At 38.9% G+C, this 115,343-nt stretch carries 110 protein-coding genes and 1 tRNA gene (2 of these 111 cut by a window edge); 73 read left to right on the forward strand and 38 right to left on the reverse strand.

Going from position 1 to position 115,343, the window contains the following annotated elements:
- The 4 genes from ileS to EHQ52_RS11905 form a co-directional block, all read right to left on the reverse strand.
- Window positions 1-2,125, reverse strand: partial view of an isoleucine--tRNA ligase gene (ileS, locus tag EHQ52_RS11890; protein ID WP_135615362.1) — the 5' portion only. 614 nt of this gene lie to the left of the window's left edge; 2,125 of the gene's 2,739 nt are visible here — the first part of the coding sequence; the start codon lies at window positions 2,123-2,125; the stop codon falls past the left edge of the window.
- Between the two features lie 3 nt (window positions 2,126-2,128).
- Complete coding sequence (locus EHQ52_RS11895; RefSeq protein ID WP_135615363.1) at window positions 2,129-2,773, reverse strand: leucine-rich repeat domain-containing protein; 645 nt, start codon at window positions 2,771-2,773, stop codon at window positions 2,129-2,131.
- Entirely contained in the window at window positions 2,770-5,001 is a 2,232-nt protein-coding gene (gene purL, locus EHQ52_RS11900; RefSeq protein ID WP_135615364.1) for a phosphoribosylformylglycinamidine synthase subunit PurL, read from the reverse strand. The genes EHQ52_RS11895 and purL overlap by 4 nt, the downstream gene beginning before the upstream one ends.
- Window positions 5,002-5,071: 70 nt before the next feature.
- A complete protein-coding gene (locus tag EHQ52_RS11905) occupies window positions 5,072-5,551 on the reverse strand; it encodes a flavin reductase family protein (RefSeq protein ID WP_135615365.1) in 480 nt (159 codons plus the stop codon).
- Window positions 5,552-5,662: 111 nt separating this feature from the next.
- Between EHQ52_RS11905 and EHQ52_RS11910 the strand changes: the two genes are divergently transcribed.
- Window positions 5,663-6,001 (forward strand): hypothetical protein, encoded by a 339-nt coding sequence (locus tag EHQ52_RS11910; protein WP_135615366.1) that lies wholly within the window; start codon window positions 5,663-5,665, stop codon window positions 5,999-6,001.
- Window positions 6,002-6,006: 5 nt separating this feature from the next.
- On the opposite strand, the gene EHQ52_RS11915 is transcribed toward EHQ52_RS11910, so the two are convergent.
- Entirely contained in the window at window positions 6,007-7,497 is a 1,491-nt protein-coding gene (locus tag EHQ52_RS11915; protein WP_208653477.1) for an amidase, read from the reverse strand.
- Window positions 7,498-7,704: 207 nt separating this feature from the next.
- On the opposite strand from EHQ52_RS11915, the gene EHQ52_RS11920 reads away from it, so the two are divergent.
- On the forward strand, window positions 7,705-8,673 hold the full coding sequence (locus EHQ52_RS11920) for an ankyrin repeat domain-containing protein (RefSeq protein ID WP_135615368.1): 969 nt from the start codon (window positions 7,705-7,707) through the stop codon (window positions 8,671-8,673).
- A 147-nt stretch (window positions 8,674-8,820) separates the two neighbouring features.
- On the forward strand, window positions 8,821-10,533 hold the full coding sequence (locus EHQ52_RS11925; RefSeq protein WP_135615369.1) for an HsdM family class I SAM-dependent methyltransferase: 1,713 nt from the start codon (window positions 8,821-8,823) through the stop codon (window positions 10,531-10,533).
- Window positions 10,534-10,538: 5 nt separating this feature from the next.
- Here the strand turns inward: EHQ52_RS11925 and EHQ52_RS11930 are convergent, their stop codons facing one another.
- Both EHQ52_RS11930 and EHQ52_RS11935 read right to left on the reverse strand, forming a co-directional pair.
- Entirely contained in the window at window positions 10,539-10,964 is a 426-nt protein-coding gene (locus EHQ52_RS11930) for a MarR family winged helix-turn-helix transcriptional regulator (protein WP_008594860.1), read from the reverse strand.
- Between the two features lie 18 nt (window positions 10,965-10,982).
- Window positions 10,983-11,447, reverse strand: a complete 465-nt coding sequence (locus EHQ52_RS11935; RefSeq protein WP_100711069.1) for a MaoC family dehydratase — start codon at window positions 11,445-11,447, stop codon at window positions 10,983-10,985.
- 420 nt (window positions 11,448-11,867) lie between these two features.
- Between EHQ52_RS11935 and EHQ52_RS11940 the strand changes: the two genes are divergently transcribed.
- Genes EHQ52_RS11940 through EHQ52_RS12005 form a run of 14 tightly spaced genes read left to right on the forward strand, consistent with a single transcriptional unit; the run spans window position 11,868 to window position 24,551 of the window.
- On the forward strand, window positions 11,868-12,245 hold the full coding sequence (locus tag EHQ52_RS11940; protein ID WP_036089115.1) for an NADH-quinone oxidoreductase subunit A: 378 nt from the start codon (window positions 11,868-11,870) through the stop codon (window positions 12,243-12,245).
- Window positions 12,236-12,796, forward strand: a complete 561-nt coding sequence (locus EHQ52_RS11945) for an NADH-quinone oxidoreductase subunit B (protein WP_135615370.1) — start codon at window positions 12,236-12,238, stop codon at window positions 12,794-12,796. The genes EHQ52_RS11940 and EHQ52_RS11945 overlap by 10 nt, the downstream gene beginning before the upstream one ends.
- The gene (locus tag EHQ52_RS11950) at window positions 12,793-13,314 is read left to right on the forward strand and encodes an NADH-quinone oxidoreductase subunit C (RefSeq protein WP_135615371.1); all 522 of its coding nucleotides are present in this window, start codon (window positions 12,793-12,795) and stop codon (window positions 13,312-13,314) included. The genes EHQ52_RS11945 and EHQ52_RS11950 overlap by 4 nt, the downstream gene beginning before the upstream one ends.
- A 10-nt stretch (window positions 13,315-13,324) precedes the next feature.
- Window positions 13,325-14,539 carry an NADH dehydrogenase (quinone) subunit D gene (gene nuoD / locus EHQ52_RS11955; RefSeq protein ID WP_135615372.1) on the forward strand — a complete coding sequence of 405 codons (1,215 nt, stop codon included), beginning with the start codon at window positions 13,325-13,327 and terminating at the stop codon, window positions 14,537-14,539.
- Window positions 14,539-15,018: an NADH-quinone oxidoreductase subunit NuoE family protein gene (locus EHQ52_RS11960; protein ID WP_135615373.1), complete on the forward strand. Its 480-nt coding sequence runs from the start codon at window positions 14,539-14,541 to the stop codon at window positions 15,016-15,018. The genes nuoD and EHQ52_RS11960 overlap by 1 nt, the downstream gene beginning before the upstream one ends.
- An 11-nt stretch (window positions 15,019-15,029) precedes the next feature.
- On the forward strand, window positions 15,030-16,328 hold the full coding sequence (gene nuoF, locus EHQ52_RS11965; protein WP_135615374.1) for an NADH-quinone oxidoreductase subunit NuoF: 1,299 nt from the start codon (window positions 15,030-15,032) through the stop codon (window positions 16,326-16,328).
- A gap of 3 nt (window positions 16,329-16,331) precedes the next feature.
- On the forward strand, window positions 16,332-17,390 hold the full coding sequence (gene nuoH, locus EHQ52_RS11970) for an NADH-quinone oxidoreductase subunit NuoH (protein WP_135615375.1): 1,059 nt from the start codon (window positions 16,332-16,334) through the stop codon (window positions 17,388-17,390).
- Complete coding sequence (locus tag EHQ52_RS11975; RefSeq protein WP_135615376.1) at window positions 17,384-17,995, forward strand: NADH-quinone oxidoreductase subunit J family protein; 612 nt, start codon at window positions 17,384-17,386, stop codon at window positions 17,993-17,995. The genes nuoH and EHQ52_RS11975 overlap by 7 nt, the downstream gene beginning before the upstream one ends.
- The gene (gene nuoK / locus EHQ52_RS11980) at window positions 17,992-18,327 is read left to right on the forward strand and encodes an NADH-quinone oxidoreductase subunit NuoK (protein ID WP_020768973.1); all 336 of its coding nucleotides are present in this window, start codon (window positions 17,992-17,994) and stop codon (window positions 18,325-18,327) included. The genes EHQ52_RS11975 and nuoK overlap by 4 nt, the downstream gene beginning before the upstream one ends.
- A gap of 4 nt (window positions 18,328-18,331) precedes the next feature.
- Entirely contained in the window at window positions 18,332-20,263 is a 1,932-nt protein-coding gene (gene nuoL, locus EHQ52_RS11985; RefSeq protein ID WP_135615377.1) for an NADH-quinone oxidoreductase subunit L, read from the forward strand.
- Window positions 20,264-21,913, forward strand: a complete 1,650-nt coding sequence (locus tag EHQ52_RS11990) for a complex I subunit 4 family protein (protein ID WP_135615378.1) — start codon at window positions 20,264-20,266, stop codon at window positions 21,911-21,913.
- A complete protein-coding gene (locus EHQ52_RS11995; RefSeq protein WP_135615379.1) occupies window positions 21,910-23,388 on the forward strand; it encodes an NADH-quinone oxidoreductase subunit N in 1,479 nt (492 codons plus the stop codon). Before EHQ52_RS11990 ends, EHQ52_RS11995 begins: the two co-directional genes overlap by 4 nt.
- Window position 23,389: 1 nt before the next feature.
- The gene (locus tag EHQ52_RS12000) at window positions 23,390-23,902 is read left to right on the forward strand and encodes an SseB family protein (protein WP_135615380.1); all 513 of its coding nucleotides are present in this window, start codon (window positions 23,390-23,392) and stop codon (window positions 23,900-23,902) included.
- Window positions 23,835-24,551 (forward strand): hypothetical protein, encoded by a 717-nt coding sequence (locus tag EHQ52_RS12005; protein WP_244244848.1) that lies wholly within the window; start codon window positions 23,835-23,837, stop codon window positions 24,549-24,551. Before EHQ52_RS12000 ends, EHQ52_RS12005 begins: the two co-directional genes overlap by 68 nt.
- On the opposite strand, the gene EHQ52_RS12010 is transcribed toward EHQ52_RS12005, so the two are convergent.
- Entirely contained in the window at window positions 24,535-24,969 is a 435-nt protein-coding gene (locus tag EHQ52_RS12010) for an MAPEG family protein (RefSeq protein WP_135615381.1), read from the reverse strand. The genes EHQ52_RS12005 and EHQ52_RS12010 overlap by 17 nt on opposite strands.
- 168 nt (window positions 24,970-25,137) lie before the next feature.
- Between EHQ52_RS12010 and EHQ52_RS12015 the strand changes: the two genes are divergently transcribed.
- Window positions 25,138-28,974: a PAS domain S-box protein gene (locus EHQ52_RS12015; RefSeq protein ID WP_135615382.1), complete on the forward strand. Its 3,837-nt coding sequence runs from the start codon at window positions 25,138-25,140 to the stop codon at window positions 28,972-28,974.
- 5 nt (window positions 28,975-28,979) lie between these two features.
- On the opposite strand, the gene EHQ52_RS12020 is transcribed toward EHQ52_RS12015, so the two are convergent.
- From EHQ52_RS12020 to thiL, 3 genes are read right to left on the reverse strand one after another with little or no spacing between them, the layout of a single operon-like run.
- Window positions 28,980-30,143 carry a DUF418 domain-containing protein gene (locus EHQ52_RS12020; RefSeq protein WP_135615383.1) on the reverse strand — a complete coding sequence of 388 codons (1,164 nt, stop codon included), beginning with the start codon at window positions 30,141-30,143 and terminating at the stop codon, window positions 28,980-28,982.
- Between the two features lie 9 nt (window positions 30,144-30,152).
- Entirely contained in the window at window positions 30,153-31,481 is a 1,329-nt protein-coding gene (locus EHQ52_RS12025; RefSeq protein ID WP_135615384.1) for an MFS transporter, read from the reverse strand.
- Between the two features lie 49 nt (window positions 31,482-31,530).
- Window positions 31,531-32,451 carry a thiamine-phosphate kinase gene (gene thiL / locus EHQ52_RS12030; RefSeq protein ID WP_135615385.1) on the reverse strand — a complete coding sequence of 307 codons (921 nt, stop codon included), beginning with the start codon at window positions 32,449-32,451 and terminating at the stop codon, window positions 31,531-31,533.
- A 58-nt stretch (window positions 32,452-32,509) separates the two neighbouring features.
- Between thiL and EHQ52_RS12035 the strand changes: the two genes are divergently transcribed.
- Complete coding sequence (locus tag EHQ52_RS12035) at window positions 32,510-33,154, forward strand: YceI family protein (RefSeq protein WP_135615386.1); 645 nt, start codon at window positions 32,510-32,512, stop codon at window positions 33,152-33,154.
- A gap of 79 nt (window positions 33,155-33,233) precedes the next feature.
- Here EHQ52_RS12035 and EHQ52_RS12040 read toward each other — a convergent pair whose 3' ends face one another.
- From EHQ52_RS12040 to EHQ52_RS12065, 6 genes are all read right to left on the reverse strand, one after another.
- Complete coding sequence (locus tag EHQ52_RS12040) at window positions 33,234-33,758, reverse strand: hypothetical protein (RefSeq protein ID WP_244244849.1); 525 nt, start codon at window positions 33,756-33,758, stop codon at window positions 33,234-33,236.
- A 242-nt stretch (window positions 33,759-34,000) separates the two neighbouring features.
- Window positions 34,001-34,639 carry a hypothetical protein gene (locus tag EHQ52_RS12045; RefSeq protein ID WP_135615388.1) on the reverse strand — a complete coding sequence of 213 codons (639 nt, stop codon included), beginning with the start codon at window positions 34,637-34,639 and terminating at the stop codon, window positions 34,001-34,003.
- A 97-nt stretch (window positions 34,640-34,736) separates the two neighbouring features.
- Window positions 34,737-35,315 (reverse strand): hypothetical protein, encoded by a 579-nt coding sequence (locus EHQ52_RS12050; protein ID WP_244244850.1) that lies wholly within the window; start codon window positions 35,313-35,315, stop codon window positions 34,737-34,739.
- 154 nt (window positions 35,316-35,469) lie between these two features.
- Window positions 35,470-36,105: a hypothetical protein gene (locus EHQ52_RS12055; protein WP_135615390.1), complete on the reverse strand. Its 636-nt coding sequence runs from the start codon at window positions 36,103-36,105 to the stop codon at window positions 35,470-35,472.
- Between the two features lie 69 nt (window positions 36,106-36,174).
- Window positions 36,175-36,804, reverse strand: coding sequence for a hypothetical protein (locus EHQ52_RS12060; RefSeq protein ID WP_135615391.1), 630 nt, complete (start codon window positions 36,802-36,804; stop codon window positions 36,175-36,177).
- Window positions 36,805-36,923: 119 nt separating this feature from the next.
- Window positions 36,924-37,610: a hypothetical protein gene (locus EHQ52_RS12065; RefSeq protein WP_135615392.1), complete on the reverse strand. Its 687-nt coding sequence runs from the start codon at window positions 37,608-37,610 to the stop codon at window positions 36,924-36,926.
- Between the two features lie 90 nt (window positions 37,611-37,700).
- Between EHQ52_RS12065 and EHQ52_RS12070 the strand changes: the two genes are divergently transcribed.
- The 6 genes from EHQ52_RS12070 (at window position 37,701) to mpl17 (ending at window position 43,217) form a co-directional block, all read left to right on the forward strand.
- Window positions 37,701-38,516: an LA_0442/LA_0875 N-terminal domain-containing protein gene (locus EHQ52_RS12070; RefSeq protein WP_135615393.1), complete on the forward strand. Its 816-nt coding sequence runs from the start codon at window positions 37,701-37,703 to the stop codon at window positions 38,514-38,516.
- Between the two features lie 67 nt (window positions 38,517-38,583).
- The gene (gene rplM, locus EHQ52_RS12075) at window positions 38,584-39,033 is read left to right on the forward strand and encodes a 50S ribosomal protein L13 (RefSeq protein WP_135615394.1); all 450 of its coding nucleotides are present in this window, start codon (window positions 38,584-38,586) and stop codon (window positions 39,031-39,033) included.
- Window positions 39,034-39,046: 13 nt separating this feature from the next.
- Window positions 39,047-39,445 (forward strand): 30S ribosomal protein S9, encoded by a 399-nt coding sequence (gene rpsI, locus EHQ52_RS12080; RefSeq protein WP_086448385.1) that lies wholly within the window; start codon window positions 39,047-39,049, stop codon window positions 39,443-39,445.
- Window positions 39,446-39,528: 83 nt separating this feature from the next.
- Window positions 39,529-42,288 carry an alanine--tRNA ligase gene (alaS, locus tag EHQ52_RS12085; RefSeq protein ID WP_135615395.1) on the forward strand — a complete coding sequence of 920 codons (2,760 nt, stop codon included), beginning with the start codon at window positions 39,529-39,531 and terminating at the stop codon, window positions 42,286-42,288.
- Window position 42,289: 1 nt separating this feature from the next.
- Window positions 42,290-42,784: a YajQ family cyclic di-GMP-binding protein gene (locus EHQ52_RS12090; RefSeq protein WP_100724112.1), complete on the forward strand. Its 495-nt coding sequence runs from the start codon at window positions 42,290-42,292 to the stop codon at window positions 42,782-42,784.
- A 37-nt stretch (window positions 42,785-42,821) separates the two neighbouring features.
- A complete protein-coding gene (gene mpl17 / locus EHQ52_RS12095; protein WP_135615396.1) occupies window positions 42,822-43,217 on the forward strand; it encodes a cell surface protein MPL17 in 396 nt (131 codons plus the stop codon).
- A 92-nt stretch (window positions 43,218-43,309) separates the two neighbouring features.
- Here the strand turns inward: mpl17 and EHQ52_RS12100 are convergent, their stop codons facing one another.
- Together EHQ52_RS12100 and EHQ52_RS12105 are read right to left on the reverse strand one after the other, a co-directional pair.
- Window positions 43,310-43,726, reverse strand: coding sequence for a lipoprotein (locus tag EHQ52_RS12100; protein WP_135615397.1), 417 nt, complete (start codon window positions 43,724-43,726; stop codon window positions 43,310-43,312).
- Window positions 43,727-43,742: 16 nt separating this feature from the next.
- Window positions 43,743-44,351 (reverse strand): hypothetical protein, encoded by a 609-nt coding sequence (locus EHQ52_RS12105; protein WP_135615398.1) that lies wholly within the window; start codon window positions 44,349-44,351, stop codon window positions 43,743-43,745.
- A 107-nt stretch (window positions 44,352-44,458) separates the two neighbouring features.
- Here EHQ52_RS12105 and EHQ52_RS12110 point away from each other — a divergent pair, with 107 nt between their 5' ends.
- The 8 genes from EHQ52_RS12110 (at window position 44,459) to EHQ52_RS12145 (ending at window position 52,772) form a co-directional block, all read left to right on the forward strand.
- Window positions 44,459-46,036: a M16 family metallopeptidase gene (locus EHQ52_RS12110; protein ID WP_135615399.1), complete on the forward strand. Its 1,578-nt coding sequence runs from the start codon at window positions 44,459-44,461 to the stop codon at window positions 46,034-46,036.
- Window positions 46,033-47,466: a M16 family metallopeptidase gene (locus EHQ52_RS12115; protein WP_135615400.1), complete on the forward strand. Its 1,434-nt coding sequence runs from the start codon at window positions 46,033-46,035 to the stop codon at window positions 47,464-47,466. Before EHQ52_RS12110 ends, EHQ52_RS12115 begins: the two co-directional genes overlap by 4 nt.
- Complete coding sequence (locus tag EHQ52_RS12120) at window positions 47,466-48,296, forward strand: MBL fold metallo-hydrolase (protein WP_135615401.1); 831 nt, start codon at window positions 47,466-47,468, stop codon at window positions 48,294-48,296. The genes EHQ52_RS12115 and EHQ52_RS12120 overlap by 1 nt, the downstream gene beginning before the upstream one ends.
- A 1-nt stretch (window position 48,297) precedes the next feature.
- Window positions 48,298-48,984: an O-methyltransferase gene (locus tag EHQ52_RS12125; protein ID WP_135615402.1), complete on the forward strand. Its 687-nt coding sequence runs from the start codon at window positions 48,298-48,300 to the stop codon at window positions 48,982-48,984.
- Between the two features lie 54 nt (window positions 48,985-49,038).
- Complete coding sequence (locus EHQ52_RS12130) at window positions 49,039-49,794, forward strand: hypothetical protein (RefSeq protein WP_135615403.1); 756 nt, start codon at window positions 49,039-49,041, stop codon at window positions 49,792-49,794.
- 128 nt (window positions 49,795-49,922) lie between these two features.
- On the forward strand, window positions 49,923-51,248 hold the full coding sequence (locus tag EHQ52_RS12135) for an N-acetylmuramoyl-L-alanine amidase (protein ID WP_425269395.1): 1,326 nt from the start codon (window positions 49,923-49,925) through the stop codon (window positions 51,246-51,248).
- Window positions 51,249-51,272: 24 nt separating this feature from the next.
- On the forward strand, window positions 51,273-51,800 hold the full coding sequence (locus EHQ52_RS12140; protein WP_135615405.1) for a hypothetical protein: 528 nt from the start codon (window positions 51,273-51,275) through the stop codon (window positions 51,798-51,800).
- 114 nt (window positions 51,801-51,914) lie between these two features.
- A complete protein-coding gene (locus EHQ52_RS12145) occupies window positions 51,915-52,772 on the forward strand; it encodes an SGNH/GDSL hydrolase family protein (RefSeq protein WP_135615406.1) in 858 nt (285 codons plus the stop codon).
- A gap of 56 nt (window positions 52,773-52,828) precedes the next feature.
- On the opposite strand, the gene EHQ52_RS12150 is transcribed toward EHQ52_RS12145, so the two are convergent.
- Genes EHQ52_RS12150 through EHQ52_RS12160 form a run of 3 tightly spaced genes read right to left on the reverse strand, consistent with a single transcriptional unit; the run spans window position 52,829 to window position 55,559 of the window.
- Window positions 52,829-54,262, reverse strand: coding sequence for an OmpP1/FadL family transporter (locus tag EHQ52_RS12150; protein ID WP_135615407.1), 1,434 nt, complete (start codon window positions 54,260-54,262; stop codon window positions 52,829-52,831).
- Between the two features lie 50 nt (window positions 54,263-54,312).
- Complete coding sequence (locus tag EHQ52_RS12155; protein WP_135615408.1) at window positions 54,313-54,672, reverse strand: hypothetical protein; 360 nt, start codon at window positions 54,670-54,672, stop codon at window positions 54,313-54,315.
- A complete protein-coding gene (locus tag EHQ52_RS12160; RefSeq protein WP_135615409.1) occupies window positions 54,669-55,559 on the reverse strand; it encodes a patatin-like phospholipase family protein in 891 nt (296 codons plus the stop codon). The genes EHQ52_RS12155 and EHQ52_RS12160 overlap by 4 nt, the downstream gene beginning before the upstream one ends.
- Before the next feature lie 209 nt (window positions 55,560-55,768).
- On the opposite strand from EHQ52_RS12160, the gene EHQ52_RS12165 reads away from it, so the two are divergent.
- From EHQ52_RS12165 to EHQ52_RS12175, 3 genes are all read left to right on the forward strand, one after another.
- Window positions 55,769-57,397, forward strand: coding sequence for an FAD-binding dehydrogenase (locus EHQ52_RS12165; protein ID WP_135615410.1), 1,629 nt, complete (start codon window positions 55,769-55,771; stop codon window positions 57,395-57,397).
- Between the two features lie 15 nt (window positions 57,398-57,412).
- Window positions 57,413-59,146, forward strand: coding sequence for a thiamine pyrophosphate-binding protein (locus EHQ52_RS12170; protein WP_135615411.1), 1,734 nt, complete (start codon window positions 57,413-57,415; stop codon window positions 59,144-59,146).
- A gap of 68 nt (window positions 59,147-59,214) precedes the next feature.
- Window positions 59,215-59,649 (forward strand): copper resistance protein CopD, encoded by a 435-nt coding sequence (locus EHQ52_RS12175; RefSeq protein ID WP_244244852.1) that lies wholly within the window; start codon window positions 59,215-59,217, stop codon window positions 59,647-59,649.
- 24 nt (window positions 59,650-59,673) lie between these two features.
- Here the strand turns inward: EHQ52_RS12175 and EHQ52_RS12180 are convergent, their stop codons facing one another.
- Window positions 59,674-60,297: a Crp/Fnr family transcriptional regulator gene (locus tag EHQ52_RS12180; protein ID WP_135615413.1), complete on the reverse strand. Its 624-nt coding sequence runs from the start codon at window positions 60,295-60,297 to the stop codon at window positions 59,674-59,676.
- Between the two features lie 214 nt (window positions 60,298-60,511).
- On the opposite strand from EHQ52_RS12180, the gene EHQ52_RS12185 reads away from it, so the two are divergent.
- The 7 genes from EHQ52_RS12185 to EHQ52_RS12215 are packed head-to-tail and all read left to right on the forward strand — an operon-like array spanning window position 60,512 to window position 66,703.
- Entirely contained in the window at window positions 60,512-60,958 is a 447-nt protein-coding gene (locus tag EHQ52_RS12185; RefSeq protein WP_135615414.1) for a c-type cytochrome, read from the forward strand.
- A 54-nt stretch (window positions 60,959-61,012) separates the two neighbouring features.
- Complete coding sequence (gene nosZ, locus EHQ52_RS12190) at window positions 61,013-62,893, forward strand: Sec-dependent nitrous-oxide reductase (RefSeq protein ID WP_244244890.1); 1,881 nt, start codon at window positions 61,013-61,015, stop codon at window positions 62,891-62,893.
- A gap of 12 nt (window positions 62,894-62,905) precedes the next feature.
- Window positions 62,906-63,514 carry a hypothetical protein gene (locus EHQ52_RS12195; protein WP_135615416.1) on the forward strand — a complete coding sequence of 203 codons (609 nt, stop codon included), beginning with the start codon at window positions 62,906-62,908 and terminating at the stop codon, window positions 63,512-63,514.
- A complete protein-coding gene (locus tag EHQ52_RS12200; protein ID WP_135615417.1) occupies window positions 63,501-63,941 on the forward strand; it encodes a nitrous oxide reductase accessory protein NosL in 441 nt (146 codons plus the stop codon). The genes EHQ52_RS12195 and EHQ52_RS12200 overlap by 14 nt, the downstream gene beginning before the upstream one ends.
- Complete coding sequence (locus EHQ52_RS12205; protein WP_135615418.1) at window positions 63,925-65,217, forward strand: nitrous oxide reductase family maturation protein NosD; 1,293 nt, start codon at window positions 63,925-63,927, stop codon at window positions 65,215-65,217. The genes EHQ52_RS12200 and EHQ52_RS12205 overlap by 17 nt, the downstream gene beginning before the upstream one ends.
- Window positions 65,214-65,921, forward strand: coding sequence for an ABC transporter ATP-binding protein (locus EHQ52_RS12210; protein WP_135615419.1), 708 nt, complete (start codon window positions 65,214-65,216; stop codon window positions 65,919-65,921). Before EHQ52_RS12205 ends, EHQ52_RS12210 begins: the two co-directional genes overlap by 4 nt.
- Window positions 65,918-66,703, forward strand: a complete 786-nt coding sequence (locus EHQ52_RS12215; protein WP_135615420.1) for an ABC transporter permease — start codon at window positions 65,918-65,920, stop codon at window positions 66,701-66,703. Before EHQ52_RS12210 ends, EHQ52_RS12215 begins: the two co-directional genes overlap by 4 nt.
- 51 nt (window positions 66,704-66,754) lie before the next feature.
- Here the strand turns inward: EHQ52_RS12215 and EHQ52_RS12220 are convergent, their stop codons facing one another.
- The 6 genes from EHQ52_RS12220 to EHQ52_RS12245 form a co-directional block, all read right to left on the reverse strand.
- Window positions 66,755-67,912 carry a transporter gene (locus EHQ52_RS12220; RefSeq protein ID WP_135615421.1) on the reverse strand — a complete coding sequence of 386 codons (1,158 nt, stop codon included), beginning with the start codon at window positions 67,910-67,912 and terminating at the stop codon, window positions 66,755-66,757.
- Between the two features lie 59 nt (window positions 67,913-67,971).
- Window positions 67,972-68,754: a hypothetical protein gene (locus EHQ52_RS12225; RefSeq protein WP_135615422.1), complete on the reverse strand. Its 783-nt coding sequence runs from the start codon at window positions 68,752-68,754 to the stop codon at window positions 67,972-67,974.
- A gap of 78 nt (window positions 68,755-68,832) precedes the next feature.
- Window positions 68,833-69,285, reverse strand: coding sequence for an LIC_11090 family protein (locus EHQ52_RS12230; RefSeq protein ID WP_135615423.1), 453 nt, complete (start codon window positions 69,283-69,285; stop codon window positions 68,833-68,835).
- A 105-nt stretch (window positions 69,286-69,390) separates the two neighbouring features.
- Window positions 69,391-70,389, reverse strand: coding sequence for a sterol desaturase family protein (locus tag EHQ52_RS12235; protein ID WP_135615424.1), 999 nt, complete (start codon window positions 70,387-70,389; stop codon window positions 69,391-69,393).
- Between the two features lie 75 nt (window positions 70,390-70,464).
- Window positions 70,465-71,643 carry an NnrS family protein gene (locus tag EHQ52_RS12240; protein WP_135615425.1) on the reverse strand — a complete coding sequence of 393 codons (1,179 nt, stop codon included), beginning with the start codon at window positions 71,641-71,643 and terminating at the stop codon, window positions 70,465-70,467.
- Window positions 71,644-71,709: 66 nt separating this feature from the next.
- Entirely contained in the window at window positions 71,710-72,810 is a 1,101-nt protein-coding gene (locus tag EHQ52_RS12245; protein WP_135615426.1) for a hypothetical protein, read from the reverse strand.
- Window positions 72,811-73,062: 252 nt separating this feature from the next.
- On the opposite strand from EHQ52_RS12245, the gene EHQ52_RS12250 reads away from it, so the two are divergent.
- The 3 genes from EHQ52_RS12250 to EHQ52_RS12260 all read left to right on the forward strand — a co-directional run bounded on the left by EHQ52_RS12250 (window position 73,063) and on the right by EHQ52_RS12260 (window position 76,021).
- Window positions 73,063-73,809 carry a helix-turn-helix transcriptional regulator gene (locus EHQ52_RS12250; RefSeq protein WP_135615723.1) on the forward strand — a complete coding sequence of 249 codons (747 nt, stop codon included), beginning with the start codon at window positions 73,063-73,065 and terminating at the stop codon, window positions 73,807-73,809.
- An 86-nt stretch (window positions 73,810-73,895) separates the two neighbouring features.
- Window positions 73,896-74,783, forward strand: a complete 888-nt coding sequence (locus EHQ52_RS12255) for a M24 family metallopeptidase (RefSeq protein WP_135615427.1) — start codon at window positions 73,896-73,898, stop codon at window positions 74,781-74,783.
- On the forward strand, window positions 74,780-76,021 hold the full coding sequence (locus tag EHQ52_RS12260; protein WP_135615428.1) for an SMP-30/gluconolactonase/LRE family protein: 1,242 nt from the start codon (window positions 74,780-74,782) through the stop codon (window positions 76,019-76,021). The genes EHQ52_RS12255 and EHQ52_RS12260 overlap by 4 nt, the downstream gene beginning before the upstream one ends.
- On the opposite strand, the gene EHQ52_RS12265 is transcribed toward EHQ52_RS12260, so the two are convergent.
- Window positions 76,018-78,075 (reverse strand): PP2C family protein-serine/threonine phosphatase, encoded by a 2,058-nt coding sequence (locus tag EHQ52_RS12265; RefSeq protein WP_135615429.1) that lies wholly within the window; start codon window positions 78,073-78,075, stop codon window positions 76,018-76,020. The two genes, EHQ52_RS12260 and EHQ52_RS12265, sit on opposite strands and share 4 nt — an antisense overlap.
- 137 nt (window positions 78,076-78,212) lie before the next feature.
- Between EHQ52_RS12265 and EHQ52_RS12270 the strand changes: the two genes are divergently transcribed.
- Genes EHQ52_RS12270 through EHQ52_RS12280 form a run of 3 tightly spaced genes read left to right on the forward strand, consistent with a single transcriptional unit; the run spans window position 78,213 to window position 83,591 of the window.
- Complete coding sequence (locus tag EHQ52_RS12270) at window positions 78,213-80,072, forward strand: PAS domain S-box protein (RefSeq protein WP_135615430.1); 1,860 nt, start codon at window positions 78,213-78,215, stop codon at window positions 80,070-80,072.
- Window positions 80,069-81,274 carry an EAL domain-containing response regulator gene (locus EHQ52_RS12275; RefSeq protein ID WP_135615431.1) on the forward strand — a complete coding sequence of 402 codons (1,206 nt, stop codon included), beginning with the start codon at window positions 80,069-80,071 and terminating at the stop codon, window positions 81,272-81,274. The genes EHQ52_RS12270 and EHQ52_RS12275 overlap by 4 nt, the downstream gene beginning before the upstream one ends.
- Before the next feature lie 19 nt (window positions 81,275-81,293).
- Window positions 81,294-83,591, forward strand: coding sequence for a PAS domain S-box protein (locus EHQ52_RS12280; protein ID WP_135615432.1), 2,298 nt, complete (start codon window positions 81,294-81,296; stop codon window positions 83,589-83,591).
- A 4-nt stretch (window positions 83,592-83,595) separates the two neighbouring features.
- Here the strand turns inward: EHQ52_RS12280 and EHQ52_RS12285 are convergent, their stop codons facing one another.
- The 3 genes from EHQ52_RS12285 to EHQ52_RS12295 are packed head-to-tail and all read right to left on the reverse strand — an operon-like array spanning window position 83,596 to window position 86,592.
- Window positions 83,596-84,330 (reverse strand): glycosyltransferase family 2 protein, encoded by a 735-nt coding sequence (locus EHQ52_RS12285; protein WP_135615433.1) that lies wholly within the window; start codon window positions 84,328-84,330, stop codon window positions 83,596-83,598.
- A gap of 5 nt (window positions 84,331-84,335) precedes the next feature.
- Window positions 84,336-85,697 carry a multiheme c-type cytochrome gene (locus EHQ52_RS12290; protein WP_135615434.1) on the reverse strand — a complete coding sequence of 454 codons (1,362 nt, stop codon included), beginning with the start codon at window positions 85,695-85,697 and terminating at the stop codon, window positions 84,336-84,338.
- 10 nt (window positions 85,698-85,707) lie between these two features.
- On the reverse strand, window positions 85,708-86,592 hold the full coding sequence (locus tag EHQ52_RS12295) for a sulfurtransferase (protein WP_135615435.1): 885 nt from the start codon (window positions 86,590-86,592) through the stop codon (window positions 85,708-85,710).
- Window positions 86,593-86,835: 243 nt separating this feature from the next.
- On the opposite strand from EHQ52_RS12295, the gene EHQ52_RS12300 reads away from it, so the two are divergent.
- The 9 genes from EHQ52_RS12300 to EHQ52_RS20085 all read left to right on the forward strand — a co-directional run bounded on the left by EHQ52_RS12300 (window position 86,836) and on the right by EHQ52_RS20085 (window position 96,848).
- Window positions 86,836-88,110: an MptA/MptB family glycosyltransferase gene (locus EHQ52_RS12300; protein WP_244244854.1), complete on the forward strand. Its 1,275-nt coding sequence runs from the start codon at window positions 86,836-86,838 to the stop codon at window positions 88,108-88,110.
- Between the two features lie 128 nt (window positions 88,111-88,238).
- Window positions 88,239-88,823, forward strand: coding sequence for a helix-turn-helix domain-containing protein (locus EHQ52_RS12305; protein ID WP_135615437.1), 585 nt, complete (start codon window positions 88,239-88,241; stop codon window positions 88,821-88,823).
- A gap of 94 nt (window positions 88,824-88,917) precedes the next feature.
- Window positions 88,918-90,012, forward strand: coding sequence for a hypothetical protein (locus EHQ52_RS20260; RefSeq protein ID WP_244244855.1), 1,095 nt, complete (start codon window positions 88,918-88,920; stop codon window positions 90,010-90,012).
- Window positions 90,013-90,317: 305 nt separating this feature from the next.
- Window positions 90,318-91,865 (forward strand): sulfurtransferase, encoded by a 1,548-nt coding sequence (locus EHQ52_RS12315; protein WP_135615438.1) that lies wholly within the window; start codon window positions 90,318-90,320, stop codon window positions 91,863-91,865.
- An 82-nt stretch (window positions 91,866-91,947) separates the two neighbouring features.
- Window positions 91,948-92,316: a hypothetical protein gene (locus EHQ52_RS12320; protein ID WP_135615439.1), complete on the forward strand. Its 369-nt coding sequence runs from the start codon at window positions 91,948-91,950 to the stop codon at window positions 92,314-92,316.
- A gap of 18 nt (window positions 92,317-92,334) precedes the next feature.
- The gene (locus EHQ52_RS12325; RefSeq protein ID WP_135615440.1) at window positions 92,335-93,306 is read left to right on the forward strand and encodes a hypothetical protein; all 972 of its coding nucleotides are present in this window, start codon (window positions 92,335-92,337) and stop codon (window positions 93,304-93,306) included.
- 12 nt (window positions 93,307-93,318) lie between these two features.
- A complete protein-coding gene (locus EHQ52_RS12330) occupies window positions 93,319-94,755 on the forward strand; it encodes a sulfurtransferase (protein WP_135615441.1) in 1,437 nt (478 codons plus the stop codon).
- Window positions 94,756-95,015: 260 nt separating this feature from the next.
- On the forward strand, window positions 95,016-95,927 hold the full coding sequence (locus tag EHQ52_RS12335; protein WP_341867170.1) for a cytochrome C554 and C-prime: 912 nt from the start codon (window positions 95,016-95,018) through the stop codon (window positions 95,925-95,927).
- A gap of 165 nt (window positions 95,928-96,092) precedes the next feature.
- Window positions 96,093-96,848 (forward strand): hypothetical protein, encoded by a 756-nt coding sequence (locus EHQ52_RS20085; RefSeq protein ID WP_167492203.1) that lies wholly within the window; start codon window positions 96,093-96,095, stop codon window positions 96,846-96,848.
- 3 nt (window positions 96,849-96,851) lie between these two features.
- Here the strand turns inward: EHQ52_RS20085 and EHQ52_RS12345 are convergent.
- Together EHQ52_RS12345 and EHQ52_RS12350 are read right to left on the reverse strand one after the other, a co-directional pair.
- Window positions 96,852-96,935: transfer RNA gene (locus tag EHQ52_RS12345), tRNA-Leu, on the reverse strand.
- Window positions 96,936-96,958: 23 nt separating this feature from the next.
- Complete coding sequence (locus EHQ52_RS12350; protein ID WP_008595600.1) at window positions 96,959-97,363, reverse strand: PaaI family thioesterase; 405 nt, start codon at window positions 97,361-97,363, stop codon at window positions 96,959-96,961.
- A gap of 110 nt (window positions 97,364-97,473) precedes the next feature.
- Between EHQ52_RS12350 and EHQ52_RS12355 the strand changes: the two genes are divergently transcribed.
- Window positions 97,474-99,477 carry an NADH-quinone oxidoreductase subunit E gene (locus EHQ52_RS12355; protein ID WP_135615443.1) on the forward strand — a complete coding sequence of 668 codons (2,004 nt, stop codon included), beginning with the start codon at window positions 97,474-97,476 and terminating at the stop codon, window positions 99,475-99,477.
- 55 nt (window positions 99,478-99,532) lie between these two features.
- On the opposite strand, the gene EHQ52_RS20180 is transcribed toward EHQ52_RS12355, so the two are convergent.
- Window positions 99,533-99,868: a hypothetical protein gene (locus tag EHQ52_RS20180; protein WP_208653479.1), complete on the reverse strand. Its 336-nt coding sequence runs from the start codon at window positions 99,866-99,868 to the stop codon at window positions 99,533-99,535.
- Window positions 99,865-100,209 carry a hypothetical protein gene (locus tag EHQ52_RS12365; protein ID WP_208653480.1) on the reverse strand — a complete coding sequence of 115 codons (345 nt, stop codon included), beginning with the start codon at window positions 100,207-100,209 and terminating at the stop codon, window positions 99,865-99,867. Before EHQ52_RS12365 ends, EHQ52_RS20180 begins: the two co-directional genes overlap by 4 nt.
- Before the next feature lie 241 nt (window positions 100,210-100,450).
- Between EHQ52_RS12365 and EHQ52_RS12370 the strand changes: the two genes are divergently transcribed.
- From EHQ52_RS12370 to EHQ52_RS12425, 12 genes are all read left to right on the forward strand, one after another.
- Window positions 100,451-101,032, forward strand: a complete 582-nt coding sequence (locus EHQ52_RS12370; RefSeq protein WP_135615444.1) for a peroxiredoxin — start codon at window positions 100,451-100,453, stop codon at window positions 101,030-101,032.
- A gap of 180 nt (window positions 101,033-101,212) precedes the next feature.
- Window positions 101,213-102,625: a Fe-S cluster assembly protein SufB gene (gene sufB, locus EHQ52_RS12375; RefSeq protein WP_100724977.1), complete on the forward strand. Its 1,413-nt coding sequence runs from the start codon at window positions 101,213-101,215 to the stop codon at window positions 102,623-102,625.
- 47 nt (window positions 102,626-102,672) lie between these two features.
- On the forward strand, window positions 102,673-103,566 hold the full coding sequence (locus EHQ52_RS12380; protein ID WP_135615445.1) for a tetratricopeptide repeat protein: 894 nt from the start codon (window positions 102,673-102,675) through the stop codon (window positions 103,564-103,566).
- Between the two features lie 8 nt (window positions 103,567-103,574).
- Window positions 103,575-104,636, forward strand: a complete 1,062-nt coding sequence (gene rlmN, locus EHQ52_RS12385) for a dual-specificity RNA methyltransferase RlmN (protein WP_208653508.1) — start codon at window positions 103,575-103,577, stop codon at window positions 104,634-104,636.
- Between the two features lie 31 nt (window positions 104,637-104,667).
- On the forward strand, window positions 104,668-104,964 hold the full coding sequence (locus EHQ52_RS12390) for a Cys-rich protein (protein WP_135615447.1): 297 nt from the start codon (window positions 104,668-104,670) through the stop codon (window positions 104,962-104,964).
- A gap of 39 nt (window positions 104,965-105,003) precedes the next feature.
- The gene (locus EHQ52_RS12395; RefSeq protein WP_135615448.1) at window positions 105,004-106,737 is read left to right on the forward strand and encodes an ArnT family glycosyltransferase; all 1,734 of its coding nucleotides are present in this window, start codon (window positions 105,004-105,006) and stop codon (window positions 106,735-106,737) included.
- A 468-nt stretch (window positions 106,738-107,205) separates the two neighbouring features.
- A complete protein-coding gene (locus EHQ52_RS12400) occupies window positions 107,206-108,639 on the forward strand; it encodes a M20/M25/M40 family metallo-hydrolase (protein ID WP_135615449.1) in 1,434 nt (477 codons plus the stop codon).
- A gap of 122 nt (window positions 108,640-108,761) precedes the next feature.
- A complete protein-coding gene (locus EHQ52_RS12405; protein ID WP_135615727.1) occupies window positions 108,762-109,664 on the forward strand; it encodes a lysophospholipid acyltransferase family protein in 903 nt (300 codons plus the stop codon).
- Window positions 109,625-110,830, forward strand: coding sequence for a helix-turn-helix domain-containing protein (locus EHQ52_RS12410; protein WP_244244856.1), 1,206 nt, complete (start codon window positions 109,625-109,627; stop codon window positions 110,828-110,830). Before EHQ52_RS12405 ends, EHQ52_RS12410 begins: the two co-directional genes overlap by 40 nt.
- 92 nt (window positions 110,831-110,922) lie before the next feature.
- A complete protein-coding gene (locus tag EHQ52_RS12415; protein WP_135615450.1) occupies window positions 110,923-111,810 on the forward strand; it encodes a YHYH protein in 888 nt (295 codons plus the stop codon).
- A gap of 12 nt (window positions 111,811-111,822) precedes the next feature.
- Window positions 111,823-112,374 carry a toxin-antitoxin system YwqK family antitoxin gene (locus EHQ52_RS12420; RefSeq protein WP_135615451.1) on the forward strand — a complete coding sequence of 184 codons (552 nt, stop codon included), beginning with the start codon at window positions 111,823-111,825 and terminating at the stop codon, window positions 112,372-112,374.
- Complete coding sequence (locus EHQ52_RS12425; RefSeq protein WP_135615452.1) at window positions 112,352-113,059, forward strand: SCO family protein; 708 nt, start codon at window positions 112,352-112,354, stop codon at window positions 113,057-113,059. The genes EHQ52_RS12420 and EHQ52_RS12425 overlap by 23 nt, the downstream gene beginning before the upstream one ends.
- A gap of 29 nt (window positions 113,060-113,088) precedes the next feature.
- Here EHQ52_RS12425 and EHQ52_RS12430 read toward each other — a convergent pair whose 3' ends face one another.
- Window positions 113,089-113,937: an endonuclease/exonuclease/phosphatase family protein gene (locus EHQ52_RS12430; RefSeq protein ID WP_244244857.1), complete on the reverse strand. Its 849-nt coding sequence runs from the start codon at window positions 113,935-113,937 to the stop codon at window positions 113,089-113,091.
- A 312-nt stretch (window positions 113,938-114,249) separates the two neighbouring features.
- Here EHQ52_RS12430 and EHQ52_RS12435 point away from each other — a divergent pair, with 312 nt between their 5' ends.
- Together EHQ52_RS12435 and EHQ52_RS12440 are read left to right on the forward strand one after the other, a co-directional pair.
- Window positions 114,250-114,756 carry a cytochrome c3 family protein gene (locus EHQ52_RS12435; RefSeq protein ID WP_100724966.1) on the forward strand — a complete coding sequence of 169 codons (507 nt, stop codon included), beginning with the start codon at window positions 114,250-114,252 and terminating at the stop codon, window positions 114,754-114,756.
- A 19-nt stretch (window positions 114,757-114,775) separates the two neighbouring features.
- On the forward strand, window positions 114,776-115,343 hold the 5' portion of the coding sequence (locus tag EHQ52_RS12440; protein ID WP_135615453.1) for a TAT-variant-translocated molybdopterin oxidoreductase. 2,495 nt of this gene lie beyond the right edge of the window; only the first 568 of its 3,063 coding nucleotides appear in the window; the start codon lies at window positions 114,776-114,778; the stop codon falls past the right edge of the window.

Raw genomic sequence — 115,343 nt, forward strand, 5'->3', positions numbered from 1 at the left:
GATATACTTGGTGGAACTGGTAATTCTCATAATGGTTTTTTAGTTCTTCTGCAAGTTGTGCCAGTTTGGATAGATAATATTTATCTACTTCTTCCAAATCGGAAACACCGAGGTTTTGGTCTGAAGAATGTCCTGCCAAGTTGCCTAAAAGATATCTGAATGTGTTTCGGATCTTTCTGTAATTATCAGCGATGATCTTAAGGCCTTCTTTACCAACTTTTACATCGTCTCTGAAATCCTGAGAGCTAACCCAAAGTCTGAGTATATCCGCTCCATATACATTGATAATATCAGTAGTTGGATCTATTCCATTGCCCAATGACTTGGACATCGCTCTTCCTTGTTCATCCAAAACATATCCGTGAGTAAGGACAGATTTGTAAGGAGGAATTCCACGCAATGCCATGGAAGGCCATAGGCTGGATTGGAACCAACCTCTATGTTGGTCTGAACCTTCCAGATATAGATCTGCAGGAGGTTCGTTGCCTCTTTCTTTTAAAACTGCAAAATTAGAAACTCCAGAATCGAACCAAACATCTAAAATATCTTTTCCTTTTCTAAAAGTAGAAGATCCACATTTGGAACATTTTGTATCAGGAGGAAGAAGTGAATCTGCTGGCTCACTGTACCAGATCTCTATTCCTTTCGTTCTCACTAAGTCAGTGAAGAACTTTACGGATTTTGCATCTAGATGAGTTTCATTACAATTATCGCAAGTGAATGCAGGAATTGGAACTCCCCAGTTTCTTTGTCTGGAAAGACACCAGTCAGGTCTTGTTTCTACCATAGAGCGGATCCTGGTGATTCCCCAATTAGGGATCCAACTGACTTTGTCAATTGCCTCTAAGGATTTTTCCCTAAGTTGTTGGTAATCCATTTGGAAAAACCATTGCGGGGTCGCACGGAAGATCAGAGGTTTTTTGCTTCTCCAGCTATGAGGATAGCTATGTTCAAATTCTGAATAATGAAGAAGTAGATTTTTTTCTTTGAGCAATTCTACGATCTTAGGATTTGCATCCCAGACCTTGATCCCTTTCATCATTGGGAATTCGTCAGTATATCTACCGTAATCATCTACAGGAGAATAAGGTTCTAAACCTGCAGCCAAACCAATCTTATAGTCGTCTTGTCCATGACCAGGTGCTGTGTGAACCGCCCCTGTTCCTGCATCTAGAGTTACATGTTCTCCAAAAAGAGGAATAGAATCCTGATCTAAGAATGGATGGCGGAAAACCATTTTAGAAAGAGCTTCCTGAGAGACTGGCTCTTTCTTAGTGAGTTGGACTTCTGCTGCTTTTTCTACTGCTTCTTTTAATCCATCTGCAAGTAGTAATTCTTCTCCATTAGGAGTTGTATAAAATGAATATGCGAATTTAGGATTAAAACTAATTGCAAGGTTTGCAGGAAGAGTCCATGGAGTAGTGGTCCAGATTAAACAGAATTTTCCATCCTGCCCTTTGATCGGGAATTTTACATAGATAGATGGGGACTTATGAGGATAATATTCGATCTCTGCTTCTGCGTGAGCGGTCGCAAGTTCTATACACCAATAAACAGGTTTTTTGCCTCTATATACATAACCTTTTTCGAATAGATCTCCAAACACTTCTACGATTTTTGCCTCGAAATCGGGGCTCATCGTTTTGTAGATCTTACCTTCTTCCCAAAAACATAAGAAACGAGAAAGATCCTGCCCTTGTTTTTGAACGAACTGTTCTGCGTATTCTCTACAAAGTTTTCTTAATTCTTCCGGGCCGATCTCTTTTGCTTTTTTGCCTAAATTTTTAAGAACTTGTACTTCGATTGGAAGACCATGGCAGTCCCAGCCAGGGATCATATCTGTTTGATATCCCGCAAAAAATTTGGACTTAACGATCATATCCTTTAGGATCTTATTAAGTGCATGTCCTGTATGAAAGTTACCGTTTGCATAAGGAGGTCCGTCATGAAGAATGAACTGAGGCCTATCCTTTCTTTTTTCCTGCATTTTACGAAGGATCTTTTCTGACTGCCATGTTTTGATCTGATCAGGCTCTCTTGTGGAAAGCCCTGCCTTCATTGGAAAATCCGTTTGAGGGAGTATTACGGTACTTGAATATGGATTCTTCTTATCTTCTTCTTTCATGGATTAAAATTCTATCTTCACTTTAGGGAGAAGTTTTCTTGCAGATTCTATTTGGGAAGGTTTTAAACCGGTCTCTTTTAGGATGAGAAGTCTTAGTTTAGGATGGCTTGCTAAAAATCCTAAGTTTTTAGGGAAGGATGCGATCTTTCTGTTTCTAGCCAGATCCAAAACTTCTAATTTGGGAAATCCCATTATAATATCTATATCAGATTCTGAGAATTCTATCTTATTGGAATCCAGATAGATTGTCTGGATAGAATTTGCCGGTAGTTCTGTTGGAATTCCAACAAAGTCGTTATTTCCTGCGAAAAAAAATCTGAGTTTAGAAAGTTTCGAAATAGATGCAGGAAGTTTTTCTATATCATTTCCGTATATATTCAAATGTTCTAAATTACTCCAATCTCCTGCATTTTCGGGAAGAGATGTAAGCTCGTTCATTCTAAGGTCCAACCATTTCAGATTTGGAAAATTGAATAGAGTAGGAGGAACCGTTCCAAGTTTTCCCAAACCCAAATCTAATTTTTCGATAGAGTTTGGATTTTTAGCAGCCTCATTTAAAATTTCAGAAGCAGGACGTCTGCAATCAGAAATAATGAAAGCGGCACAAAGGATTAAATAGGCGATGCCGATTTTTTGGATGGATCTCATTTGAATATTTCCTCCAAACCGGATTCATAAACCGATTTTAGTTCGTTTGAAGAGGTGGAAATTCCGTACCCTTCTATCTCGAGTTTAGCCTCTGATTCTACAGTTCCAATGGAGTAGAAGTCCAGACCTTTGGAGCTAACAAGTGATTTGATACTTTCTTCTTTTCCTTTTTCGTAACCGATCAGAACAGAACCTGAACTTTCTCCGAAAAGTGTAAGATCTTTTCTGGATTGTTTGATTGTGCTTAAGTCTGCCTTAATCCCGAGTCCGGATAGTATTACAATTTTCGCAAGTGCTACCCCGATCCCTCCCAGAGAAAGATCCTTTGCAAAAGAAAGGTTTCCATTCTTTCTAAGAGAAACCAAAACTTCTAATAAGGATTTTTCGTCTGCAAGATCGAATTTAGGGATCTGTCCTTGCACTTTACCTAAGAAAGCTTTTTGGTATTCGCTTCCGCCTAAGCTTGGATTAAATTTACCGATTAGTGCTAAACTAAGTCCCGCTTTTTTAGGAGCTCCCCAGACTGCTTCTTTCTGCTTATCCAGAATTCCTACCATTCCAATAGTTGGAGTAGGGAAGATCGGCCCTTCTGGTGATTCATTATAGAAGGAAACGTTCCCTCCTGTGACAGGAAGTCCTAAAAACCTACAGGCATCTCCCATTCCTCGGACGCATTCTGAAAACATATAATAGTTTTCTGGAATATAAGGATTTGCAAAGTTCAGGTTATTAGTCACACCTAAAGGTTCTGCACCAGTAACAGCTACGTTTCTTGCTGCTTCGCAAACTGCGAGTGCCGCTCCCCAATACGGATCCAAATAAGTGAATCTGGAATTACAATCTGTTGCAGTTGCCAATGCCATATCTGTATCAGGTATCGCAGATAATCCTCCATCTGCACCTGGTCCGATGAGTTTTACTAGGCCAACCTCAGTATCATACTGCTCTATGATTGGTTTTCTAGAGGATATATTCCAAGAATTTAATAGTTTAAGAAGTTTTTTGCCAGATTCCTTATCTTGCAGATCAGGAGTTGAATCAGGAGTCCAAGTGGAAACCTGGTCCAAATACGCAGGACGTTTTGTTTCCCTAACGTATCTAGGGGCGCCTCCTCCTAAAACTAACGTATCAGCTGGGATCTTAGCTTTCAGATTTCCATCTTTATAAACTTCTAATAATCCGGTATCGGTGACCTCTCCGATCTGGACTGCGTTTAGATTCCATTTTTTGAATATGGCAACAAGCTCTTCTTCTTTTCCTTTTTCTGGGATCACCAACATTCTTTCTTGGCTTTCGGAAAGCATTGCTTCATATGCATTCATTCCAGTCTCACGGAAAGGAACTAGATCTAGATTGATCTTCATTCCGGATTTACCTTTTGCACTCATCTCAGAAGTAGCGCAGGAAATTCCGGCAGCACCCATGTCTTGGATACCTATTAAAAGTTTTTTCTGGATTGCTTCGAGAGAAGCTTCCATCAGTAGTTTTTCCATAAATGGATCTCCTACTTGGACAGCGGAACGTTTTGATTCTGATTCTTTTGTCAGATCTTTAGATGCAAAGGATGCACCGTGGATACCGTCTCTTCCTGTAGTAGAACCTACGATAAATACTGCGTTGCCTACCTTTCCTCCAGTGGTTGCGCTTGCCATTTGATCATGTCTGACGATCCCGACAGTCATTGCGTTCACCAAAGGGTTTTTGGAAAAACATTCGTCTATGAATAATTCTCCACCTGAGACTGCGATACCTAATGAGTTACCGTAATCTCCGATACCTTTGACAGCTCTGGATAATAAGTATTTATTTCTAGGTTCGTCTGGGTTACCAAACCTAAGAGAGTTTAAAGATACAATAGGTCTTGCTCCCATTGTAAAAATATCTCTCATGATCCCACCCACTCCTGTGGCTGCACCTTGGTAAGGTTCCACTGCAGTAGGGTGATTATGGCTTTCTATTTTGAAAACAACTGCCAGTCCTTGGCCAATATCCATGGCGCCGGCATTCTCTTCTCCCGCTTGGGCCAAAAGTTTATCAGACTTTGTAGGAAGAGTTTTTAATTGAAGGATAGAATTTTTATAAGAGCAATGCTCCGACCACATTGCGGAGAAAATTCCGAGTTCTGTGGAGTTAGGGAGTCTGCCTAGGATTTCCTGGATTTTGCTAAATTCTTCTGAGGTAAGACCGTGTTCGAGAGCGTCTTGGAGGGAGACGGATTCTTTTTCCATTACGGGACCAGTTTTTCTGACTTGGCCCCCACTGAAAACTATTTTAGGGCGGAAATACTGTCTTTAGGATTCAGATATTGTAGTAGTTCCTACGGTAATACAAAAGAGGTCTCTTGGAATCATCGGATACAGCAAATAAGACTCTTCCGATCACTATGGTATGATCTCCTCCATCTACTTGTTTTTCTAGCTCACATTCTATCCTGGACAATGTTCCGTTCAAGTAAGGCACTCCGTTATGCCCTAGATCGCAGGCTAACTTTTGGATCAGATCATGTTTATCAATTTTGCCGGATGCGAATTGGTTGGATAGTTCCTGTTGGTCAGAAGACAGGATATTTACTGTGAATAGACCGGATGCGAGTAATGGATCATGGCTTGTTATATTCTTTTGAAGGCTAAAAAGCACCAAAGGTGGATCCAATGAAAGCGAGCTGAAACTGCTAACGGTTAATCCTCCTGCTCTAGTGGTGTCTGAGAAAGTAACCACAGTTACCCCGGATGCAAAATGAGAGAGTGAATTTTTGAATTCGTCCGTGCTGAAAGACATAGAATGTAAATAGTTTTAGAAAGAGTATTTGTAAAGTGGGAATTCTGAAAAAAAAATCAGGTTTTGTTGACCGAAACCGACCTCAAGTGTAATAGAACTGTCGGAGGGTTTATGAGCATACAAGGGATCCAAGGGTTATCTGAAACGGAAATACGTTCGGAGGTACAAAAAGGGGGAAAGTTCGTATATTATCTTTATACGTTTTCCATTTTGATCATGACCTTTAAAAATCCTTCTAAAGTGTATTTTATTCGTGCGAGGGAAAATTCTATTTTAAAAGGATTAGGGTTCACCATCGTGACTTTGTTTTTCGGATGGTGGGGATTTCCTTGGGGACCGATCTATAGTATCCAATCCCTGTTCACTAATTTAAGCGGCGGAAAAGATATTACTCCCGAAGTTTTGAGTTCCTTCGGGACAGAACAAAAAATAGATATGGATCGTTTTTAGACCTTTTAGGTTTTTTTAATATCTGCCCAAGGCCTTTCTTTTTCTAACTGACCGGCCAATCTAAATAGAAGATCTTCTCTTCCTCTTTTGGAAGTGAATAACATTCCGATAGGTAGGCCAAGGGTCGTTTTAGAAAGTGGAACAGACATGGAAGGTTGTCCTGTTAGATTTGCTAGCTGTGTAAACGGAGTTCTAGAAAGATTTTTTTCTACAAGTTGGTCTACCATACCGCTGGCCAAGAGTAATTTTCCTGTTCCTATTCTTCCGATGATCTGCATTGCAATTTCTTCATATAGTTTTGGAGCAAGTTCTCCAATTTTAGCAGGAGGCTCTGCAGTAGTTGGAGTTAGGTATAGATCATAATTTTCTAAAAAGGATTCCGAGATATAAGCTGCCTCATCCCAATATCGGATCGCAGATACAAATTCTCCGGCGGATATAGATCTTCCTAGTAATCCTAAAATCCAAGTAGTGGATTCCACATCTCCCATCTTTGCTTTTCTGCCTAATACTTTGTCTAAGCGAGAGATCTCTGAAGCAACTTCTCCGAAATACATAGTCACATATGCTTTTGCTAAACGTTTTCCATCCACCTGAGGAGAATTTTCTTCTAATTTGTGGCCCAATGATTTCAGAAGTTTTACTGTGTCGTGTAACGCGTCTATATGATCTTGATTAACTGGGGTTCCAATAGGAGAAGTAAAAGAATATGCGATCTTTAGTTTACCTGGTGACTTCTTCGCTTCAGATAGATAAGAAGTTTTATTTTTCTCCATGGAGAATGCTTCTTCTATCCCAACACCTGAAACTATATCTAAAACAGCTGCGCTGTCTCTAACTGATTTTGTAAGGACATGATCCTGAGAAGCACCTTGCCAAACTCTTCCGTAAGGACGAACTGGAACTCTTCCTCTAGTTGGTTTTAATCCGAATAATCCACAATATGCAGCAGGGATCCTGATCGATCCTCCTCCATCTGAACCAGTTGCGATAGAACTCATTCCGGATGCGACTGCTGCTCCTGCACCACCGCTAGAACCGCCTGGAGTTCTTTCTGGATCCCAAGGATTTCGGGTAGGTCCGTGAAATTTTGGCTCAGTAATTCCCATCAAAGCAAATTCAGGAACATTCGTGGTTCCTATAAAAAGAAATCCTGCATTTCTAAGTTTGGAAACAAAAACACTGTCATCCGATGGAATGTAATTTTTGTAAGCCTTGGAACCTGAAGTAATCTTTTGTCCCTTCACATGATGTAATAGATCTTTGATAAGAAGTGGAACTCCATGAAAGGGTCCCTTAGGTAACTTGCCGGATCTTAACTCTTCTCTCGCTTTGTCGATTGTGTTCAAAACGACTGCGTTCAATTCTGGATTAAATCTATCTATCTTTGTTTCAGAAAAATCTAATAATTCCTTGGGCTGGATCTTCTTCTTTCGGATCAGATCAGCGAGGCCGATACTATCATAGGAATCGAATGGAAATTTTGTAGTACTCATATTCTTCCGCCAGAATGGATTTAGGACTCGGTCGAAGGGGTAAATCCAGACAGAATACTGGGAACCATTTACCGAATAAAACGCTCTAAGGGAGAGAGGCATAAAGCCCAGCCCACTAGGGTCAAGGATATTCCCCCAGCCAAAGGGAATTTTCATTTATAGAATCGCAGCTAAAATCAGGATAGGTAAATATTGGTGTTCGGAATAATGGATATATTGGCAAAATACGGCAAACTTAGACGCGGAAGCTGGGCTGTGCTCGTTTTCTTCTTCAGTTTGGCGATCGAGGCCGATACCGAGCTGGACAAACAGTTTTTATCTGCGGTAAAAGAAGGGGACCTTCGTAAGGTAGAGTTACTTCTGAACCAAGGCGCCACAGTGGACGCCAAGGATGATGATGGCCGCACAGCGATTATGCTCGCAGATGGTGAGGATGTAGTTGAGTTTCTCATCAAACACGGAGCAAATATCAATGCTCAGGATGTGGATGGGAACTCCGTATTATTCTATCGTTTACTTCCTATTTTAAAAGTAAAAATACCTGATATGGACGATCTGGCCGAGGCAAAACGACTGATCGAGTCCGGCGCATTGGTGGAATATACCGCTCGAAAAGGTGAGGATCAAAAACCAGTTTCCCTTTTGAATATGGCGATCCGGAACCAAAGCCTTGTTTTAGTAAAATTTTTGATAGAGAACGGTGCGAATCCAAATCATGATCCAGGTGGGATCGAAGAATATCCACTATTCTTAGCAGTGGGAGGTTCTTCTTCTCCTTCTAATTTGGCGATTGCAGAATATTTATTGGCGAATGGTTCTAAAGCAGTGTTCACTAGCAGATTGAAAGATGTTCATTCTGCAAATGGGACTCATCAGATTGGTGCAAGAAATGCATTTCATTATGCTACAGAGCCCAAACAACCTGACCTAAAAATTTTGGATGTTTTAGCTAAGGCTGGGACAAATCTTAATCATAGAGATGCAGAAGGAAAAACTCCTCTAATGGAAGCTATCCAGAGAAAAAATGTTTCTGCCGCACAGAAATTGATCCAACTCGGATCAGACCTTACTCTTGCAGATAATCAAGGTAAGACAGTACTAGATCTGGCAAAAGAATATCATCTGGATGAAATAGAGCGGATTTTGGCCGAAAAACTTTCCTCCAAGACACAATAATACAAAATCTTCTTAGTATACAGTTTTTAGAGTATACCCAAACCACTTTTCGGTGTACGATGCTTTTTTCTAAAAACCTCTAACAATTGTAAGGTTGTCATATAGATTCGTCGTCATATCAACGTTATATAGGCGAAAATTTCTTTCATGATCGTTCCATGCGAAGACAAAGTTGATCCTCCTCTAGAAAATCCGGATGCTAAAGCCAAAGAGAAAGCTTTAGGACAATTCTTCACGCCTTCTGCTTTAGTGAGTCCTATGTTGGAATGGGTTTCAGAAACTAAAGCTGCTTTAGAAGGAAAAAAAATCAAAGTTTTAGATCCAGGAACCGGAGAAGGAATTTTTTTCCAAGAATTCCAGGATCATTTTCCAAAATTAGATAGCGAATTTCACGGTTGGGAGATCGATCCAATACTACACGAAAAGTGTATACAAAACTTGGAGAAGGCTGGGATCTCCAAAAATCGTTTTCATTTGGTGTTAGGGGACTTCCTACAAAACGAAAAGAAAGAAAACTACGATATCATACTTTGCAATCCTCCTTATCTCCGACTCAGCCATTCCAAACATGGAAAAAAATTGATCCGTCAATTTGCGGAGGACATCAACGAGGAGATTCCAGGTACTGCGAACTTGTATGTCTTCTTCTTACTTCGTATACTAAGGCTTTTAGGGCCTGAAGGAAGAGCTTCTATACTTGTTCCTTACGAATTCTTGAACGCTGGATATGGAGTTCCGATAAAAAAAGCGATCATTCAATCAGGATATCTTCGTCGTATACTTATCTTAGATTCTTCCTGGTCCTTATTCACTGGAGCTGTGACTTCTTCTTGTATACTATTCTTGGAAAATTCAAGAGAGAAGGAAGAAGGTTTTCTTTGGTCAAGGACCTCATCATTCATTAAAGGAGAAAGTATCGAGCTTTCTGAGATGGTCTGGAGAAAAATCCGTCCCGATGCTGAGGCAAAGTGGACTAGATTATTAAGCGATGACTCGGAGCCGGTACAAAAAATAAAAAATGATGATAAAAATTCACCTAACAATAATTATGTGACTATGTCCGAAGAGAATCGTCACGGTTGGGTCCCTATAAAGGAATTCGGAAGTTTTAGGAGAGGAATCGCGACAGGGGACAACGGATATTTTCTTTTATCCGAAAAAGACGCTTCGAACTTATCTATTCCTCGAAACTATCTTAGATCTTCTATTCCGAAAGCTCAGTATGCACTTTCTCCATTTTTTACCGGAGATGATTGGAATACTCTGAAGTCTCAAGGAGCCAAGGTATGGCTTTTAGATGCAAAAGAAGTTCCGAACACTAATGAACAAGAAGGTATCAACAAATATCTGGAAGAAGGTATAAAGCGAGGTGTGCCTAAACGTTTTCTTCCTTCTAAGAGAAAACCTTGGCATTCCCAGGAGAACAGAGGACCTTGCAGGATCTTAGCTACCTCTTTTCATCGGGAAGACGTTCGGTTCGTATTCAATCAAAGTCCTGCGGTTCATCTCACCTGCTTTCACGGATTTTCCGCGAAACCTGAATATGCTCATTTCGAAGAATATTTATTTGCTTATTTGATCACTCCTCATGTCCGCAAAGAATTGGAATCAAGAACTAGAGAATATGCTCAAGGATTACGAAAAGTAGAACCTGGAGATCTGAATTCTCTTCTTGTGCCTGATTTTAGAAAATTAAAAGAAGCGGAGAAGGAGAAAATCGGAAAATTACTCCATAATTATAGGAATATGATCCGACCTTGGACTCCAGGTCGCAGACAAAAAGGGGAAAAGGGGATCAGAAACCCGGAAGAAGAAGCGGTGCTCAAAAGTATCGAGACTGAATTCTTAACCGGGTTATAAGAGGACTACTTTAGATTTTTATAAAGTTTATCTAAAAGCCGGACTAAATCTTTTTTTTCCGGCTCAGTAAATCCTTTATAAAGACCTGCAAGTAATGATCTGGAAATTCCAAGCATCACAGGTCGGATAGAATAAGCTTTGCGGGTAAGTTGCAGATTTACCACCCTTTGGTCTTGGGTGTCTCTTACTCTTTCCACATAACCTAGGTCTTGCAGTTTATCCACAAGTGCAGTCAGAGTAGACTTATCTCTGTCTATCATCCGAGCAATATCTTGCATCGGAACTCTTTTGGACATTGCAAGAGCAAATAAAATATCCGCATGGGTAGTGGTTAGCTGGCCTAGGCCCTTGTCTTTCAGTTCAGAATTCAAACGTCTATGAAATTCGTCCCTGATCCTAGAAATCAGATAAATGATCGTACGAGGATTCATTTTAGAATGCCTTGCCGATTAGGCGAATTGGTAGAGATAGATTACTTCGCCGATAGCAGCAGGTTTTGCAGCACCTTCTACTTCGAAGCTAAGTTTTAAGGTCATTCTTGCAGTACCTCTTAGGTCCTTCAATTCGATCAATTCTGCTCTAAGTTTGAGCTTGGAGCCCACCTTAACGGGATCTAAGAAACGGAGTTTTTCCATTCCGTAGTTGATCCCCATCTTTATGTTTCTCAATTCTAAGATTTGGCTTAAAAGGTAAGGAGCCATGGAAAGTGTAAGATAACCGTGAGCGATTGTGGTTCCGAAAGGAGATTCTTTAGCTGCTCTCGCTGGATCAGTGTGGATCCATTGGTGGTCCAGGGTTGCGTTTGCGAATGTATCGATTTGTGCCTGGGTGATTTCGTGAGCGTCGGATACGCCTAGTTCTTTTCCTTCGTAAGCCTGTAGTTCTGCGAAGCTGGAGAGTACGAGTTTAGCCATTTGATTTTGTCCCTGTCAATGCCGGATCTATATGTCCAATATCGTAAGCCCATAAATAGTTTTGTCACCAACTTTTTAGGTAAAACTAGAACGACTGTTCTGTTTGGTGACGAAATTTTTGGGCGCACAGAGAACGCTGAGAGCGCAGAGGTAGGTTCTTCATTTATAATTATTCAAAAACTCCGTGTTCTCTGTGATCTCGGCGCGAAAATATTATTTTACAAAAACTTAAAGTAATTTCTGAAGAATAGAACACTCGTTCTGCTTTTCGAGATCGTATTGAAAAACGTTCTCATTTCGAAAAAAGGAAAATTGTAAAATTCGAAAATGATAGAATCCGGTCTTCCGACCTCTTGCAAAGGCCCCTTTCGGGATTTTAGATTGACATAGGCGAGTATGGGAGTTTGATAGAAGTTAGATATGGGAAGTTCGCCGGACCATTTAGGCCCCCTGCTGATTCAATTCCTCTTGGGAGTAGGATTCTCCGCTCTCATACTCGGACTCGCTTTTCTCTTAAACCCCAAAAAAAAATCAAAACCTCATGACACTTTCGAGTGTGGGGTACCTTATTACGGGGATGCAAAGGGATTATTTAATATCAAGTTTTACTTGGTCGCAGTTCTGTTTATACTTTTCGATATAGAAGCGATCTTCCTTTTCCCTTACGCAGTGAATTTAAAATCATTCAAAGAGGCGGGACTTGGGAATTTTCTTCTGATTGAGATGTTTGTTTTTATTTTCACCCTCGTGGTTGGACTGTATTATATTCGGAAGAAGGGGGCCTTAGAATGGGATTAAACGAACAACTCGCTCAACCCGGATCGTCTTACGGAGATTCTTTTCAGATCGCTACGGTAGATTCCGTAATCAATTGGGGAAGAAGTTACTCCTTATGGCCTTATCCTTTTGCGACTGCATGTTGCGGGATAGAATACATGAGTACTGCCTGTGCTGATTATGATATCTCAAGGTTTGGAGCGGAAAGACCTTCTTTCTCTCCTAGGCAAGCGGACATGATCTTAGTTCTTGGGACCATCACTTACAAAATGGCTCCAGTGCTTCGCGAAATTTACGATCAATTGGCCGAACCAAAGTTTGTGATCAGTTATGGAGCCTGCGCTTCTTCTGGTGGAATGTTCCACGCGTACTCAGTTTTACAGGGAATCGACAGGATACTTCCTGTGGATCTGTATGTTCCAGGTTGTCCTCCTAGACCAGAAGCACTTTTAGATGCAGTAATCAAACTTCAGGAAAAAGTAAAAACCCAAGGGTTAGAAGCCAGAAGACAGGAAGTAATGGATAAGATCCGGGAAATGAATGAAAGAAACAAACCCCTGGTCGTCCAATGAAAGAAACAATCCAGAGTTTCCTAAAAGACAAATTCCCTCATTTTATCTCCAAGGAAGAAGAAATACTCACAAATCTTCCTACATTCTTCTTAAAGCCGGAAGGAATTCTTCCAGTTCTTTCTGCTTTAAAAACAGCGCCTGGGATCGAGCTGAATTATTTAAATGATCTGACCGCGATCGATTGGTTGGGTAAAAAAACTCCAAGATTCGAAGTCTGTTACCTTCTCCGCTCCGGAAACAAATCCTCCACAAGAGTACAATTCCGCGTAGCATTGGAAGAAGATGAACAAGTTCCAAGTATCATAAGTATCTTCAAAGGTGCGAACTGGCCAGAGAGAGAAGTTTACGATCTATTCGGAATTCGTTTTGCAGGACATCCTAGAATGGATCGTCTTATCATGCCTGATAATTTCCAAGGTCATCCATTAAGAAAAGATTATCCTTTAGAAGGTTTTGGTCAGGATTATCTGGTAGAAGACCTTCTAACCATCCACTTAAAAGAAGATATGGAGGCTTAAGATGACAGCGATGTACGAAAAAACCGCGGAACATTTCAGCCTCAAACAGAAAAAACTCCCAGAAGGACATCTTCTTGTGAACCTGGGACCTTCTCATCCTTCTACTCATGGGATTTTACAGAATGTGATCCAACTAGATGGAGAAAGAGTGGTGGATGCAGAATCTGTGATCGGTTATGTGCATCGCAGTTTTGAAAAATTAGGAGAACGTTATACTTATAATCAGTTCTTAGTTTGCACAGACAGAATGAATTACGTATCCACTCCTCTGAATAATATCGGATGGATCCTTGCTGTCGAAAAAATGTTAGAGATAGAAGTTCCGGATAAGGTGACTTACGTTCGTATGATCGTCTCCGAACTTTCTCGTGTGATGGATCATATTATCTGCAATGGTATTTTAGGTGTGGATCTTGGTGCATTCTCCGGGATGTTGCATTTATTTCATCATAGAGAAAATATCTATCAGGTTTTGGAAAAACTCACAGGTGCAAGACTTACCACCACATTCTGCAGAGTTGGTGGACTCGAAAAAGATATTTATCCTGAATTCGAAAAGGATGTTAAGACTATCATCAAAGGTCTTCGTCCTGCGATCGAAGAGTTCCAGTCATTACTCGTAAATAATAGGATCTTTATGGATAGAACGGAAGGTGTGGGAGGTATCTCTGCAGAAGATGCGATCTCTTACGGTTATTCCGGTCCTAACTTGAGAGCAGCAGGTGTTCCTTGGGATATTCGTAAGGATGATCCTTATATGTTCTATGATAAGGTGGACTTTGATATTCCTGTGGGAGAGGACGGATCTGTTCTTCATAGGACTCTTGTTCGTATGGAAGAGATGAGACAATCTCTTCGTATTGTAGAGCAGCTTATCAATGGTCTTCCTTCTGGCGCCCATCATGCAGATATGCCTCATATTTATCTTCCTGATAAGAGCAAGGTTTATAAGAATATGGAAGAGTTGATCTACCATTTCAAATTGATCATGCATGGGATCAAAGTTCCTAAGGGAGAATATTATATGGCAACCGAGGCCGCTAACGGCGAGCTCGGATTTTATATTGTTTCCGAAGGGGAGAAATCTCCCTGGAGAGTGCATGTTCGTAGGCCATGTTTCTGGTTTTATCAATCTTTCCCTGAATTAGTAAAAGGTTCACTTCTTGCGGATACGGTCGCTACTATGAGTTCTATGAATGTGATCGCAGGGGAGTTGGATTGTTAATGAGTTATCAATTTTCTTCGCAATCAGCTGCAAGACTAGACAAACTACTGGAGATGTTCCCTGATAAAAGAAGTGTGATCCTTCCTGGGTTGTACCTCCTACAAAAAGAACAAGGGTTTGTAGATAGAGAAGGAATGGAAGCTCTTGCAGATAAGATAGGTTCTCCAATTTCTCTCGCTCAAGTATACGGGGTCGCTACCTTTTATACCTTGTATAATAAAAAGCCTGTGGGCAAGTTTCATATCCAGATTTGTGGAACTTCTTCTTGTTATATGAGAGGGAATGATAAACTCGAAAAACATATTTGCTCTCGTTTGGGAATTGAACTGGGAGAAACAACTCCTGATAAAAAATTCACATTGGAAGAAGTGGAATGTCTGGGTGCATGTGGTTACGCTCCAATGGTCCAGATTAATGATGCATATTATGAAAATCTAACGTTCGAAAAAATGGATGAGATCCTGAAGGATTTGACCTAAGGGGAAACGTTATGGCAGAAATGAAAATCCTCACTAAATTTATAGACGATCCCCGTTCTAACGAATTGGAATTTTACGAATCAGTTCACGGTTACGACGGAATGAAAAAAGCTCTGTCTATTGCGCCGGAAGAAATTATAGAGATCGTTAAAAAATCAGGTTTGAGAGGAAGAGGGGGAGCTGGTTTCCCTACAGGACTCAAATGGTCCTTTATTCCTAAGGATATTCCAAAACCTAAATATCTCATCTGTAATGCGGACGAGGGAGAACCTGGAACATTCAAAGATCGTAAACTGATTGAGAACCTTCCCCACCAAATCATTGAGGGAATGGTGATCGGTGCAAAAGCGATCGGTGCAAACAAAGGATTTTTTTATATCCGTGGAGAGTTCAATAAAGGTATCGACTCCATGCAAAAGGCAATCGATGAAGCCTATGCAAAAGGATATCTGGGAAAAAATATCCTAGGCAGCGGGTTCGATTTTGATCTGGTATTATATGCCGGAGCAGGAGCTTATATCTGCGGAGAAGAGACTGCACTCATCAATTCTTTGGAAGGTCGTAGGGGCCATCCAAGATTAAAACCTCCATTTCCTGCTGTTTCAGGTCTGTATCGTTGTCCTACAGTAGTGAATAACGTGGAAACTTTCTCCACTGTTCCTCATATTTTGGATAAGGGTGCTGATTGGTATTCTAAGATAGGCACCGAAAAATCTCCAGGTACTCGTTTATTCTCCGTTTCTGGTCATGTAAAAAGACCGGGGGTATACGAGATTGAACTTGGAACTCCTTTATTAGAATTAGTGAATGATCTTTGTGGTGGAATGTTGGACGATGTTCCGTTAAAAGCGGTGATCCCTGGTGGTTCCTCAGTCCCGATCTTAACAGCAGAAGAATGTAAAACTGCAAATATGGATTTCGAATCCATGGCGGCTCATAAAACAATGCTTGGTTCCGGCGCGGTAATCGTGATCGGAGAAGGCACTGACTTGGTAGAGACCACTTACAGATTTGCAAGATTTTATGCTCATGAATCCTGCGGACAATGTACTCCTTGCAGAGAGGGTACACATTGGGTGAGAGACCTGCTGCATAAGATCAAAGAAGGAGAAGGAACCAGTGCAGACTTGGATCTTATTCTTTCCTTAGCTAGAAATATGGAAGGTGGAACAACTATATGTCCTCTTTCTGATGCATGTGTGGGAGCAGTCCGACCTACTATCTTAAAATTCAAACATGAATTCGAAGCCAGATTAAAAGACAAAGCAGGCAAAGAAGAAGAGCCTATTCCTGCTCAGACTGGAGCCTGAACCATGGATTGGAATTTAGTTCTACTCTGGTTACTGAAAAGTGCACTTTTTTTTATAGTGTTCATCACTGCTTGTGCGTATTATACATTAGCAGAACGTAAAGTAGCCGGATTTATCCAGGACAGAAAAGGCCCAAACCGCGCGGGCCCTCTTGGTTTATTACAACCTTTGGCAGATGGGATCAAGTTCTTAACGAAGGAAGAGATCTTCCCTAAAAATGTAAACAAGGTCATGTATTTGATCGCACCTGCGATCTCTATGACTTGTGCGATCATGGCCTGGGCAGTGGTTCCTTTGGGTGGGACTGTTGTTTTACCTGAATTTTTGGCGAGAGAAATTGGATTTACTTCTTTAGATCTTCAAATTGCAAATCCTGATACAGGGATCTTGTTCTTATTTGCGATCTCTAGTCTTTCCGTTTATGGGATCATTCTTGCGGGTTGGTCCAGTAATAATAAATATTCTTTGATTGGTGGGATCCGTGCTACGGCGCAGATGATCAGTTACGAATTACCACTTGGTCTTTCTGTGGCTGCCATAGTGATCTTGACTGGATCTTTAAAACTTACTGATATCAATGATGCTCAGGTTGGTCTTTGGAATATTTTCAAACTTCCTGGATTTATTGCATTTTCTGTTTTCGTAGTGGCTATGTTTGCAGAAACAAACAGACTTCCTTTCGATTTGGCAGAAGCGGAATCCGAATTAGTAGTTGGATTTCATACAGAATATGGTGCATTCAAATTCGCATTATTCTTCATCGCAGAATATATGAATATGATCACCATGAGTTGTGTGGTTACCATTCTCTTCTTTGGTGGATACCATCTTCCTTTTGGAATATTGAACGGTTCTGTTTGGCAGGCATGGGCGGGACTAGGCTTCTTTACTCTTAAGGTTTTATTTTTCGCATTCTTATTCATGTGGGTGAGATGGACCCTGCCTAGATTCAGATACGATCAGTTGATGACTATCGGTTGGAAAAAAATGATCCCTTGGGCAGTTGCGAATATTCTGATCGCTAGTGCTTACGTTGGTTTGGACGGTTTCTGGAAATGGTAGGAATATTCGATAATCCTGGGCTTCTGCTCTTTTTTATATTTAGTGGAGTGTTGGTTGCCGGAGCCTTAGGAGTTGTATTTCATCCTAATCCAATTAGTTCTGCAGTTTTACTTGTACTTTCCTTTTTTGCGTTAGCCGGAATTTATGCGGTCATAGGTTCTGTTTTCGTGGCTACCATGCAGGTTTTGGTTTATGCGGGTGCCATCATGGTGCTTGTAGTTTTCGTTCTGATGCTTCTATCCTTACACGACGAAGGGATTGCAAACCTTTGGAATCATCCGATTAAAAAAGTTTTGGTTCTTTCGGTTGTTGTGTTACTTGCTGTGGTACTTATCCATTCAGTCAGAGAAGGAATTCCGAATACGGAAGCTTCTCCTAAAGGTTATTCTGATTCTGGGTCCTACGAATATACATTGTCCAAACCAGAAGATGGAAAGGCGGGCGTGATCGCAGAAGGAAATACTGCTGTGGTAGGGAGTTCCATGTTTTTGGATTACCTTCTTCCTTTCGAAATAGTTTCCATATTACTTTTAGCCGCTGTGCTTGGCGCAGTTATATTAGGAAAAAAGAATTTAGGTAAAAAAACAGAAGAAGGGGAGCCATGAATCCAGGAATTCTGAAACCAACTCTCGCGGGAATTCCCGTGGAATATCTGCTAATCCTTGCCTGTATTATTTTTTCCATCGGTGTAGCCGGGGTTTTATTCAGAAGAAGTGCAGTAGTTATCTTTATGAGTATAGAACTCATGTTGAACTCGGTAAATTTGGTATTTGTCGTTTTTTCAAAATCACTTCATCAGGTTCAGGGAGAAGTGGTTGTATTTTTTGTGATGGCGATCGCAGCAGTGGAAGCCGCGATCGGTTTGGCTCTTGTGGTTGCAATTCACAGAAAGAAAAAGACAAGTTTCGTAGACGAAATGAATTTAATGAAATGGTAATGCGATGAGTTGGGAAATCCTTATATCCGTTCTGGCTTTTTCTCCACTTCTTGGGTCCGTATTAAACGCATTATTCGGAAGATATTGGAAAGGTCTCTCAGGTCCGATCGGGACCTCATTGTCTTTTGTATCTTTTGCGGCGAGTGTATTCGCTTATCTTCAATTCCATCCTTTGGAAAGACAAGATGCTCAAATTGTTACTCTATTCAATTGGGTACAAGTTGGGAATTTTAAAGCGGATCTTGCTTATCAAGTAGATCAACTTTCTCTTTTTATGGCTCTGATCATCACAGGGATCGGAAGTTTGATCCATCTATATTCCATTGGATACATGAAAGGCAATCCTGGGATCGGGAGATTTTTCTCTTATCTGAACTTATTCGTATTCTTTATGCTCCATCTGGTTTTAGCAGAAAACCTGGTGGTTCTATTTTTCGGTTGGGAAGGTGTGGGACTTTGTTCTTATCTACTGATCGGTTTCGATACTCATAAAGAAAACGCTGCACAAGCAAGTATCAAGGCTTTCGTTACCAATAGGATCGCTGACTTGGCGATGATAGGAGGAATTGCTTTAACGTATTGGTTGGCTGGTTCCGTTTCCTTTATTACAATTTCTGAATCTTTACCTCAGGCAAAGTTTTTACTGAATGCACTTCCTTTTGTGGCGATCTGCTTCTTTATAGGAGCAATGGGTAAGTCCGCTCAGTTTCCCTTCCATGTTTGGTTGCCTGATGCGATGGCAGGACCTACTCCAGTTTCTGCTTTGATCCATGCCGCAACGATGGTGACTGCAGGATTATTCCTGATCGCAAGATTGAATTTTATTTTTATTTTAGTTCCTAAGGTCGGCTTTTGGATCGTTTGTATTGGAACATTCACTGCATTTTTCGCTGCAACCATCGGTGTTTACCAAAACGATATCAAAAAAGTTCTAGCTTATTCTACTGTTTCTCAGCTGGGTTATATGTTTGTTGCGATGGGAACAGGCGCTTATGTTGCAGGGCTTTTCCACTTATTAACTCACGCATTCTTTAAGGCTTTGTTGTTCTTGGGTTCCGGTTCAGTGATCCACGGATTATCTGATGAGCAGGATTTAAGAAGAATGGGCGGACTTAAGTCCCAGATGAAGATCACTTGGTGGACCTTTCTTTTGGGAACCTTGGCGATTGTAGGAGCTCCACCATTCAGCGGGTTTTTCTCTAAAGATCTCATCTTAGAAAAAGCATTCTATTTCCATCCTGTATTCTTTGGAATGGGGATCGCTACTGCATTCTTAACCACATTCTATATGTTCCGCCTAACGTTCTTGGCGTTTACCGGCAAATCCAGGGTTTCTAATCATGTACATCCACATGAATCTCCTTGGACCATGACGGTACCATTAGTGATTTTGGCGCTGGGTGCTGCATTCTCCGGATATTTACTCGTTCCTGAATCTTTAGGAGGGGGAATTGATTTCTTAGAGAAATATTTCTCTCCTGTTTTTGCGAAGGGGCTGCTGTATTATTCTCAGCAAAAAGGCGTTTTGGAAGTCCATCATTTAAGTCATGAGTTGGAACTCCTACTAGCTGGGCTTTCTTTAGGAGCAATCCTTTTAGGTGTTGGGATCTATTGGTTCTTTTTTGGCAAAAAGGAAAAGTTACCTTTAGCTGAATCCTCTTATTCTGGCTGGAGACTTCTTCCTGCGAATAAGTATTTCATAGATGAAATTTTCAAAAACGTTTTGATCGGGCCGATTTCCGCCTTATCCGAATTTTTATCCGAAGTGGTAGAGAAACGTTTGATCGATAGGGTTTTGACCGGAACAGGAAAAATTTCCGGCGGAGTTGCCTCATTACTACGTAGGATCCAAACAGGAACAGTAGTAGATTACGCTTTTCTAATTGTTTTAGGGACCGTTTTGATCTTGTCCGTTTTCTTATGGAGGGGAATCTAAGTGCCCCAGTATTATTTAAGCATTCTATTATTCCTTCCTGTTTTAGGTATCCCTTTCTTATTCTTTTCTAAAAAAGAAAAATGGATCCGTGTTTGGTCTTCGATCGTAACTCTTGCAGTTTTTGCGATGACCATTCCTCTCTTTTTGGAATTTCTGAAAGGAGACAGCGGTCTTCAATTTACTCATCGTATCTGGAACTTCCTGGAATTACAATCGGGAGGTTTGGATTATCATATAGCGATAGACGGATTTTCTTTATTGCTTGTGACGATGTCTGCTCTGCTATTTTTCCTTTCCGCTTTATCTGCTTTTTCTAATGTAAAGCATAGGATCAGAGAATTTTTTATTCTTCTTCTTTTAGTAGAAACTGGAGTGATCGGAGTTTTTCTTTCGGTCAACCTGATCCAATTTTATGTTTTCTGGGAATGGATGGTCCTGCCTTTCACATTGATGGTGGGTATCTGGGGAGAAAAAGGAAGAATTAAGGCTGCGATGAAATATCTGGTATTCTCTTTTACCGGATCTGTTTTCATGCTCGCGAGTATTTTGGTTTTATATCATTACACACATACATTCGATCTGGAAGAATTGGCTGTGGTCTCTTTGAATTCTATTCCTGCGAATATTAAGTTTTGGTTATTTGTTGGATTTAGTTTCGCATTTGCGATCAAGGTGCCTCTATTTCCTTTCCACACTTGGATGCCTGATGTTCACGAAGAAGCTCCGACTGTAGGTTCTGTGGACTTAGCTGGAATTCTCTTAAAGATAGGACTGTTCGCCTATGTTAGAGTGGCTATTCCAATCTTCCCGCAGGTATTTTTAGAATATCGTAATCTACTTACAGCTCTTGCTGTTGCTGGGATCGTTTATGGAGCTCTCGTAGCATTAACTCAGAAAAACAGCAAACGCCTTATTGCATTTTCTTCTCTTTCACATATGGGATTCTGTATTTTAGGGATCTTAACACTTACGGAAGAAGGTGTCGCAGGCGGAATGCTCCAAATGGTGAATCATGGATTCACTTCTGGACTTTTGTTCTTTATATTAGGATTCTTGCATGAAAGAACTGGAAGTAACGAACTAAAAGACTATTCCGGTCTTGCTAAATCGGCCCCATTTTTGGCAGTAACGATTGGTTTGGCTGCTTTCGCGAGTGCTGGTCTTCCAGGAACAAATGGTTTCGTGGGAGAATTTTTAGTTCTGATCGGAACGTTCAAATACAGCCTTATTTACGGTTTTGTAGCGGGTTCTGCAGTGATTTTTGCTGCAGGATATATGTTATACTTTGCAAGGCACTTGTTATTTGGTGAGCCAAATTCTTTATCTTCTGGCTTGTCTCCTTTAAATTTACGAGAGAAGTTTATAATTTCTGTAGTTGCAGGAATTATAATATTAACCGGGATTTTCCCTAATCTTTTGCTAGATTATTTGAAACCGAGTGCGAGAGTAGTATTGAACCTAACTTCTAAACAAGCATTGCAAGAAAGAGCCTTTTTAGAACAAGAAGGCACTCTGAAGAACACCAAGAAGAAATTTATCAATTATAGGACCTTGGGAGTCGAGCCTCCAAGTTACGAAGATAGGATCAGTTCCGGAAGAGGAACAGGGATCCCAGGCAATAAGACTGTTTCCCAAGAGGCGGAAGAATGAATTTAATTCCAAATTCCAACGATCTAATTTCTATACTTCCTATTCTGGTACTTTCAGGAGGAGGGATCTTATTGCTTGGATTGCAGTTCTTTTTCCAAGGATTTGAATTTAGGATCGTAAGGTTCACTTCTGGTCTGATTTTGATCGCCGCATTTTTCTCCTTATTTATTTCTCAATCGAATCCTGGAGTTGGGTCTTACTTTTCAGGGCATTACGAAATCTCCACAATTGGTTTCTGGTTTGGGGCATTATATTTAATTGCCGCATTCTATACTGTTCTTGCTTCTCCAAGAGTATTAGAACAACATAATATGGAATTTCCGGAGTTCTATCCTCTTCTTCTTTTTTCAGTCGTTGGAATGTTCCTGATGACTTCTGGAACAGATACTGTTACAATCTTTGTTGGATTGGAATTGATGTCTGTATGCTTGTATGTTCTGGTTGGAATGGCAAGAAGTGATGTTTATTCTTTAGAAGCCAGCTTGAAATATTTTCTTTTAGGAAGTTTCTCCACAGGATTTTTCTTATTCGGAATGGCTTTTTTGTTTGGAGGATCAGGCACAACTCATCTGCAAGATTCCTTAAAACCTTTGTTGAGCGCTGGATTTGATTCCAATTTTACTAAGATAGGATTATTACTTCTATTAACAGGGATCTCATTTAAGATCGCATTATTTCCTTATCATTCCTGGACACCTGATGCTTACGAAGGTGCTTTAACTCCGGTTACAGGATTTATGGCAACAGCTTCTAAGTCTGCTTCCATGGGACTACTACTCGTTGTATTTTCAAAACTTCCTGTTGCCAAGTCAGGCGGAGAATGGACCTGGATCATGGGGATCTTAGCGCTCCTGTCCATGACTTACGGAAACTTCGTGGCTTTAAAGCAGACAAGTTTGAAAAGAGTTTTGGCATATTCTTCTATTGCTCATGCAGGCTATGTGGTTGCTGGGATTTCTTTAGGGGGAAAAGAAGAAGCATTATTCTATTTGATTGTATATTCATTCATGAGTTTAGGGGCATTTGCTATTCTTTCTTTCTTGGAAGAAGGCAATCGCCACGTAACATATGAATCTATCGGTGGGTTAGCAAAGTCCAGGCCTTGGACTAGCTTTGCATTATTCATTTTCTTCTTATCTTTAGCTGGGATCCCTCCTTTAGGTGGATTCTCGGCAAAATTATTCCTATTCCAAAAGATCGCAGAAGGAACAGATCAGATCTCCAAATTGTTACTCATTGGAGGGATCGCGAACTCTGCATTGGCATTATATTATTATGTAAAAGTAGGAATACTTGCTTATATGAGTTCTGAAGAAGGAGAAATATCTAAATTAGATTCTCCTAAAGCAAGTTACGGAGTCTTATTTGTATCTGCAATTTCTTTGGCAGCAGTTTTAGTGGGTTGGTATTTTATCCAACCTAAGGATTTGAATAGCTTAAAGTTTGCAAACAAATCCGCAGAATTACAAAAGTAAGATGTCGAGTTTTAAAAAAGTTCTATCTTCCATTAAAGAATACTTTGAGCCCATCCCTAAGTTTGATGGAGAAAATGCGAGGTTTAGAGAGGCAATTTATCTTTATTCTAAAAATCGTTCCGAAAAAAATTTAGAAAAACTTTCTGCTGAACTTACTAAGGCTTATTTTCTGATCCCTCATGCGGGCGAGGAAGCTGCTCCCAAAAAGGCAAAACCTAAGAAAAAAGCTGCTGCCAAAAAGAAGAAAAAAACTCCTCCTAAAAAAGGACCTCAACCTATCGTATTATTGTACGTAAGCGATGAACACGGTAGAGTGTTCTTGCCTGCATTCTCTCATCCTTCTGAATCTTTCCGTTATTTTAAAAAAGATACTGCACTTGTGCCTATTACTGCTAAAGAATTATGGGCCTTAGGTCTGCAAAATAAGGGAGTTTCCGGAGTTGCCATTGATCCTGGATCTACGTTATGGTTGCTCTCCAGAGATCATTTGGAATTATTGCAAAAAGAAAAATAGTCCTTCTCTTTTTATAGAACGTAATTCCATGTATTCTTCTTTTCGAATATATATTTTCAATCTTCTTCTTTTGTCCTTAGTCTTCACGAATTGTATTCTGGTTTCAAGATCAGAACTTATTTCTCCTTCTACCTTAAACGAGGGAAAAGTATTAAAACATTATAAAAAAGTTTCTCTTAAAGTGATCTATATCCCTGAAAAGGATGATCACGCATATAATTTAGAAGAAGAAGAACAGAAGAATCGAGAAGAAACTTGGAAAGAACTTTTAGTTTCCGCGTATGAGGATTCTGGTTTGTTCAGAGAGGTTAATACTACTTCTGATGGGGATCTAAAAGTACAAATTAAGATCGTGGAATCTCAAGCAGAAGATAGAGGAATGGATTACGCATTTTCCAAAGGATGGGGTTTTCGTCCTTACAGGGAAGAAGGTTCCTTTGCGATGAGCACAGATTTTTACAATGCAAAGGGCGAACTTTTAGGTTCAGTAGACTTAACTGAAAAATACGATTATTATTATCAGGTTTTCTTTATATTCCTGGCACCTTTTTATTCTCCAGGAGGAGAATATGAAAGGTTGGGACGTTTTATGGGATTAAAAACTTTGGATAGAGCATTATCTAAGGAAGTTTTTATCCCCAAAAAGTAACTTCTATAAATTTTCTGAAATAATTCACCCAGATCACAAACAGGATCAAATTACTCGACGCAAATATAATTAATCTGTGGATGACGTTATTATAAGTAAGATGGATCAAGCTATGTGCGGTCCTAAGTCCCACATAGATCCATGCCAACTGAAAATTTAAAGGGTCATTAGAACTCGTTAAATATTGTATCAGACAGATAAGATAGAATAAGAGAGGCATCTCCAATAGATTCATATAATTCCGATTTGCGATAGCCACCCACCCCGGAACATTTTTGGATTCCCCCAACTTAAAATCGTCCGGAGTTACTTTTCCAATAATACCTGCGTATAAACGGCGGATCGGAATTTGTAGTAATACGAAAAAAGTCAATAGAGCTAACGCTCCGATCGGAAGAAGCCAGTATTCTTTTTGCATCTCTAACCCTTTTAAATAGAAAAGAATTTTATATGGAATAGTTTTGCTTATAATCTGCAAGCAAAAGACACAGAATTTCAAAATCTTCCATTTCTATTTTCATTGACTCCTGGGACTTTTTGAATAATCTATAGCCCCTTTATCTTCGTCTCATAACTTAATACTAAAATGCAAGAATCCCTGGAAAAGTTAGTCTATCACTGGATACAAAACGATTGGGAAGTTTTCCAGTTCATTCAAACCGAAGGGTTGGACGGGATTTGGGTCTTAGATCTTTCGGATCGAAATAGATTTTGGATCAATCCTAGGTTCAGATCCGTTCTTGGAATTTCTGATTCGTCTGATATTTCTTCAGTCAAGTGGAAGGATTTATTCTTCAAAAAGGATCATCGGCTGATCGATTCTCAAATAGAGAAGATTCAAGATACAATTACTCTTTCTATTCGTTATAAAACATTCTCCGGTGTGGGGCTCGGGACAGATACTAAACTTAAAATCCTAAAGAATGGATCCGGTGACCAAATCTGTATCGCTGGAATTAAGATCGTACAAGAATCGGAGATAAATTCTTTAAAAAGAGAATTGGATTTTCTTTCTCTAATAGATGCTCTTCCTGATTTAGTCGGATATTGGGATTGTAATTTAATCAATCGATTGGCAAATGAGGCTTATCAAAAATGGTTCGGGATAGAGACTAAAAAGATAGTCGGACAACATTTACGAACTGTTTTAGGCGACCAACTATTCGAATTAAATTATCCTTATATACAAGGTGCTTTAAAGGGAGAGACACAGTTATTCGAAAGAAGAGTACCTTCTCCTGATGGAAAACATTCCAGATACACATTAACAAAATATATACCTGATTTTAGGGATGGGAAGGTAGTTGGTTTTTCAGTAATTTCTAATGATATTTCTGAGATCCGAAATGCAGAGCTCGCCAATCGCCGTCTGGCAAAAATTGTAGAATCTTCCGACGACGCGATCATAGGTAAGGACTTAGAAGGAGTTATTACGTCTTGGAATCATGGGGCAGAGAAAATTTTCGGTTATGGCTCTGCGGAGATGCTCGGATCTAAATTTGATCTATTGGTCCCGGATGAATCCAAACCTTTAGAATCCAGGATTGATTTTAAGATCAAATCTGAAAAAGAGAACCTTCATTTTGAATCGGTTCGAAAAGCAAAGGACGGACATTGGATCGAAATGTCTATCACACTCTCTCCTATGTTTGATTCTTCCGGGAAAATGACTGGTTCCGCAGAGATCGCAAGAGATATAGGCGAAAGAAAAAGGATGGAAAGTTCTTTTAGGAGCGCCTTCGAATATTCTGCGATCGGAATGGCAATCTTGGATCCAAAAGGAAGATGGATGCAAGTGAATGGAAATCTGATCAAGTTACTCGGATACGATTGGGAAGAATTGTCCAAGCTGACTTTTAAAGATATCACTTATGAAGAGGATTTAGGAAAAGATCTGCAGTTATTAGCGGAGACCTTAGATGGAAAGAGATCAGGTTATCATTTAGAAAAACGTTATATTAAGAAAGATGGCGAGATCGTCTGGGTCCTTCTCTCTGTAGCTTTGGTCAGAGATGCAGATGGAAGACCAAATCATTTTATCTCTCAGATCATGGATATAGACGAGATCAAAAAGGCGGAAGAACAATTACGTCATGCCAAGGAACTTCTGGAACAAACCAACAAGTTAGTAAGGATCGGTGCCTGGGATCTTGATCTGAAAAACAATGTAGAAACCTGGTCAGGTGTTACGAAGGAAATGTTTGAAGTTCCCGCTGATTTTGAACCTGATATAAAAGGAGCATTAAAGTTTGTTAAAGAAGGTGAGAACAGGGAAAAAATTTTAGAAGTTATAGATAAACTTATAAAACAAGGCGAGCCCTACGATCTGGAGATCCAACTAGTCACTGCTAAGGGCAATGTACTTTGGGTTAGGACTGTAGGAAGTGCAGAATTTGAAAATGGCGAATGTGTCCGTATATTCGGAGCATTATATGACATTGATAAGCGGAAAAAAGCTGAATTGGAATTGTTCCGAGAAAAATCCAGGCTTTCCGCATTCGTTGAACATGCCCCTGCGGCAGTAGCAATGTTCGATAAAGAAATCAAATACGTTGCTGTTAGCGAAAGATGGTTAACCGAGTATCACTTGTCCGGAAAAAATATCATAGGGCTATCTCATTACGATGTATTTCCGAGTGTTTCCCAAGAATGGAAGGATATCCATCAAAGATGTTTATCCGGAGAAGTTCTCAAAAATGATGAAGATGTCTGGAGGCCAGATGGTTGGGAGCATGACCAGTATCTTCGTTGGGAAGTAAGGCCTTGGTATCAATTAGATGGTTCTATAGGCGGGATCATGATGTTCACCCAGGATATCACTGAAAGTTGCTTACAAAGAGAAGAGTTAAAAAAAGCAAAACTGGCCGCGGAACATGCAAATAAAGCTAAATCGGACTTCTTGGCAAATATGAGCCATGAGATCAGGACTCCTTTGAATGGTATCATAGGATTTTCTGATCTATTATTAAGAACTTCCATGGATTCTACTCAGCATCAATATATGATGACTGTATTCCAATCCGCAGAGTCCTTGCTAGATATTATTAACGATATATTAGATTTTTCTAAGATTGAAGCAGGAAAATTAGAATTATCTTATGAAAAGACAAATCTTTTAGAACTTTGCAGCCAAATCGTAAATACGATCAAATTCCAAGCTCAGAAAAAAGGATTAGAAGTAATCGTAAATGTTGCATGGGATGTGCCTCGTTTTGTAAAGGCAGATAGTGTTAGGCTAAGACAGATCATAGTAAATTTATTTAGTAACTCTGTAAAGTTTACAGAAGAAGGTGAAATAGAATTTAAAATAGAACTTCTCAAAAAAATTTCAGAAACAGAAGGAGAGTTCAGATTCTCAGTAAGAGATACTGGGATTGGTATTGCACCTGATGCAAGGGACAAAATATTCGAAGCATTTACCCAAGGAGATGTGTCCACTACTCGCAGATTTGGAGGGACGGGACTTGGACTTGCGATCTCAAATAAACTTTTATCTATAATGGGAAGTGGTCTTCAAGTAAAGAGTGAATTAGGAAAAGGAAGCATATTCTATTTCGATCTAAAACTAAATATTTCTGAAATTGTGGGAGAAGATTGGATCAGGCTTCGTTCTATCAAAAAAGTCTTAATAGCAGATAAGGATCAAGAAAACATAAAATTGATCGGAGATATGTTATCAATGCAAAATATTCCGGCAGACTTCTCCAAAAACGGAGAGGAGATGTTACGAACCTTATCCAGCGGGAATAGATATGATATTATTTTAATGGATTCTGAAATGCCGGAAGGAGATGGATTGGAGCTTGTCCGAAAAGTAAGAGAGGACTTGAAGATCAGAAGTGAAGATCAACCGATCGTACTAATCGTAAATCCGGAAGAAGGAGATCAATTTACTGAGAAGTCCAGAAAATTAGGAGTCCAGGAAGTGATCTCTAAGCCAATCCATATGCAGAAATTATTCGATATTCTGGCCAGAAATCAGATCTTCAAAGAACCTTTCGTATTTCCTTTGAATGCAAGGGATCAGGAAGGAGCTCCTACCATTCATAAAACTGCAACTGTTCTGATCGCGGAAGATAACACTGTAAACATGATGCTCGCAAAAAGTATTGTTAAACGTATCCTTCCCAAGGCAAAATGTGTAGAGGCCCTGACGGGCAGAGAAGCGGTGGATAAATTTAGAGAGATCAATCCGGACTTGATCTTTATGGATATCCAAATGCCTGAGATGAACGGATATGAAGCTAGTAAAGCAATACGTGTACTAGAAAAAGACGGCCATAGGGTTCCGATCATAGCAGTGACTGCGGGTATTGTTTCCGGCGAAAGAGAAAGATGTTTAGAAGCTGGTATGGATGATTATATTAGTAAACCTGCAGTAAAGGCCGATTTTGCCCGGATTATTTTCCGTTGGATGAGTTAATTTACTTAAAGTATTTTGATTTTTTGCCAATAGGTCCAAGATCTCAAGAACCATTCCATAGGGCCTAATAAAAAGGTCCTTCTCCAAATCAAAGAGAATGCCCCAAAAAAAGTCCAAATAGGAACAATTAAAATTAAGACAATATAACTACCTATTTGATCGAAATATCCAAGTCCCCAGCCACAAAAGATCCAAGTGCAGACCAAAGATTCTCCTAAATAACAGGTCAAAGAAAGTTTTCCCATTGTTTCGAACCAGATACGATCAGCAAAACTTCTTCCTGAATGATAATAATTCCCAAGTAAATATACATAACAGAATGTGAGTGCGGGTGCACTAAAAGTATCCGAGATCGCATATAAAATTTTTAAAAGTACACTTTGATTTTCAGGAAGAATATGACGGGAATGTAATGTATATACCAGATTCCCTAAAATTCCCAAGAATAACATCCAAGGAAAAAGTTTTTTCAATCCAGGCTTTACTCTTTCCCAATCCGAGAAGATTGAATTTTTAGCTGCAAAAAAGCCTAAACAAAACATGGAGAAAACAGTAGGCCATTGGTAGAATACCAAAAAAGGAATGGATAGAATTGTGTCCTTGGTTCTCTGAACATTGCTCTCCCAGAATCCTCCTAAATATGCTTTTCTGCTTTCTTCCAGCAGACGGGGAAGATTTGCCTCTAACTGTGATTTCAATTCTACTTCTGCGAAACTCATCCCTATTCTGCAAAACACTGCTATAACTAGGAAAAATAGAGAAAGTTTTAATAATAAGGAAGCGGATCTGTTTCTCAAAAACCAGAGAAATGCTCCTAAAATTGCATAAGAGAGAAGAATATCCCCAATGAACAAAAAGATTCCATGAAGAATTCCTAATATTCCTAAACCTAGGATTCTTCTGAAATACCTGGCTCTGGAATATGTTTCCGGATTATTCTCCAGTTGGACAAAAAATCCATAACCGAATAAGAATGAAAATAATACATAAAACTTGGATTCAAAGAAGAATGCAACAATCCAAGAGCCGATAGAATCTAGAAGAGTGGAATTTTCTCCCAAGGAAGCAACCAAATACATTGGTTTTGAAAAATAGGGCAGGTTAACTGCGAGTATTCCTAAAAGAGCAAATCCTCTTAAAAAGTCTATGAATCCTATCCTGTTTTTCATGTTGGTCTCTTAATGTTTAGGTTTCCAGTTCCAAGTGAATGCAAGTAGTATTATAGCTAATATCGCAGAAGTGAATATTATAAATATAGAATATTCCCAGCGAAACCAAGGATATGAACTCATCCATCCTAATCCTTTAGAGAGCGCTGTCCTTCCTAAATAACCGAATAGTCCTATAAATCCTGCAGCTGTCCCAACTGCTTTTTTTGAAGTAAAGTCTAGTCCAGCAACTCCGAGTAACATTACGGGAGGATAAATAAAAAATCCTACCACACCAAATAGTGTAAGATCCGCCCATAAATATCCAGAAGGGATCAGTAATATTCCGAATAATGCAAATAAGATCGGGAACATGCAGACCAAACTGACTAATCCTCTTTTTCCTCCAACCTTGTCAGAATACCAACCAACAAGTAAAGTGGATCCTATACCTGCGAATTCATAAATAAGAGTGCTGATGCCTCCTTTTTCTAAACTCGCTCCCTTGGCGAATTTCAGATAGGAAGGTCCCCAATCTGTAAGGCTATATCTGACTATATATACAAAAAAGTTAGCTATTGCAAAGACCCAGATATACTTATTCAAAAGTACAAGATCTATAAAAATTTCCTTAAAACTAAGCTCTCTTTCTGATTCTGAAACTTTTGTAGAATCTATTTCTGTTCCTGTATATTCTTCGATGGAAGGAAGTCCAACAGATTGAGGAGTGTCTAATAATCTGAAATATAAATAGATAGCGGTTAAAAATGAAAGGGCAGCAGGAATATAAAATGCATTTCTCCATCCGAACCAAGAAGCACTGTACGCTGCGATCACTCCTACAAGTCCGCCCCCCACATTATGCGCGATGTTCCAGATTGCGAATTTTGATCCTCTTTCTTTAACGGAGAACCAATGCCCTAAAGATCTTCCACAAGGTGGCCAGCCCATTCCTTGGAATAAACCATTTAATCCCCATAAAATTAAATGTGTTTGGTAATCAGAAGAAGCACCAAAACATATATTACAAATCCCTGTTAGAATAAGACCTAATGGCATGAAGATCTTAGGGTTACTTCTATCTGATAAAGCCCCCATTAGGAATTTTCCGATACCATAAGAGATCGCTGTGATCGCTAAAATATTTCCGATCTGTTCTTGTGAATAGGAAAGTGCTTGGCCAATTTCCTTGGAAACGACTGGGAAATTGTTCCGGACTGTGTAAAAGACAGAATATCCGAGAAAAGTGGCTTCTAAAATTCTCCAACGAAACTTTGGATAAAGAGTTTGGACTTCCGATTCGGGACGTAATGGTTTAGGTGGACTGGGTAGAATCCAAGATAATAGACCTTTTCTCATCGATCGGGAAGAATGATCGTATATTGTCGGACGCACAAGTAGAATTTAATTAAAAATGTCTAAATCCAGATTCTTTAGGTGAATAAATTTTTCCTTCATAAGAATATCTTACCTGAGGAGATTCACCTTCTTCTAATGCAAAAACGATCCCTATTTTTCGGATAGAGATCCCTTCCCAGGTGAAAGGTAATTCATCCGGTGATAAAAACAGAAGTTCTAATTCTTCTCCAGATGTTAAAACTCCTTCTATCCCGATTGCTTCTTTTACTCCGTTCTCAAAGGGAAGTTTGTCTAGATCTAATTCTATCCTGACTCCGGAGGATTTAGCTAATTTGAATACATCTTGTTTGAGTCCGTCTGTAAGATCCATTCCTGCATGTATTCTGTTTTTTGAATATAAGGAGCGGCTTAGGTTCAACCTTGATTTAGGTCTTAAATGTCTATCCAGGGCGATCTTTTTGGCTTCCGGAGAAAGAGAAATATGTGCTCCTTCTAATATTTTATAACCTAAAAGTGAAGCGCCTACATGACCGCTCAAGTATACATTATCCCCCGGTTTTCCACCCTTTCTATCTACAGGAGAACTTGATTTTCCTAATAGAGTTAAAGTTAAGTTTAACTCTTGTGTTCTATAAGTGTCCCCGCCGCAGAGTTCTATCTCGTAGGAGTTTAATGCCTTCTTAAATGAATCAATAAATGGTTCTAAAAATTCTTTTCGATTGCAAGAAGGAGAAAGTCCAAAATTGAAAAATGCTTTTTGAGGAGTTCCGTTAGCCGCTGCTATGTCGGATACGTTAACTTCTACCAACTTGTTGGCCAAATCTTCGGGACGACTCCAGTCCAAACGGAAATGGGTTCCTTCTACAATTGTATCTGTTGTGATTAAGTTTCCTTCTTTATCCGAATAACAGTCGTTTTCCTGTTCTTTGCCGGGAGGATATAAGGAGGAGATGAGTTCTTCTTCGTTCAAGTGTTTTCCAATATCTAAAAATCTTGACTTTGTTTTATTTCAACCCTAGTATAAGGTCATGAAATCACGTATAAATTCTTTTTATATATCCGCACTGATTTTTTCAGTATTCTCCCTCGCAGGAAGTTTGCAATTCAATTCGTTATCTGCAGAAGAGTCCTGCAAATATTCTGTAACACAAGAAGCAACTGGTCTTGAATGGAAAGCTTTCAAATTTACAGAAAAAACTGGAGTGGGCGGCAAGTTTATTAAAGTAAACATTTCAGGAGCAAAATCCGCTGCTAAAATTCCCGACGCATTAAAAGGTTTAAAATTCTCAATAGATGCTCTGGACCTGGACAGCGGAAATGCAGAAAGAGATCCTAAGATCAAGGGCGCATTTTTCGGAAATCTGAAAAAGAGCGGGAAGATAGAAGGATCAGTATCTTCTGCAAAACTAGAAGCTGATGGAAAATCCGGAACTGGAGTAGTTAAACTTATATGGAACGGAGTGAGTAAAGATGTTCCTTTACAATTCACTTTAACCGGAGAAGTTTTAGAAGCAAAAGGCTCTTTAGACGTTAATAATTGGAATGCGAGCAAGGCATTAGCTGCATTGAATACAGTATGCAGCGATCTTCATAAAAGTAAAGACGGTAAATCTGTTCTTTGGCCAGATGTAGAAATTACGATTAAATCTACCTTAAAGAAAGATTGTAAATAGGATTTAAAAAGCGGAGAGTGAGTTTGTTGCCTTCTCCGCACTCCTCTATTAGAAATTTAAAATATTCAGTTTTTATCCTTCAGCCGCCTCCGCCAGAAGTGGGAACGTAACATAGGCAGAGGACTTTATGTTGCTGTGAACAAGAATAAATATCTGTAGCAAACCAACTATCTACGGTTTTAACTAAAGTATTTCCAGCCTGTCCTAAAGAGGAGGAGGTGCCGTCGTTTCCATTTGAACAGTTGTCTGCCGCGGCACCACCGCCTCCATCTCCAAAACTCCAAAATGTTTGGTTACCTAAGCCCGCACCTTCTAGACTAATATTTAGGTCTACTGCGAATAAGTTGGAATAATCTTGCGCGATAATTGTACCGAAAGGACCTCTGATCGGAACTCCGGTGGTAGGTAAATCCCCATACAGTGCATTCAATGAAGAAGCTGAAACAGTAGGAGTCGAAACTAAGGGAGCATATTTAGAACATTTAGAATCTATGATATTAGAAAAGAGCCGTTCTTGCTGGCAGATAGTATTTAAGCTAGAATCCAAGAATCCTGAGCCTAAAATGGATAGTTTTCCATTATAGCTCGTATTCGTAGCATACATATAAATTCCCTCGGGAGCCGTGATCAGAAGGCTTGTTAATATTGCTTGGAAACTGCAGCTTCTATCTTTGTCCGAACAGGTTTTGTCGGAAATGCAACCGTTGGATAAAACAAAAAAGATTAAAATAAGAAGAACACGATGGATCATCCAACCAAGGATAAAACGGACTTAGTCAATAATCAAGAAATTATATCTTTGTCTGGCTTATCGTGTTTTTAGTTTGGACTAACCCGTAATCACTACTAATAACAAAGACAGATGATCGGATGAGATTCAGAACAAGCAGCTGAAGTTTCATAGAGCCAACTCGTTGCAGTTAACACAGGAGATCCTATCGCACCTGTGGCTCCCGTGTCTGTTCCGTCTGTGCAATTATAGGTATTATTATAACCCCCTCCTGCACCCGCAAATGTCCAATAGGCTTGGGATATAACTCCGGCTTGCTGGAGGCTTATTTGTATTGAGGTAAACATATTTCCCCAAGTGTTTGAGATAATGTCTCCTCTGGCTCCTCGAATCGGATAGCTTGTATTATCGGGAACACCGAAGAGTCCCGGAAAACTTGGGATGCCATTCGTAGGAGTGGAAACAAAAGGCAGAATATTGGAACAAGTTGTATTAATAGTCGTGGCAAATAAGCGGTTATTAGTGCAGATATTAAGGAGACTCTCATCTAAACTTGAGCCATAGACCGCTAAGTTTCCTTGGTAACTCAATGCGGTGGAATAAAAATAGATCCCTTGGGGTACCGGAAGAAGATAGAGTATATTCTCTATTACGTTACAGCTTCTATCTTTGTCAGAGCAGGATTTGTCGGAAATACAAGCTCCGTAGAATATGTTTAAAAATAAAATCGGAAGAATATAAATATAACGTAACATTCCAAACTAAGTTAGAATGGACTCAGTTTATATACAAGAATTTATATCTTCACCTGGCCTATCATATCTTTTAATAAGGACTAGCCCTTAGTGGTTATTAATAACAAAGGCAGATGATTGGATGAGATTCTGTGCATCCAGGTGCCCCAGATAAGAGCCAGTTTGTAGAATTGTCTGTAGGAGATCCAATTGCACCAGCGGCCCCGACAATTGTTCCGTCTATACAATTGTCAGCAGAATTATAAGTCCCTCCTGTATTGGCAAATGTCCAAAATGTTTGGGATGTGACTCCTGCTTGTTCTAAGGTCATAAGCAGAGAAGGAAACATATTTGTCCAAGAGTTCGCAATGATACCTCCTTTTGATCCTCTTACTGGATAGCTAGTATTATCCGGAATACTATAGAGCGTGCCAAAATTATACATGGGACTCGTAGAAGTCGAAACTACTGGAAGAACATTTGAACAACTTGTATTTATCATGGATGCAAATATTCGATTTGTAGTGCAGATATTATGAAGACTATCATCAAGAGTAGATCCGTATGCTGCCAAATTTCCTTGGTAGCTAGTTTGAGTTGTGTATAAATATATCCCTTGAGGAGCGGAAATTATAGAGTATATCTGTTCTTGGATGCTGCAATTTTTGTCATTATCAGAACAAACTTTTGAACTCATGCAAGCGTTTGTGGAAAGAATAAAAAAGAAGAAGGATATCTGAATAAAAAATTTCACCGCATGATTAAAACCAAACGGTTTAGTTTTGCAAGAAATTTCCTAGGAAAATTTCCTATATAAACATTCTTTATGTAAGAATAAGCCTAGTTAGGATTTAATAGCAGAAACATAGAATTTTTCTATATTGTTCGCAAGTCGCGATATTAGCACCTAACCAAATATTACTTTGAGTGGTAGGATTTCCAACTTCCCCGGTATCGCCAACTGCTTTAGAAAGACCATCGATACAACTCCCCGAATAACCTCCGCCGGCAGAGGTAAAAGTCCAGAATTCCTCATTTATGATTTCAGAATTACTTAAGGAAGTAACATCAGGTCCTATTGCTATCAGCCAGTTAAAACTTCGAGAAACTGTATTTCCTTTCGAACCTCGAATTGTAAGATTGTCTCCGTCGAAAGCTGGAAAATTTGCGGGATATTGATCGATAGACATTAGATCACTCGAAACTCCCGGAAGAATATTTCCGCAAGAAGAGATGATCGGTGCAAGCAGGCGATCCTTTACACAAAGATTCATGAGGCCATCGAATAAACTAGATCCGTATTTCGCAAAATCACCTTGGTAGGAATTTAATGAAGAATAAATATAAATCCCAGGGGGAGGAGCGATAAATGAATATAAAATTTCGGTAACGCTGCAGGATCTATCTTCTTTAGAACATGTGCTTTCTTTGGCACATGCACTTAATGAAAAAAATGCCAAAAGAAGAAGAGAGACAATCGATTTCATATCTGTATTCGTATCTACTTTATTTTTTATACAAGAAATTTCCGAAAGAAATGATTAAATGGAAAAGCCTTAATAACAGATACAAAGTACCTTTCTGTAATTATTGCATGCATCGTTAGTGGCACCGTACCAGATAAGAGCTGTACTATTCGGATCCCCTGTGCTTCCAAGATCGCCGTTATCAGAATTGACCCCATTGGTACAGCTTGTTGAGGGTTGGTACAATCCCCCACTTATAGTGAATGTCCAAAATTTTTCCGATATCACTCCTGCAGCACTCATCGTAAGCTTCGGATTTTCAACAAATACATCAGTCCATGTATCAAAGAGCAGCTCACCTCTAGCACCTCTTACCGGTAAAGCTCCATTCAGGGAGAAATCTGTTTCATATGCGGAGATGGAAGTGGTATCGCTGGAAGCAAAAGGAAGAACATTGGAGCAGTTGGAAATCGTTTGCGCAAAAAATCTTGCTTCATAACAAATATTCGTCAGGCTAGACTGTAGATTCGATCCATAAGCAGCCAAATTTCCTTGGTAATACTGTTGGGTAGAATAGAGATAAATTCCCCCGGGATCAATTGCAGAGGAAATTAGAAGTTCACTTATGTTACAAGTTTTATCGTGATCGGAACATGTTTTATCCGTTATACATCCAAAGGATAAAAAACTAAAAAGAATAAAAAAGGTGGTAGTTCGCATAACAATCAACGTAAGCTTCTTTATTGGTAGGAAAATGCAAAAAATTTCACCGCCTGATTAAAAACGAAACGTATCTGTTTGGCAAGAAGTAATTTACAAGCTTGGCTATGCTGTAACAATTATGGCGGAATAATTAGAGAAGTATCCGGAGTAAAACAAACGCAAAGTACCCTATAAGATACATCGCATGAATCTATGTCGTCTCCGCCTAAATTCAGCCAATCTGAATCGGTACTAGTTGTGTATCCTAAAGCACCTGAATATGTACCCGTTGTATCTGTTCCATTGTTACAAGTGTCTGTGATAACATTCCCAGTCGTATCTGAAAATGACCAAAACTTTTCGGTTCCGAGTCCGGCTGCGGCTAAAGATATATTAAGAACAGCTTCTCCACTGACCATATTGCTCCAACCATCTATGATTGTAATTCCAGTGGGACCGAAAACCGGAAAGGAAGTGGATTTTAATCCGTAGACAGTTTCGAAATTATAAAGAGGAGCTAAGGGAGTCGGAATAATCGCTCTAACTTCAGGACAGTACTGATTGATAAGTGAAGAAAATAGTTTTTCGTTCTTACATATATTCTGAGTACTTTCATCCAGAGTGGAACCGTAAGACGCTAAATTTCCTTGGTATTTTGTGATAGTGGAGTAGATATAAACGCCGTCTGGCACGCTAAGAAAGGATGATATTGCTGCCTGGACGCTGCAGCTCTTATCCTCGTCAGAGCAGGTCTTATCGCCCAAACAATTGTAATATAGAATAGAACACAAAAAACTAATAAGGATTAAACTGCGACTTCGCATAATACAACTCTCCCTAGAGGACTATACAAAGTTCAAGGAATTTCTCATTACACTTGACTAAATTGTCTGAAAGTTTTTACTTCTGCCAAGATGCGTCTAAAACTTAAAGTCCGTTCTATAATTTTTTTCCTATTGGCAATGGTTTTAACTCCAAGCTTATTATTTGCCGATCAGACTATCCTTCTTCGCAAAGGGGGAAAGGTGATCGGTAATGTTGTGGGCCAGAATGAAAAGACGATCGTTGTTCAATCCGAGACCGGCAAACAGACCATCAACAAAAGAGATATATTAAAAATTATTTATAAAGACATCTCAAAAGAAGAAGAAAACCGCATCCGTAAGGAAGAAGAGAAGAAGGTTCAGGAAAATCCTCAAGTCGTTGAGGAGCCTATCCAGATTGTTCCACCGCCAACATCTACAGAACCAAACAGAAGCAGGTGGAGTGCTGTATGGCGTTCCGCAATTCTGCCCGGCTGGGGACAATGGTATACTGATAATAAACTGGAAGCAAAGATTACAGGTGGAGCCTTCTTAGCGAGCTTGGCATATGCGGGCGTCTCAAGATCCGAAGCAGAATCTGCAAAAAGTAAATATGACGATGCAGTTTCCAAGAGCAGCACTACTGGAGCTTTGATCTATGGCGGCGGAATTGCAAACTTCTACCTTCTTACCGTAGTTCCTAGTGCAAGAGCAGATTACGAAAGTTCCGTCCAATCATATAATACATCCGTGTATATATTGGGTGGAGTATATCTGGCTCAATTGGTCAGAACGTATTTCCTCGGAAAATCTTGGGAGCAGGGGACTTCTGCCAATCCAGTAGCTTGGACAGTGGTTCCTAAGCCAGATTGGTCCGCTGGAAGAGTGGGCTGGGGCGCAGAAGCAAGTTTTAGCCTCGGTTTCTAGGAATTTTGTTCGTAATTCCTTGACCCCTTAGGCCGGTACGCGAAATTGGCCAATACAGGACATACCCATGCCAATCGTATCTAAACCGCATAGAACTCCTTCCTTAAAAAAGGAACAAGCTAATAAAGCTTGGTTCGTAGTCGACGCTGAAGGAAAAACCTTAGGTCGTCTCGCTTCGGAGATAGCAACTAGACTCCGCGGTAAACATAAGCCTACTTTTACTCCAAACGTTGATTGTGGAGATAATATCATTGTTATCAATGCTGCTAAGGTAGCAGTGACTGGAAGTAAAGAAACTCAAAAAGAATATTTCCATCACTCTCGTTATCCAGGTGGTATGACAGCTACTACTCTCCAAAATATGAGAGTAAAACAACCTGAAAAAATCCTGTATGAAGCAGTTAAAGGTATGCTTCCTAAAAGTAAACTCGGTGCTGAAATGTTAACTCATTTCAGAATTTTCCCAGGAACCGAGCATAATCTCGGCGCTCAAAAGCCGATCAAACTGGAACTCTAGGAGATATTAGAATATGGCAAGCGCCAAGGAAATCTGGGCAGTAGGTCGTCGTAAGAACGCAATCGCCCGCGTAAAATTAAAAGAAGGTTCTGGTAAAATTGTAATCAATGATAGAGATTACAAAGATTATCTTCAAAACAGCCGTTCTAATATTAAAGAAGCTATCACTGCTTTAACTCTGATGAACGTTGCCGAAAAGTTTGATCTTAAGGTAAATGTTTCCGGAGGAGGGATCATCGGACAAGTCGGAGCGATCCGCCACGCACTTGCAAGAGTGATCTGCCGTTATAATCCCGAGTTCAGAGCTACTGTTAAAAAAGAAGGCCTTCTGACTCGTGACCCACGTATGGTGGAGCGTAAAAAATACGGTCTACATAAAGCACGTAGAGGAACTCAGTTCTCTAAACGTTAATCTACGCTTTTTAGATCTATTTTTGAGAATGCCTGAAGTTCTTGCCAGCAAGACCTCGGGCATTTTCTGTTTTAAGGGGTATCATGAATTTTAAAAAAGTTTCCGAAGTCCGTAAAATCTTTTTAGATTATTTTAAGGAGAAGGGCCATACAATAGTTCCTTCTTCCTCTCTATTACCTGCGGGAGATCCTACACTTCTATTTACTACTGCGGGAATGGTACAATTCAAACCTTTATTCACAGGTGCAGTAGAACTCCCTTATACAAGAGCAACTTCTGCTCAAAAATGTTTGAGAACCACTGACTTAGAGAATGTTGGTAAAACAGAAAGGCATTGTACATTTTTCGAAATGCTTGGAAACTTCAGCTTCGGAGATTATTTTAAAGAAGAAGCTATCGAATATGCACTAGATTGTTCGGTAAATCATCTTGGATTTCCTAAAGAAAAACTTTGGATCACTGTATTCGAAAATGATGATGAAGCGGAGAAGATCTGGATCTCAAAAGGTATTCCTCAAGATAGGATTACTCGTTTAGGCAAAAAAGATAATTTCTGGGGACCAGCAGGTGATAGCGGTGCTTGTGGACCTTGTTCGGAATTATACTTGGATAGGGGACCTGAGAAGGCTCTCCCGGATTGCGGAGTAAAATACGAGTGTAAGCCAGGCTGCGACTGCGATCGTTTTTTAGAATTTTGGAATATAGTATTTAACCAATTCAACCAAGATACAGAAGGAAATCTTCATCCTCTTAAACAAACAGGTATCGATACAGGTTCTGGATTAGAAAGAGTTGCTCTACTTCTGCAAGGAGTTGATTCAGTTTATGACACTGATGAACTTCGCGGGATTATTTCAGAAGTAGAAAAAATCTCAGGCAAAACCTATAACGAATCTACAAAAGTTCCTTTCAGAGTGATCACTGACCATATTCGTTCTGTATTATTTACAGTATCCGATGGTATCTATCCCGACAGAACCGGAAGGGGATATGTTATCCGTCGTTTGATCCGTAGAGCAGTATTATTCGCTAGAAAATTGGATTTAAGAGAACCTTTCTTGTACAAACTAGCAAAATCAGTATGTAATATTTATAAAGAAAGATATCCTGATCTTGAAAAACATATTTCCTCTGTAGAAAGAACACTTCTTGCAGAAGAAGAATTATTCCTTAAAACCTTAGAGATTGGTTTGGAGAAAATAGAAGTTCTGGTTTCCAAAACTAAATCTGAAGGTTCCAACACATTCTCCGGAAAAGATAGTTTCTTGCTGTACGGAACTTACGGTTTCCCGGCGGAGATGACAGAAGAGATCGTTGCAGAGCATGGACTTTCCTTTGATAGAAAAGGTTTCGAAGAAGAATTAGAGAAGGATAGACAATCTTCTCGTGAAACTTGGAAGGCAAACAAGGTTTCCTTATTCACTGGGATCAAAACTGATAAGACCCAATTTTTAGGTTACGATGCCTTAGAAGCAGAGTCAGATCTTAAATTTATATTCTCAGATAATAAACAAGCTTCCGCACTTAAAGAAGGTGAGTCTGGAGTATTAGTATTTTCTTCTAGTCCATTCTACCCAGAAGGCGGGGGACAGGTTGGAGATATTGGATTCATCCGAACAGGACAATCGGTCTTTAAGGTTTTAGATACCCAAAAAGAAAATGATATCATTCTTCATATTGGAACTGTTCTTTCTGGAAGTTTTTCTAACGGAGACAAAGCAAAACTTGAAGTAGAAAAGGAAAGAAGAGAAAGACTCAAATTCCATCACTCTGGAACTCATTTGCTTAACGGCGCTCTCAGAAATCTTCTTGGAAATCATGTTCTTCAAAAAGGATCCATCGTTTCTCCTGAATATTTGCGCTTCGATTTCTCTCATCCAAGTCCTTTAAGTGCAGAAGAAATTCGTAATATAGAATCTTGGGTAAACGAAAGTATAGGTCGTCATATTCCAGTTGATACAAAAGTTCTACCGATCGAAGAAGCTAAGAAAACCGGAGCGGTCGCTGCATTCGACGAAAAATACGGAGATAGTGTAAGAGTTCTTCAAATGGGAGATCGCTCCTTGGAGTTCTGTGGTGGAACCCACGTGAGTAATACTGGAGATATCGGATACTTCTTCATTAAAAAGGAATCCAGCCCAGGTGCTGGAAACAGAAGGATAGAAGCAGTGGCAGGCCCACTGGTTCTAGAAACTTTCCAAAACAGATTTGCAGAATTAACAGAAGCAGTCCAAAATCTAAATCTTAAGATCAAAGATGATTTAGGTGCAGAAGGAGCTTCTCTTTCTATTAAAACTATTATCCCTGGGCCGGACGAGATCAGATCTCTATTCGAATCTAAGGGCGCAGAAGCAGTAGTTTCTCTCAGAGACCTTTCTGAAAAACTATCTGTTGAATTAGAAGAAACACAATCTAAGTTCTTAAAAGAGAAAAAGAACAGAGAATCCAGAGACTTTGAGAATAATCCAGAAGTGATTGCGAAAGTATTCGAAAATTCTAAAATGATCGGGTCCGTTAAAATTGTTTCTGCGATCTTTGAATCCAAGGATGCAAAAGCATTAAAAGGACTTTCTGATAATATCAAAGTTAGAGAAAAAGAAATAGTAGCTATTCTTGCTAGCAAAAACACAGAAGATGCGAGTATAGTAATCACTTGCTCTTCTTCTTTGGTTGGAAAGATCCATTGTGGTGATCTCGTAAAAACTGCCTGTGAAATTTTAGGCGGAAAGGGCGGCGGAAAACCGGACATGGCCCAAGGTGGAGGAAAGGAAGTTTCGAAAGTAGAAGAAGCAGTCCGATCCGCATTAGAAAAGGCAAGTTTCAGCTTGAACGGGGGAAAATAAAATGAGCGATCCATCATTCGATGTTGTTTCCGAAATAGATAGACCTGAATTACAAAACGCAGTTACCCAAGCGATCGCGGAGATCAAAAACAGATTCGACTTTAAAGGTTCTAAGTCAGAGATCAAACTGGAAGAAGAGAATCTGACTCTCATCTCTGATAACGAAGCTAAGTTGGAAAGTGTTATCGATGTTTTGATCAACAAAATGGCTAAAAGAGGACTTGGTCTTAAGTCATTTGATTTCAAATCCAAATTGGAACCTGCTACAGGTAATACTGTCAGGATGAAAGTGAAAATCCGTAATGGTCTTGAAAAAGAACAGACTAAAGAAATCACTAAGATCGTAAAAGATTCTAAACTGAAAGTGATCCCAACTATTATGGGAAATTGTGTTCGTATCCAAGGAAAGAAGAAGGATGATCTTCAGGAGATCATGAGACTTTTAAAATCTGCTGACCTTCCTTTTGATGTTCAATTTCAAAATTTTAAGGGTTAATCAAAACCTTTCGGAAAGGATAGGGTCTAATTTACGTATGAAACGTTTTACATTTCTCGCAATTATTTCACTTTTTATGATCTCAGGACTTTCAGCCGAAGAAGAAAGTCCAATCAAGTTCAAGATAGAAAAATCATCTCCTTCTACGTATCTTTTGAAAGTTGTGTATCCTGAAAATTTCGGGGTCCAAAAGGAAGCTCCCCATAGGATTTTACTCAATGCTGGCTCTGGATTGAAAGTAGTTTCTGCAGATCTAAAACTTAAAGGTAAAACTTCTACCCGCAAAAAAGAATATTTTGAATCAGTAGATCCTATGCAGGTAAAATTAGAAGGAAAAGGCGAATTAGAAATTCACGCTAAAATTTTCTACTGCGACTATAATAGAAATATCTGTATCCCCGGAAAGATATTACAAAAAGAAATTATTCAATAATCGAATAGACTTGATTAAAAAGAAAAAGCGGCATCTTGGCCGCTTTTTTTATACGAACTTTGTTTATAGGAGTTCCTAGATCACATTTCAAGTTACTTTTTAATTTCTATCTTCAGATCCGGTTGAGACACATGGAATAAATAATATGTCTTTCCGTTAATCGGTTTAGAAACTTTTACGAATTTCCCTTTTGAATCTACTAACTCTTTCAGGAATTTGCGGTCTGTGGGGCGAAATGAGTCTCCCTTCTCCGCTATAAAAAGATTTAAGGCTCTTTTTTTAGCAAGGTCCAATGCCTCACCTTCATTTCCATCCAAGGAAGATACAACAACTTGATAAGTAGAAGAGCTGATAAAACCTTCAGTTGCTTTTACGAATTGGTCGTCTTCAGTCGGAGCGGATTCTTCGACCACATTCTTAGGAGTTTCTTTTTTAGGTTCTTCCGTTTGAGGTGTTTTACATACGGAAATTAGAGAAACGATTAGTATCGCAAAAATCGTTTTATACATAGATCGGATTCCTTTGTTATGGAATTATTTTAGATTCTAAGGTTCGCTTAAGTAAATCCGCATCCACAACCCTAAAAACAAATACGCAGCTCTTAGGGTCGCTATAATCTTCTCTGTATAAGAACAGTTTATCCAAAAGCCAAGCGAAAGAAGCTCGGTAGGTTAAATAATCAGCATTTACGATTTCCGTCTTCTTCTTTTCTTTTTTTTCTTCCGGAGAATCATCCTCTACTGGGGCTTGCACGATTTGTGTGGCGATTGAAGCGGCACCCATTGGAGAATTTGACTTGGTCCGAACGGCTTGGGGCGGTCCAGGAAGTGGTTCATATTTAGGAACAGTAGAATTGACCCCGACCCCGATCCAAGTTTTTCTTTCTTCTGAGACCTGAGCTATCAGCAAGTTTACCGATATCTCATCTCTTTTACGGATCGCTCTTGCCTTACAATCTTCTCTCAATGTTAATAAAGGTTTTTCCTGATTAGGGACTGGAACAGTTACCACTACTTGGAAATAATCATGAGAGATAAAACCTGAGTCGCTTAGATTATCCCAAACTTTCCTTCTGTATTCGGGATCTGCAGGTTCGCAATACCCTAAAAAAAATGTCAGGAATAAGACCGACAAAACCCGCAACATAGTTCCTAGTTTAAAGCTCCCCTCTACAAAAACCAGCGGGATTTTTTCCCGGTATCTTCTGGACAACATAACTTTTAGGGGAAATCTTGTTGGTTATGTGGGAATATCTTTCCAAGTCCGTCATTTCTCGTTTCAGCTTTTTGTTTTTCACTTTTTTCATTTTTATAAACTTCGAAGCCTCGGCTAACGAAGATATCTTCTCTGAGATCCGAACTACTTTGGAATCCAGAGTGAAGAAGGTAACATTGAAAAATGGGATTAGACTCCTCATGATGAAAAGAGCTGATTCTCCTACTGTTGCAGTTTATACCAAATTTTTGGTAGGAGCAGCTGACGAAACTCCTGAGATCGCAGGCACTGCCCATCTTTTAGAGCATATGCTTTTTAAAGGCACGAAGAATATTGGAGTTACTGATGCCAAAAAAGAAAAAGTATATTTGGACCAGATCCGCGTTTGGGGAAAACGTTTAGATTCTTATCGTATACAAGAAAGAGAATTGGCAGCTAAGGGTGAGCCTGTTCCTGAAAAACTCATTAAAGATAAAAATATCTTAGAGATCAGATTTAAAAACCTGTTGGAGCTCCATCGTAAGTTTGTGGTTTCCAACGAAGACTCTTATATTTACGAGAAAAATGGCGGAACCGGCTTTAACGCATATACTACAAATGATGTTACGAATTATCAGATCCTTCTTCCTGCGAATCGATTAGAGATCTGGGCAAAATTAGAATCTGATAGATTAAAAGATCCTATATTAAGAGAATATTATACAGAAAGAGATGTGGTCCTGGAAGAACGCAGGATGAGAGTGGAAAACCAAGGAATGGGGATCTTAAGAGAAAAGTTTTTAGGAGCTGCTTTTCCTAAACATTCTTATGGAATGCCTGTGATCGGTTACGAATCCAATCTTCCTTTTTTAGATATAGATAAAACAGAAGAATTTTTTAAAAAGAATTATAGACCTCATAAAATGGCGATCGGGATCGTAGGAGATCTAGATTTCGATCAGACTGAAAAATTAGTCCGAAAATATTTTGAAGATATTCCGGATGGACCTTCTCCTAAACTTTCTCATGAGACTGAAAGTTTTGATCATGAGACAAGAAGGGTGAGTGTAAAACATTCTTCTGGTCCGATGAAAGTAATGGGCTGGCTCACTCCAGCTTCTCCTCATCCTGATAAACCAGTTTTGGAATTGATAGATGCAATTTTATCTCAAGGTGAGACTGGAAGATTGTATAAGAGACTGGTGCTTAGAGATAAACTTGCGCAAAGAGTTGCCTGCTGGACTGGGGAGCCTGGAGAAAGATACGCGAATCTATTTGCGGTCTATGTAACCAATGTAAGAGGTGCTGATCCGGATAAGATAGAATCTTCAATCCTGGAAGAAATTGAAACCCTCAAAAAAGAAGCAGTTACTAACGAAGAATTAGCAAAGATTAAAAATCAGATCGTTGCTGATTATATCAGAGGATTAAACAGCAATTCTAAACTTGCGGACGTTCTTACTTATTATGAATTAGTAGCCGGAGATTGGACAGAAATTTTCGATGATTATGCACGTTTAGATAGAGTCACTCCGGATGATATTATGAGAGTGGCCCAAAAATATTTCACTCCTCGCAACCTGACTGTAGGTGATCTGATCAACTCTGATGGAGAGAAAAAATGAATATTATAAAAAAATTAACTATCTCCTGCTTTGTATTTTTACTTTCTTTTGCGGGCTTAACGGCCGCTCCGGGAGATTTTGTAAAGGACGTAAAGATCCCTGCTTTAGAATTCCATTTTCCTGAAATTAAGGAAATAGGTAAGGATCCGAATACTCGGATTTTATATTTAGAAAACTCCGAGTTTCCGATCAAAACTTTGGAGATTACATTTTACTCGGGACCTTCTTTCCAAACTAAAACCTCTTTTGAACTAGTGGAAATTTTTCCGGAGGCTTGGAAGAAGGGAGGCACAACCTCTCACCCGGGAGAAAGTTTTGCAGAAATCTGGGAATCCTACGGTTCCAAACTAAGAGTGGATTCCGATCTGGACACTGTGACCCTTACATTCTCTTGGCTTTCCAGATATGATCAAGAATCAAAGGCTTTGATCTCGGAATTTCTGAAACAACCAATCTTCGGAAAAGAAGCATTCGAGATCGCAAGATTACAATTAAGTGAACAGATCAAAAGAAGAAATGATAATATTGTAGGCCTCGCTTTTAGAAAGGCAAACGAACTTGTATACCAAGGAAAAGTAAAAGGAAAGGCACTTTCTTTATCTGTACTGGAACAATTAAAAGAAGAAGACCTGGAAGAATATTATAAAAACCAATTATTGAGTTCCAGACGTTCCATACTTGTAGGCGGTAAATGGAACCAGGAAGAGATCCCTCAATTTTTAGGAGATATTCTGCCAGGATTTTCGGGAACTCCAGTTATGGAATCCCAAGGTTCCAGTCCGGAAGAATTAAATAAAAATCTAAAACAGAAAGAGATCAAAAACCTGATCATAGATAAGGCGAACACCCAAAACGTAGTTCTGTTTTTGGGAGTGGGACCTGCTCATAATGATAAAGATTTTTATGCAGTCCAAGTTTTGAATTATCTTGTTGGAGGCGGTGGTTTTACTTCCTACTTCATGAGTAAGATACGTTCGGATAAGGGACTTGCTTACTCTTCTTCCAGTCATCCAGTGTTTGAAAAAGATCATTCTGTAATTTACTTTTTCACTCAGACAAAATCCCAAAGCACTATGGAAGTTTATAATCTAATGGGAGAAATTTTGGGAGATTCTACCTTCTCTAATATAAGCGAAGAAGAATTAAAAAATGCAAAGGAAGCTATTCTAAACAAGTTTATCTTCTTATTCACTGATTCTGTAGAAATTTTACGTAACGAAGTTCGATTCAGAGAACATAAAATGCCAAAGGATTATCTTAAAAATTATAGAGATAAAATCCAGAATGTTTCTCTTGAAGATTTGAGAAGAGTTGGTAAAATATATTTTAGAAGAGATAAACTAACAGCAGTGATCTCTGGACCAAAATTTTCGGTCTCTTCTGACCTGCCTGGACAAAAAATAATTGGTCCGGAAGATCCGATCCCATAATGGATTGTAAGTTCGAACATAGAGGATATTTATTCGAAGGAATTTCTGAGGGAGGAATTCGTACCTCCATTGTAATGCCTCGTTTGAGTTTGATGTTCGATATAGGACACCAAAATCCGGATAGGATCAATATAGATAGATTATTATTGACCCATGCACATTTAGATCATTCTGCAGGAATTCCTTATTATATTTCTCAAAGATCCTTGCGTAAATTAGGACCTCCTAAAATTTATCTTCCTAAAACTTTAGAAGCCCCTATGAGAGAGATTTTATCTCTCTATTCCAAGATAGAAGATTTTCCTTACTCCTACGAAATGCAATCCGTAGAAGAGGGAGAAGAGATACAAATAGACCCAAATCATTTTTTTAAAGTGTGGAAAACATTCCATAGAGTGGACTCTCAAGGTTACACTATCTATGAAAGAAAGAAGAAGTTAAGACCTGAATTTTCAGGATTGAATACGGAAGAACTTTTAAAAAAGAAACAAGAGGGAATTGACCTGAATGAATATCATTCTAAACCTTTGGTTAGTTTTTCCGGAGATACAAAAATAGAATATGTGCTTACCCATAAGGATGTAGCAGAGTCTGAAATTCTATTTTTGGAATGTACTTATATAGACCACGAAAGGAACGTAGAAAATGCAAGAGAATGGGGGCATATCCATTTGGATGAGATCTTGCATCATATTTCTTCTTTCAAAAATGAAAAAATAGTTCTGATCCATTTTTCAAAACGTTATCCTCCTGCATATATTCGAAAAGTATTAACTAAAAGAATTCCTCCTTCTGAAAGAGGTAGGATCCATCTTTTCCTTCCTGAATAATATGGCTTCTCAAAATCCAAAACAAAAATATGGGACTTCTATTTATAAGGAAGGATTAGAAGATTGGATCCATTCCGAATTAGTAAAACGTCCCTATGATTGGCTCGAAGAGTTAGAAAAGAAAGCTTCTCAAGATAGATTTCCTGTGTTAACACCAGCCTCAGGAGCAGTGCTTGCTTTTTTAGCTTCTTCCTGGGATCCGGATATGGTTTTGGAATTGGGAACAGGTTACGGAATTTCTTTATTCTGGCTTATCTCTGCAGTTCGAAAAAACACAAAGATCCAAACTGTGGATAGAGAAGCAGACTTCATCCAGGTTGCGAAAGGATTTTTTGCCAAATTGGAGCCTAACTCAAATAGGGTAGAATTTACGAACGCTGACTGTTCTGAGATCGCAAAAGAATTTTTAGGGCCTTCTTCTTCCGAACAAAAAGAACTGATGTTTGTAGATTGTGATAAGATCCGTTATCCAGAAATTTTAGAAATGATCCTGGAAAAAGGTAAGAGCAGAAATCTAAGAGTGATCTATGATAATGTCCTTTGGCATGGGAGGATTGCTGACCCTGAAAACCAAGCCCCTTCTGACCAAGCAGTCCGCAAATTATGGTCCCTAATCAAAAATTCTAAGATAGAATACACCTTATTCCCTGTTGGTGACGGAATATTATGTTTCGATTTTAAGCAATAAAAAGCTTGTTTGCTTCTTAAGCGTTGTGTTATATTACCGCGAAGGGTCGATCACATGACAAAAATTTCTTTCCCTCGGATCGTCGCGGTTCTTGCGGCATTCTTTCTAATTTCGTACGGCGTATCTGCACAAAATAAACCTACAAGTAATGACGGTAAGGGTTCTGCCTTAGCCAATGCGGCTGAAGATCCTAAATACCAGGGAGATTATTTGGAGGAATTCCATTTTGCCAGGACTTTGGATTCCACTCAGAATAAGATCAAAAATGATCTAGGTGCTTTAGAAGTGGTTGTAAAAAATTTCGGATCTCAGGTCCAGAACTCTCAACAAGACTTCGACAGCATCTGGAAAAAATACAACGAAGCATATCGATATTCTTTAATGCGTAAATATGTTGTCGCTGGCCGCAAGATGAAAGAAACGGAAGACGAGACAAACAAACTATACGGAAAATTCTCCGATCTATATAACCAAAAAGTGGATCAGTTATTGGGAGAATGTGCGGATGCAATTGTTTCTATCGAACAAAAGTCCGGACCAGGTGCTGCTGCAAAGGGATATGCTGGGAGAGAAGTTTCTAATAACCAGCATAAACTTCAAATCGCTTACTACCAATTCATCCAAGCGGAGAAGATGAGAAGGGACTCCAGATTTAAGGATAGTCTCATGCATCTTAGGATCGCGAAAGAATATGGAATTTCTATCCTCAGCAAATTGAAAACTGAAGAGGAAAGTAAGAATGTCAGAGAGAAATACAAAATAGATTTGAGCGATAACCGCAATATGGTGTACGCAGAATCTAAACTTTAAAAGATCTCGGATCTGAAAACATTCGGATTCCTTCCTTGACGTATCACGAGGGGATAGCAGTCTTTGCCTGATATCCCCGGAGAAATAAATTTCCATACGTGATACGAAAAATTTTACTCATACTTCTAATTCTCAATTTTTCATTTTCAGTTTCTTCTCAAGAAACAACCCCGAAAAGAACCTATAATATAGTTATAGATCCAGGCCATGGAGGGTTGGATCTAAAACCTAAGGAAGAACATGGAGATAAATACGATCCAATCTCCAATAAATATCTGGAACCTTATAAAGCGGGAGCTCAAACAAAATCCAGAAGAGAAAGCGAAGTAGTATTAGCACTTGCGAAAGAAGTAAAAGAAATTTTGGATCTTACCAAAACTCAGGAAGGATTCGAAATATTCAGATCTCATGCAAAAAAATTCACAAATGATACTCTTCCTTGGATCAGAATAGATTCAGATCTAACAAGAGAAGAAACAGCAAAGGAAGAAGGAGCCGATCTTTCTTCTGACCCAAATGCTTTTTATAGATTATATGATTATCCGGATAAAAAATCCGGTAAGCTTAAGCCTGGAAGAATTTCCAGGATCAACGCTGCTCGTCCTTATTTAGTTTTGTCTTTGCATTTGAATCCAAGTTGGAAAGGACATCCAGGCGGAATGGCTGCGGTTCTTTCTCCTTCTTATAGAACCTTCTATAATTTACGAAAAATCTCAGAAGGAAAATCTTCTAAATCTTTTGAAGATGGACCTTGGAGCGAATGGATGCGTTTCAAAATGGAATGGTCCCGTTTGGAAAACGCAGTTGCAGATGCTTGGATCTATTTTAATGGTTACTGGCCGAACAAATCAGGAAAAAAAACTGACCTATCCAATTTCGAAGGATATCGCCAAAATATGGTGACTTGGAAATACGCAGATCCTTCCGGCTGGATCGATAAAGCGGTGTTAGACGGTCCAGGACCTTATGCAAAAAAACATTCAGAATATTCTGCAAAAGGAAAATTCTGGGATAGAGAAAGGGCAGAACCTGAACTTTGGAGAAGAGAAGACGGTGCAGAAGGGTTCGGTGGAGATAATCATTACGCTGCAACAGAGCTAATGAGATTTTTGCAATATGGTCTTAGGACTATACCTAATTCAGAAGAAGAATTATCCAACCCTGGGCCAATCAATAAACCTTATATCTCTACTTATAGTCTTCCTACATTTATCAATGCAATCTCCGCTTATTTAGAGATTGGTTATATTGATAAGGAGAAGGATATGAAAATCCTGACCCAAAGAAGAAAGGACACTGCGATCAGTTTGGCAGTTGGGGTTTATTCCTTATTTCATGGTATCAAAATTAAATCTGCAGATCTACCTTATATCCCAAAGGGGAAGAAGATAGATTGGGCGCGTTATGAGAACTTGAAGGAAGGGAATTACTTCAGAGTTGTTAGGGATGAATAATTTTAAAGAGGAGACAACTACAGAATGAATTTTTTTACTCATAATTTATCCGTCGATTTCAGGAAAACAACCCTACTTTTCATATTCTTACTATGTTCGATAATATCTTGTTCTCCTAAACCAAAGGTTGAGACAAATGAAATTGCAGAGCCCAGCAAACCATTAAGTCGAAAATTGGAACGATCTATTCTAAGTAGTTCGAAAAAATACGAGCTTCAAATTTACTCAAGTGAAAACCCAGGTTGTTCTGACCAACCTTCAAGCGCTTACGATGGAGATTCGATTAAGCGAGCCATGCTTTGCGAATTTAGAATCGTGGACATGGGGGATAAAAAAGTAAAATATGAAGTTTCTTTAAGTGAAGACAAAAAATCTGATGCAGAACTGTTTCAGATTGATCCCAAAAAATCCACCGAACTCGCTCGGTTTATGATTACGGGGGATACCGGTTTTATTTCAGAAATTCCTAATATTATTATCTATACTGCAGATTCAAAAATAAAATTCAATCTGGATTCGGAAAGCATGATCTCTACGGAATCAAGGAAATAGAAGAGCGCCAGTAGATATACGTATGTTGTCTGGAGCATTTGAATCATAGAAGTTTGGAGCGAGTAGAAAATTTTGCTATACAAACCGAGCCTGTCCTATTGTCTTTTGGTTCGTATGAAACGGTTTTTATATTCGGTCCTTGCCCTCTTTATAATTTGTTTTATCGCTTCGGCTATTTATACAAGTTCCTCAGCGTATAAGGTTCCGAAAAATAATCTAGATTCTTTTTTACGTTCTGAAGATAAATCTTCCAAAAAATTCGTATTGTTCTTGGGAGACAGCATCACCCATGGAACTGTGAGTTTCGATTATGTTCGTACCTTGTCCGAGAATCCTTCCTTAGAAAAATTTACATTCGTGAACGAAGGGATCAATAGTAGACTCACTTACCAGATCTTGGAAAAAATTCCTGACGCAGTTCGTTTATCTCCAGAGCATATTTTTATTCTGATAGGAACCAATGATGCTAAGGCAGCATTGAACGAAGAAGAATATAAAAGTTATAATAAACTTTGGAAACTTCCGGAAGTTCCTAATATCTCGACTTACGAAAAGAACCTAAGAGAGATTGTTAATAGTCTTAAGTCAGAGACACATTTTAAAGTCCACCTGATTTCCATTCCTGTTTTAGGAGAGGCTTTAGATAGTGCTCCTTTGAAACAATCCATTGCTTATTCCGAAATCATTCGTAAGATAGCAAAAGATTCTGGGGTTTCTTATCTACCATTTAACGAATCTTTGGTGACAGAATTACAAAAGGAACCGAATCATCCAGAAAAGATATACGCCAAAAATACTCCTAGATTGTATTGGACAGTTTATAAACATTTCGGCCTGTTCCAATCCTGGGATCAAATTTCGGAACAGGCTGGTCGGACTTTTTTGACAGATGATATTCATATAAATGAGAAGGCGGGTAAAATCCTGCTTGGAATGATCCAAAAGGAATTAACGGAATCATCTGAAAAATAGATTGGATATTCCTTTTTTTAGTTATTCGGATAGAAGGGTCTTTTGACCTTTCTTCTTTAAATATTTTTTTCAATACCGAAACTTAGGCTTAATACTGAAACAGATTTATTGAATTGGAATTGAGCAAGTTGTATCTCTCTCGCGGAAAAGATAGAATGTGCAAGAGCCCAGTCTGAGGACTCACTTCCTTTCATTGATTTTGGAAATGCATATTCGATTGCTAAATGAAGCGCGGAACCGCTCGTAGTATAATATCCTAAACCTCCAGCTAGATGGTGTTCGTTTGTGGTTCCAAGCATTGGATTTAATCCCTGGGGAGTCGTAGGTGTTTTAGCATAACTGTATCCTGCTCTGAATCTAAATCCGTATTTCCATTCGTATTCAGCGCCTATAGCGAAACAATATTGATCTTTCCATCTGAAATTCATCTGCATTACATTTGATTCGAGTCCGACCGGAGTGGTTACTAATGGTTGATCTAATATGAATCGATTTGTGCGAAAATTTTGGGACCAAGGAATAAACTTAATATCAAAATCAAAGATCCAGGAATTATTCCTATAAGAGATCCCGAAAATATGTCGATCCGGCCAAACCATATATCTGGACACTCGAGATTCATTTTTGACGATTGGATCTTCTCCTTCTACTTTCATCTGTCCGTCCATATGTAAAACGTTTCGAAGTGTATAAGAGTATGCTACTCGAACATTCGAGGAGACTTCATAAGAAAATCCTAATTTTCCTCCGTAGGAGTAGGCGGGATCGCAATTATACGCGAGGCTGCCTGGCAGTTCGACTGTCCTGCTAAGATCCAAGTTTGTCTTCTTCATTTCCATGAATGCATATGCAAGATCAAGTCCTAAGCCCACGGATAGATTTCCGAATTTATATCCGGCACCTATAGTTAACTTAGTAAGCATAAATTTAAATTTAAGATCTTCTTGGACTTTTCTCTCCGTTCCGAATGGAACATTAGCACCTAATGTATCATTCAAAGTTTGTTTGCCTGGAGAGATCCGATTTATATTCGAAAAGGAACCTCCACCTCCACCTTGTGTATACAATGCAAACCCGATCCCGAGACGATCCGTGACTGGTTGTATATAGCCTATATAAGGAAAAACCGCCCTTGGAGTTTCCACGATCCTATTTTGGTAAGAGAGGTTGGGGTCCTGGTCCATAAAAGAATCTGAATATTCTATTTTTGCAAAATGAACAGAAGTTCCGAATTCCCATTTAGGAGTAGTGAGTCTCGCTAAATGAGATGGATTTGATTCCAAGTCCATGACGGATCCACCAACAGCCTGAAATGCGCCTCCCATCCCAGCTTGCCTTGCGCCGAATGAAGTGGGCATGATCCCCTGGAATCCGTAAACAGAAGAGCAAATTGATGAGAAGAAGAGTAGGAGAATCGCTAAATAGGGGGCAGGGTCTCTTTTACGTCGGATAGGTCCAAAACTACCTCTGATATTAATTCCGAGATTCATTCTCAAATTATGCAAAATATCCCAAACTTTGCATTGATCCAAGTCAATTTTTAGAATCTGGTGAGATAAACCATGGGTTCAGGATATGCAGGATAGCGGATGGAGAACCTGGATGCGGTTTCTGTTTTTCTTCTATCTTCCGGAAAACAGATAAATTCGATCCGGAAGTCTCGGACTTCCATCTCTGGCGGCTGGATCCCATCTATAAAATCCATCCACTCCCAAGTTGGAACATTGATAAAAAGAAGTCCCCCCTCTGGGAATTCGTAACGCGGTTCTTTTTTATATTCTTGAGAATTCCATTCTAAATGGATATACACTCTGGGATGATGTTCTTCGAAGTCCATTATCAATTCGTAATTGATCCGATCGAGTGCAGGTTTTAGAGAGGGGAAGGAAATCGTTTTCATAGTTTTCGTTTTAAAAATTTTGCGGCCTTTCTTCCGATTTCTTTTCCTAGTTCGACTGTTTCTTCTAGTCTGGATTGTTTAGTGGTGATCAGACCGACTGGAAGTTTTGATTCAGGTGCGATTGTATAAATACGGACTCCTTTTGGAGGATTAGAAGCGATCTCTCTTGCCGTATTATAATTTGTATGATGAGAAAATTTCATGATCTTGGATAATTTTCGATCTAGAGGAAAAGATAAAAATCTACTTATAGGAGTAAGTGGAGGAGAAGAATGTTGGATGGGAGAATTTAACACTACAGTTATATCCTTATATCCTGCTTGAATGAGATCTTGTAATGGCAAAGGATTCAGAATAGCCGCATCGGATAAATATTCACCTTCTACCTTATATTTTCCCTTGGTCGCAATAGGGAGAGATGTAGCTGCCTTTAATAGATCAAAAAGATTTTCTTTTGTAGCTTTTCTATATTCTACTGATCTGGAGTGGAGATTGCTGACTGCAATTCTTAGTTCGGGTAATCCTCTTTTACCTAAATTTTCCGTTAAGATCCTGTATTTTTTTCTAAATAGATAATCTATTAAATATTTCTGATCCAAAAATGGTTTACCAAAAAGAGGGTGAAAGATTGATATTAATTTTTTCCCTGCTAGTTCGTATTTCCAAATAGAAAGAGTGTGATCTCCTGAAACAGGTTCAGGATCCGGGGTGGTCGCGTAATATGCCGCGCAACAAGCTCCCGAGGAGACCGCCAAGACTAAATCGAAATTTTTGGCAGGTAGAATACAATTCAAAGAATGTAATACTCCTCCGGCAAACGCTCCTTTCATCCCTCCTCCTTCTACCAATAATGCTCGCTTTCTTTTTCTTGCTTTAGGAAGTTCCATGATTTCTCCTTTAAAGGAAATTCGGAAATTTATCCTTCATTTCCATTTATAAAAGATAAGAGATCATCTCTTCTGAAAATGTTGCAAATTCAAGAAGACTTCGAGTTTAAGAAATTCATTACAACTTATTAAACATGATAAATGTTAATACGCACATTGATATCGATCAATTGCTTCTGAAAGATTTTCAGTTAAAATTTATTCTGTAAATGGAAGACAGGCAGAAAGAAAAAACATCATTATCTACTGAAGTTTTAGTGATCGGGGGCGGCCTTGCCGGGATCGTTCTCGCTTTGGATCTATTGGATGCCGGGAAGAGAGTGATCTTAGTGGATCGCGATTCTGAGGATCGATTAGGTGGACTTGCTCGACTTTCTTTCGGCGGCATCTTTATGGTGGATACTCCGATCCAAAGGTGGAATGGGATAAAAGATAATATTTCTTTAGCTCTTTCAGATTGGAATTCCACAGCCGAATTTTCAAAAGAAGATAAGTTCCCAAAACTTTGGGCACAAGAATACGTTAACCGATCCTTAGAAGATATATTCTACTATTTAAAGGGAAAATCTGTCGGTTTCTTTCCAGTCGTTCATTGGGTGGAAAGGGGAATGTTCAAGCCTGGAAATAGTGTTCCTAGATTTCATATGGTTTGGGGAACCGGAGACAGTTTGATGTCCTCTTTAAAGAAAAATTTATACTCTCATAAAAACCTGAATCGACTTCATTTTTTATTTGGGACAAGGGCTAAGGAACTGATCCGTTCAGGAAAGAGAATCCAAGGTTGTATTGCTGAATCTGAAACCGATGGAAGAAGTTACAAGATCCTTGCCGAACATACTGTGCTAGCTAGCGGTGGAATAGCGGGAGACATGAAGAAGGTCAGAAAACATTGGCCTAAGTCTCTTGGAAAACCGCCAGAGATCATACTGAACGGTTCCCACAAATTTGCAATCGGAGATCTTCATACTGCTTCTGTAAAGATAGGAGCGAATTTAACTCATTTAGATAAAATGTGGAATTACGCCGCTGGTGTTCATCATCCTGATCCCAAATGGGAAGGAGAAGGACTCAGCTTGGTTCCTCCAAAGTCCGCACTTTGGTTGAATTCAAAGGGAGAAAGGATCGGGCCAATTCCTTTGGTTACAGGGTTTGATACTAAGTATCTTGTAGAAAGGATCTGTGCTCAAGAAGAGAAGTTCTCTTGGCAGATCATGAATTGGAAAATTGCAGTTAAAGAACTTGCTGTTTCAGGTTCGGAATTTAACGACTCTATCCGCAATAAGGACTTCTTAGGATTTTTAAAAACTGTTTTTTTTGGGAACGAACCTTTTATAAAAAAGATCAGCTCTGAATGTCCCGATTTCGTGGTGGCAGATTCAGTTGCAGAACTTGCAGAAGGGATGAACCAACTAAATGAAAATCACTCCATCAATGCGGATCAATTGGAAAAAACAATATTAGAATATGATGAGATGATCGAAAGGGGAGAAGTATTCCATAACGATGATCAACTCAGAAGGATCACACAACTTAGAAATTATCGCGGGGATCGCGCGAGAACCTGCAAATTCCAAAAGATCCTAGATCGAAAAGCAATGCCTCTCATTGCGATACGTGAATTTATACTTACCCGAAAGTCAATGGGGGGAATCCAAACGGATCTAAGATCTAGGGTTTTGGATTCTAAGGGAAATCCTATAGAAGGCCTCTATGCGGTAGGCGAAGCCGCAGGCTTTGGCGGTGGCGGAATCCACGGAAAAGGCGCTCTTGAAGGGACCTTCTTAGGAAGCTGTATACTTACTTCTAGAATTGCCGCGCGTTCTATTATAAAACCTTAAATAACAGGAATCATTATGAAGAAGACCGGAGCAGAATTGATTGTATATGCATTGGAGCAGATCGGGGTAAAATTTACTTTCGGTATACCTGGTGTCCATAATACAGAATTGTACGATGAATTGAATAGTTCCAAGAATATCACTCCTTATCTTGTTACTCACGAATGCGGAGCTGCATTTATGGCTGACGCAATCAGTAGAACTTCTGAATCGATAGGAACATTGGTAATTGTTCCTGCGGCAGGTGCAACTCACGCATTAAGTGGTATAGGGGAAGCATACTTGGATGGAATTCCAATGCTGATCATATCAGGTGGAGTGAGAACAGATACTGGAAGGAAATTCCAGTTACATCAAATTGATCAGTCCGGTTTTCTGAAAGGGATCACTAAAAAATTCTTCCGAGTAGAAACTCATGAAGATATTATCCCAATCATATTCGAGGCCTATGAGATAGCAACAGAAGACGAAGCAGGGCCGGTCTTTATAGAAATTCCGGTAAATATACAACTATTTTCAGGGAATGTATCCTATATTCCAAAGTTCACACCTGAAAGGAATGTATGGAAGATCGATGAGGCAGCGTTAGAAAATGCGTATGATCTTCTGAAAAATTCATCGCAACCAGGGATTTTTGCGGGTTGGGGAGCGAGAGAAGCGACCAAAGAACTGATCGAACTCGCAGAACTTATAGGTGCTCCAGTTGCAACTACCTTGCAAGGATTGAGCGTATTTCCTGGAGATCATCCTCTTCATACTGGAATGGGCTTTGGTCCTTATTCTGTTCCGGCGGGAGAAGCTGCTTTCGAAAAATGCGATTGTTTATTGGCAATCGGAACAAGATTCTCCGAGATCCCCACCGGAAGTTTTAGCATGAAGGTGCCTGAAAATTTAATCCATATAGATGTGAATCCGGATGTATTCTCTAAAAACTATCCTGCTAAATTTGAATTAGAAGGAGACGCAAAACATATATTGGGTGCTATATTAGAGAAATTTAAAAAAGAAGGAATTCAGAAAATAGGGTCCGAGAAAATGAAGGACCTAATTCTGAAAAAGAAAAAAGAATATAAGGTTGAATGGGAAAAACATTCCGTTCCGGATAAAGTGAATCCTTCTATTTTCTTTAGTGAACTACGTAATCAAATGAAAGAAGAAGATATCCTAGTTGTGGACGATGGGAATCATACTTTCTTAGCCGCCGAATTATTTCCAGCGATCCGCTCTAAAACATTTATCTCTCCTAGTGATTTTAATTCTATGGGGTATTGTGTGCCTGCATCTATAGGGGCAAAGATTGCAAACCCGGATCGTAATGTTGTAGGTATTGTAGGCGACGGCGCATTTTTAATGACCGGATTAGAGTTACTCACTGCTAGTACAAATTCTATCGGGGTAGTGATTTGTGTGTTTTATGATGGAGAGCTAAGCCAGATATCCCAAGGCCAACAGATTCCATATTCTCGTAAAACTTGCACGATACTTGGAGAGTTACAATTAGAGGGTATCGCCAAAGGAACAGGAGCAGCTTATCTTTCTCTCAAATCAAATGAAAACATAGAATCTGTACTTAAACAGGCATTCCGTATCTCAGAGGAAGGAAGACCTGTTATTGTGGATATAAAGATAGATTATTCTAAGGCTACTAGATTTACGAAAGGGGTAGTTCAAGCAAATCTAGGAAGATTTCCTTTAGGAGAAAAATTCAGATTCATCGGGCGTGCTCTTTGGAGAAAATTGACTGGCTGAGCTTTCTTTTCATGTATTTTATAGCTCTATTATTTCACTTTTTCGCGGCTGCCTTCTGGGTGGGCGGAATGCTTTTCTTTGTGCTTATCTTTGGACCGGTATATAAAGATAAAGAACTTTCAGATGTGAAAACTCTGTTATTGCTTAAGATAGCGTTACAATTCAGAAAAATTTCTTATTATGTATTTATAATATTGATCGGTTCGGGCCTTAGTATCGCCTATCTGAGGGGATATTTTGGGGTGTATTCCCAGACTTCTTACTGGATATCCGCTCATGGAAGTATCTTTCTTGCAAAAATGATCTTGTTCTTTCTTCTTCTTTTAAGTTCGATCTTACATGATTTTTTGATCGGTCCAACTGCATTTAAGGACATGGAGAAAGGGGTTAGATATGATAGTCGTAGCAGAAAATATGCATCCATTTTCGGTCGGATCAATCTTCTGATCTCTTTGCTAATCGCAGTCCTTGGACTCGCGTATTCTAGAGGTTTTAGCTTTTAGCGGACCTTCTGCCCTGATAGGTTATTAGAAAAAGTTTTTTAATTCTTCTTTCTTTAACACTTCTATTAATCCTCTTTCCGGATTTATAATTCCTTGGTCCTTGAGTTGTTTAAGTGCTCTGGAAAAAGTTTCAGGTCTTAATGCAAGCATGGATGCGATCTGAGAATGTGCAAGTGTTGCTTGGTTCTCAGGTAGGTAATATAAGAAGTGAGCGACTCTTTGTAGGGAATCCATAGTCATTCCGCGATTGATGGAAAGATTTAATGCTTGGATCTTACTGAACAAAGATTGGATCAAAAGATGGTTTAAAGGGATATCGGTTTTTATTCTTTCGCGTAGCTCTTTAAAAGGAAGAGAAAGAACTGCTCCATCTGTTACAAATTTACCTGATGCAGGAAATGGGATCCCATTGATAAGTGCAAGTTCCGCGATCAATGAAACAGGATTGAAAAAATTTAAAGTGATCTCGTTGGAACTGGAATCATATTTGAAGATCTGTAATTTACCTTCTATTAGAAGATGTAAACAATCAGTCTCATCCCCTTGATGAAATAAGAATTCGTCTTTTTTAAGGACACGTTTTCTTCCACCTGAAAAGATAGATAACATCTCTTCTTTAGATATTTCGTCGAAGATCATTAATCCCATATCTTACTCATTCTCATTCGATTCTTTTCTATAAGTTTTGACGATCTGAAAACGGTTAACTCTATCTTCCGACCGTATGACAATTATCATCGGTGCCTTTTGTGTCTGATTGATCCGGGTCAAGGTGCTTCTTCTCCGAACGTAGTTAGATGAGTTGAAGTCCGGTCATAGGCTCTGATCGCAGAAAACTAAAGATCCGGACTCTCGGGTGTTTATGAAGATAATTAAGAATATCATAAAATTCAGTAAGATCACTCCGGTACTGTTAGGTTTAATCGCTTTCTCTTATTGTGGGAAAGAAAAACCGGCAGAAGCAGAGAGTTCTGTCGGTAGTAAAGGGATTGGGCCGGTCACTTCTGTTACGTTAGGCGCAGTTGATGAAGGGATGGCTCAAAAAGGAAAACAAAACTTCGAAACTAAATGTAGCGCCTGTCATAAATTCGAAGAGAAGGTCGTAGGACCTGCATTAAAGGGAGTAACTGAGAGAAGGACTCCAGAGTGGATCATGAATATGATCTTGAATCCAATAGAGATGACTCAGAAGGATCCGATAGCTCAGGAACTTCTCGCAGAACATCTAACTCAGATGACATTCCAAAACGTTCAAGAATCTGAGGCCAGAGAGATCCTGGAATATCTTAGAAAAATGGATAAGAAATAAGGGAGGAAGAAAATGAAAAAACACAAATTCAGGAATCTTGTGCCTATCGGACTGATGATCTTCATCGGTTTGGGGTACGGATGTAAAGGTGGGGCTGCAACTGCTGCACTCGCATCCGATGCCGCGAAGCGTGTGTATGTGGCGCCGGGAGAGAAGGATGAAGTCTATGCTTTCCTCTCCGGGGGATTCAGCGGTCAAATGTCGGTGTATGGAATTCCTTCCACCCGTTTATTCAAGATCATTCCGGTCTTCTCGGTTTTTCCTGAGAATGGTTATGGATATGATGAAGAAACTAAGAACATGCTTAGAACTACTCATGGGTATATTCCTTGGGATGATAGCCACCATATAGAAGCATCCATGACAGATGGAAAACAAGATGGTCGTTGGTTGTTTTTGAATGCAAACAACACTCCTAGACTTGCTCGGATCGATCTAAAAGCTTTTGAAACAAAAGAGATCATTGAGATCCCTAACAGTGCGGGTAACCATGCTTCTCCTTTTGCTACAGAAAACACTGAGTATCTGATGGCAGCGACTAGGTTCTCCGTACCAATTCCTCAGGCAAGTGTTCCTGTAGAAAATTTCTCTAAAGGAGATTTTAAAGGAACAGTCACCATGGTGAAGGTAGATCCTAAATCAGGAAGACTTTCTTTGGAACTTCAGATACTTGTTCCCGGTTTTGATTACGATCTATCACACTGTGGAAAAGGAAAATCTCACGACTGGTGCTTCTTTACATCTTATAACTCTGAACAAGCATATAAGATGATAGAAGTAGGAGCTTCTAAGAATGATAAGGACTATATCTTAGCATTCAATTGGGTTCGTGCTAAACAATGTCTGGACCAAGGAAAGGCGTCTAACTTTGGTGGAGAATATTATAGAAATTATCTACCGGAGAACCAACCTGTGATTTCCGAAAAGTTGAGCGGTGTAAAAATGCTCCAACCTAAGGATTGCCCTGGAGTCATGTATTATATGCCTACTCCTAAGAGTCCTCACGGAACAGACGTTGATCCTACGGGAGAATATATAGTTGGTGGAGGAAAACTCGCTACGGTTATTCCAGTTCACTCTTTCTCTAAACTTATGGATGTGAAAGACAAACCTGAACATAGATCTGGAATGATCATGGATATCCCGATACTAAAATACGAATCCACTCTTGCTGGAGAAGTAAAGAAACCTTGTTTAGGTCCTTTGCACACAGAGTTTGATGGAAAGGGATATGCTTATACTTCCTGTTTCGTAAGTTCAGAAGTTGTAAAATGGGAATTGGGAACCTGGGAAGTAGAACAACATCTTCCTGCTTACTATAGTGTTGGTCACCTTTCTATCGTAGGCGGTAGTTCGAAAGAACCTTATGGAAAATATCTGATCGCATTGAATAAGATCACCAAAGATAGATATCTTCCTGTAGGTATGGAATTACCCCAGAGTGCTCAGCTCTATGATATCTCAGGTGGTAAGGCGGAACTTCTTTCTGACTTCCCTACAGTGGGAGAGCCTCACTATTCACAAATGATCCCTGCAAAACTCCTTATGGATAAGGCTGCGAAAATTTATCCATTAGAAGAAAATAAACATCCTTACGCGATCAAAAACGAGAAGGATGCGAGAGTCGTTCGGGAAGGTAATACCGTACGTGTTTATATGACACAGATACGGTCTCACTTTAAACCGGACACTATCGAAGTAAGAAGTGGGGATACCGTCTTCTTCCATGTGACTAACTTGGAACAAGACTTTGATATTCCGCACGGTTTTGCAGTGGGTGGGGCGCCAGAGATGCCTAACCTTCTGATCATGCCGGGACAGACCAGGACTTTCAAATGGAAAGCGCCTAAGCCTGGAATATATCCTTTCTACTGCACTGATTTCTGTTCGGCTCTTCACCAAGAAATGCAGCAGTACATAAGGGTGCTTCCTTAAACGAGGGATTTTATGCAGGAACTTCTATTAAAGAAGATCTGCAAAACGAACCGGCTCCTGATTTTAGGAGTCGGTCTTTTGCTTTTATCAGTTTATATTTTGCCTATCTGGCATATCTCATTAGCCGCTCCTCAATATCCGGAAGGTTTGGGAATGAAGATCTGGATCAATAAGATCACAGGTGCTTCTACTTATGATCTTCAGAATATTAATTTGCTAAATCATTATATAGGAATGCACGAAATTGTTTCGGAATCTGTTCCGGAACTTTTGTTTATGCCCTATGTTTTGGGATTTCTGATCTTTGGAGCATTCGTAACATTTCTTCATTCGAAATCGTATATGGTTATTTTAGGAATTCTAAATATTATAATATTAGGGATTCTCGGAATGTATGATTTCTGGAGATGGGAATATAATTACGGCCATAATCTTAATCCTGAAGCTCCGATTGTGGTTCCGGGTATGGCATACCAGCCTCCACTTTTGGGATGTAAGGAAATGTTGAATATCACAGCCTGTAGTTTTCCTTCTTGGGGAGGGGTCATTCTGTTTGCGTCGCTTGGAATTCTTATCTATATTATATGGGATGAGAGAAGGAGGGGAGATGTTTCGTACTAGGACCGGTTTGCCAGTGATCATCTTGTCCTCGTTAGTTTCGATTTCGGTTTTCTGTTCTAAAAGAGAACCGATATTTCCTGAATTCGGGAGAGAACTTTGCGCACATTGTTCCATGGCAATCGTAGACAAACGTTTTCATGCGCAGCTATTAACCGAAAAGGGAAGAAGATACTATTTCGATTCAATTGAATGTTCTCATTCTTTCAAGAAGTCCGCTAGATATTCATCCGGATCTGTTTGGTTTGCAGATTTTGAAAATCCGGACAAAATGATTTCTGAAGATATAGCCGTATTAGTCAGTTCGTCAGAACTGCGTTCCCCTATGGGAGAAGGACTTGCTGCATTTTCCTCAATAGATCGAGCAAAAGAATTTCTGAATACACATAAAGGCTCTATCTGGAGTCGAAACAATGAAAAAGATCATTGATTGGCATCCTGAAAATTCTCGGATCAGTTTTGGATATTCACGATTCGTTACAACTTTCTGCTTCTTCTTTTGTTTAACATCTTCTGATATTTTTTCCAAAGATATAGAAGTATGTAAGGAGAATTGTAAATTTTCTTCCATTCAAACTGCAATTGATTCCGCAAATTCTGGAGATACGATCCGGATCAGAAAAGGTGTCTATCAAGAAGGTATGATATCGATTTCGAAACCATTGGTTTTGGAAGGTTCTAATAGCGTTATCTTAGATGGCAAAAAAGAAAAACATGTATTAGATATCCGATCGAATAATGTCGTAATTCGCGGATTGAGTATTAGAGGTAGTGGAGTCTCAGATACGTCGGAGTACGCAGGAGTTCATGCAGAAAATGTAAAGTCATGTTTAATTGAAAATAATGAGTTTGAGGACAATGCATATGCGGTCTATCTGGCAGAAGTAGAAGATTGTACTGTCCGAGGAAATATATCTTCGGGTAATGCAATAAATGAAGTCTCAGGTGGGAACGGAATCCACCTTTGGTCATCTAAAACGATCAGGATACAAGGGAATGAGTTAAAAAAACATAGAGATGGGATCTATCTAGAATTTTCGAGTAATCTGAAGATAGAGGAAAATTTTTCACACGATAATATCCGCTACGGAATGCATTTTATGTTTTCTTCGGACAATGATTTTAGAGGAAATAGGTTTGAGAACAACTCGGCTGGAGTTGCGGTGATGTACAGCAAAAATATTCTGATCGAAAATAACCGCTTCGAGAATAACTGGGGGGATAGTTCATACGGACTTTTGTTAAAAGAAATCTCAGAGAGTATTCTTACAAAAAACTCATTCGTTCATAATACTGTTGCAATCTTTGCAGATGGATGCAATCGCAATTATTTTACTCACAATGATCTAAGAGACAACGGATGGGGAGTAAGGATCTTGGGTAATAGTGAATCCAATCAATTTGTACAAAACGAATTTAAGGAAAATGTATTCGATATTAGTACAAATACAAAACATACCACGAATTTATTTAAAGAAAATTATTGGGATAGTTACGACGGTTATGATCTGGATTTAGACAGATTTGGAGATATTCCCCATAAGCCTGTTCATTTTTTCGGATATTGGGTAGTAGTTTATCCTTTTCTAATGGTTTTATATAACTCTCCAGTAGTGAATTTTTTACAAGCAATCGAAAAAGCATTTCCGATCGTTACTCCCATAGATCTGGAAGATCCAAAGCCAAGGATGAGGAGTCACGTATGATGCAGGTAAAAGATCTGACCGTTCAATATGGAAAATCAATCGCAGTTAAAGGAATTTCCTTCCACGCAGAAGCGGGAAATATTCTTTCTTTGATTGGTCCCAACGGCTCCGGTAAAAGTTCGGTTCTCAAAAGTATCGTAGGCCTAGTAAACCCAATCTATGGTCGTATAGAATTTAAGGGAGAAGAAGGGCACACTAACTCTAATATCGGATATATGCCCCAAGCTCCTTTGTTTCCAAAAAATGTAAAGGTATCCGAGCTTGTAGATTTTTTGAAAAAATTGGAATCTTCCGATCAGAAAGAATTTCAAGAATTATTTGATCTACTCGGTTTAAAGGATTATGAAAATATAAAGTTTGGATCTTTATCAGGAGGAACAAAGCAAAAAGTAAATATTCTACAATGTTTTTCGATTCGTAAACCTGTTTACATAGTGGATGAGCCTACTGCGAGTTTGGATCCTTATATTTCGAATCTTTTAAAAGAAATATTATTTAGAAAAAAGAGAGAAGGGGCCTTGATCGTTTTTTCAACCCATATCTTAAACGAGGTGGAAGAGGTCGCTGATCGTTTTTTACTAATGTCGGAAGGTTCTTTATTGATCGATGATTCTCCTGTAAATTTTGTAAAGAACAGAGATAAGGGAAATCTTCAGAACGCTTTAATGGAATTTTGGAATACTAAGTATTCGGTAAAAAGATGAATGAATTAATCTTATTCGAACTAAAAGAAAATATCAGAAGTAAATGGATGTTTGTATTTGCTGGCTTTCTTGCGATTTCTGCGGGAGCGCTCAACTATTTCGGGGATGAAAGCGGTGGAAGATTAGTTGTAAGTCAGATGAATCTGGTCTTATTTGTAGTTCCCTTATTCTCCATTACGTTTGCAGGATTAACATTCAATGATTCACTTCCTTTTGCAGAAGTACTTCTTTCCAAATCATTGACGAGAACTCAATATTTTTTTGGAAAATATTGCGGAGTAAGTTTGTCTCTTTTTTTAAGTTTCCTGGTTGGACTTACACTCCCAGGACTACCGTTTCTTTTCATTGAACCTAAGCTTGCGATCTTATTCTTTGAATTAATCTTTTTTGGAACTATATTAATTTTAGTATTCGTTTCTTTGGGATTTTTATTAGCCTCCTTCTTTAAAAAAGGGGAGCTGATCGTTTCCGGTGCCTTGCTTGTTTGGTTATATTTCTTTTTACTATTCGATTCATTCGTTTTTATGTTGAGTATATATTTAGGTGATTATCCGGTGGAAATTCCCGCATTACTTGTGATTCTATTCAATCCAGTTGATCTGGTGAGGATTTTGATCATTTTACAGACAAAGGCTTCTGTCTTACTCGGATTCTCCGGTGCATTTTTAATCAGAAGTTTAGGAACGCTAATAGTAGTCCTACTATCTAGTTTGTTCTTAATATTTTGGATTATGATGCCTTTAAGTATTTCTTATAAAAGATTTTTAGTTCGAAACTTCTAAATAAGCAGAAGGCCCTCATTACAAACTGATCCTGGCCTTCTGCACTATGTATCAATTCAAATCATAACGGACGAATACATTGAACATTGTCTGCATTGCAAGTTGAGGACCGTTCAAATGTTGGTGAAAAGGTTTTCCTGCTTCAAAACCGAATCGAATTCTTTCTTCTAAAAGGAAATTCATACCGACTAACGCATCTGTACGATGGCCACCTTGTCGATTCGGATCGTTTTGAGGATCCATTTTCGGATCCAATGAACCATCTTGCCCTTTTATATTATCCCAATTAACAGATTGCACTCGAATGGAAACGCTTGCCCAAGGAAATAAAGAATATGCGATCCAGGAACTGAGTTCATAAACATTTCCGAAACGATATTGGTTTTGATTTTTGGAGCTGCGTAGATTTGCGTTGGCTCCTAATCCCCAAGAAAATCGATCTGATTTTCCTGAATATCCGATTCCTGGTAAATAATTGATCGTTCCTGTTCCAGGTTGCATATTATAAGGGACTTTTTGATTTCCCATCATCGGCATCCAATCTCTTTCGTCTATGGACCCGGTAGGAAGAGAGAGCCCAAAATTCAGAAAGATTTCGTGATCATTCCTTTTTAGAATACGATGAGCTGCAGAAAAAGAAATATCTCCTACACCTCCAGATTTCATTGCAGAGGAATCAAAATTGCTAGTCTCCATCGTCATTTGATTTTTTATGACTGGGACCATGAACATGATCATAGTGTCATCTGAAACTCCATACATAGCGCTTGTCATATAAGATTCCATTAACATGGATTTAGGAACCGACATATAACGATACCCGTTGACGGAAGTTTGAGGAATATTTGGCCCTCCCGTTAACAAACTTCCGGTGGGCATGGAAACACTTGGATCGAATTGAGGAAACCATAAAGCCTCGTAGGTCCCCATAGATTTGTTTCCGTTTCGTAATCCCGACATTTGCATTCCCATATAACGAAAATCTAAAACCCAAGAACCTTTTTTGTGAACATGAGGAAACATTAGGCCTGCTGGGGAAATTTGATCCGCTCTTAACTCATGTTGATGGGCTTGGTCGTTGGATTCTTTGTGGTGATGTGCGTGAGGATCTACCTCTTTAGCCGCTTTAGGAATATCGATCTCATTCGAACTAATATTATGAAAAGAAAATATAATAAAAATGACTATTATGGAAATGCGATACTTCATGATTCCCTCCGAGTATCTGGATCAAAAAAGAGGGCCGCTAAGCGGCCCCAGTGGAATGATCAGTCGACTTGGGACAAAATCGATCCGATCGTAAAAGACGTTAGTTTTGCCCCATTCAAGATGAAACCTATCCTGTTTCCGGAATAGACAGGCACACTCATCATCTGCATGATAGGGAACATCATCATTGAATTTCGTTCCGATTGGGACACTTTTGAGCAAGCTTTCGGCCATGCATTGATCCATTGCTCCGAATTTGTATATTGGAAATCGATGCAGTACGTATAATTCGTATCAGAAGATAAGGCTGCTGTTCCCTTACTTACCAGTTCAAAGTTTCCTGACATATCTGAATAGAATTGCTCTTTACTGGAATTTGTTAGCCGAAATGCAGGACCAGAGATTGGAGTTCCGGAACCATAAACATAAGCTGTTAGGCTTCCACCGGATTCTAAGGAGAAGGAAACTTCTAAATTTGTTCCTCCGCTTGAGTTAGGAAGAACAACATTTCCCAAACTATAAAATATTGAGTCAGAGGAATTGCCACTTAATCCTTTTTCCAGCTGAGAAGTATTGCCGGTAAATTCCAAACTTTCTAAATCATTCGGAGAACAGTTTTGGATGTCGTATCTTGTGCGCCTAGCATGCACATAAGAGAGAGAATTCGAGATCGGAGTTAAACTTTGAATGGAACATCCTTCCCTGGCTGCGACTCCGAGAACGAGGGTTTGCATAAGCTGTTGTTCTGAAGAAGTTCCGTTTGAAAGAGAACCCAACTGGGAGCAGTCGAAATGAAAGAATGCGAGAATGATCGCAGTTGTTGAAATATAGCGAGATAGCATATTTACTTTCCTTTATATTATGAATATACATATAAGATTCTTCCAAAACAGAATAGGCAATCTTGGAAGACGATACGATTAAGCTAAGGAAAGATGTTTAGGAGGGCGTTTTAGTTTTCGGTTATAAGCTTTTGACAATTCTCCGAAATATACGTCCTTCATTTTACAAGTAGATTCAAGAGTAGGGATAATATTTATGTAAGGAGCGATTAGATAATAGGAAAAAATCCTGATTTGAGAGAAGAGCCTATCTGAATTCTCTTTTTTACATCCACATTCATGCGTGGTTATTTCCGGATTAGAATGGCAGTTCGGACGTTCTTGTTTTCCATAGTGAGTTGATTTTACTAGTTCCGTTTTCGTGCTGAAAAAATTATCTTCCTTACTTGGGTGAGTTTCTCTGTTTGAATTATGATTACAGTGGCAGATGGAATTTCCTAAAAACAATTTTTCGAATACGATTCCTTCCGCAGGAACAAGCAAGCGTGGAAAAAAGATCAGAGTTAAAAACCAAGTTGTAATCGTTTTCATCTCGAAAGACTCTAACGAACTAAGTTTAACTCCGTATGAGCATAAAACGCATTGATCACGATCAATTTAATAGACTGAAACGCTTTGATATGATTTTGATTTATCTCAAGATTTGGATTCTTTTTTAAGGAGAAGGATTGTATTCTTAAGTTGGCCGAGGATTTTTCCGAACGGTAAAAAGTAGATCTTCAGTATATTACGGAAATTGGAATTTTCTTCTTCCTCTAAACCGAAAACTGTACGTTCTGCTTCTCCTTCTTCTGGAATATAAAGACTTCCGAAAAGAATGTCCCAAAAAGCAAAGGATACGCCTATGTTTTTGTTCTGAAGATCAATATCCGTGCTATGGTGGATTTGGTGTTGGGCTGGGCTTAATAGTATTTTACTTAACCATCTAGGAAATCGAAGACCTATATGGGAATGTCTTAAATTCGCATATAGATTAAATACAAATATTCCTGCATTCACACCTAAGAAAGACAACATATTGATCCCGTTTGGAAATAGAAAGACTGCGATCCCAGTTATGATCCCAGAACAAATAGCTCCTAATGAATTCACTAAGATCGCTTCCACAGGATGTACTCTATAGACTGTGAGGGGATTTAACACTTTTGCAGAATGGTGTAACTTATGGAACTCCCAGAGAAACGTTTTATGAAGAAGCCAATGAGCAAAAAATCTACCAAAATCATTTGCGAGCCAAAATAAGACCGAATAAACAAAAATAAAGAATGTTTGAGAAGAGAAAGAATAATTAGTCTGCCCGAATATTTTAACTAAAGATCCGCTGAGGAGACTAGATACACTTGCCCCTGATATAACGAAATAACTGAAGAATAGTGCGAATAAGAAAGTGTTTATTAAATAATATTTATAATCTAATAGTGCAGATTCATGAAGCCAGATCTTCTTAGATACGTTTTCGCGAAAATAATTCTTGGAACTAAATCCTTTTTCCTTCCATCCTCTCCATACAATTAATAGAAGAGTGATCAGGATCGAACTTAGAATATAGAACCAATAGATCTTTACGGAAGGCAAAAATATAATCCGTATCGGACTAAGAAGAGAACGAAAAATTTCCGTGAAATATGCCTGCATAAAGCCCGATTTGAATTCTCCTTATGGGAAAGGAGTCGGTCAAATCTAAATTTTGGAAGGAAAAGCTGAAAAATCTCAGGAACTGGCGAATCTTCTTGGACTTATTAGAATTTCAGAATATTGAATTGCGAATATTAGAAATGCGCTTATCCAGAATATTGCAGAAAATAGATAAGCTTCTCTATATTTATTTAATAATGGAAGGAACACTCTGGCGATAACCGCTAAGTTTATCAAGATATAACCGAATACGATCGATTTAGAAGCTCTAATTGGTCTACCTGTATGCCCAAGAGAGATTCTTGTAATCATACCATAAATGAATACTCCTATCCCTCCTACAGTAAAGATATGAAAGGCGGAAGAAGTAGGAAAAAATCCTAAATGAGAAAGTCCATACGCTAAAAATCCGGTACATAGCCAGAAATAACCTGAATGTAAGATCCAAAGGATAGCTACCTTTCTGGATTTCCATGGTTCCCAGAAAAGCCAACGAGAATAGTTTAACATTCCGAAAGCAAGACAATATAATCCTGCAAATGGAACGATCGATGGAAACCAGAAGGCGCAAGCTTCTATTGTTAAGAATAGAAATCCTCCATATCTTATCAAACTTTCTAATTTAAGAAATCGTTTTGGATTTGAGCCCGGAATAGCTGCTGAAGAGAAGAAGGGCATAATCCTTCCCCCAATCAAGATCACAAATTGAAGTATTATGAAAAGAGAAAGATGAATGAAATGTAAGCTCCATCCTTCCGGAAAAATATTTAGAAATGAAAATGCAGTCAGAATATGAAGTAAAAACAAAAGGAAATAAGTTACCACAACAACTCGATTATGCTCTTGGCCTTTCGTGAATAAAGGAGGCGCTAGATAGAAGAGAACCAGTAGATCACAATACAGATCCGCAGTAAGTGCGATATAGGAAAGATATGGATTTGATAAGAATCCGAATCTACCTAATAACCAAAGTCCGAATAGAAGTGCTAAATATCCTTCTTTAGCCAAAACTTTTTTTGTCCAATTTTGACCTGCAGTAAAAAGGAATCCTATAATTATTCCACGTCCAAAACCGAAGACCATCTCGTAAGAATGTATCTGAATTCCTCCAGTTAGAAATGGAGAAGGAATGATTGAAAATAGGATCAAGATCCAGATAAGAACTGCGAATATAGCATGAAATGAACTAAATAAAAAAAATGGACGAAAGGCAACCGACCAAATTGCAGAACGAAAATTTAGAAATGATTTCATCCTCTCTATTATAAGAAAGGAACCTTCTTTTGTCTTTGATCTGGATCAAAGAGTAGAGATCAATCTCTATATGCCGTCAGTGCAGCTGATACCTGTATTGGAAGTGCTCGAATAATATGCTTTGGTCTGAAATTCAAAGTTCGAGGAGTCGATTCGTTCAAATCTAGTACATTTTTTTAATACAGTGAGTCCTGGGTTTCTTTGTGCACAAGTCTGAGTGGCATTCCAAACGCCTTGGAAAGTTGCACATTCTGCTGTATTCATAGCAGTGCCTGAGCTAAAATCTAAACAGCCTAGACTTTCAAAGAAAGAACCTATATAATTGCAACTTCCTCCTCCTGACACATGTGTATTCCTCGCTTGGATGGAAAACGAAATAGGGTATGAGCCGGAGGAGTCTGAAGCTAAAATTTCGTAATTTCCAATTGTTTGAGGATAATATGCGGAACCCTTTGATCGAATAGAACTTCCGGAAGAAACACTTGTGTAATTCATCCGATTCGATCCGTTAGTACCTGGTGGATAAAGAGAAACATTGCTGAGCATATCTCCAGTTGAGATGCCTATTATAAAATCTTTATACGTCGATTCTACATTCAATTTAAAGAGTTTTTCATCTGATGAAGAAGTTATCGTTGCGTTCAAAACGGAGCCATTCATTACCAATGTGGAAGCAGTTGCATGAGTAATTACACTTTCTAATGGTTTCGACTTGGCTACTGTTTGGCCATTCCCAAACATCCTAAGGGAAAAGTTATAATTTCCGTAAGGCCAAGAAGTAGAATTAAAGTAGCTCGTAAAATTTCCTAGATCTTGTATTAACCATGGATCGTTAGATGTATCCAATATCGATTCGCAATATTCCATGCAATTATTAAGATCAGTAAGATAAAATTCAATTGGCCCCATCCATTCTCCGCTGCCTACCCGAGTAATCTTATAATTAACTGTAATTAAATCTCCAGGCTTATAATTTTCAGGACTGATAGAAAGAATTTCGATCTTTGGAGCTTCTGCCGGGATTATTTCGTCTTGGTCACCACCTAGAGAGACTCCAGAGATAGCAGCAAGTGTAGTAAGCTGCTTCTGTTGAGGATCGCCGGAAGATTGGAAGCAGGATGTGAATATTACAAAAAAGAATGTAAAAGAGATTAGAAGATGATACATTATCCGAAATTCCGACAAGCCTTCTTTTTAATAGCTAATAATATAGAATTTTTAGGGTATTATACGGACAACAAAATTAAAATTTGAAAGGATCGCAATATAGCCCAAATAGGCTATGACCTTTTTTTCTTGATCTTCTTCTCTTTACAATGAGAATCGTTCTCCTTGTTTCTTTTAGGACAAGAATGGTGAGTTTGATCATAGATGGATTTTGAAACTAGGGGAATTGTATATCTATGGAATGGTCGTGTGATGTTTGCAACAAATTCAATGCAGACAGATTTCCATACTCATTATGCAGCCACTTTGGCTATCTCTTTAAAAGATAATATCCATATAGAAACTGAAAAAGGAAAAGAAGAATATCGTGTGGCCTTGGTCGGGCCAAATACATATCATAAAACTGTTTCTCCCGGAGTAGAGATGATTGCTTTGCTCATAGATCCGGAAACCTACGAATATTCATCCATCTCAGAGTTCGCAAAAGTAGGAGAAGTGAAGAAGTTAGATATTTCTCCTTTCTTACCTCTGGTCGAAAAGTTATGGGAATTATATTACGGAAAATTAAACGATGAAGAAGCCTGGGAATTACATTTAGATCTACTTAGGTCTATTTATCCTTTTCAAAAATTGGAAAAGGTAATGGATGAAAGGATCATTCAGATCGCTAATATGATCCGTAAGGAAATGCCTGATAGTATTCGAATGAAGGAGATCGGTAAAAATTTTTCTGTATCAGAAGACAGGCTTATTCGTCTTTTCAAAGAAAATCTTGGGATACCAATGCGTAGATATTTATTATGGGTCCGTATCTTAGAAGCAGCAAAACTTTTGAAAGAAGGAAAGAGCCTTACAGAAGCGGCACATTCTGCAGGTTTCTCCGACTCAGCTCATTTTACTAGAACCTTTAAGGAGAATTTTGGATTTGTTCCTTCTCTATTTTTCGGGCATCTAAAAGCGATTGAAGTTCGGTTTTGTGAATCAGGTGATTTGATCTAATAAAAATCCTACTAATACCGGAATCATTCAAGCAGAAGTTTCCACTCTCTGTTACTCTTCTTTCTATCCGAGCTTAGAGAAACTATATGCCATTAGAAAGAAAAAGAGGATTATTATCCAAACTTTCCTCCAAAATTTCCAGATACACTTCCAAATCTATCCACATTCCTACCCAAGAAGAAAAGGAAGGATTTTTAAAAGCACAAAGATTGGCCTACCAATGTGTTACCGAGACAGAAAAGGAAATACAAGAAGGTTGGACCGAAAAACAAGCAGTGAAACGAATGGAAACATTCTTAAAAGATCATGGAGTCAAAGTGTTCCTACATCGTCCTTTTGCATGGTTTGGAGAACACGCAAGATTTGATGGTTACAAAAGATTCACTCAATTTCATCCGAGCAAAAGAAGATTACAAGCAAACGAATCTTTCATCTTAGATGTGTCTCCCGTTGTGGATGGTTATATTGGTGATATAGGATATTCTTCTTCCTTGAATAAAAATCCTGAATTGGATAATGGAATGAGATATCTATTAAAACTTAGATCAGAACTTCCTAAACTATTTTCTTCTTCTATGAGTTCTTCTGAAATTTGGCATAAGATAGATCAGGACTCAAAACAAAATGGATTTGATAATGTCCATGCGTTGTATCCATTTGCAGTGCTTGGGCATAGAGTGTATAAAGTTCATTTACCTAATATTTCTTTTCCAATATTGCCTGTTAGTTTTGCAAGTTGGTTCAGTCTGCAAGGATCTTTTGAGTTTTTAAGCCATAAGGTGCTACCAGAACTTCTGACTCCGGATCATGAGGGAGATAGGACTGGTCTTTGGGCGATAGAACCCCATTTAGGAAGAGGAAAAACTGGTTTTAAATTCGAAGAGATCCTTGTAGTAGAAAAGGATAAGGCGTATTGGTTGGACGAAGAAGTTCCTCATGTAAAAAAATACAGTAAATTATTGGAAGCAGTATGAAGTTTAATCATAAAATCATAATATTCATAATTATCTCCATCACTATCTCGTGCGGGCCATCCCAAATTAAAATAGGGGAGCCTTATAAATTAGGAGAAGTACCTGCTTCCATTTTAGAAGTCCAGGACAAGCAGGATCCATTTACAACTAACCTAAAAGTGGAGATGACTGATTTACCTGGTCATGATGATCTAATATTTGATCCTTCTAAAGGATTTGGATATGCTTCCGGAATGGATGGTTGGATCTGGAGACTAAATTTTAAAACTGGAAAAGCAGAGCAATGGGTAAAGCCACCAGTTAATCCTGCCGGAATGCAATATTCGAGTAAGGCTAAGAATAAAATTTTAGTGTGTGCTTCCAGACTCGGGGGAGAAATCTACGAGGAAAAAAATAGAGTAGGACTTTACGAAGTAGATATTGAAACTAAAAAGGTAGATCCAATCATTTTAGATCTTCCTAAATTAAAAAAAGAAGAATTGGAAAAAGTATATTCTTTTTCTGAGATGCATGGTGTAAGTCTTCAAGATCTAAACTCTTCTAATTCGAGACCATTTTCTTTATGTAATGATCTGGCAGCATCCGAAGATGGAAATCGTATCTATATAACGGAACCTTTCGAAAGGGTTGATGCGGCTATGGGCAGTGGTGCAGTGCCTGAAGCAATTGGTCTTTATCCTCATGGAAAACTTTGGATGTTGGATCGACACAAGAATACTATCTCACTTGTGTTAACTGGTTTTACATTTGTGGATGGGATACTTCTAGAAAAAAGCCCAGATGGAAAAGAAGAGTCGGTTGTATTTACTGAAACCACTAAGTTTAGGATCATTAGAGCCTTTTTATCTGGAAAAGATCAAGGAAGTTCAGAAGTGCTATTTGAAAATCTGCCCGGTCTCGCTGATGGACTGGAACGAGATGATAAAGGAAGGATCTGGACTGGAATTATCAAAAAAAGATCTGGGCTTGTCAATTTTATCCATAAGAATCCTTGGCTTAAGAAAGTAATCTTATCGTTGCCTCAAAAGATCCTGCCTATTTCTCATAATACAGGAATACTTGTAATCGATCCGAGTGGCAAGAAACCTCTCTATTATTCGATGCATGATGGTTCTAAGATTAAGGACATCTCTGTTTCAGTTCCGTTCGAAGACAGGGTCTATTTTCCTTCTTTCGACAAAACTTCCAGAGGTTTGTATTCTTTGCCTGTATCTTCTTTGAAAATTAAAGAATTCTAATGAACTTCCACTGCAAGTAGAGTAACATCATCCTGGAATCCTCTCGGGCCTACAAAAATTTGTAGTTCCGAGATCAAATCTTCTGCCACTTCCTGGATGCCTGTGTTCCTGCTCAAAATAGATAGAACCCGATTCTCTCCAAATTCCTTTTTCTCTTGGTCGAATTCTTCAAAAATACCATCCGAAAAGAAAAAGATCCTGTTTCCTGGAAGAAGAGGTACGGTCACATTTTTATAAGTAGCTTCCTTTTTAAGGCCTATAATTGGCCCTCTTGAATACAGATAATCTGCGCCTTCTTGTTTTTGTTTCAAAACTTGAGGAGGATGTCCCGCAGAAGAATAATACAGAACATTATTATTCAAATCTATATCAGCTAAAACCGCAGAGAATATGATATTAATACTTCTGTATTTCTGACAACAAGCTGCATTTAATAATTCTAATATTCGAGAAGGTTGGTCTTTGACGAACTTAATACTCTCAAATTCTGCCTTAATAGTCATTGTAAGAAGTGCCGCTTGTACACCATGTCCTGTCGCGTCCACTAAGAACAAACGGAAATAACCGGGTTCCAGTTCGAAAATATCATAGTAATCTCCTCCTATTTCTGACATAGGAAGATAGTATGGATGAATGGAAACGTTCTTACCATTTAGATTGAGAGTAGGTAAGGTTTTCTGCTGTAACTTTTTAGCGAGAGAAAGATCTCCTTTTAAAAGTTTCAAAGACTCATTTAGATTTTCCGTTCTTTCAACTACGATCTGTTCCAGATTTACATTTAGTTTTTTAAGTTCTACTCCCAGATCTTCCGCAAGCACAAATCCTTTGGAGAATCTATAGGCAAGTAATACACATTGAGAAAGAACAAGAGCTAAGACTCCATAATGGACCATATAGAAAGAATCTATAAACTTATTTAAATATAGAACATCATTTGCTACTGTGATCAGATTTACTACGAGGCTGAAAAAACAGATTCTGGCTCCTTCTACCCCTTTTATTGACATGAATGCTAATCTGAAAAATAAATAGGTCAAAATCCCAAGCATCATTACTTCTAAAGAATTAATGAAGATGGACATAGTGTATAATTTTGTAGGGAAGAAAGCGGCGGAGAAAACTAAAAGAAGACTTAAATAAAATATAATATTAAATACTTTATCCTTTCTGAATTGCTCCTTAAATATGGATTGTACATATAAAATTGTACCTGGCAGAAGTAAAAATAAGAATAGTATCTCTCCTCTTACTGAAAACTCATAGTTTCTGAAAATTGGGAATACATTATAAAAGATCCTTTCTCCATAAAAAGAAACTCTAAAAGCGATACACAAGCAGAGTAATGCAAAAAATAAGGCGGAAGGGTCCCTTCTTCTCATCAGATAAAAAGTAAAATGATATAATGACATCACAAACAAGGTCCCGAATGTGATAGAATCCAACATGGTGGCTCTTAGAGAAACTTGTTGTATATCGGTTATACTACCTAACTGGATTGGATTCCAGATCCCGGAGCCGTTCGAATATTTGAAATTCGAAACATGTATCACGATTTCCAACTCTGGTTTGTCTGATATAAAACTAAAGACCCCTGGTTTATAACCGGGAGAATATTCAGATTCTTCTTTCCCTACATTCCCTCCTTTCGAGATCTCTTTTCCATTCACAAATAAAACATAAGAGGAACTAATAGAAGAGATCTTAAGGCTGAGCTGAGTATTTGCTTCGGGTAATAATACTTTCGCCCTATAACTCGCAAAACCATAGCTCGGGTATTTATGAGTGACGTTACGTCCTTTGTCCCATTTTGCAGGCACTTTTAGATAAGAGATTGAGGATGATGGTTCTTTAGGTTTGGAATTGGGAAGAAGCTCATTCCAATAAAATTCCCATTCTCCATCTAGACTTATATTGCCATCTGTTTGGAAATTCCATTGCCTGAGGTCGAGGATGCCTTGTATGACTTTTGGGTTTTCTTTTCCTGGTTGGCAGCCTAAAAAAAAGAAGAATAGTATAGATCCTAAGAACCAATGCGGTATTCTATTCTTGCCCAAAATCCGGATCTTCCTGCTGAGAAATTTCAATAGGCTTATGTTCTGTGCAGATTTCTGATAGCTAAAAATACTCAGATCGGATTTTTTTTAGGAACGGAAACTCGGGTTAAACGACTCGTTTTTTCGTCGAATGCCAAATGCGATCCAGTATCTTAATTATAGAAGACAGGGAAGAAGAATATATATGGATCCGAACTCTACTCGGAGGTATCGAATCCTTTACTCCTAACTGTACCAGAGCTTTGGATTTTCAAGATGCCTTGGATAAGACCAAGACTGAATTTTTTGACGTTATATTATTCCAATTCAATTCCCAAAATAGTTTAGAAGTACTATCGAAGTCTCAGACTCTTCTTCCTTTAATTGCAATTGCAGAAAATCCAGAAAGCAAAGAAGTCCTTAAACATTCTAAGATCCATTTTGCAGATCTTTTGATTAAAGAAAATGTAAACGCTGATCTTTTGGATCGTTCCATAAGACTCGTATTACAAGCTAAGACAACAGAAGAAAATCTAAATCTTCTTAAGATAGGTATTGAGAGATCCAAAGATATTTTCCTGATCACAGAGGCTTCTCCTATAGATGATCCTGGACCAAAGATTGTATATGTAAACGGTGCATTTGAAAGGTTAACAGGTTATAAAAGAGAAGAAGTTTTAGGAAAAACTCCAAGGATTTTACAAGGCCCTAAAACAGATAGGGCAGTGTTAGATAGGATCCGAAAAGCAATCTCGAAAGCTAAACCTTGTTTTGAAGAGATCATCAATTACGATAAAGATGGAAACGAATATTGGATTGAGATGGATATCTTTCCAATCGTAAATGAGCAAGGCATCGTCACTCACTTGATGGGGATAGAAAGAGATATTACGGAAAGACGAAATACTGAAGAGAGAATTAGACATTCCCAAAAAATGGAAGCAGTGGGTCAACTCGCAGGAGGAATGGCTCATGACTTTAATAATTTATTAAATGTAATATTAGCAAATCTAGATCTTCTTGAAATGAAGTTGAAAGATTCTGAAGATCTGATGAAAAGGGTCCGCTCTGCGCAAGATGCAATTCAAAGAGGGGTTGAGATCAATAAAAGGCTTCTTGCCTTTTCCAGAAAGCAGGCCTTAAATCCTGAGTCATGTGACGTAAACCGGGTATTAAAGGATTTCATTCCTATTCTGGATCGGATCAGGACTGAAAAAATAGAAATAGAATACGAGCTCTCTGATGAGATATCGGTTTGCGACATAGAAAAGACCGGACTAGAGAATGCTATACTCAATCTTGCTTTAAATGCAAGGGATGCTATGCCCGAAGGCGGTAAAATATTTATTTCTACCGGTTTTGTGCATAACGGAGATACAAAAGGGCCTAAAATTTCGGGTTTAGAAGCAAAGGATTATTTTTTAGTCACGGTTACCGACACAGGGACAGGTATGGACGATGCCACTAAGGCTCGTATTTTTGATCCTTTTTTTTCGACCAAGGGTGGAGGAAAAGGAACCGGTTTGGGATTGACCATGGTTTACGGTTTTGTAAAACAATCGAACGGTTTTTTAAAAGTTATTACTGCGCCTGAATATGGTTCCAGTTTTCTAATATTCTTGCCGGCGCATGAGCAGGACAGAAGTGAACAGGTTCTCTCTACCAAAAAGAAAACTTTGGTAATGGAAGAAAATCGAGAAACTGCTGAATTAGCTTGTGTATACTTAAGGGAACTGGGTTACGAACCTCATGTGAGTTCGGATATGAAACGATTAGCAAAATTTTTCTCAGGCGATCCGGAGATCTCTTTCGTATTGTTGGACCTCCAACTAGCGGATTCTAAAGGGATAGATCTGAAAAAAGAACTGGAAAGATTTGGTTCCGGGAAAATAATCGCTACTTCTTCGGGCCGAGGTGAAAGTTTAGAACTTCCTAATACTGTTCCATTGGTCCGGAAACCATATACCAAGACATCATTGAAAGAAGCGGTTCGTAATATCGGAGAAACTCTTCCATGACGGATTCAAGAAATTCTAAAAAACTTCTGATCCTTGACGATGAAGAAGAGATCGCAAAGATCTTGGGAGAGATCGCAGTTGATTGTGGTTTCGAGGTTTCATTATCTCATACTGCTCCCGATTTTTTAGACAAAGTGGACCCAAGTTTTGATTGTGTGATCTTAGATCTCATGATCCCAGGTATGGATGGAGTGGACGTGATCCGCTTCTTGTCCGAGAAGGATGTTCATCCTGATGTAATATTGATCTCAGGAGCAGACAGAAGGACTCTTCATAGCGCGGAAACATTGGCCGGAGAATATGGATTGCATATTGCTGCGGTCATGGAAAAACCAATTCGAGTTTCTGATATCAGAAATACATTATCTGCGATCGCCGAAAAAGAATCAGATATTTCTTCTCGTACCAAATCAGGTGGAAAAGGAAATTTAGGTCCAACATTCGAAAAGGAAGAAGTTTTAGACGCAGTACGTTCCGATCAGTTCGTATTATTTTATCAGCCTAAGTTTGATCTAAAAACAGGCAGGGTAGAAGGTTTCGAGGCTTTAGTGAGATGGAACCATCCTAAACTAGGATTGGTATTTCCTGATTCGTTTCTACCTTTAATGGAGAAAGAAACGACCATCTTAAATCTAATGACTGAGAAAATTATAGATATAGCATTGGATGAGACAAGGATTTGGCATACAAATGGCCGTAAGCTACGTGTGGCGGTTAACGTGTCTCCTGTAACTTTGACAGAATTAGACTTTCCCGAAAGGATACTTGCTAAAATTAAAAATAAAGGAATTCCACAAAGCCAATTTCAAATGGAAATCACTGAGACTGGCTTTTTAGAGAACATTCGTTTTACTCAGGATATTTTAACTAGGCTCAGGATACGAGGAATAGGCCTATCTATTGATGATTTTGGCACAGGCTATTCTTCATTGAAACAATTGCATAGATTTCCTTTTACTGAAATGAAAATAGACAAGTCATTTGTTATGGATTCCCCAAGGGATAGAGAATCCTTGTTTATTTGTCAGGCATCTGTTGATTTAGGGCATAAGTTAGGAATGAATGTTGTCGCAGAAGGGATCGAGACGGCAGAAGTAGAAAGATTAATGAAAGAAGCAGGTTGCGATGTGGGGCAGGGTTATTATTATTCTAAACCTGTTCATCCCGAAAAAATCCCAGAAATTCTTTCCAAATTCGGTTAACAATAATACCCTAGGCAGAATGTCCTCGGGAAAGAGTAACAAACTATCGGAACAACAGGTTCCAGGCAAAATTCCCGAAACAAACCAAGAATCAAGTTTGGTATTCGATCATCCTGATGCATTTATATTTGCGGACCTAGAATGGAACCTAACGTACGTAAATGAAAAGGCAGAAGAGGTCTTACGTAGACCTAAAGAAAGCCTGATCGGCAAAAATATACTTACAGATTTTCCAAGAACATTCGGAACAGACTTCGAGATCCAATACAAAAAGGCAAAAGAAACGGGCGAGCCTTGCATATTCGAAACATTTTTCGAACCATTTAATTCATGGATAGAGGCTAGGATCTATCCTCGCCCAGATGGATTTTTAGTTTATTATCAGGACATTACCCAAAGGAAGAAGAAAGAAATTTCCTGGGCAATAGGAGAAAGTCTACTCTGGGACATCTCCACTTCAGATACTCTAAGTTCTGCATTTGAAAAAGTGCTCAAAACATTAGTTAAAAATACTGCATGGACCTATGGACAGATCTGGAGATCCAAAAACAATACTGTTTATATAAATGAAGAGGATCCGTATGTTTATGACTCAGATCTACAACTTCTATTCCGAAAAGAATCCATAAATAAATTTTTCAGTACCAAAGAAGGAATACTGAAGAAGGTAAGTGAATCGGGAGAATTACATTTTATACCGGACCTAGTAACTGATACGGAACTAAAAAGAAAAGATGCAGCTATCGCGGCAGGCTTCCGTTCTTGGATAGGAATACCTATACTTTCTCACGGAAGATTTTATGAGATAGAACTTCTTTCCGAAAGAGTTTTGAATCCAGAAGAAGCTTATTTGGATCTATTAGGGGTTGTTTCTAAAAGATTTGCAGAAATTGTAAGTAGAAGGGTAGCGGACGAAGAAAGAAAAGCACTGATAGAACTTTCTTCTGAGATTATTCTTAATGTAGATTCTAATTGTGTGATCCGAAGAGCAAATTCTGCTTTCCATAGAATTTTAGGTTATGAAAGAAAATATATCAAAAACAAAAGTTTGTTGGAATTCCTACATCCGGACGATGCAGAACTTACTAAACAAAAAATTTGCTCGGCCTCTAAAGAAGGATTCGAAAATCGTTATATAACTAAAGATGGAAAAGTTCGCCATATGAGCTGGAATACTGTCCGCCTTCCTGATTCTGAGACTATCTTCTGCATAGGAAGAGATATCACGGAAGAGAAAGAATGGAACGACTCTCTAAGACAACTCCAGAAGATGGATGCGGTAGGCCAACTCGCAGGAGGAATGGCCCATGATTTTAATAATCTTTTAAATATCATTTTGGCAAATTTGGATCTTTTAGAATTAAACCTAAGAGAAACGCCTGAACTTCTAAAAAGAGTATTCTCTGCGCAAGATGCGGTCAGAAGAGGTGCCGAGCTTAACAGAAGGTTACTCGCATTCTCTCGAAAACAAGCGTTAAATCCGGAGCAAGCAGATGTAAGTCATGTGATCTCTGATTTTGCAGATATACTTACAAGGATCCGGAACGATATAGTCAGTATAGAATTCTGTTTCGAAGAATTTCCAATGTTCTGTTCTTTTGAGAAGAATGGCCTGGAAAATGCTCTTCTAAATCTTTGTTTGAACTCAAGAGATGCGATGCCTATAGGGGGGAGGATTTTAGTAAGCACAGGATTTTCTCCTGCAGGAAAAGAGCATAGATCCATGATACCTGGATTTGTGGATATGGAAGATGCATGTATCATATCGATCCGAGATGAAGGCTCAGGAATGGACGCAGGAGTATTAGAAAGATTATTCGAACCATTTTTTACCACTAAACAATCCGGAAAAGGGACAGGTCTAGGAATGCCGATGGTTTACGGATTTGTAAAACAATCCAATGGGATGGTCCATGTGCATAGTGAGATCGGTAAGGGCACCTGTATTGAGATTTTCCTTCCCTTGAGTAGAAGTCCTGAAATTATCACTGAGAACCGAAATGAAAAAATTTTGGTATTAGAAAGAAATTTAAAGGGCCAAACCTACTTAGCTGCTCTATTAAAGAGATTAGGTTTTGAAATATTCCCTGTTTATAATCTGCAAGAAGCGAAAACTGTTTTAGAAAATTATCCAGAAATGTATGCGATGTTTGCAGAAGAAGAAATTTCGACTGAAAACTCTGGTTGGGAGAAATTCAAAAATAAAGATCGGATCATCGTAATTTCAGAATGGAATTCCAATACGGATTTTGACCCTTCTGTAAAAGTGCTTAAGAGGCCTTATACCTGGACTAAGTTGAAAAAATTACTTGGATAAAAATTTATCTGGATCTGTTCGAGAAAAAAGTTAATTTAAAGAAAATATAAAGTATTTTCACCCCTGCCTTAAAACTCCCGATCAAATTTCCGCTGATCTTAGATTTTCCACCTTTTCTTTTTCCATAATGAACAGGGATTTCCTGGATCTTGAATTTATTACGGATCGCCTTGATCTGCATTTCAAGGTTCCATCCCCAAGTAGGATCTTGTAGATCTAGATCCAGTAAAGATTGCCATCTTAAAACACGAAATGGTCCAAGATCAGTAAATTTTACTCCATAAAATATGCGGATCAAAAAGCAAGAAAGCCAATTGCCGAATATCTGTAAGAAGGACAAGGAACCTGGCTCTGCATTTCCTAAAGTTCTGGAACCGATCACAAAATTTGTGTTTGGATCTTTGGAGAATGCAGAGAATAGATCTTTTAGATTGTTGAGATCATCTGAACCATCTGCATCCATGAACACTATGAATTCGGGAGAAATTTTTCTTTCTTGAAGATAATGGATCCCAGCTAAACAGGCAGCACCATAACCTCTTTTTGGTTCTTGGACTAGAACCACTCCTGCATCGATTGCAATTTGAGGAGTTAAATCCTTGGATCCATTGTCTAAGATCAGAATTTGTCTAGGCAAGATCCCAAATCCAAAGAGAGAATCCAAAACTTTAGGTAAGGATTCTTCTTCGTTTAGGGCAGGGATCAAAAATCTAGAATTTGCCCAGGGAGCAGTCGACAAATGGATTATTCTCCTCTTCTATTTTTAGAGATCCTGAATAGTTCTTCAGGAGAATAGATCTTAGTCTTTCCAGAGTTCAGATCAATATCTTCTTTATGGACTATACTGGAAAAAGGATAAAAATTTTCTATCTCGGATATCTTTTTGCGAATATCTAAGTGAACATTTTCACTATTCTTTCTCATATGTTCTGCATTCGATTCTTTCAGTCTAGTATGATAAATTTCGAATACGATTTTAGACGCACCTTTTTCAATTCCAGTAAATTGGTCCTTCCAAACCTTGGTTTCTCCAGGAAGAATACGAGTATCTGCAACAAGTCTTGCCTTAGGATACCATTCCCACTCTTGTCCGAACTTGATCTCTTTGGCCGCCAAAGATTTACCTTTTGGATCCAATACGGAAATTTTCAGAAGTATAAACCTTTCAGGATCTCCTGTTGGAATATTATGAGCAGCTTTTTCATTCGTTAAAGAAACTAAATATTCTAGATCGTTTCCATTTTTCTTTAATTGGAGAGGTGCGATTTTTAAACCAGTCCTATATCCTCCAGGGATCTGTTTCTCATAGAGTTCGAATTTTTTAGGAACTCCTCCTCCGATAAAAGAATGTTTATGAGAAGTCCTGATTGGAGTGTTTAATTCTGGTTTTACTAGTTTACGTTGTAATTCTCCCATATGACAGGAACCACAGGCGATTTTTCCGTGTGAGTTCCCTTTTTGTTCCAACTCATTCCCTGTTTTGAAAGCGCATACCAATTGGTCGTCTAAAACATAATTTGCATTATGACAGTCTAGACATCTATTTCTCAATTTATCAGGATCAATCTTGATTGGATGAGGAGGTTTTGTTGTTCCGTTTGCACCCAATACATAAGAATTTCCCTGCTCGTCCAAACGAACATGGCATACTGCGCAAGTAACTCCTTCTGCTTTCATTTTAGGATCAAAGTTAGGATTTGGTTCTTCTATAGGAGTCCTATAATCTCCGTTATTTAGATAATTAACCAAAGTTTCTCTTTGGTTCGCAACTGGAGTATGGCAGTTTAAACAAAGCCATCTAGGAGAAGAAGACTTAGAAAGTTCAGATTGGAATTGAAGATCAGAAAGTGCGTTTGCATGAGTGGATGTTTTCCATTCTGCATAAATTTCGATATGACATCTTCCACAATTCTCCGCTCTGACCTCTCCCACTCCAGCAAGAGGAGGAAGATGTGGTAAAGGTTTGGACCAAGGAGCCTGAGAAAACACCTCGTCCACGGGGATCGGTTGATCTTTCGGTTTAGTAAAAATACAATAGAATAAACTAATGGCAAAGGATAAAGATATAACCGCTAATATTAAACTTCTTCTTTTATTTAAGAACATTATAAAAATATTATCTAGTTACTAGGGGATGGTTTTGATCCCCTTTAGAAGACCATTCCCACATAGATCCTGCATAATTTTTTGCATTATAACCCAGGGAAACTAGAACAGATGTCATCCATCCAGATCTAACTCCTCCAGTGCAATAAGAGATCACAGTTTTATCTTTGGAAATCCCTAATTCGTATAATTTAGAAACAATTTTAGACTCACTTAATAGATATCCGTCCTTATCCAAAAATTGTTTGTAATAGATCCATTTTGCTCCAGGAAGATGGCCTCCTCTAGATTCTCCGTAAGGAGTTTGTCCTAAAAATTCCCTTTCTTCTCTGGTATCTATAAAGGCGAATTTTTTATCAGAAAGTTCTGTTTGGACCAATTTTGAATCTGCAGACCAATTTTTATTCTCAGCAGCTGAAATATTTATTTTAGAAAGAATTTCTGGGCGATTAGAAACAGGAGAATTCGAAGCCTTCTGCAAAGCGTTAACCCCTCCATCTACTATGAATGATTTAGAAAAACCTAATGTACGTAAGGACCAAACGATTCTGCCTTCTTCTCCCCATCCTCCTGTAGGATCTCCGAATACCAATACGATCTTGCTTGTATCCAAACCTTTTTTACGCAGGAGTTCCTTCGCTTCCGATGCCTGGACTAAATTTCCCTGGTTAGGAAATTCTTTTTGAGAGATCTCCTGCCAACCTAATGGAACAGATTTGGAGAATGTGGATACTTTGATACCTTCTCTTGCATCTACGAATACTGCGCCTTGTCCGTGCAGGTATAATGCCTCGGGTGCGCTGATAAACCATCCTCTGACTCCGGAAAGTTTTTCGGAGGCGAAAAGGGAGGAAGAGATTAGAAAGACTAAGGCAAAAGAGATTATGAGTTTCATTTGGGCTAACTTGAGAGAGGTTTCAAAATTCGTCAATAAGTAATACAAAAAATCCTATATAGCAGAATATTTTTAATATTACAGACAATTGTCCAGGATTTTAATGGTATTTAACGATGAAAAGGAAAATGGACCTTGGAATTCAGAAGAAATAAAGAAAGAAGAAGCTACATTTTGAATTTCACGAATCTGCTTTGGATTCTGGCTTCTTTGGCTTACCTATCTATTTTTCTCTTCTGGGAGATGAAGAACCAAGGAAGAAGTTTAACTGGAAATTTATATATTCTAGGTTTTTGCGGATTAAGTGTTGTTTATGGATTTCTATATTTTACTAAAACTTTCGAAACATCGGGAAGATTAAGTTTTGTTTTAGGACTTATCCTTCGCGTGATCTTGATCTTTTTTACTCCTATCTTTGAAGATGATTGGGCACGTTATCTTTGGGATGGATGGATCAGTTCCGAAAAGGGAAGTCCTTATGGGATCACTCCAGAATCTTTTTTTGGAGAATTAGATCCTACTAGAACTGAAATACTTTCTAGGATCAATCATCCTGACTGGCCTACCATTTATGGACCAGTGCTTGAGATCTATTTTTATCTCATTCATATTCTATTCCCTTGGAAACTTTGGGCTCTCAAACTTTTTCTTTTGGTTCCGGACATTCTACTATTCTTCTTGATCAAGACCAAATACGGAGCTCGGTCTTCTTCTTTATACTTTTGGAATCCAATTCTGATCAAAGAAGTCTTTTTAAATTCTCATCCGGATATTATAGGGATTTTTCTATTGTTTTATTCTTTTTATCTAGCGGAGAAGTCTAGGTTTCGTTTGGCCTTCTTTATTTGGGGGCTCAGTTTAGCTGTAAAAGGATTCGGAGTTTTACTTTTTCCTTTCTTATTGAGATCATATCGGAACAAAGATCAGAATTGGAAAAATGCGGGGATAGATGCGACCTTTTCACTTTTAGGAATAGTATTAGCATATTCTCCTTTTCTATTCTTTTCCAAAGAAACTGATTTTACCGCTCTAACTAGATTTATAGGAAGTTTTACATTTTTTCCTTTAGGTTATCATATTCTTTATTCGTTCTTTGGAGAATTCTCTCGGGCTTTTTGGGCGATCCCTGCACTTATCACTATATTATTCTTTTTGAATGAAAAATACTCTTTGGGTTTGAGAGATGAGGAGAAGTTAGGGATTGTATTCTTCTTATTCTTCTACTTTTCGCCTGTTGTAAATGCTTGGTATTTACTTTGGATGTTCCCATTTTTGCTTACAGGACCCAGAGTCTTTTGGCCGTCTTGGATACTTTTGTTCTTGGGACAGATATCTTATTTAAACTACGCGAACCTGGGAGATTGGAAGTCCGTATTAGAAAAAGGTTATTATGCGCATCCTGAATGGCTCTTAACTTTGATCAGTTTAAGCTTCTTTCCGATTCTTCTTATCTGGTACAGGAACCGCTTTTCTTCTAAAATCACCAATTCCCTTGAAAAACCATCTCTTTTGAGCTAAATCAGATTTTTTTCTTTTTTGGAAGAATTTTGATTGTTATTTTGGATAGTATTTCCAATAAGTTGGATAAAATATTATTATAACTGTTCGGAATAAACATAATTCCGGTCCAGTGAGGAGAACCGAGTATGCCAACGATCGATCCGATTGAAAGAGGTCTGATCCAATCTATTGGGACCTTGGTTCGTAAGAGAAGACAAGAGTTAGGTCTTTCTCTTGGAAAGCTTGCAGAATTATCTCAGGTGAGTAGAGGAATGTTAAGCCTCGTGGAATCTGGAAAAGCTGCACCTTCTATCGCTTTATTATGGAAAATTTCAAAGGCAATCCGTTTGCCTTTGTCCAGTCTCATGGAATTTTCTAAGGAAGAGTTTCCTAAAATTTTCAGGAAAGAAGACTCCAGTGAAAATTCTGTAGAAGAGAATCAGTATGTGATCCGTCCTCTTCTTCATGAAGAAACTAGATTTCAAACTAGGCTATTTGAGATCAGACTTCTTTCTGGAGTTGCTAAAACTTTTATTACAAAAGTACAATCCAAACAAAGACAGAATTTGTTCCTACAATCTGGTGCGCTTCGTTTGAAAGTGGGTGGTAAATGGTTCGATTTGCAAGAAGGAGACAGTATGACCTTCTTAGGAAAGGATCTGCAAGAACTTGCAAATTTAGGGGAGAAGGACTCGTATCTGATCTGGTCATCCTCTCTTTCTGATGATTGAAATAGATCTGTATTTTGAGTTTTGTTAATTGCAATTCCTGAGGGTCTTTAGAGTATAATCCGGACTTTTCATCAAATGAAAAGTTTTTGGTTAGATGAAAGTTTTCGAGAAGATCCAAAAAAGTTTCTCCAAACGAAAAAAACTAATATTGTCCATTCTCATCGGACTTGTTTCTATTTTTTTCTTAAAGGAAGCTTCTTATTTTTTATACAAAACTTCTACTGAGTCTCAGGTAATCAATTCAGGGTTTTATTATCTTTCTAAGTCGGATCTTTCTAAAGAATACGATTCTGATTCTTTTTTATTTCCTTATCATTTAAGATTTTTCAAAATAGATCTTTCTCCGGAACAATTTAAAAGATATTGTAAGTTTTTATTATATATTATTTCCGCAGTTTTGATCTCGTACGCTTCCTATTTCAGAGGTGCCTTTACTGGGATATTTTTAGGTCTATTTTTACTTCTTTCTCCAATTTATCTGATCCAAGGCAGTTGGATCGGATTTCCGGACCATCTTACATTCTTCTGGTCTATATTGTTGATTTTGTTTTTAGATCTTAGGGAACAGGACAGGGAGAAGAAGGTTTATTTATACGTTCTATTCATCCTTTTTATTTTAGGATCTTGGACCCATTTTTATCAGTTCCTGATCATTTCCTTTTTAGTTTTGTTTTTGTATTTCTGGGAGAAGAAAGAGATCGATCGGGATATTCTGAAAATCTTTTTGGTCGGGATGTTTGTAGGGAGAGCTTCTTCTTTTCTGATCTTTTATCTGAATGGAATAGAATGGAACGAAAGAAGATTGGATACTGCCCAGTCTTTAGGTTTCTGGCGCTGGTATTCCATGCATAAGAAACATGTTCTTCTTACCTTATTATCTTTTTGGAACGGTTTGGTGTTCTTGTTCTTGGAAAATCTGATCCGTAAAAAGATCTCTCTATTGCTTATCTTTTTCGGAGTCTTGCTGATTACTTTTTTTACCGGGGACACGACTAGAGTGTTTTCTCACTTATTCTATCCGGCTTGGATAGCCCTCTGGCTCATCCGTTCTCGAAATGGATTTTCTAAGCAGGAAAAATGGATCTTAAGTCTGGGACTCGTCCTGGCATTGGCCTATCTTTTGGTTTTTGATCCTTTTTATAAATGGGGAGCGGATTTGATCTATCTGCGGGCACCGGTTTCTTTTTAAGAAAAATCACTTTATAAAAAGGTAATTTTTCTTTTTTGAATATTCCGCTTTAACGGAAAATAACGCCTCCTACGTTCACAAAAAACATTTTCTATAGTCATTTTGTTTCCGAATTTTTAGAGTTCGCTCCGTTTTGTTTAAAAAATTGTCCGCTCATGACAATATATTGTTCATTTAATTGGATAATATGTTCGTTATATTGAAATAAGCATGGTGAAAACAGAACCTTTTCTCGACTTTGTGCTTAGAGTCCGCAGTGGAATAAACATGAGGGAACCCCGACCGGACCAGCAAAGGAGAATAAAATGAAAAATAAGCTCATTAATTCGAGCCTCCTGGCAATTGCGCTGGGATTACTCGGGAATTGTGGAGAAGGATCTTCTGACAGTTCCGCACTTGCGTTAGCTGCACTTGGGGGAGGAACCTCAAGTGTTAAAATAGCAAGCGCTTCCGATCTTGCGATCGAATCTGCGGATGACTATAATGCAAACCAATATGGTCTGATTACTTCATCTACTTTAAGAACTTGGGTAACCGATTGGGCAAATAATAAGCCCGCAGGTATTACCGGAAACTTGGTGATCTTCCAAGCAAACAAAGTGGGAGCTGATGCGAATAAAAGTTTAATTCTTCCAACTACTGGAGTGAAAGTTTTTGTCTCCGTTACTGGAAACAATACTGCACTTTATTCTTGGAAAACTTTTAGAGAGACCAGATACAATGGTTTGATCTCTATTCCCGGTAGCACTGCAACCACAGGTGGAAACGGTCTTTTAAGTGGAGCAAGTGTAGACGAGTGGTTCCAAACTTATGGAGTAGATCCTACTAAGGATTTAATCGTTTTTGCAAGTGGTAACGGGGATAACTATGGAGCAATCGGTCACCAACATTATACTTTAAGATATTGGGGTGTGGCTCACGAACATCTTGCTATCCTAAACGGAACTATTAAAGGTCAATTTCCTGAAGCGGAATTGGGTAATGATACAGACGAGTCTGTTCCTCCTTTGAATGGTACGTTCTCTGTTAAACAACTTAAGAACGTAGATAACAGAATTCTAACATTAAGTATAGAAGATACGATAGAAGTTGCTAAGAATAACGGACATCACAGTGTGAAGGGACTTTCTTCTACTGTTGTAATTTCTGATAACAGAACTGCTAACAATAACAACGATATCAGCGTATATACCTCTACTGCTGGATGGCAGGAGTATAACGGTGGAGAGAATACTACCGGGACTACAAAATCAGGAGGCGGTGCTATCGCTTTCGAGGGTCACTTAAAAGGTGCAGTATTTGTTCCTCACTATAACGTAGTAGATCGTACTTCTTTAGATAATGGTTACGCTTATTCTACTTCTGCTGCTGGAACTTTTAATACTCTTAAATTTAAATCCAAAGCTGATGTTAAGGATATCTGGGATACTTACGGAACCACTGGTGGACCTAACTCAGGCGCACCCGCATATGAAGATGGCCAAACTATTCTTCAGTATTGCAGAACGAATACAAGAACTCAAACCAGCGGTATTTCTACACAGCTAATCTTAGGACGTCCTTCCGTATTCTTAGAAGATGGATGGAGTATTTTCGGATTATTGGCAGGTAATTTCCCATCTGCAAACTTCAACGACGACGTAACTGCAGGAGCTTCTTCTTATCCTTCTGTTCCAGTTAAATTCGCCGCAGACGTTCAAGGTGCAATCGAATCTGGCGTGAGAGGATCCGGAGATGGACCACACTATAATACAGGTGTAAAAAAATCCGTAGTAGATTATTTCCAAATCAATTCATCGGCGACCACAACCAAACAAGCATTCGTAGAGGATTGGAATTACAAAAACCAATAAGCTACATTACATAACGGGGGCGGAGATATCTCCGCTCTTTTCAATTCTGTAACATAAGATAAAAAGAGGGAGTTACTGCTTTATGAAAATATTATATATATATACGCTAATCGGCGTATTATTTTTCTCTTCTTCGGAGATTATTTTGGCCTCAGGTGGATTCGGAGGTGGAGGAGTTGCTGGACAGGCGCTTCGTGGAAAAGAAAGAGAAAAGTTCAATCTGGGCAAGGCAATCTATAATGCAGAAGTCGCCTTAGATGAAAAAAAAGAAGATCTAGTAAAATCTCAGAAAAACCGTTTGGAATACCTGCAAGGTTCATTACCCAACTCCGAAAAAGGAAGGGTAAACCTAGAGGATTTGGCAGGCAAATTATCCGAAGAACAGATTTCCGCTTTGGAATTTTTCGTAAGTATCCGCTTCAACGTGAAGTTGGAGGAAAAGAAGGATTAATCAGGGAATCTTTATATAATGAAATTTTTAATTAAGAAGGGAGTTTTTCTTCCCCTTCTATTTTTGGCCCAACCACTTTTTATTGGAGAATTATTTTCTCAAACGGTTTGGGCTCCTTACCAAAGGCAATTATGGGTTAGGACGACTGCGGTGAATTCAGTTTATAATTCAGCATATGTGGGAAAATACCATAATACGTACGATGATGATGTTCGGATCAACGTAGGAGCTCTTGCTTTTGAATACGGGATCACTGATAGGCTTACTGCGGATCTGCAAACAGGTTTCGGTAAATTGGGAAGGGTCCAGCTAATCGATCGTTATTATGGGACCTTAACTTCTCCGGAGCAGCCAGATAAGTATGGGATCATAGATTCTAGAGCAGGATTACGTTATAAAGTCTTAGATGAATACGATTATGAATCTATCTGGATCCCAACAGTTAGCGTAAGACTTGGTGGGATCAAAAAGGGTGATTATGATAGAAACCCTCAGGCTCTAGGAGATGGAGCAAATGGTGCGGAAGTAAATATTTATCTAGGTAAAGACTTCAATGTTTGGGGACTTGGTGCCTTAGGTGAATGGAGTTATCGTAGAAGAGAGAAACCTGTACCGGATGATATCCTCTATTATGGAGCTTTATACAAACGTTTCTTAGATTCATTCATCTTCATCGTTGGAAGTAGAGGACAGATAGGTCAGGGAGGATATGCGTTTGCAGATCCTAAAGGAACACCTCCTCTAAATTTGATCCAAGTAGATACACCTTCTATCCCGCCTTTTGGAACAGATTGGTACAATTACTACCTGGAACATGAAAGGCCTGCCTGGGGAAGAAAGGAAGTATATCATAACTTCGAAGTGAGTTTAGGTTATACGGATAAGTACGGGAATTACTATAACTTCTTCTATTCTCATACCTATGCCGGGTATAACACTGCAATTTTAAGAACCTTTGGGTTCCTGATCAATTTTCCATTTAATTTATGATCGGAGGAGAATATGTTCGGTTTAAAAATTAAAAATTTAGGAATTTGTTTATTACTAATTCCTTTTTTGGGCGCCTGCGATGCTCCGGAGTATCTCACTCCGTATCAAAAGTTTGCTATAGTTCAACCTGTACAGGTTTTTGAGACTTCTCAACTTTTATCAGTATCCAATGACGTTTATGATAATAATACATATGGACTGATCACTGCATCCACTTTGGAGTCTTGGCGATCCAATTGGGCCGCGAATCGTCCTTCTACGATTAGTGGAAGATTGATCATCTTTCAGATCAGTGGAGGAGCGCTTTCCGGTTCTTATATAAGACCTGAGACAGGAGTAAGAGTGTATGGGATCACTGCAACTTCTGCGGATTATACTTTTTTTGGTCAGACTAGATTTAATGGTCTGCTTGATACTGAGACAATTGTTCCGGAAGGAAAAAATATAGATGCGTTCTTAAAACGTTTCGGTGTGAACCCTGCAACTGATCTGATCGTTCTTGCACAAGATGTTCCTACAGACGGAAATCTGATGATGACACTCCGCTCTTGGTACACTTTGTATTATTGGGGAGTGGAAAGAACCCATCTTGCGGTTTTGAATGGCGCAGTTTCTACAAAGATTGGTGCTTCTCAACTTACTGGCGGGTCTTCCTACACGGTTCCTACAACTAGCGGGGCTGGCACTATCGGAAGTCTATACAGAGATCATACGATCTTACAAGCTACACTTGCAGATGTTTTCAATGCAGTCCAAGGTATTACGGATCCAACATTCGAAGGTTCTACTCCAGCTCCTGCTGGAGGAAGTTTCATATTAGATGCAAGATCTCCTACAGAATATGATGGAACTGGAACTACTGTAGGACCTTCGAATTATACCTGTACCGATACTCCTAACTGTTATACACCCTTTGAAGGGCATGTGAAAGGAGCAAAAAGTATTCCCTTTGCGAACTTTATTAATGCAAACAAGGAGTTCCTACCAAAATCGGATCTCCAAAATCTTCTATCTACAAACGGATATGCGGAAGGCCAGACAATCATTGCGTATTGCAGAACTAATGTAAGATCTTCCATCACTGGATTTGCAACTCTTGCGATCCTTGGATATCCTACCAGATTTTATGATGGCTCTTGGGTAGAATGGGGATCTCTCGCCTACGATTCCAATGGGAACTGGTCCAATATAAGTGCAGTATCTTCATGGAGAACGGATCGTTCTTCTGTGACCGAATCAATCACATATAACGTAGGAAAGTCTGGAATAGACGCATCAAATATTTCTAATTTAGGAACTTATTTCACACCCGAACGTAGTTTTGCGAAAGGTACGAATGATATCATAGACCAGGATAAAAAATATCTTTCAGGTTCTGCTTCTTCCGGTGGCGGGGGAGGTGGTGGTAGTTCAGGAGGAGGTGGAGGAGGAAATCCTTGCGGAGGATAATTTCCTCACTCTTCTTTGTCGCAATTTTTGCGGCGGCCTTCTTCTTATTATTTTGTAAAGAAGAAGGGTTTCACCAGAGGCATTGGGCATTCCCCCTCGAATCCCAAGGCTCGATCACAGTTGATCCGAACCCGGCCTCTTGCGGGAGTTGCCATTTACATCAGTTCGGTTCCTGGAAGTCGACTCTTCACTCCCGGGCCATAGGCCCGGGCTTTCTTTGGCAATTACCTCGGATCGGAAAACATGGATCCGAAAATTGTATGAACTGCCATAGCCCAAATCCAGAAACCAAAACTTTATTACTTTCACGTTTAGGTTGGGAAGAAGTCACAGGCTCCGCTTGGAAACCAGGCTCGGAAGAAAACGGAGTGCAATGTGCGAGTTGCCATCTTCGAAAAGGAAAAGTATACGGGCCATTTCGTAAAGAAGGAAATAAAAATAGAATATTCCAAAATTCAAATATTCCTCACCAGGGGTTTATTCCTCAAAAAGAATTCGAAGAATCGGAATTTTGCAAAAACTGTCATCAATCTCCGGAGACCGCAAAACAGGTAAATGGGAAGTTTCTGATGGATACTTATGGACAATGGAGAAGGTCCGAATTTGCAAAATCAGATGTGCAATGCCAGAACTGCCATATGCCTGATAGAAAACATGAGTGGAAAGGTATCTCTGATCGGGAAATGGTAAAACAAGGGGTCCAAACTTCTTTACAAGTTTTAAAAAAAGAAGAAGGAGCCGAGATTATTTCTGAATTAAAAAACTCTGGAATAGGACATTTATTCCCAAGTTATTCTGTTCCAAAAGTAAACTTAGAAGTTTGGACAGAATCTATAAGCGGACAAAAAAGAAAGATCTCTGAGAAAACTTTGGGCTGGATGTTAGATCTGGAATTGCAGAAAGAAATTTTTGATACAAGACTGTATCCTGGAGAATCCGCTCTTCTTCGCGTAAGTTTATCTAAAGAAGAATTTTCAAAACTCAAACGAGTAGAATTTATCGTAACTGTAGATCCGAAAGAATATTATAAAAGAATGTTCCAAGATAATTGGAATTACAAAGATACTTTCCAAGAAAATACAAAACCATGGGTTTTGCCTAATCTAAAAAAGGCTCTCGCGGAAGCAAATTCTGCGAAATATGAATTAATTCGTTTGCACTGGATACCTTAGGATTATCTCGCAAAGGCGCTAAGGTAGGAACTTCTACATGCGTATCTTCTTTTCTTTGCGGCTTCGCGTGAAAAAATAGAGCCTCTGCGTTCTCCGTGTGCTCTGCGCGAAACAACAAAAATCTAGTTTCCATCTTTATGGAGCTGTTCCAAACTGATCCCGAGTATGGGATCGTTATTAGAAGAACCAGAATTTCCTAAATTGATAAGTGCTTATAGAGAAGCCGTCCAAAGAAAATATTCCAAAAACAATCTTTCTAAATATCCTAAGTTCTCATCTATCCCAGAAGAGAAAGTAAATCTTCTGGTAAGATACTTTTTGGAACTTCTATATCCTGAATATGAAGGCAGGAAAAAATTAGACGGAGCATTTGAATCCTTGGCTGGATTTGTACATTCTCCTCCAAAAGTATTCGGCCTCTTGGGTTCGTTGAGTATGGCAGTATTCAAACTAGGCCGCCATTTAAAATCGGCATTCCAAGCAGGATTTGCAGCATTACATTCTTATGTAACTGCTCATAGATTCGAAGAGATCATGTTTTCCAAAGCGAAAGAATTATTAAAAGAAGGGAAGGATCTCCAAAACAAATCTATCTTCAATGAAGTGTTAGCTTCTGTTTCTAAAAAAGATGCAGATGAATTTAGAGAAGATATTTTAAAACTATTTGCGACACTTTCAGATAAGGAACTTCTTTCTAAGATCAAACAACTTATGGATGCGGTTGTTAAAACAATGAAGTCCAAACCTAAAACTTATACTCAACAGGAAGTAGAAGGTATTATGCTCGGTGCAGGAATTCTTACGAAAGGAGAAGAACTGTTTTCTGGACTGAATAGAGAAGAAATGGATTTGATCTTAGAGGTGATTGATCAAGTGGAGAAGGATACATTTGAAGAAGCGATTACTTCTGTAGGTAAATAACCCTGCCGACGGTCGGAGTCGAACCGACACGAGGTTGCCCTCGCTGGATTTTGAATCCAGTGCGTCTACCAATTCCACCACATCGGCGGGTTTTATAATTCCTTATTGGATCAGGAATCGAGTTCGATGTATTTGCCCTTACCGCGGGCAACGATTTTACCGATCTCGTTCTCAATTTCGGCTCTGTTTTCGATCACTTTTTTGTTCTTTTTAACGAACCAGCCACGTAAATGCAGAGGTTGATTTACTTGCGCAGGTTGTAAGAAGCGGATCGTTAACTCGCCAGTTGTTGTTTTAAAATTCATCGCCTCATTGATTTTGGCCATGATTTCGTCCAAAATAGTAGCGATGATTCCGGGATGGATCACGTCTGGGGACCCTTGGAACTTTTCAGGAACCGTATAGTCACCGTAAGCGGTTTTAGTGTCCTCATCAAAGGTGATCTTTAACTGAAGACCGTCCGGATTGTCAGGACTGGACCCGAAGCTCAGGTTTTCCCGAACCGTTGATTTCATATATGTCAAGTTATTACTTAACATTCATGGTGTCAATCCGAAAAAGCTACTGATTGCTGTTTAAGAACGACGTAATACTATGTCGAAAATAATAGATAAGAATCTTTTAGATGACTGCACTTCTTTTATTATTAGGACTACTTTCTGCGGGAGCAGGAGCATACACTTTATTCAGAGATCCGAATAGATCTTCCGGAAGTTCTGCGCCTTCTCCAGGTGGTGGAAGTTCAGGCGGCAGTGGCGGTCCTGGGTCGGGCAGTGGAGGTGCAGGAGCTCCTTCTTCCGCTGACAGAGGAAAATTAGTCAACGTAGGAGATCAAAATTCTGCTCCTTCTTCCTCTTCTTCTCCGCCACAAAAAGGAACGGGGCAACCAGAATCACAGAAGCCAGACCAAGAATGGAGTCCTCCATCTGCTAGTGAAGAAAAACCTAATTATCCAGGATTAAAGAAGAAGGATAAATTACAACTTCCTCATGCAACAGATGATATCATTCGTAATAACTCTCGTTATGCGCATCATAGAAGACCTCTTTTACATTCAGAAGCATTAGTAGATAAAGAAAATTTCTTAGGTGCGTTGGAGATCTTAAAGAGAACTAACGCTAGAATTCCTGATTCGGATATTAATGAAAAAATTGATAATAATATCCAAGCGATAGAAGATCATATCAACACTCCTCCCGAGGAAGAGACTTATACTCCAGATGATCCTAATTATTCAGGACCTCCTATTCCAATGGGAGACTTGGTCAAAGCGATCAAGGACATTAGCCAAGCTTTAGGTGGTAGTCTCTCTCAAGGATTTGCAAATCCTATTCAGATCCAGGCTCCTCCTGGAACTGAGGCGCCCAAACTTCCTGCTGAATTACCCCCAGGGCCAGTATCTTATCAAATTATTTCTTATGCTCCTTCTTCTGGGCCAATGCCGCCTCCACCACCAGGAGCGCCTATATCTTATAGTGCAGGAGCTCCTTCGCCTCCGGGTGGATTTCCGCCTGGACCAGGTGGTGCACCTCCAGGTGAAGGACCAGGCCCTGTAGGTCCTGAGGATTTTGCTCCTTCGGAACCTTCTCCAAAACCTAAGGATCCAGAACATCTTGATCCAAATGAGATGGATCTGCCTGAAGATACATTCTTCTCGGATGAATGGGATAAGTTTAAGGACCTTCCTCTTGTTGATAGAAGGACAGGAGAAGATCGTCGCTCCCAAGGAGAGAGAAGAGGCGGAGAAGGCTCCCGCAAAGATAGAAGAGGGGAAGACGATAGAAGAAAAGAAGATCTCTTTCAAGAGAGAGATGATTATCTCAAAAAGAAGGCGGAAGAAAAACGCCAAGAAAGAGAAGAGCAGGCATTAGAGGAACCTTTACCTCAGGATTGGCCAAGACCAGAATATCCTCTTTCAGATCAGATACCAGGTTATGCTGCACCTGTTCTTCCTCAGTTAGATTTAGTTCCGATCCGTTTACCTGATCCGGAAGATAAAGTTTTAAGAGGAGAACCTGAAGGAACTCCGCAAGCAGCACCTGCTCCAAGTGGAGAAGCTGCTCCTGCACCAGGCCCAGTCGATTTACCTAAAATAGATCTTCCTGATCCTGTAGATGAAACCAAACACGAAGAATATACTCCTGAAATTCCTCCGCTCGCAGGACCAGGTGCCCCTACAGGATCTGCACCTTCTCCTGTTCCAAATACAGAAGAAGCTCCTGAAATCGAGGTACTGGATGGAGGTCTCGAACCTCTAGACCAAGATAGGCCTGAAAGCCAAAGTGGAGGAGGGGACGACGAGCCTAAAATGATCCATGGTATTCTGGAATTAAAACCTCCAGAAGTGGATGATGCTCCCTTCTTGACCTTGACTTATGATTTTGGAAAGATACCTCATTCATTCAAACTTTCCAAGAATTACAGTATTATGGAATACTCATATTATAAGTATAAGCCAATGCTGATCAAGGCACAGGAATTCGCTCGCCGCAAAATGTTGAAGAATGCTTTAAACTATTATCGTGTGATTAAATCGCAGAACATTCCTCCTGAACTCAGAAAGATGATCAACCGGAACATCAAGGATATCACAGAGTTTATGGAGAAATATTTAATGGCTAAGGGCTGAAAATTTAGGAGAGAAGCTATCGTATAAATTGTATACGATAGCTTTTTTGAGATACTTACTGAGCTCGACTAACCATTGCGGAAAATTTCGTGCAGTATCCAGTTCCTACAAGGCCGTAGAACCAGGATTCTTCCATTCTGATATTGGAAAGAACTCCTCCAGCAGCTTGCATAGTCAATCTTTGATACGCGGAAACTTGTCTGTCGTTTACGCTGATCGGAATGAATAGAAGCAACTGAAATCCACAGCTTTCTGCTTGAATAGGATAACTAGCAACAGTCTGGTTTTTTTCCAATTTAAGAGGAGTTTGCGGAGGGAAAACCAATTGGGTGGAATTACAACCCATTGCGATCCCGCAGGTGATCAATAGAACTAAAAGAAAATTTTTCATTTTACTGCATCTCCCGAAATAACTGTGCATCTTACAGTAGTAAAGAGTGCCCAATACCATGATTCATCAATGGTTATGTTTGTAAGCCCGACAGCACCAGGAGCTTGCATCATAGCATTTGTATATGCTCTTTCAACTCTGGTGTTCAGATTGAAAGGAATGAAATAATAAGCGGTTGCTAGAAGACCGATATGTCCACAAGCCTCGCCTCTTACGCGCGTTACGACTTTTTCTTTTCCAGTTAATTGGGGTTGGATCATCACTTCGCCTGAAGAGCAAGCAAGCCCGAATAGGAAAGGAAAAAGAACAATTAGAAGAATAGAAAGTTTCTTTTTACCCATGTGACGTTAGTATAAACCTAGGTTTTTTTGCCCAGTACAAATGACAAAATTGCCGATTTTTGGACATATACCTCAAATGGGTAATATTTTGAAAAACTAATTATACAATTGGGATAAAATGAGGCAAAAATAAGGACAAGAAATTCGATCCTTTCTTTTTTTAGAACTTTAGAAAAAAAGAAAAACTGCTTTCCATCCTGGCTGTCTAAATTTAGAATGATTCTAAATAGGAGAGAGCAAAATGCCTCAAGTTACTTCACTCGCACCGGACTTTAAAGCAGAAGCCGTAATCGGTCAGCAAATCAAGGAAATCAAACTTTCCGACTATAAAGGAAAGTGGGTTGTTCTATTCTTCTGGCCCCTCGACTTCACTTTCGTTTGTCCTACTGAAATCATCGAGTATGATGCAAAACTAGACGAATTCAAAAAAATCGGAGCGGAAGTTCTGGGAGTTTCCGTAGACAGCGCTTTTACTCACCTTGCATGGAAGAACACTCCTCGTAAACAAGGCGGATTAGGAGATATCAAGTATCCTCTAGTTGCAGACATAACCAAGTCAATCGCAAGAGATTACGGAGTTCTTTTAGAAGGCGGAATGGCTTTGAGAGGAACTTTCATCATCGATCCAGCTGGAGTGATCCGTCAGTCTACAATCAATGATCTTCCTGTAGGAAGAAACATAGATGAAGCAATCCGTTTAGTGAAAGCTTTCCAATACGTGGAAAAACACGGCGAAGTTTGCCCTGCAAACTGGGACGAAGGAAAGAAAACTATGAAAGCGGATCCAGAAAAGTCCAAAGAATACTTCTCTGCGGTAAACTAATCCAATATAAATGGAAATCCGGTCTTATGGCCGGATTCTCCTTTCTAATTTCTCCTGGTCACCCTTCTATACCCTTAAAATCTTGTTATATAGCCCTGATTCGGGCAAAACTCGCACTTAGGACTTTCGGAAAAGATTGTATTTTTCTTTTAAAAGTCTAAGATATGGGAGAAGAATATTATGGCACAAGCACTTGAGATCATTTCCGACGAAGATAGATATTATCGTGCGGATAATTTTCCCAAAGGACTTACACGCAAAGTGGTGGAGTCCATCTCCCATATTAAAAATGAGCCTGCTTGGCTGACTGAATTCCGTCTAGAGGCATTTAAAGTTTATGAAAGTAAGCCTATGCCTGGTTGGGGATTTTTTCCTAACTTCAAAGTGGATATAGACGAGTATGTGCATTATATAGGCGCAAATCATAAAAAGAAAAAATCTTGGGACGAAGTTGATCCTGAAGTATTAAAAAGTTTTGAAAGACTTGGGATCCCTGAACACGAAAGAAAATACCTGGCTGGTATCGAAGCCATGGAAGATTCTGAGACTGTTTACGCTAACGTTAAAAAAGAACTTACTGATCTTGGAATTATTTTCTGCGATATAGATACTGCGATCCGTGAATATCCGGATATCGTTCGCAAATATATCGGAACTGTTGTTTCTATCGGGGACAATAAATTCTCCGCATTAAATTCTGCAGTATTTTCGGGAGGATCTTTCGCTTACGTTCCGAAAGGTGTTAAAACTCCTATGCCTTTACAGGCTTATTTTAAAGTGAGTGCTGCTTCTTCCGGTCAGTACGAAAGAACACTTTTGATCGCAGAAGATGGAGCTGAGTTAGAATATTCTGAAGGATGTTCTTCTGTGCAAGACAAGGGCACAAATTTCCATACTGCAGTGGTGGAGCTGATCGCTCATAAGAATTCTAAAATATTCTACACTACTATCCAGAACTGGAAAAAAAATATGTATAACTGGACTGTTAAACGCGGCCTTTGTCATGAAGCGGCTCATATTACTTGGACAGATGTGAATATTGGCGCAAATACGATCAAGTATCCAGGTATCGTATTACAAGGTGATAATTCTACAGGTGATATTCTATCCTTAGCTTTTGCTGGTTCAGGTCAGATCCAAGATACTGGTGCAAGAATTATCCATGTAGGTAAAAACACTCGCAGCAATATTTTAGCAAAAGGTGTTTCCTTGGATGGTGGGATCAACTCTTACAGAGGTTTGGTAAAATTCACCACTGGTTCTTCTAACGCATATAGCCATGTAAAATGTGATGGTCTGATGATGGATGATCGTTCTCAGTCACATGCGTATCCTTATAATGATGTGAGTGGGCAGAATGGGACTTTGAACTATGAGGCGACTGTTTCTCGTATTGATGAGGATCAGTTATTCTATCTCCAGTCCAGAGGACTTTCAGAAGACGATGCAAAACTTCTGATCATCAATGGTTTCTGCGAAGGTGTGACTAAACACTTAAATGTGGAATATTCTGTAGAGATGACTAGGCTTATTAGAATGATCTTAGAAGACGGGAAAGTTATTTCCGAACATTCGGATTCTTCTGTTTCCTAACCGGAAAAAAGCTGGTATTCCTTTTAAAATCCGGTCATACAAATCATATGCAGAGAATATTGGGTATTTTCCTGGTTGTCGGTTTGATCCTGGCAGGATTTCAGATTTTTTCTCCGGAGACAGTTTCTTCTAATGAACCGGAACAGACGAGTTCTACAGTAAAACCGGAAGTTAAAGCTGAAACTCCAAACGCCGTGTTTTTTTGGATCACAGCTACGATCAGTTCTTTTCTGGACCAGTTAGAAAAAGAATCAGCAAGTAGTAAAGCTCCAGCGGAAATTCTTACTGACCAAGAGTTAAACGAACTTTTTCAGCAAGGTTTAGATTCTTATAATTCTGCAGAATATGAGAATTCAATCGCACAGTATGATCGTTATCTTGCTGTGAATCCTAAAAATTCTTCCGCATTATATAATCGGGGTTTGAGTAAATATTATCTGGATAGATATGCCGAGTCTGAAACTGATTTTGATTCAGCATATTCTTTGGATGGTAAGGATCTGGATGCATTATTTTACAGAGGATTAAGCCGTGTTGGTTTGGAAAGAAAAGAAGAAGGCCTGAAAGACATGAATAAGGCCATCAATTCCGGCCTGATAAAGTCGTATGCATTTGCTGAAAGAGCGATCCAGCTTGGTATATTAGAAAAAGCGAAAGAATCTTTAGCCGACGCCCAGAAAGCGGTACAATTGGATCCACAATATCCTAGAGCGATCTTTTCTTTGGGATTCGCATATTATGCTTCTGGAAAATACAAAGAGAGTATCGCTTCTTATTCCAAGGTCCTAAAAGCTCTTCCGGATGATTCTGTTTCTTATTTTAACCGTGGTTTAGGATATGCTGCTTTGGGAAAAAAGGCAGAGTCTTGTAAGGATTATAAAAAGGCATGGGATTTGGGATATGCAGACGCAGAAAAAGAATATAAGGATTCCTGCAAGTGAACGAAACCATTCCCAATACTGAGATCCTGGAGAATGGAGAAGGAAAAATTCCGGTCAAGGGGCATACCTTAGAAGAACTCACCCAGATCATTTCAGAACTTGGTGAAAAACCTTTTAGAGCTAAACAAATTTATAATGGATTATATGCGAATCGTTATGAGTCCTGGGAAGAATTTTCCACAATCGGTAAGGACTTAAAAGAAAAATTAAAGGAGAAGTTCAGCTTATCCTCCATTAGCGTTGCAAAACATTTAAAATCAGTAGACGGAACCCAAAAATTTACATTCGAATCTGTTCCTGGAAGTGGAAAAGAATTCGAATCAGTATGGATCCCTTCTGGAGACGGTGGAAGAAAAACGATCTGTATTTCTTCTCAAATAGGTTGTACCTTAAATTGTAAATTCTGCGCTACAGCAAAACTTCCTTATATGGGAAATTTAAAAGCGGGTGAGATCATAGACCAGATCCTTCAGGTAGAAAGGATCGTAGGCGATAGAGCCACAAATATAGTGTTTATGGGAATGGGCGAGCCTATGCATAATTACTTTAATGTAATGCGTGCGGCAAAACTTCTTCATGATGGAGAAGCTTTAGGAATGGGCGCTAAAAGAATTACTATCTCTACTTCTGGAGTAGTGAACGGCATTCGTAGATTTATAGAAAACAAAGAGCCTTATAATCTTGCAATTTCTCTCAATCATCCTGATCCGAATGGAAGAAAAGAGATCATGGATATAGAGGAGAAGTTCGCTCTTCCCGAACTTTTGGATGCTGCCTTAGAATATACAAAAGTTTTAAAGCGTAGGATCACATTTGAATATGTGATGATCCCTGGCGTGAATATGAGTGTAGAAGACGCCAAAAAATTGGTAAAGATCGCTAGACGATTAGATTGTAAAATAAACGTAATCCCTTTGAATACCGAGTTCTATGGCTGGAGAAGGCCCACCGATCAGGAAATAGATGAATTTTTGCGTCATCTGGAACCTGCAGGAGTTCCTATCTTGAACAGAAGGTCCCCTGGAAAAGACATCAACGGGGCATGCGGAATGCTCGCCGCAAAAAGTTGACCTTAGATCCGTATCGAATAACCTAGCTGGAATGAGGCTGTCCCTTTTTTCGACCTTATTCTTATTTTCTTTAATTATGATCGGGATCACCGATTGTAAAGATCCCTACCAACAAAAATGCCAAGAGATCTGCGGATTTTTCACCTCTTGTGTGGAGAAACAATTCGAGTCCAAGGGACCCATGGAAGCATCCCAAAAAAGTTTCATGCAAATGGAATGTGAATCCGGATGTTTGAGAGAACAAGGATATGCAATGCCTTGTTATGAGTCCGAAAAAACTTGCACCGGATTTACACGTTGCCTTATGGAATCCGGGCTAATGGATTGATCCTTCGTTTTTTTATTAAGTTTGGAGTATTATAAAAATATGAATTTAGTTCAGGATGGGAAAAACACCCCTTTTGCGAAATATTCTATTTGGTTTCTTTTGGCTGTAGCTATTCTGCCCTTATTTCTTACATTTCCTTTGGATGTAATCGATATTGATTCTTCCCAATATGCAGAGATCGGTAGGGAAATGACCGATAGCGGAAACTGGTTTTTTATCAGAGATAATGGAAGAAGATACCTGGACAAACCAATCCTAACTTTCTGGAAGATCAGTTCTTCTTTTACTCTTTTCGGACAGAATAATTATGCATTTCGTTTGCCTGCGATCCTAATGACACTTCTCTCTCTTTGGGGAGTGTTTACTATCACCAAACTATATTCAGGAAATAGTAAGCGTGCCTGGATCTCCGTATTCTTATACGCATTGTCTCCAGGATTGTACGCAATGGTGGTGGATCCTAAGATAGATGTGTATGTAACTCCTTATATCATTTTAGTATTCGCATTTTATTATTTAGGAACTAAGAAAAATCCCGCCTATTACTACGCGATGTATCTCGCTATGGGGCTTGGCTTTATAACAAAGGGGCCGATCGCAGTTGTGATCCCTGGAATAGGGATTGGCGGAGATATTCTTTTTAGAAGAGACTGGAAAAGACTTCTGGGGATGAAACTTTTCCCAGGAGGGATTTTGGCGTTACTTCCTCCATTCTTATGGTCCATTCCTTTGTATTTAGAGTTTAATACTTACGGACCTTATTTCTTCCTTTGGGTCCAATCTTTTGGTCGTTTTTACGTCAAGATGTATGACCAAAAGTTCAATCCTTTATTCTTCTACTCTAATTTCTCTTGGGCATTTGGGATTTTCATATTACCTTTTATAGCTTGGATCGTATCGAATTTGATTGGATTCGTAAAAGAGAAGGGTAAGGGTTTATTCTCGAATATTCGAAAAAATGAATGGAAGGATCAGGATTTTGTACCTGCGTTCTGGTTATTCTTATTTTTGTTTTTGATCAGTTTTTCCAAATACCAACTTCCTCAATACATTTACTGGTGTCTTCCTGCAGGAGCCATCGTTGGTTCTGGATTTTTACTTAAGTTGATAGAAGGTTCAGAAGGATCTCTTTCTTTTGTAGGTAAAATTTTAGTTTATCTGACTAGTTTGGGATTTGTATTTGCTGGGATCTTATTTCCGATCTTGGTGATGGATGTTCCACTTTCTTATTATGTTTGGGTGGCGATTTATCTAGGATTTGCTGCGATTGTTCTGCTGTATTTCAAACTGAATGTAGTGCTTGGGACCTTGGTAGTATCCGTTTCCTTCTTCTTTACTTTAGTAAGTTTGTATGCATATCCATTGCTTGTTTCTTACCAGCCTTCCAAAGAAGTAGGGGAGATTATTCAAGAAGCAGAGCCTGGAAAAGAAAAATTTTTGATGTTTGGTGTTCCTGCTTCTAAAAGATCTTATGCGTTTTATTCGAAACGTATCACTAGAACCTTATTCGATCCTGAAGTCTTATTTGAGGCACTGCAGAAGGATGGAGAAAGAATGATACTTATCTCCGAAAAATATTTGCCTCATTTTGATGAGTTTACTGCGAATCGAGTGGATCTGGATATTTTTGCAGAGTATCAGAGTTATAAGGTGGCTACTCCTGAACTAGGCTTCTTCTTAAAATCGAAAAGGGATTCCTTAACGACTACTGTGTATTTGGGGAAGATCCGATTTAAACCTGGAAAAGAGGTCGTGAAAACGAATTCTAAATAATTCTTTTTTTCTAAATTTGAGAAAAAAAGTATAAGGGAAATTTTACAAACCCACCGAATTCTTAAGTAGGCTTTGTTATGAGCCTGGTTTGGTTTTGGTCCCAGGGTCCTCCTGGGGCTACTTTTCCCTTTCATTCTCTATTCTTTCTCACATAGATTTCATACGTACGAAGAGCACAGAAGTCATACGGCTCGTGGAGTATTTATGAGCCTATCTTTAAAAATGCTTTTAAACGAGATTTGGAGTAAATTCTTGCCTTCCCCTCCGCCTGCACATCCTGCGCAGAGCTCCGGGTCGCTTCGCCATCCTGGCTCCGCTCTCAGGCAATGAATTCACTCCAAATCTTAGTTAGAAATCCTTTAGAGATACGTTCAGATCTTCAGATATTTCTGATACTATATATATCACTCTGTGAAATCACTGCGGTAAATTCTGGACTCTTGGTATATGATCTATTAAGAATGGAGAATGCGCGGAACTAGCTTAGGACTTATCGTTTGTGTTTTTCTTTTTATGGAATGTGTATCTTCTCCCATTAAGGATCAGGTCTTAAAGGAAGAGAACCATATCCTTTCCTGGGATAAAAGAGAAGCAGAAGCAGTTAAAATTCTTACAGATCTGATCCGGATCAAATCTGTTCGAGGAAACGAAAAACAAGTCGCAGAATATATTAGATCCATTTTCGAAAAAGAAGGCATTAAGACAAAGTTTATCTCTGAACCTGGGTTTCCTGATAGAGTGAATTTGATCGCAGAACTTGAGCCAAGTGTTCCTAATCCCGAAAAAGGTTTAATTCTTGGAAACCATTTGGATGTGGTCGAGGCAGATCCTAAAGGATGGGTAGAAGATCCATTTGCAGGAACCATCAAAGAAGGTAGAATTCACGGACGAGGCGCCTTAGATTGTAAAGGCCTCATTGCAATGCAGATCATTTCTTTTTTGGAGCTTAAAAGATCAGCTGTACCACTTAAGAGAAAGATAATGTTCTTAAGTATGGCGGATGAAGAATCCGGAAGTGAGAAAGGCGCCAGATTTTTATTAAAAGCGCATCCTGAATTATTCAAAGGTTATGGATACATGTTGAATGAAGGAAGTTTCGGAACCAAGGATGTTGCCATTCCTGGAAGTACCATCTTCAATATCCAATACGCAGAGAAAGGAAATCTTTGGCTAAATGTAAGAGCAAAAGGTGACCAAGGACATGGTAGTACTCCGAGTCAAAATTATCCAAGTCTTAGACTTCTGAAATTTTTGGCAGAAGTTTTGGAATACGATACAGATATACAGATCTCCGAGGAAACCCAAGGTTTTTTCTATCAGCTTGGAAGTATTAGTTCCTTTCCTAAATCATTTATATTAAAAAATTCAAATATTCCAGTTTTGAGAAGGTTATTGTACGGACCAATTCGTGCGAGCAGACAATTGAGCGCGATCACTCGAAATACCAAGGCAGTTTCTGGTCTAAAAACGGAAGAAGGTAAAGGTCATAATGTACTTTCTTCTTTGGCGGAAGCAAAATTGGATGTGAGACTTTTGCCTGGATTTGATCCTTTAGAATATTTGAAAGAGATCCAAAAGATCGCAGAAAAATATGAAGTAGAAGTGGAACCGGCATCCACAGTGAACTCTGATAAATCTAAATTGGATTCTATCTTATTCCAAACAATTGCTTCTGTTGCGACTCGCAAAATTCCAGGAAGTGTGGCTGCTCCTTTTATTTCTCCAGGTAAAACTGATAATGCATATTTTCGTCAGATTGGTATGGAATGTTACGGGTTGATCCCTGTTCTTCTGAACGAAAAAGAACTTACTATGCTTCATGCTAAGAATGAAAGTATTAGTTTAGAAAATTTAAAATTGGGAACACAGATTATATTTGAGATTCTTTACCAGATGAACTGATGTTCGTTTTGCGAGATCTAAAGCTTATTTTCGTATAAGTGCATTTATACTAAGGTCTTCTTTTGCTTGTCAAAGAACAAGGATCGATTCCTTATGTTCGAAAAACAAGAATTGGATCTACTTTGGTTCGTTATATTATTCCCTATATCTTTTTATACTTATTCTATCTACCTTTCAGAATTCTTCCTTATAGGATCTGCTTAGTCTACGGAAGATTTTTGGTATGTCTTCTTTATCCACTCGCTAAAAAACATCGTAAGATCGCTTATGATAATATTTCGTATGCGTTTCCTGATTATTCTGAAGAAAAGAAGAAGGAACTTGTATGGAAAAGTTTTCTTCATATTGGTGACCTTCTCGCAGGTACCTTATTTGCTCCTCGTTTAAGTCGTAAATGGATGGATAAGTATCTTGTTTACGATGCAGAATCTTTAGCAATCGAACAAAAAACGATACAAGATGGAGTAGGAGTTGTTCTGATCTCTGGACATTTTGGTACCTGGGAAATTCTTGTGCAGTTCATGGGAATCAGAATGAAGGGAGGAGGGATTTATAAAAAAGTCCGAAACCCTTATGTGGATAGACTCATTCATAAATTAAGAACTAGGAATGGTATCAAATTAGTTTCCACTGAAGAATCCAGCCAAGTTACTAAGATGTTAAAACAAGGTTATTGGGTAGGATTTGGTTCTGACCAGAATGCAGGTAAGGTCGGGATCTTTGTGGACTTCTTCAATCGAAAAGCTTCTACTTACCAAGGTCCTGCATTGATGGCATATTTGACCGGTGCAAAAATGTTACTTTATTCAGTTTTATGCGGAGAAGGTGGAAAGGTTATGGTCCGAGTCAAGGATCTTGGCTTTGTAGATAAGTCTGCATTCTCCGATAGAGAAGCTGCAATTCGTCATTACACCGAAGTTTGGACGAAAGCATTAGAGGAAGAAGTGAAACTGTATCCTGAACAATATTTTTGGGTACATAGAAGATGGAGAACCAAACCGGGGGATTTCCCGGGTCAGATCTAATCATGGTTCCTGCGATTCCGATTATCTCTTTTACGATCTGCGTTTTTTCAGCATTCCTGATATTTACCAAAAGACCTAGGTATTCTTTCGATTCTATTTATTCTGTATTTATAATCTTTCTCTCAGCTCCTCATCTTGGACATTTATTAGTCCATAAATTCGAATGGGGTCCTGAGTTTTTAGATTTTTCCATTATATTCCCTTATACATACGGTCCATTATTATTACTTTATATTCGAAATTTAACAACGGAAGGTAAAAGTTTCAGAAGAACGGACCTTCTTCATTTTGTTCCTTTTATAATTCTAGAATCTATACTTTTATTTAGATTATTCTTTATTCAGCCTCCTGAAGAAGAATTTTATCCTCATGATTGGCATAGACCGAGTAGAGGATTTCATCCTAATGGTGGGATACTCGTTACTTCTATGCTTGTGTATTCTGTTTGGACATTCTTACTTTTGAACAGACATAGGAAGAATATAGTAAATCATTTTTCTAATATAGACAGTGTTAAAGATCTACGATGGATGTATTGGAGCCTTGTGTTATTCGTAATATCCACAGGCGTACATTTTTTGTTAGAAGGTTTACTGTTTACGGATCTTCCTCCTGAAACTTACGAACCTAGGTTAGTTAGAGGTGCTGCAGTTTTAGCTTTTTCTGTTTTCTTTTGCTGGTTTGGTGTAAGGCAAACTGTAGTTTATACTCATAGAGAACTTCATGCGTTTAAAGAAAAAACATTAAATGAAGCAGAGGATATAGAAGAAGAACGCAAAAAATATGAAAAGTCAGGGCTGAGAGAAGATATGGTCCCTGAATTTCTCTCTAAGATCCGAAATTATATGGAATCTGAAAAACCTTATAAAGATTCAGAATTTTCCATCGATCTACTTTCTGAAAATACGGAAGTGCCTCGTTTCTATATAACACAAATATTAAGCGAAACGTTGGAAACAAATTTCTATAATTTTGTAAATGAGTACAGGATCAAAGATATCATCTCAGCTTTGAAAAATATTTCAGAAGAGCGTCCTAATTTTTTGAGACTGGCCCTTGAGTATGGCTTTAATTCCAAGTCCACTTTTAATACTTCTTTTAAAAAAGTCACAGGAAAGACACCAACACAGTATTTAGAAGAAATTTCCAAAATCGTTTCTGCTTAAAATTTTAAAAATATGGTTCGAGCCGATTGGGACGGTCGAATTCATTCGAAAGATTTCGTAAATTATTCTGAACTAATAAGTTTGGAGTAGTTATGCTTCGTTTACGATCTATTCTATTGATTGCTGTTGCTGCCTTTGTTTGGAACTGTGATAGCTCCGGAGGAACTGATCTTTCTTCCGCTGCGGTTTTATTTTCCGCTTCTCAATGTACACCTACAACTTCTACCACAATGCCTACCACTCTTACGAGTCCTGCTTCCTGTTCTGCTGCAATTTACAATACAACAGATGACCGAGGTCTTGGAGGTCCTACTTGTGTAACTAGTATCGCTGCAGAGGCTCCTTGTTGGATAAAAGATAATTTTCATTGTGTAACTGTTACTGTAGAAGGTTCCAATTATGTAATCACAACTACAGATAGGCCGCCTCATTCAAGTTCTTACTATACTGGTGCAGGAGATGGTGCTTATTATGATAGTTCTATGGATTCAGGCTTCCACACTAATCCAAATCATATCATTGCACAGAATATCACTATGACCATTCCTGTTACTCCTACAGTTACCGATTGTTCTCAGTCCAATGCAGGAACGGATTCGGTGGGAATTACAACATTGGGAGTTGTGATCTTCAATAACCAAGCGGCTCCCGGAGATTCTTTTGCAACTGAGTATTACACAATGGACCCTGCCCAAGGCCATCCTCAGAATACTGGAAAGTATCATTATCATACCGAACCTTATAAGATCACGAATAATGATGATAGTTTTGTCGGGGTCATGTTGGATGGATTTCCTATCTACGGAAAGAAAAACCAATCAGGTTCTTATCCTACATTGGATTCTAACACTCATACAACTTCTTGCACTCCAACAGAATTTCCGGATGGAACGTATTGTTATCATGTGGAGAACAATACAGGTTTGAACGGATATATTATAGGAAGTTACTTCAAGGGAACTCCAGGTTCCGTAGACTGATCAGAGGTCAGATTGAAGATCTATTTACTCTCGATTTGTTTTCTTTTAGTCGCTTGTGATCCTGTTCAGGTCGCAAGCACTGATCCTTCTATCACACGAAACGGAAGAATTGTTTTTTATAGAGGAGAAAAGTTTTACGGACGATTGGAATCAAAGGCAGAAGAATTGGGAATCTTTCGGGTAACTTCCTATAAGAATGGTTTGCCCGATGGGATCGAAAAAGATGTGCATTCTAACGGCCAGATTTTAGCAGAAAGAGAATTTTCTGCGGGGAAGAAGATAGGAACTCATCTGGGTTGGTTTCCTGACGGAAAAAAACGTTTTCGTAATGAATACTTAGAAGGCCAGTTCCATGGTTCTCAATGGGAATGGAGAAACTCAGGATCCTTATACTCTTATGCAAAATTCGACCATGGAAAAGTGGTCGGAAAAAAAATGTGGAGAGAGAACGGACAGATCTATATGAATTTTGTGATCTATCAGGGGAGAGCATACGGAATGACTGGCGGAAAATTATGCAGTCAAATCAGAGGAAACGAAGATGGAAATACGATCTTATTCTAAAATTTTATTCTGCAGCTTAGTTATCATTTCTCTTTTCACAGCTTGTACTAAAGATCCAAAAGAAGAATATTCAGAAGAGATCACTGACTTCTCCTTTCCTCAAAAGGACAAACTTCCTTTATATTATGGAAAAGATCTGCAGCCTGTTTGGGAGAATAAAAATTCTACTAAGCCAAGAGAGATTTCTAAATTTATAATGAAGGATCAGGAAAATCAAAATATCTCAGAAGGTTTCTGTAAGGGAAAAATTACTGTGATTTCCTTCTTCTTCACTAAATGTGCAGGGATTTGTCCTACGATCACAAACAACTTGAGTTTGATCCAGAAGGAGTTTGAGTCAGATCCCAATATCCAGATTTTGTCCTTCTCCGCGACCCCTGATCTGGATTCTCCTCAGGTCCTAAAAGAATACGGAACTAAACGGAAGATCCGTTATGAAAAATGGAAACTTCTGACCGGAAACCAAAAGGAAATTTATACTTTGGCAAGAGATTCATTTAATGCGGACACCGCGATCCCGAAGGAAGACGCTAAAAAGAAACTTACTGAAAATGATTTTCTTCACTCAGATCACGTATATCTTTTAGATCCTCAACTTAGATTGCGTGGAATTTATAACGGAAAGATGAAGGCATCTGTCCAAGAATTGAATTCAGATATAGAAGTTTTGAAACGAGAACTTTGATCTCAAATTCAAAGAATGATTTGAGATCTTTATCTCTCTAATAATAATTCTGCACTTACGGGACAATGATCTGAAAGGCCTTTTTCTGCACTTGGGTTTCCGTCAAAATTACCATCATCAGATTCAAACTTGGCTTGGACAAAACTCCCTTGTTGCCAATCCATATTCGTGATCAGGTAATCTATAAAGCCGTCATGATGCTGCCAACAATCTGATTTTTGCTTATAATTTGCTACTTTAAGTTTCAGATTTCTTTGCAGGATTTTTAATAGATCTACTCTTCTCTCCAAAACCTCATTAAAATCTCCTAATAGAACAAATTTGCCTAAGGAGGGTAGGATATCCTTTAGCGCCAGTATTTGCTCTTTTCTTTCCTTCTTATCTTTAGGAGAATGACCGGCTTTTAAATGAACTACTACAACCGAGATCTTTTTGCCATCGAATATAAACTCTGCGAGTAGTCCTTTTCTGAGGCCTGGTCGCATAGAAAGTTGTTCTAATTCACTGATAACTGGTGCACCCAGTTCCTTCTTCCAACAAATCCCTAATTCTTGGGAATATCCTGGGGTTACGGTCGCTTTACAATTGTATTCGTTTATTATAATATGATGAAGAGCGGTTTCATTTTCTATTTCTTGGAATCCGATTATGTCAGGATGATTGGATAGGATTAACTTTTTGATCTTAGCAAAATCTTCTTCTGTTCTGTGCTTTCTATCTTTAGGGAATTTATGTGAGTCTCCAATCTCATCGTATAAAAAGTACGAATTGAAGCTTGTTACTTTGAGTTTTTTTATGGGACCTTTCGCGATAGTGGAGATTGTTATTAGGAAAGCGAAGGGAATTCCCAGAAATAAGATCAGTGCGCGGTGCATCATTCTTTCCAAATTAGATTTTTGAATTCATATTTTAATGATATGAAAAAGTAAAAGCCAGGAATTTTCTTATCGTTAAGAACGATCGTTCTAATCATATCTATCATAAACTTAGTTTTGTATTCGAGATCTTTTATCTTCTAAAATAGACCTTATTAAGTATAAATAGTATCCATTTAATTGATACTAAGTCTCAGATAAAAATGCAAGAAATCGCCAAACCAATCGCGTTTTTACGCGTTTACTTGCAATTTTAACCGAAGCCAAAATCCTTGTTCCCAAACCTTATTTTGGAACCCACGGGACTTCTCACGAATGAATAAGAAAGCTTTGAAACTTTCGGTTCCGCTTATTGCTATTGCAGCAGTGGCTTACCTGATTTTTTCTCCCTCCAAATATGTAGGCTACTCTCCGGATCAGCCTATACCTTTTAACCACAAGATTCACGCAGGTGATAATAAGATAGACTGTCGTTATTGTCACACTGGTGTAGAAACAAGCGCGCACGCAACGGTTCCGAATACTTCAACTTGTATGAACTGTCACTCGCTTGTTGCAAAGAACAGCCCAGATATAAAATTTTTGAGCGAAAGTTACTCGAACAACAAACCGATCGAGTGGGTGAAAATCCACGACCTTCCGGATCATGTTCAGTTCAATCACTCTCGCCATATCTCAAGAGGCGTGGATTGTTCACAATGCCACGGCAATGTAGCTGAAATGGTCAAGGTCAAGCAGGTAGCATCCCTGAATATGGGATACTGTATCAACTGCCACCGGGAGAATAACGCTCCTACCGACTGTTCCACCTGTCACAGATAATCAGGAGATAGCATAACAGATGGATAAAAAGAATTTCCAGAAAGAAAAGAAAGCTCACTGGCTCTCCCTCGAACTGAAAGATAACGAAAAAGAAACGAAGGATCTAGCGCGCTCTGAATTTTTCACTTCTCCGGATCCAGTCATCGCAAGGATTAAGTCAGGGGAATTTGATCGTAAGACCTTCCTCAAATTGATGGGTGCGGGAGTCGCAATGACTTCCTTAAATTGTGTACGCAAGCCTGTCGAAAAAATTGTTCCTTATGTGGATCTGAAAACTGACGAAGGTACTTTTGATTTCGTAAAACACGGACATGCATATTACTATGCAACCGCATTCAACGGAACCGGTTACTTAGTAAGATCTAAAGATGGTCGTCCTCTAAAATTAGAAGGAAACGAAGATCACCCTGTATCCCAAGGTGCTCTTGGCGCTTCCGGACAAGCTGCTATTTTTGATCTATATGATCCAGATAGAGCACAAGATCCGGCGGCTGTTTCCGGCGGAAAAGTGGAGAATATCCAATGGAGCTCTTTGGATTCCAAAGTTCAGGAAGCTCTTTCTAAGAACAAAGGTAACACTGTAATCG

It is taken from the genome of Leptospira koniambonensis, assembly GCF_004769555.1.
Lineage (GTDB): Bacteria > Spirochaetota > Leptospiria > Leptospirales > Leptospiraceae > Leptospira_B > Leptospira_B koniambonensis.

Bases quoted from the DNA above. Each gene is read 5' to 3' on its own strand.
- EHQ52_RS12240 (WP_135615425.1), bottom strand. From the start codon at position 71,643: ATGAAATCATTTCTAAATTTTCGTTCTGCAATTTGGTCGGTTGCCTTT.
- EHQ52_RS12125 (WP_135615402.1), top strand. From the start codon at position 48,298: ATGGCTTCTCAAAATCCAAAACAAAAATATGGGACTTCTATTTATAAG.
- EHQ52_RS12215 (WP_135615420.1), top strand. From the start codon at position 65,918: ATGAATGAATTAATCTTATTCGAACTAAAAGAAAATATCAGAAGTAAA.
- nosZ (WP_244244890.1), top strand. From the start codon at position 61,013: ATGATCTTCATCGGTTTGGGGTACGGATGTAAAGGTGGGGCTGCAACT.
- nuoL (WP_135615377.1), top strand. From the start codon at position 18,332: ATGAGTTGGGAAATCCTTATATCCGTTCTGGCTTTTTCTCCACTTCTT.
- EHQ52_RS12045 (WP_135615388.1), bottom strand. From the start codon at position 34,639: ATGTTACGTTATATTTATATTCTTCCGATTTTATTTTTAAACATATTC.
- EHQ52_RS20180 (WP_208653479.1), bottom strand. From the start codon at position 99,868: ATGAAAAATTTTCTTTTAGTTCTATTGATCACCTGCGGGATCGCAATG.
- EHQ52_RS12255 (WP_135615427.1), top strand. From the start codon at position 73,896: ATGCCATTAGAAAGAAAAAGAGGATTATTATCCAAACTTTCCTCCAAA.
- EHQ52_RS12260 (WP_135615428.1), top strand. From the start codon at position 74,780: ATGAAGTTTAATCATAAAATCATAATATTCATAATTATCTCCATCACT.
- EHQ52_RS12365 (WP_208653480.1), bottom strand. From the start codon at position 100,209: ATGGGTAAAAAGAAACTTTCTATTCTTCTAATTGTTCTTTTTCCTTTC.
- EHQ52_RS11940 (WP_036089115.1), top strand. From the start codon at position 11,868: ATGGGAAGTTCGCCGGACCATTTAGGCCCCCTGCTGATTCAATTCCTC.
- EHQ52_RS12055 (WP_135615390.1), bottom strand. From the start codon at position 36,105: ATGAAATCGATTGTCTCTCTTCTTCTTTTGGCATTTTTTTCATTAAGT.
- nuoD (WP_135615372.1), top strand. From the start codon at position 13,325: ATGTACGAAAAAACCGCGGAACATTTCAGCCTCAAACAGAAAAAACTC.
- EHQ52_RS12380 (WP_135615445.1), top strand. From the start codon at position 102,673: ATGCAGAGAATATTGGGTATTTTCCTGGTTGTCGGTTTGATCCTGGCA.
- EHQ52_RS12410 (WP_244244856.1), top strand. From the start codon at position 109,625: ATGGAGAACCAAACCGGGGGATTTCCCGGGTCAGATCTAATCATGGTT.
- EHQ52_RS12175 (WP_244244852.1), top strand. From the start codon at position 59,215: ATGCTTTTCTTTGTGCTTATCTTTGGACCGGTATATAAAGATAAAGAA.
- EHQ52_RS12120 (WP_135615401.1), top strand. From the start codon at position 47,466: ATGGATTGTAAGTTCGAACATAGAGGATATTTATTCGAAGGAATTTCT.
- rplM (WP_135615394.1), top strand. From the start codon at position 38,584: ATGCCAATCGTATCTAAACCGCATAGAACTCCTTCCTTAAAAAAGGAA.
- EHQ52_RS12300 (WP_244244854.1), top strand. From the start codon at position 86,836: ATGAAGAACCAAGGAAGAAGTTTAACTGGAAATTTATATATTCTAGGT.
- EHQ52_RS12415 (WP_135615450.1), top strand. From the start codon at position 110,923: ATGCTTCGTTTACGATCTATTCTATTGATTGCTGTTGCTGCCTTTGTT.
- EHQ52_RS12210 (WP_135615419.1), top strand. From the start codon at position 65,214: ATGATGCAGGTAAAAGATCTGACCGTTCAATATGGAAAATCAATCGCA.
- EHQ52_RS12000 (WP_135615380.1), top strand. From the start codon at position 23,390: ATGTCGAGTTTTAAAAAAGTTCTATCTTCCATTAAAGAATACTTTGAG.
- alaS (WP_135615395.1), top strand. From the start codon at position 39,529: ATGAATTTTAAAAAAGTTTCCGAAGTCCGTAAAATCTTTTTAGATTAT.
- EHQ52_RS12225 (WP_135615422.1), bottom strand. From the start codon at position 68,754: ATGCTATCTCGCTATATTTCAACAACTGCGATCATTCTCGCATTCTTT.
- EHQ52_RS12250 (WP_135615723.1), top strand. From the start codon at position 73,063: ATGTTTGCAACAAATTCAATGCAGACAGATTTCCATACTCATTATGCA.
- mpl17 (WP_135615396.1), top strand. From the start codon at position 42,822: ATGAAACGTTTTACATTTCTCGCAATTATTTCACTTTTTATGATCTCA.
- EHQ52_RS12280 (WP_135615432.1), top strand. From the start codon at position 81,294: ATGTCCTCGGGAAAGAGTAACAAACTATCGGAACAACAGGTTCCAGGC.
- rpsI (WP_086448385.1), top strand. From the start codon at position 39,047: ATGGCAAGCGCCAAGGAAATCTGGGCAGTAGGTCGTCGTAAGAACGCA.
- EHQ52_RS12370 (WP_135615444.1), top strand. From the start codon at position 100,451: ATGCCTCAAGTTACTTCACTCGCACCGGACTTTAAAGCAGAAGCCGTA.
- EHQ52_RS12350 (WP_008595600.1), bottom strand. From the start codon at position 97,363: ATGAAATCAACGGTTCGGGAAAACCTGAGCTTCGGGTCCAGTCCTGAC.
- EHQ52_RS12290 (WP_135615434.1), bottom strand. From the start codon at position 85,697: ATGTTCTTAAATAAAAGAAGAAGTTTAATATTAGCGGTTATATCTTTA.
- sufB (WP_100724977.1), top strand. From the start codon at position 101,213: ATGGCACAAGCACTTGAGATCATTTCCGACGAAGATAGATATTATCGT.
- EHQ52_RS12325 (WP_135615440.1), top strand. From the start codon at position 92,335: ATGAAATTTTTAATTAAGAAGGGAGTTTTTCTTCCCCTTCTATTTTTG.
- EHQ52_RS12295 (WP_135615435.1), bottom strand. From the start codon at position 86,592: ATGAAACTCATAATCTCTTTTGCCTTAGTCTTTCTAATCTCTTCCTCC.
- EHQ52_RS20260 (WP_244244855.1), top strand. From the start codon at position 88,918: ATGAAAGTTTTCGAGAAGATCCAAAAAAGTTTCTCCAAACGAAAAAAA.
- EHQ52_RS12270 (WP_135615430.1), top strand. From the start codon at position 78,213: ATGCGATCCAGTATCTTAATTATAGAAGACAGGGAAGAAGAATATATA.
- purL (WP_135615364.1), bottom strand. From the start codon at position 5,001: ATGGAAAAAGAATCCGTCTCCCTCCAAGACGCTCTCGAACACGGTCTT.
- EHQ52_RS11950 (WP_135615371.1), top strand. From the start codon at position 12,793: ATGAAAGAAACAATCCAGAGTTTCCTAAAAGACAAATTCCCTCATTTT.
- EHQ52_RS12010 (WP_135615381.1), bottom strand. From the start codon at position 24,969: ATGCAAAAAGAATACTGGCTTCTTCCGATCGGAGCGTTAGCTCTATTG.
- EHQ52_RS12220 (WP_135615421.1), bottom strand. From the start codon at position 67,912: ATGAAGTATCGCATTTCCATAATAGTCATTTTTATTATATTTTCTTTT.
- EHQ52_RS12320 (WP_135615439.1), top strand. From the start codon at position 91,948: ATGAAAATATTATATATATATACGCTAATCGGCGTATTATTTTTCTCT.
- EHQ52_RS12020 (WP_135615383.1), bottom strand. From the start codon at position 30,143: ATGAAAAACAGGATAGGATTCATAGACTTTTTAAGAGGATTTGCTCTT.
- nuoK (WP_020768973.1), top strand. From the start codon at position 17,992: ATGAATCCAGGAATTCTGAAACCAACTCTCGCGGGAATTCCCGTGGAA.
- EHQ52_RS11915 (WP_208653477.1), bottom strand. From the start codon at position 7,497: ATGAGTACTACAAAATTTCCATTCGATTCCTATGATAGTATCGGCCTC.
- EHQ52_RS12060 (WP_135615391.1), bottom strand. From the start codon at position 36,804: ATGCGAACTACCACCTTTTTTATTCTTTTTAGTTTTTTATCCTTTGGA.
- EHQ52_RS12170 (WP_135615411.1), top strand. From the start codon at position 57,413: ATGAAGAAGACCGGAGCAGAATTGATTGTATATGCATTGGAGCAGATC.
- EHQ52_RS11960 (WP_135615373.1), top strand. From the start codon at position 14,539: ATGAGTTATCAATTTTCTTCGCAATCAGCTGCAAGACTAGACAAACTA.
- EHQ52_RS11910 (WP_135615366.1), top strand. From the start codon at position 5,663: ATGAGCATACAAGGGATCCAAGGGTTATCTGAAACGGAAATACGTTCG.
- EHQ52_RS12130 (WP_135615403.1), top strand. From the start codon at position 49,039: ATGACAAAAATTTCTTTCCCTCGGATCGTCGCGGTTCTTGCGGCATTC.
- EHQ52_RS12025 (WP_135615384.1), bottom strand. From the start codon at position 31,481: ATGAGAAAAGGTCTATTATCTTGGATTCTACCCAGTCCACCTAAACCA.
- EHQ52_RS11925 (WP_135615369.1), top strand. From the start codon at position 8,821: ATGATCGTTCCATGCGAAGACAAAGTTGATCCTCCTCTAGAAAATCCG.
- EHQ52_RS11995 (WP_135615379.1), top strand. From the start codon at position 21,910: ATGAATTTAATTCCAAATTCCAACGATCTAATTTCTATACTTCCTATT.
- EHQ52_RS12185 (WP_135615414.1), top strand. From the start codon at position 60,512: ATGAAGATAATTAAGAATATCATAAAATTCAGTAAGATCACTCCGGTA.
- EHQ52_RS11905 (WP_135615365.1), bottom strand. From the start codon at position 5,551: ATGTCTTTCAGCACGGACGAATTCAAAAATTCACTCTCTCATTTTGCA.
- EHQ52_RS12160 (WP_135615409.1), bottom strand. From the start codon at position 55,559: ATGGAACTTCCTAAAGCAAGAAAAAGAAAGCGAGCATTATTGGTAGAA.
- EHQ52_RS12435 (WP_100724966.1), top strand. From the start codon at position 114,250: ATGAATAAGAAAGCTTTGAAACTTTCGGTTCCGCTTATTGCTATTGCA.
- EHQ52_RS12390 (WP_135615447.1), top strand. From the start codon at position 104,668: ATGAGGCTGTCCCTTTTTTCGACCTTATTCTTATTTTCTTTAATTATG.
- EHQ52_RS12305 (WP_135615437.1), top strand. From the start codon at position 88,239: ATGCCAACGATCGATCCGATTGAAAGAGGTCTGATCCAATCTATTGGG.
- EHQ52_RS12115 (WP_135615400.1), top strand. From the start codon at position 46,033: ATGAATATTATAAAAAAATTAACTATCTCCTGCTTTGTATTTTTACTT.
- EHQ52_RS12335 (WP_341867170.1), top strand. From the start codon at position 95,016: ATGAACTGCCATAGCCCAAATCCAGAAACCAAAACTTTATTACTTTCA.
- EHQ52_RS12400 (WP_135615449.1), top strand. From the start codon at position 107,206: ATGCGCGGAACTAGCTTAGGACTTATCGTTTGTGTTTTTCTTTTTATG.
- EHQ52_RS12330 (WP_135615441.1), top strand. From the start codon at position 93,319: ATGTTCGGTTTAAAAATTAAAAATTTAGGAATTTGTTTATTACTAATT.
- EHQ52_RS12430 (WP_244244857.1), bottom strand. From the start codon at position 113,937: ATGATGCACCGCGCACTGATCTTATTTCTGGGAATTCCCTTCGCTTTC.
- EHQ52_RS12275 (WP_135615431.1), top strand. From the start codon at position 80,069: ATGACGGATTCAAGAAATTCTAAAAAACTTCTGATCCTTGACGATGAA.
- EHQ52_RS12035 (WP_135615386.1), top strand. From the start codon at position 32,510: ATGAAATCACGTATAAATTCTTTTTATATATCCGCACTGATTTTTTCA.
- EHQ52_RS12145 (WP_135615406.1), top strand. From the start codon at position 51,915: ATGAAACGGTTTTTATATTCGGTCCTTGCCCTCTTTATAATTTGTTTT.
- EHQ52_RS11920 (WP_135615368.1), top strand. From the start codon at position 7,705: ATGGATATATTGGCAAAATACGGCAAACTTAGACGCGGAAGCTGGGCT.
- EHQ52_RS12165 (WP_135615410.1), top strand. From the start codon at position 55,769: ATGGAAGACAGGCAGAAAGAAAAAACATCATTATCTACTGAAGTTTTA.
- EHQ52_RS12425 (WP_135615452.1), top strand. From the start codon at position 112,352: ATGGAAATACGATCTTATTCTAAAATTTTATTCTGCAGCTTAGTTATC.
- EHQ52_RS12100 (WP_135615397.1), bottom strand. From the start codon at position 43,726: ATGTATAAAACGATTTTTGCGATACTAATCGTTTCTCTAATTTCCGTA.
- EHQ52_RS12195 (WP_135615416.1), top strand. From the start codon at position 62,906: ATGCAGGAACTTCTATTAAAGAAGATCTGCAAAACGAACCGGCTCCTG.
- EHQ52_RS11935 (WP_100711069.1), bottom strand. From the start codon at position 11,447: ATGGCTAAACTCGTACTCTCCAGCTTCGCAGAACTACAGGCTTACGAA.
- EHQ52_RS12155 (WP_135615408.1), bottom strand. From the start codon at position 54,672: ATGAAAACGATTTCCTTCCCCTCTCTAAAACCTGCACTCGATCGGATC.
- EHQ52_RS12200 (WP_135615417.1), top strand. From the start codon at position 63,501: ATGTTTCGTACTAGGACCGGTTTGCCAGTGATCATCTTGTCCTCGTTA.
- EHQ52_RS11945 (WP_135615370.1), top strand. From the start codon at position 12,236: ATGGGATTAAACGAACAACTCGCTCAACCCGGATCGTCTTACGGAGAT.
- EHQ52_RS12205 (WP_135615418.1), top strand. From the start codon at position 63,925: ATGAAAAAGATCATTGATTGGCATCCTGAAAATTCTCGGATCAGTTTT.
- EHQ52_RS12315 (WP_135615438.1), top strand. From the start codon at position 90,318: ATGAAAAATAAGCTCATTAATTCGAGCCTCCTGGCAATTGCGCTGGGA.
- EHQ52_RS11930 (WP_008594860.1), bottom strand. From the start codon at position 10,964: ATGAATCCTCGTACGATCATTTATCTGATTTCTAGGATCAGGGACGAA.
- EHQ52_RS12230 (WP_135615423.1), bottom strand. From the start codon at position 69,285: ATGAAAACGATTACAACTTGGTTTTTAACTCTGATCTTTTTTCCACGC.
- EHQ52_RS12070 (WP_135615393.1), top strand. From the start codon at position 37,701: ATGCGTCTAAAACTTAAAGTCCGTTCTATAATTTTTTTCCTATTGGCA.
- nuoH (WP_135615375.1), top strand. From the start codon at position 16,332: ATGGATTGGAATTTAGTTCTACTCTGGTTACTGAAAAGTGCACTTTTT.
- EHQ52_RS12245 (WP_135615426.1), bottom strand. From the start codon at position 72,810: ATGTATCATCTTCTAATCTCTTTTACATTCTTTTTTGTAATATTCACA.
- EHQ52_RS11975 (WP_135615376.1), top strand. From the start codon at position 17,384: ATGGTAGGAATATTCGATAATCCTGGGCTTCTGCTCTTTTTTATATTT.
- EHQ52_RS12065 (WP_135615392.1), bottom strand. From the start codon at position 37,610: ATGCGAAGTCGCAGTTTAATCCTTATTAGTTTTTTGTGTTCTATTCTA.
- EHQ52_RS12050 (WP_244244850.1), bottom strand. From the start codon at position 35,315: ATGAGTTCAAAAGTTTGTTCTGATAATGACAAAAATTGCAGCATCCAA.
- EHQ52_RS12355 (WP_135615443.1), top strand. From the start codon at position 97,474: ATGACTGCACTTCTTTTATTATTAGGACTACTTTCTGCGGGAGCAGGA.
- EHQ52_RS11895 (WP_135615363.1), bottom strand. From the start codon at position 2,773: ATGAGATCCATCCAAAAAATCGGCATCGCCTATTTAATCCTTTGTGCC.
- EHQ52_RS12015 (WP_135615382.1), top strand. From the start codon at position 25,138: ATGCAAGAATCCCTGGAAAAGTTAGTCTATCACTGGATACAAAACGAT.
- EHQ52_RS12180 (WP_135615413.1), bottom strand. From the start codon at position 60,297: ATGGGATTAATGATCTTCGACGAAATATCTAAAGAAGAGATGTTATCT.
- EHQ52_RS20085 (WP_167492203.1), top strand. From the start codon at position 96,093: ATGGGATCGTTATTAGAAGAACCAGAATTTCCTAAATTGATAAGTGCT.
- nuoF (WP_135615374.1), top strand. From the start codon at position 15,030: ATGGCAGAAATGAAAATCCTCACTAAATTTATAGACGATCCCCGTTCT.
- EHQ52_RS12110 (WP_135615399.1), top strand. From the start codon at position 44,459: ATGTGGGAATATCTTTCCAAGTCCGTCATTTCTCGTTTCAGCTTTTTG.
- EHQ52_RS12090 (WP_100724112.1), top strand. From the start codon at position 42,290: ATGAGCGATCCATCATTCGATGTTGTTTCCGAAATAGATAGACCTGAA.
- EHQ52_RS12235 (WP_135615424.1), bottom strand. From the start codon at position 70,389: ATGCAGGCATATTTCACGGAAATTTTTCGTTCTCTTCTTAGTCCGATA.
- EHQ52_RS12140 (WP_135615405.1), top strand. From the start codon at position 51,273: ATGAATTTTTTTACTCATAATTTATCCGTCGATTTCAGGAAAACAACC.
- EHQ52_RS12150 (WP_135615407.1), bottom strand. From the start codon at position 54,262: ATGAATCTCGGAATTAATATCAGAGGTAGTTTTGGACCTATCCGACGT.
- EHQ52_RS12040 (WP_244244849.1), bottom strand. From the start codon at position 33,758: ATGTATGCTACGAATACGAGCTATAATGGAAAACTATCCATTTTAGGC.
- EHQ52_RS12395 (WP_135615448.1), top strand. From the start codon at position 105,004: ATGAATTTAGTTCAGGATGGGAAAAACACCCCTTTTGCGAAATATTCT.